Source organism: Pseudomonas sp. PvP001 (genome assembly GCF_040546375.1).
Lineage (GTDB): Bacteria > Pseudomonadota > Gammaproteobacteria > Pseudomonadales > Pseudomonadaceae > Aquipseudomonas > Aquipseudomonas coleopterorum.
In genome coordinates, this window is sequence record NZ_JBEPNQ010000001.1 from 2,793,802 (window position 1) to 2,908,897 (window position 115,096).

Genomic DNA, 115,096 nt, shown 5'->3' on the forward strand with positions numbered 1-115,096 from the left:
GCCGATCCCAGCGCCTCGGGGTGCGGCGTCTGTGCCAGGCGACCCTCGTGGTTGACGCGCAGGCACTCACGCTCGATGCCATGCAGGCACTGCGCGAGCAGAGAAAGGGTGGCAGGCTCGCCGAGCAAAGTCAGGCGGCGGTTGAGAAATTCGCTCAAGTTGGATTCCTTCACGCGTCAGTCGCCCCGATATGGGGGTGGAGCGGACGGTCTGCAAGGGTGAAGACAAAAAGGAACCGGCGTCGTCGCCTGGTTTCGATCGGGCAAGGTGCAGGCCGTACTGCGATCGACACCGCCTGCGCCGTGCCGAAATTACCGCAGAACGACCCCTTCGGGCTAGAGAACCACGAAAGTACCTTGTGCCTTTGCCATCAGTTTTTCGCCCTGAAGCACCTCGGCCTCCACCACCATCGTGCGTCGGCCGGCGTGCAATACCTGGGCCTTGCAGATCACCTCACCTTCTGACACCGCGCGAAGGTAATTGATCTTGCATTCGAGCGTGACGCTTTGATTATCGAAACCGTGGGAGGTCGAGCACGCCAGGCCCATGGCAATGTCGACCAGGCTGAAGATGGCCCCGCCGTGCATCACTTGGCCACGGTTGCGCAGGTGCTCGGCCATGGGCAGTGCCACTTCCGCCACGCCGGCATCCAGGCGTCGCACCTGGCAGCCGAGCTCACGAAAGTAGGCGCTCTGGGTCAGATCGTCGGCGATCTGCATCAGCGTTTCTTCAACTGTTTGGCATTGGCGAACAACGACGCCATGGCGCCGTTGGCGGGCGCGGCGGCTTCCTTGACGCGGGCCGGAGCGGCCTGCTGGCGGGCTGCGGCACCGGGACGGCTGCCCCGTGCACCGTCGATCTTCTCGCCGGGCGTGTCGCCCATGCGCATCGACAGCCCCACGCGTTTGCGCGGAATGTCCACTTCCATCACCTTGACCTTGACCACGTCGCCGGCCTTCACCGCTTCACGCGGGTCCTTGATGAATTTTTCCGACAGCGCCGAGATGTGCACCAGACCGTCCTGGTGCACGCCGATATCGACGAAGGCGCCGAAGTTGGTCACGTTGGTCACCACGCCTTCGAGCACCATGCCCAGTTGCAGGTCCTTGAGCTCTTCCACACCGTCCTGGAACTCGGCGGTCTTGAACTCCGGACGCGGGTCGCGGCCCGGCTTGTCCAGCTCCTGCAGGATGTCGGTCACGGTCGGCAAGCCGAAGGTTTCATCGGTGAATTTTTTCGGGTCCAGGCGCTTGAGGAAGCCGCTGTCGCCGATCAGCGAACGTATATCGCGATCGGTGCCTGCAGCGATGCGCTGTACCAGCACATAGGCTTCGGGGTGCACGGCCGAGGCGTCCAGCGGATTGTCGCCGTTCATGACGCGCAGGAAACCGGCCGCCTGTTCGAAGGTTTTTTCGCCCAGGCGCGAGACTTTCTTCAGTGCTGCGCGGGTCCGGAACGCACCGTGCTCATCGCGGTGGGCGACGATGTTCTGCGCCAGCGTGGCATTGAGCCCGGAGATGCGTGCCAACAGGGCCACGGAGGCGGTGTTGACGTCCACGCCCACGGCGTTCACGCAGTCTTCCACCACGGCATCCAGGCCGCGCGCCAGCTTGAGCTGCGAGACGTCGTGCTGGTACTGACCCACACCAATGGATTTCGGATCGATCTTGACCAGTTCGGCCAGTGGATCCTGCAGGCGCCGAGCGATGGACACCGCACCGCGGATCGATACGTCCAGATCGGGAAACTCGCGCGCCGCCAGCTCCGAGGCCGAATACACCGAGGCACCGGCTTCGGAGACCATGACCTTGGTCATTTTCAGGCCGGGGTATTTCTTGATCAGCTCGGCGGCCAGCTTGTCGGTCTCGCGGCTGGCAGTGCCGTTGCCGATGGCGATCAGGTCCACGGCATGCTTGGCGCACAGTGCCGCCAGCGTGGCCAGGGTCTGGTCCCATTTGTTGTGCGGCACATGCGGATACACCGTGGCGTGATCGAGCAGCTTGCCGGTCGCATCCACCACCGCCACCTTGCAGCCGGTACGCAGGCCAGGGTCCAGGCCCAGGGTGGCGCGCGGACCAGCCGGGGCGGCCAGCAGCAGGTCATGCAGGTTGTGTGCGAAGACGTTGATGGCTTCGCTTTCGGCGTTCTCGCGCAGCTCACTCAGCAGGTCGGTTTCCAGGTGCGTGTAGAGCTTGACCTTCCACGTCCAACGCACCACTTCGCCGAGCCACTTGTCGGCGGCGCGCTGCTGGTTTTTCACGCCGAAGTGCTCGCCGATCATCATCTCGCACGGGTGCAGGGTGCCCGGAAGTTCTTCGCCCACTTTCAGCGAAGAGCCGAGAATGCCTTCGTTGCGCCCGCGGAAAATGGCCAGGGCGCGGTGCGAGGGCATGCTCTTGAGCGGCTCGTCGTGCTCGAAGTAGTCGCGGAACTTGGCGCCTTCCTCTTCCTTGCCTGCCAGCACCCGGGCGCTGAGTACCGCTTCCTGCTTGAGAAAGCCGCGCAGCTTGGCCAGCAGCGTGGCGTCCTCGGCGAAGCGCTCCATCAGGATGTACTTGGCGCCTTCCAGCGCAGCCTTGACGTCGAGCACGCCCTTGTCGCCGTCGACGAAGCGGGCTGCTTCGGTTTCCGGGGTCAGCGTCGGGTCGGCGAACAGGCCGTCGGCCAGCTCGCCAAGGCCGGCTTCCAGGGCGATCTGGCCCTTGGTGCGGCGCTTCTGCTTGTACGGCAGGTAGAGGTCTTCCAGGCGTGTCTTGGTGTCGGCCTGCTGGATCTCGCGGGTCAGCTCGGGCGTGAGCTTGCCCTGTTCCTCGATGCTGGCCAGGATACTGGTGCGGCGCTCGTCGAGTTCGCGCAGGTAGCGCAGGCGTTCTTCGAGGTGACGCAGTTGGGTGTCGTCCAGGCTGCCGGTCACTTCCTTGCGGTAACGAGCGATGAAAGGCACGGTCGAACCTTCATCCAGCAGTGCGACGGCCGCTTCGACCTGTTGAGGGCGGACGCCGAGTTCCTCGGCGATGCGGCTGTTTATGCTGATCATGATAACCACCTGAAAAATGATAGGTACAAGGTGCAGTCCCCCGCGAGCCTGGTGTATGGGCGCGTTTCGGGCACCGTGGCAGCGAACGCTTTCATGCGTACGTTGCCGCTGACGAGCCGCGCAGTATACCCAGCGACATCGTCTCGGCGCGAACCCCAAGCCTGGACGATGAAGGAATGTGACTGGCGGCCGAGGAAAAATCTGCTAACAATGCACACGGCACGAGCGTCGGCAGCTACGCCATAATGCGCGCCGAGATCAGAGGAGCAACCCATGAGCAGTACCGCACAAGCAGCCGAAGGTGAAAAGATCCTCATCGTCGATGACGACCCGGGATTGAGCAGCCTGCTGGAGCGATTCTTCACCAGCAAAGGCTACCGTGCGCGCGCCGTGCCCAATGTCGAGCAAATGGACCGCCTGCTGGCTCGTGAAGTGTTCCATCTGGTGGTGCTGGACCTGATGCTGCCCGGCGAAGACGGTCTGTCCGCCTGCCGCCGCATGCGCGCCGGCAACAATCAGGTCCCGATCATCATGTTGACCGCCAAGGGTGACGAACTCAGCCGCATCAAGGGGCTGGAACTGGGCGCGGACGACTACCTGGCCAAGCCCTTCAACCCCGACGAGCTGATGGCCCGGGTCAAGGCCGTGCTGCGTCGTCAGTCGGCACCGGTGCCGGGCGCTCCGGGCAGCGAGGATGAATCGGTGTCCTTCGGCGACTACGAGCTCTCCCTGGCCACCCGCGAGCTCAAGCGCGGCGACGAAGTGCACATGCTCACCACCGGCGAGTTCGCCGTGCTCAAGGCCCTGGTGATGAACGCTCGTCAGCCACTGACCCGCGACAAGCTGATGAACCTGGCCCGTGGACGTGAATGGGACGCTCTGGAGCGCTCCATCGACGTGCAGATCTCGCGCCTGCGCCGCATGATCGAACCCGATCCGTCCAAGCCGCGCTACATTCAGACGGTCTGGGGCGTGGGTTACGTATTCGTACCCGATGGCAACGCCGCCCGGTAGACTTCAGGGGTTTTTGTAGGGTCGATATCCTGAATCACATGTTGATTCGGGATATTCGTCATTCAGAATGTCTGCGAGCCTGCTCGCTCCTGTAACGTATGTGACCGCCGCGCAATGAAGACCCCTGTCTGGTTTCCCCAAAGTTTCTTCGCCCGAACCCTCTGGCTGGTGCTGGTCGTCGTCCTGTTTTCCAAGGCCCTGACCCTGGTCTACCTGTTGATGAACGAAGACGTGCTGGTCGACCGCCAGTACAGTCACGGTGTGGCGCTGACTCTGCGCGCCTACTGGGCGGCGGACGAGAACAACCGCGACCAGATCGCCGACGCCGCAGGCTTGATCCGCGTGGTCGGCGGCGGTGTGCCGGAAGGTGAACAGCACTGGCCGTACAGCGAAATCTACCAACGCCAGATGCAGGCCGAGCTGGGCGAGGACACCGAAGTGCGCTTGCGCGTCCATGCGCCGCCCGCCTTGTGGGTGCGCGCGCCGAGCCTGGGCGCTGGCTGGTTGAAGGTGCCTTTGTACCCGCACCCGTTGCGCGGGCAGAAGATCTGGAGCGTGCTGGGCTGGTTTCTGGCGATCGGCCTGTTGTCGACCGCTTCGGCCTGGATCTTCGTGCGTCAGCTCAACCAGCCGCTCAAGCGCTTGGTGTTCGCCGCCCGTCAACTGGGACAGGGCCGCAGCGTGCGCCTGCCGGTGAGCGATACGCCCAGTGAGATGACCGAGGTGTACCGGGCGTTCAACCAGATGGCCGAAGACGTCGAACAGGCCGGTCGCGAGCGCGAGCTGATGCTTGCCGGCGTCTCCCACGACCTGCGCACGCCGCTGACCCGGCTGCGGCTGTCGCTGGAGCTGATGACCTCGGACAACGAATTCACCCCCGACATGGTCCGCGACATCGAGGACATGGACGCTATCCTCGATCAGTTCCTGGCCTTCATTCGCGACGGGCGCGACGAAAAAGTCGAGGTCGTCGACCTGGGGAATCTGGTGCAGGAAGTCGTTGCGCCCTACAACCAGGCGCAGGAGCAGGTGCTGCTTCGCCTGGAACCGATCCCGCCGTTCCCGCTGCGCCGGGTGTCGATGAAGCGGCTGCTGAACAACCTGATCGGCAATGCGCTCTACCATGCCGGCAGCGGTGTGGAGGTGGCGGTCAACGTTTCAGGCGACGACAACGCGCCCTATGTGGTGCTCAGCGTGCTGGACCGTGGCGCCGGTATCGATCCGGGGGAACTGGTTGGCATCTTCGACCCGTTCATCCGCGGCGATCGCGCGCGCAGTGGCAAGGGCACCGGGTTGGGTCTGGCGATCGTCAAGCGCATTGCCGCCATGCATGGCGGCAACGTGGAACTGCGCAATCGCTCGACGGGCGGGCTGGAGGCGCGGGTGCGGCTGCCACTGGGCCTGATGCTGCCCAGGGATGCCGTCTAGGAACTAGCCCTTGCCCTTGGTGCGGGTCATGTTCGGGCCTCTGTTCTTTTCGATGTGCTCGATGATCATCCCGGCCACGTCCTTGCCGGTAGTCACCTCGATGCCTTCCAGGCCAGGGGATGAGTTCACCTCCATCACCAGGGGGCCGTGGTTGGAGCGCAGGATGTCCACGCCGGCGACGCTGAGCCCCATCACCTTGGCTGCGCGGATCGCGGTCATGCGCTCTTCCGGGGTGATCTTGATCAAGCTGGCGCTGCCGCCACGATGCAGGTTGGAGCGAAACTCACCGGGTTTGGCCTGGCGTTTCATGGCTGCAATCACCTTGTCACCCACCACGAAGCAGCGAATGTCGGCGCCGCCGGCTTCCTTGATGTACTCCTGAACCATGATGTTCTGCTTGAGGCCCATGAACGCCTCGATCACCGACTCGGCGGCGGTGGCGGTTTCACACAGCACCACGCCGATGCCCTGGGTGCCTTCGAGCACCTTGATCACCAGCGGGGCGCCATTGACCATGCTGATCAGGTCGGGGATGTCGTCCGGCGAGTGGGCGAAGCCGGTGACAGGCAGGCCGATGCCGCGCCGCGACAGCAGTTGCAGCGAGCGCAGCTTGTCGCGCGAGCGGGCGATGGCCACCGATTCGTTCAGCGGAAACACGTCCATCATTTCGAACTGACGCAGCACCGCACAGCCATAGAAGGTGACCGATGCACCGATGCGCGGAATGACCGCATCGAAGCCTTGCAGCGGCTTGCCCCGGTAGTGGATCTGCGGCTTGTGACTGGCGATGTTCATGTACGCGCGCAGCGTGTCGATCACGACCATTTCATGGCCACGGGCAGTGCCGGCTTCGATCAGACGACGAGTGGAATACAGACGCGGATTGCGCGACAGCACAGCGATCTTCATGCAACACCTGTGGCAGAGGTAGTAGAGGCCGGGAACACCGGCTTGTCTTGAACGTAGGTGACGCCAGGGTTCACGACCAGTTGGCCATGGACCAGCGCCTTGGAACCCAGCAGCAGGCGGTAACGCATGGATTTACGGCAGGCCAGGGTGAATTCGACCGTCCAGACCCGGTCGCCCAGGGCCAGGGTGGTCTTGATCACGTAGCGCGTCTGCGCATGGCCATTGGAGCTCTTGATGGTCTTCATGGCCACCAGCGGCGCTTCACAGCGTCTGTGGCGCAGTTGCACCACGGTGCCCAGGTGGGCGGTGAAACGCACCCACTTCTCACCGGCACGGGTGAACGGTTCGATGTCCGTGGCGTGCAGGCTGGAGGTGCTGGCGCCGGTGTCGATCTTGGCGCGCAGGCCGGCGACACCCAGGTCGGGCAGCGCCACCCACTCGCGCAGACCGATGACGGTCAGGTGATCAAATGTTTTCAAATTCGGCAAACCGCAAGAGGTAGGGGTGGACCCGTATACGCAAGCTTCAGACCGGCGAGGCCCGGATCAATTCAACCCAGCCCGACGCCGCTTGGCAAGCGTGCGTGCACTGTAATCGCAAAGACCGTCGCTTGCATCCGACAGGCACGGTAGTACAGTTCGATGACGGCATTTCGCGAGGTGAGCCTGTGGCACAGAAGCAAAAGCAGGAAGAAGAGGACAAGGTCCGTCTGGACAAATGGCTGTGGGCTGCGCGCTTCTACAAGACCCGTGCCCTGGCCAAGGAAGCCATCGAGAGCGGCAAGGTGCATTACCGCGGCGAGCGCTGCAAGCCGGGCAAGGAGCCGCACGTGGGCGATGAACTGCAGATACGCACCGGTTTCGATGAGCGCAGTGTGATCATCGAGGCGCTGTCCATCGTGCGCCGTGGTGCGCCCGAAGCGCAGACGCTCTACCGCGAAACCGAGCAGAGCCAGGCCAGGCGCGAAGCCGCTGCGGCCATGCGCAAGGCCGGCGCGCTGGGCGTGACCACCGACGGCAAGCCTTCGAAGAAGCAGCGTCGGCAATTGTTCAGTTTTCGTTCAGGGGATTGATGGGGCGCAGTGCTGGCCTCTTCGCGGGCAGAGAGCTCGCCGCCCGCCCCGCTCCAACAATGTGCTGCAGGGACGGGGAGGGTAGCTGAGCCCTCTGCCCCCACACCTTCCTTGAACTGCACTGGCCTGTGGGAGCGGGCTCTGCCCGCGAAGAGGCCAGCACAGACACCGCATCACCCTGCGACGATACTCAACCGTCCCAGCACCGGCAGCTTCGCCAGCAGCCTGAACACTGGCTCGGTGACCCGCACCAGCCATTGCGAAGTATGGGCTGCGAAAGGCGTGAAGTACCCCCAGCCGAGTGCCCAGACAGCCATCAGCACGCCACCAATGTAGTCGTCCTGCCCCCAGTGGGCGCCGGCAACCAGGCGCGGCAGCATGAACACCAGGGCCAGGGCCCAGATACACAGCCACTGGCCGATTCGACGGGTACAGACGCTCATGAACAGCGCCCAGATCAGCAGCACCGACGCGTGATCGCCCGGAAAGCTCTGACTGGAGCGGTCCTTGAGTTCCCAGTGGCGTTCCAGGTCCGGGTACCAGTCGCTGAGCAGTACCGGATCGGTCAGGACCATGCTCGGACTGTCATGGTCCCAGCCCATTGCGTGTATCCACTTGGAAAACAGCGCGCGCACCACCACTAAGAGCAGCAGCACGGCCATGAAGCCGAAAAAGGCCTGGCGAGCCTGTCCGGCCTTGAACACCCAATTGCCGCGGATCAGCAGCGCCAGCATGATCACACCGACTACGATGTCGAAGGGTCGCAAGCTGCCCAGGGTCCACACGTAACGCCACGCGGCATTGCTGGCCAGGGGCGTGTTGATCAGGCGAAACAGCCATTCGTCGAATGCTGTACACAAATGATGGCCAATAGGCCATAACCAGAAGCACAAGAGCACGATCGGGATTGAATTGCACAGCAGCAAGCCGCTAACGTTCCACCTGGCTTGGAACAGTGGGGCTTTGTTCATAAGATACCTCTACATCCACAGGGCAGTGAGCGATCAAACGAACGCTCTGAAGCGGGCTTTATAAAAGCCGCTACACATTTTGTCACCATTCTCAGATACTGGACTTATGCACGATCTTCCTGAAGCCGATTTCACCCAACGCTTTATTTTCGACGACGCCGATGTACGCGGTGAGGCGGTAGCATTGGAACGCAGCTACGCCGAGGTCCTGGCCAAGCACGATTACCCGCTGCCGGTGCAGCTGCTGCTGGGCGAATTCATGGCTGCCGCAGCCCTGCTGGTAGGGACGCTCAAGTTCGATGGCTTGCTGATTCTGCAGGCTCGCTCCGAAGGCCCTGTGCCGTTGCTGATGATCGAATGCTCCAGCGAGCGTGACATCCGCGGCCTGGCGCGTTTCCACGCCGAGCAGATCAACGACACCGACGGCCTGCCAGAACTGATGCCCGCCGGTACCTTGGCGATGACCATCGACCCTACCGAAGGTCAGCGCTACCAAGGCATCGTGGATCTGGAAGGTGCCGACCTGTCGGCAAGTTTCTCCAATTATTTCGCCCTCTCCGAACAGCTCGGTACGCGCTTCTGGCTCAAGGCCGATGGCCAGCGTGCCCGTGGCCTGCTGCTGCAGCAATTGCCTGCCGCTGTGATCAAGGACGAGGACGACCGCGCCGAGAGCTGGAAGACCGCCATCACCCTGGCCGATACCCTCAAGGCCGAAGAACTGTTGGGCCTGGATAACGAAACCGTGCTGTACCGCCTGTACCACGAGCAGGCATTGCGGCTTTTCGATACCCAGCCGATTCGGTTTCGCTGCAGCTGTTCCAGGGAGCGTTCGGCACGAGCGCTCGTCAGTCTTGGGCACGACGATGCACGCGAATTGCTCAAGGAGCATGGCGGTACGGTGGAAATCGACTGCCAGTTCTGCAACCAGCGCTACTTGTTTGACGCCACCGACGTCGATCAGCTCTTCAGTGGCGCCGGTGTGGACGCTCCGTCAGATACCCGTCACTGAAGCGATTTAGTCTCGCTAAATTAACAAACGGACGCCGGAATAACGCCGTTACCGACAGGAGGACGCTATTCTTTTCGGGCGTTTCTGGCATAATCCGGCCCACTTTTTAGCTGTAGTGGTTGTTGTAAACTTACTACAAAACGTTTGGAGCACTCGGCCCAGAGCCGACGGGGAACCTCATGACGCAAGCCAAGAACGCCGTGTACGCCGATCTGACTGTAGACGATCTGGTTAAAGAAGCCCTGAACCGTGGTGAAGGCGAGCTTGCCGATACCGGGGCTCTGGTGGTGCGTACCGGTCATCGTACCGGTCGTTCGCCAGTCGACCGTTTCATCGTCGAAGAGCCTACTACCCAGGACGCCATTGCCTGGGGCCCGATCAACCGCAAATTCCCCGCAGACAAGTTCGATGCCCTGTGGGATCGCGTCGAAGCCTATCTGGGCGAGCGTGAGCGGTTCGTTTCCCATGTGCATGTAGGCTCCGATCCGGCGCACTACCTGCCGGTCAAGATGACCACCCAGACGGCCTGGCACAACCTGTTCGGGCGTTGCCTGTTCATCAACCCGGAGCAATACAACGCCGGTGGCAAGGATGAATGGCAGGTGCTCAACGCGCCTGAGTTCGAGTGCGTGCCCGAGCGCGATGGCACCAACTCCGACGGTACCGTGATCATCAACTTCGCGGCCCGCAAGGTGCTGATCGCAGGCATGCGCTATGCCGGCGAAATGAAGAAGGCGATGTTCTCGGTGCAGAACTTCCTGCTGCCGGCCGCCGACGTGCTGCCGATGCACTGCGCCGCCAACATGGGCGAAGACGGCGACGTCACCCTGTTCTTCGGCCTGTCGGGCACCGGCAAGACGACCCTGTCGGCCGACGAAAGCCGTTACCTGATCGGTGACGACGAGCACGGCTGGGGTGTGGGCGTGGTGTTCAACATCGAAGGCGGCTGCTACGCCAAGTGCATCGACCTGTCCGAGAAGAACGAGCCGGTCATCTGGAAAGCCATTCAGCACGGTGCCGTGCTGGAGAACGTCGTGCTCGATGCCGACAAGAAGGCCGACTACGCCGATGACAGCCTGACCCAGAACAGCCGTGCCGCGTACCCGCGTGAGCTGATCGAAAAGCGCGCGCCGAAGAACCTGGGTGGCGAGCCCAATGCCGTGATCTTCCTGACCTGCGACCTGACCGGCGTACTGCCGCCCGTGTCCATCCTCAGCGAAGAGCAGGCGGCCTATCACTTCCTGTCGGGCTACACCGCGCTGGTCGGTTCGACCGAGATGGGTTCGGGCAGCGGCATCAAGTCGACCTTCTCGACCTGCTTCGGCGCACCGTTCTTCCCGCGTCCGGCTGGCGAGTACGCCGAGCTGCTGATCAAGCGTATCCGTGGCTTCGGCTCCAAGGTCTACCTGGTCAACACCGGCTGGACCGGCGGTGGCTACGGCGTTGGCAAACGCTTCAACATCCCCACCACCCGTGGCGTGATCGCAGCGATCCAGAGCGGCGCCCTGATCGGCACCGAGACCGAGCACCTGGACATCGTCAACCTGGACGTGCCAAAGGTTGTCCCAGGCGTCGACACCAACCTGCTCAACCCGCGCAACACCTGGGCTGACCCAGCCGCCTACGACGAAGCTGCCAAAGGCCTGGCTTCGCTGTTCATCGAGAACTTCAAGAAGTTCGACGTGAGCGACTCGATCAAGGCTGCCGGTCCGCAGTTGTAAGCGTTCGCTGAAACAAAAAAACCGCCTTTTTCAAGGCGGTTTTTTTATGGCTTCAGATCAGTCTGGAGGGTTTTGCGGGAAAAAGGCTCGACACCTGCCCTAGTTGTGCAGATAAAAGAAAGACTCAGCGATCGCGCCAATGCTTGTTGTGGCCGACATGGCGGCCGCGGTCGCGGTGTTTCCATTTGCCGCGGTTGTCGTGGCCGCGATAGCGGCGATCGTCACGATCGTCGCGGTCGGACGAGGAGCCCATGTAGTTGCCCAGCGCGCCGCCGGCACCACCGCCGGTGGCGGCGCCGATCAGGCCGCCGGTGCTGCCGCCTACGTTGCGGCCCACCACGTTGCCGCCTGCAGCACCCACAGCTCCACCGATGGCGGCCTGGCCACGGCTGCGCTTGTCGGCGCCGACTGCGCTACCTGCTGCACCACCCAGGCCTGCGCCAATGGTCGAGCCGGTGCTGCCGCCCAGTTGTTGGCCGACCACCGCGCCCAGTACCCCACCCAATGCGCCCCCTACACCGGCTTCGGTGTTGCTGCCAGCAGAGGCAGCGCCTGTTACCAGGCCAAGGGTCAACAAAAGTATCGAGGGAAATTTCATCGATCAGATCTCAGAGGGATGACGGCGCGACTTTGCTATGCGATCGGTCGTCCGACAAGCGCGATGTGATGGAAAGCACGATGGGTGCGCAGTTCTGAGATTCTGAAGTTTCATGGGGAAACTTTGAGCAGGGAGGGTGGTCGCACGTACTTCCGGAGCTGCGTCGTTTGATGGCGTTGAAGGGGTAAGAGCAAGATCAAGAGCTACGCGGCTTGCGCCGCTGCTACAGGGGGGCGTGCTTGTCGCGGCACGGGCCGCGACAAGGGGTTGCGTGGGGTATCAGGCGATGCGGGCGCTTGGGGTGGGTTGCTCCAGGCGAATGGCGACGAACTTCGAAGTTGGCGTGCTGCTGCCGTCGCCGACGCTTTCCAGCGGCACCAGCGGGTTGACCTCGGGGTAGTACGCTGCTGCCTGACCGGCCGGAATGTCGAACGCCAGCAGCGTGAAGCCCTTCACGCGGCGCTCGCGGCCGTCTTCCCAGAGTGATACCAGATCGGCTTTCTGACCCGGGCGGAAGCCCAGGCGAATGATGTCGGCCTCATTGGCGAACAACACGTCACGCTGGCCACGTACGCCGCGGTAGCGGTCGTCCAGGCCGTAGATGGTGGTGTTGTACTGATCGTGAGAGCGCATCGACTGCATGATCAGATCCGGCACCTGGCCAGTGGCACGCACTCGCTCGTCGATCAGGTCCAGCGGCAGGCGGTTAGGCTTGAAGTTGGCGCGCCCGGTGGGCGTGTTCCAGCGACGTGCGCCAGCGCTGTTGCCCAGATAGAACCCACCTGGATGCTTGAGGCGTTCGTTGAAGTCCTTGAAGCCGGGCAGGGTGTCGGCGATCAGGTCGCGGATGCGGTCGTAATCGGCGATCAGCCAGTTCCAGTCAACCGGCTGCGCACCGAGCGTGGCGGCGGCAATGCCGGCAATGATCGCCGGTTCAGAGCGCATCTGCTTGGACAGCGGCTGCAGTTGGCCGTTGGACGCGTGCACCATGCTGAACGAATCTTCCACGGTGACCGCTTGCGGGCCCTCGCTCTGCTGGTCGATGTCGGTACGGCCCAGGCACGGCAGGATCAGCGCCTGTTTGCCGTGCATCAGGTGGCTGCGGTTGAGCTTGGTGCTGATCTGCACGGTGAGGTCGCAATTGCGCAGTGCCTGTGCCGTGCGGGTGCTGTCCGGCGTGGCTTGGGCGAAGTTGCCGCCCAGCGCGATGAACACCTTGGCTCGACCTTCGGCCATGGCGTGGATGGCTTCGACCACGTTGTGGCCGTTGGTGCGCGGCACATTGAAACCGAAGCGCTTCTCCAGGGCATCGAGCAGAAAGGCCGGCGGCCGCTCGTTGATGCCCATGGTGCGGTCGCCCTGCACGTTGCTGTGGCCGCGAACCGGGCACAGACCGGCGCCAGGGCGACCGATGTTGCCGCGCAACAGCATCAGGTTGGCGATTTCCTGGATGGTCGGCACCGAGTGGCGGTGCTGGGTGATACCCATGGCCCAGCACATGATGACGTTCTTGCCCTTGAGGTACATGCGCGCGGCCAGTTCGATATCTTCCAGCGGCAGGCCGGATTGCTCGACGATATGCTCCCAGGACGTGTCATCGATCGCCGCCAGGTATTCGAGCACGGTGGCGGTGTGCTCGTTGAGGAAGTCGTGGTCGAACACCGACGGCGCATTGTTGGCCTGGGCTTCGCGCTCCCATTGCAGCAGGAACTTGGCCATGCCACGCATCATCGCCATGTCGCCGCCCAGGGCCGGACGGAAGTAGGCGGTGTTGGTCGGACGGTCACCGTTGGTGAGCATCTCGATCGGGTGCTGTGGGTGCTGGAAGCGTTCCAGGCCACGCTCCTTGAGCGGGTTGATGCAGACCACCTGCGCACCGCGCTGGACCGCTTCACGCAGCGGTTCGAGCATGCGCGGGTGGTTGGTGCCGGGGTTCTGACCCCAGACGAAGATGGCATCGGCATGCTCGAAGTCGTCGAACGTCACCGTACCCTTGCCCACCCCGACGCTCTGCGACAAGGCCACGCCGCTGGCCTCGTGGCACATGTTCGAGCAGTCGGGGAAGTTGTTGGTGCCATAGGCGCGCACGAACAGCTGGTACAGATACGCCGCTTCGTTGCTGGCCCGGCCCGAGGTATAGAACTCGGCCTGGTCAGGGCTTTCCAGATTGAGCAGGTGTTTGGCGACCAGCGCGTAGGCGTCGTCCCAGGCAATCGGGACATAGCGATCGCTGGCGGCGTCGTAGACCATCGGCTCGGTCAGGCGGCCCTGGTATTCGAGCCAGTAGTCGCTCTGCTCCAGCAGCGAGGTAACGCTGTGCTTGGCGAAGAAGGCCGGGTCGACGCGACGCTTGGTCGCCTCCCAGTTCACGGCCTTGGCGCCGTTTTCGCAGAATTTCACCATGCCGCTTTCCGGCGAGTCGCCCCAGGCACAGCCCGGGCAGTCGAAACCGCCGTTCTGGTTGGTCTTGAGCATGGTGCGGATGTTCTTCAGGGCGTTGTCGCTGCTCAGCCAGAACTGCGTCACGCTGATCAGTGCGCCCCAGCCGCCGGCAGCGCCCTTGTAGGGCTTGTAGCGAGGAACAGGAGTCTTGTCGGCTTGATTGTGAATGCTCACGCTTGATTCTCCAACGCAGGGCTATAGACCCGCGGCGCGCTGTGCTGCGGCAGGTGGATGAGGTTCAGGTTGTGCCGGCGTGCCCATTGCAGGGCCAGGCCGGTCGGCGACGACAGGCTGACCAGGGTCTGGATGCCGGCGCGCAATACTTTTTGAATGAGTTCCAGGCTGCAGCGGCTGGTGACGATGGCCAGCCCGCCGGTACTGTCGATGTTCTGCCGCACCAGGGCGCCGATCACTTTGTCGAGCGCGTTGTGGCGGCCAATGTCTTCGCGTCCCAACAGCAGGGTGCCGGTGGCGTCCATGAACAGCGCCGCGTGGACCGCGCCGCTGCGCTGGCCCAGTGGCTGGAAGGCACCGATGCGCTGGCGCAGGCCTTCGAGCCATTGCGCTGGCGGCAGGGCCGCGCCGGGCAATACCGCCAGGTCAGGAAATGCCTGTTCGACAGCTTCTACGCCACACAGCCCGCAGCCGCTGCTGCCGGCCAATTGCCGACGCTGGGTCTTGAGGTTCCAGAAGGCGCGATTGGCGATCTGCACCTCGGCATGACGTGCCGAGCCTGCGCCGCTGAGCTTGATGTCGTAGATTTCATCGGCACCGGCCACGATACCGCTGCCGATGCTGAAGCCGGTGACGAAGTCTTCGAGGTCGGTAGGGGTGACCAGCATGACGGCCTGGCTGATGCCGTTGTAGGCGATCGCCAGTGCCACTTCTTCGGCCAATGGCGTGCTGCCGGGTTCGTCCAGGCTCAAGCTGCAGTAACTGTAGGTCTGGCTGGCGGTGGGACTGGCGAGAGGGGCAGCCGAGGTAGAAACGGGCACCGCGCTGGCCGGGTGCTTGGCGTTCATGGGAATTGACCGGCAATGAATTCAGCTTTAAGCCTAGGCGCAGGATTGCCTAGCGTCTAATTGCTATTACCGATGCGACGATAGACCGCATTGATCATGGCGCGTCATAGAGCTTGAAGCAGGCTTCGGCCAGTGCCGAACGGGGCGCTGCGCGGCGCATGATCAGGCCCAGAGGCGCCAGCGTGTGGGCCTCGGCGATGGGTTGCAGGCGCAGGTGCTCGGTCAAACCTTCGAGCCCGCCTGCCAGGGGCATGATCGCGCAGCACAGCCCACCGTGAACGGCCTGGATCAACTGATGGACGGCATCGGTCTGCAGCAGCGGTTGCGGTGCGAGCCCGCGCGAATGGAAATTGTGATCGATGGACTGGCGAAAATGCATGCCGGTGGTGAGCATGCCCAGGGGTAGTTCGGTCAGGGCTTCCCAGCTCAGGGCCTGCTCGCCGAAATCGTAGTGACGTTGATCGAACAGCAGGCCCATGCGCGTTTCGCCCAGTGCGCGCGATTCGAAGCGTTCCTGGTCCAGCCGCTCCAGAAACGAGACGCCCAGGTCGATGCGGTTGCTCGCCAGCTGTTCGAGGATCTGCTCGGAGCTCAGCGAGCTGAGTTCGAAGCGCAGGTTGGGGTGCTCGCCGTGCAGGGTGTGCAGCAGCGGCACCGGGTCGAAACTGGACAGTGGCACCACACCCAGACGCAGCGTCCCGACCAGGTGGCCGCGGCACGCCGCCGCTTCGGCCTGCAGGCCATCGTAGGCGGCCAGGACGGTACGCGCCCAGGCCAGCACGCGCTCGCCGGGCGCGGTGAAACCTTCGAAGCGCTGGCCGCGCTTCACCAACGGCAAGTCGAGTTCTTCTTCAAGGTTGCGCAGGCGCATCGAGAGGGTCGGCTGGGTGATGTGACAGCGCGCTGCGGCCTGGCCGAAGTGCCGCGTTTCATCCAACGCGATGAGGAATTTGAGTTGCTTGATGTCCATGCTCGCTCCTGGGTTGGCGATGCGCAGTATAGCGACACGCGCTGGCGGTAGGTCCCTGGCCAGCCGGGCGGGTCACAAACCCGCGATGAGCTCGCGGTAGTCACCCACCGCCGCGAACTCCTCGGTGTCCTTGGCGCCCTTGCGGCTGTCGGGCTCGCTGACCGCCAGCAGGTGCTTGATCCCGTAGGCCCGGGCGCTGCGCAGCACGGGCAGGGTGTCATCGATGAACAGGCTGCGCGCCGGGTCGAAGCCGATGTCGGCCTGCAGGGCGTCCCAGAACTGCGCGTTTTCCTTGGGGTAGCCGTAGTCGTGGGAGCTGATCATCCGCTCGAAATAGGGCGCCAGCTCGATGCGCTCCAGTTTCAGCGACAGCGAGTCGCGGTGGGCGTTGGTAATCATGATCACGCGCTTGCCGGCCTGCTTGATGGCGGCCAGGAACGTGTCGGCGTCGGGCCGCAGGGCAATCAGCTCGGCGGTTTCGCGTTTGAGCTCGCGCACCGGGATGTTCAGCTCGCGGGTCCAGAAATCCAGGCAGTACCAGTTCAGCTTGCCGGCGTTGTCGGTGAACAACGGTTGCAGCTCCAACTGCGCCATCGCCAGACTGACCCCATGCACCTGCGCATAGCGTTGCGGCAGATGCTCCAGCCAGAAGTGGTTGTCGTAATGCAGGTCGAGCAGGGTGCCGTCCATGTCCAGCAGGACGGTGTCGATGGTGCTCCAGGCGAGGCAAGGCATAGCGAAGATTCTCGGGCAGTGGTGGATCAAGGGTGGCCTGCCGCAGGCCAAGCCACGGTATAGTAACCCGTTCACGTCCAGGAGCTGCCCGATGCGCCAGAAACCCGAAGTCCTCGCCCGCGAAATCGTTGCCAGCAGTCGCCTGTTCCGTGTCGAGGAAGTGCAGTTGCGCTTCTCCAATGGCGTGGAGCGCACCTACGAGCGTCTGGTGGGCCGCGGCAATGGTTACGGTGCGGTGATGATCGTGGCGATGGCCGATGCCGAGCATGCCCTGCTGGTCGAGGAATATTGCGGCGGGACCGATGCTTATGAATTGTCGTTGCCCAAGGGTTTGATCGAGCCGGGCGAAGACGTGTTGGCGGCCGCCGACCGCGAGCTCAAGGAGGAGGCCGGATTCGGCGCACGTGAACTGGAGCACCTCACCGAACTGTCGCTGTCGCCGGGGTACATGAGCCAGAAGATCCAGGTGGTACTGGCGCAGGGGCTGTACGAGGAGCGGCTCGAGGGCGACGAGCCGGAGCCGATGCGCGTCGAACGGGTCAACCTGCGCGACCTGTCCGGCCTGGCCCAGCATCCGCAGTTCTCCGAAGGCCGCGCATTGGCGGCCCTGTACCTGGCGCGCGACCTGTTGATCCAGCGCGGAGTGTTCAGCCTGTGAGCGACGTCGAACGTCTGTTGCCCGAAATCGTGGCGCTGGCCCATCAGGCCGGCGCGGCAATCCTGCCGTTCTGGCGGGCCGATGTGCAGGTCATGGCCAAGGCCGACGAGTCGCCGGTGACTGCCGCCGATCTGGCGGCGCATCAGATCATCGTCGACGGGTTGACGGCGCTGGCGCCCGATATCCCGATCCTGTCCGAAGAGGATGCAGACATCGCCCTCGCGGTGCGTGAACAGTGGACCCGCTGGTGGCTGGTCGATCCGCTGGACGGCACCAAGGAGTTCATCAACGGCAGCGAAGAATTCACCGTCAACATCGCGTTGATCGAGAACGGTCAGGTGGTGTTCGGCGTGGTCACCGTGCCGACAACGGGCAGTGCCTACTATGGCGGTGCCGGGCTGGGTGCCTGGCATGCAGCGGACGGAGAACCGGCCCAGCCGATCGGCGTACGCAGTGTGCCTGCGTCCGGCAGCGCGTTTACCGTGGTCGCCAGTCGGCGACATTCCAGCCCCGAACAGGAGCACCTGCTGGCCGGCCTGAGCACCGTGGTGGGCCCGCTGGAGCTGGTCAGTGTCGGCAGTTCACTGAAGTTCTGCCTGTTGGCCGAAGGCGCCGCCGATTGCTATCCGCGCCTGGCGCCAACTTCGCAGTGGGACACCGCTGCGGCCCAGGGCGTGCTCGAAGGCGCGGGTGGCGAAGTGTTGCAGATCGACGGACAGCCGTTTGTCTATGCGGCCCGCGAGTCATTGCTCAATCCGTCGTTCCTGGCGCTGCCCAGCAATGTGCCCTGGCGTCAGTCGCTCGTTACGCTGGCGCAGGCGGGGTGTGGGCAACTACCACGTACTGACCGCTGAACGTTACCGCACAGCGCTCGCCATCCAGCACCTGGGTCTGCAGTTGCAGGCGCGCCCGGCCATGGCGTCGGTAGGTCTTGAGAAAGCGCTGCCACAGGGCCTCGTCGATGTTTTCGCACACGGCCAGGGCGTCGCCGGCCACCGGCAGGGGATAGTCGATCTGACCCTGCTGGATGACGATATGGCCACCGCTCAGGCCGGCCTCGCCCAGGCGCAGGTGCAGCCAACCCCAGCCCGCCAGCACGGCGGCACAGTACAGGCTGCCGCCGAACATCGTGCTCTTGTGGTTGACGTTCGGTGCCAGCGGCACATGCAGGCGCAGGCAATGGTTGTCCCAGGCCCGCACGCGCAGGCCCATGTCGCCGGTCAGCGGAATGTCGTGATGCAGCAGCCGCTCGAGGGCCTGGATTTCACTCATTTTCCTCGCCTCCACCAAAGCTCAGGCCGTGCTTACGCAGCTTGTCGTGCAAGGTCTTGCGGGGGATGCCGAGGGCTTCGGCCAGGCTGCGAACGGAGGTGTGCGAGCGGCTCATTTCGGCCGCGATCAAGGCGCGTTCGAAATGCTCGACCTGGTCGCTGAGCCCGCCCGTGACCGTGCGGGTCATCTCCACCGGGCCTGGCTCGCCGTTGTCCAGCGCCAGTTCCAGGCCCAGGGCGAAGCGCTCGGCAGCGTTCTGCAGTTCGCGCACGTTGCCCGGCCAGCTGTGCCGCAACAGCAACGCGCGTTGCGCTGCGGAGAGTTCGTTGGCCAGCACGCCGTGGCGTTCGGCCGCGGCATCGGCGTAGTACTGGAACAGCATCAGCACGTCTTCGCCCCGCTCGCGCAGTGGCGGGATGCGCAGCGAGGCGACATTGAGGCGGTAATACAGGTCGGCGCGGAAGCGACCCTGATCGGCGGCCTGGCGCAGGTCTTCCTTGGTCGCGGCGATCACCCGGATATCCAGGCGGATCTGCTGGTTGCCCCCCAGGCGCTCGACCATCCGTTCCTGCAGCAGGCGCAGCAGCTTGACCTGCACGTCCAGGCTCATGCTTTCGATTTCGTCGAGGAACAGGGTGCCGCCGTTGGCGAACTCGAACTTGCCGATGCGGCGTTTCTGCGCGCCGGTGAAGGCGCCGGGCTCATGGCCGAACAGCTCGCTTTCCACCACCGATTCGGCGAGGGCGCCGGCGTTGATCGCCACGAAAGGGCCGTTGCGGCGGCTGGACAGGTCGTGCAGGGCGCGCGCCACGACCTCCTTGCCGGCGCCGGTTTCGCCCAGGATCAGCACATCGGCACGGGTCCCGGCCAGCGCGCCGATCTGCTCGCGCAGGCGCGCCATGGAGGCCGACTGGCCGACCAGTCGCGTACTCAATTGCTGCCGATCGCTCAGAGCCATGCGCAGGCTGCGGTTGTCCAGCACCAGGCGGCGTACGGCCAGGCCGCGGCGTACGCTGTCGAGCAGCGCGTCGCTGGCGAACGGTTTTTCGAGGAAGTCGTAGGCCCCGGCGCGCATGGCCTGCACGGCCAGCGGCACGTCGCCGTGCCCGGTGATCAGCAGGACCGGCAGTTCGGTATCGCGGGCATGCAGTTGTTCGAGCAATTGCAGGCCGTCGATGCCCGGCATGCGGATATCGCTGACCACCACGCCAGGCCAGTCGCGCTCGATGCGCGCGGACAGGCCCTGGGCATCGGCCAGGGCCAGCACCTTGAGGCCGGCCAGGTCCAGGGTCTGGCTCAAGGCCTGACGCAGATGGGGGTCGTCGTCGATCAGCACGACCTGGATCTTGCTGTCGATGGCGCTGTCGCTGGTCATGCCGATGGGTCCTCGGGGGCTTGCAGGCTGACGCCCGGCTCTCCGGCGCGTAAACGCAGGATCAGCAGGGCGCCGCCTTGGGGATGGTTGGACAGCAGCAGTTCGCCGCCCAGTGCGCGCATCAGCGTATCGCAGATCGCCAGGCCCAGGCCAAGCCCTTGTGTGCGTGTCTTGGTGGTGAAGAATGGCTCGCGGGCCCGGGCCATGGCCTCGCTGGTGAAGCCGGGGCCGTTGTCGCGGATGCGCAGCTCCACGCCGTCGGCGGTCTGTTCGGCGCTGAGCCACAGGCAACGTGGCGTGGCTTTTTCGGTCAGGGCATCGAGGGCATTGGCCAGCAGGTTACCCAGCACCTGACGCAGCCGGGTTTCGCCGGCCTGGACCCAGAGCGGCGCATCGGGCAGGTCGCGGATCAGCTCGACGGCCATGGCCCGGCGGCGCTTGGCGAGCAGCGCCAGGGCATCGTCGAGGGCCGGCTGCAGGGCGACGCTTTCCAGGGCGTGGCGGTCGCGGCGGGCGAAGGCACGCAGGTGCGCGATGATCGAAGCCATGCGGCCGGTCAGTTCGCTGATCAACTTGAGGTTGCCCCGCGCATCCTCGATGCGCTCGTGGTCGAGCAGCACTTCGGTGTTCTCGGCGTAGCTGCGAATGGCTGCCAGGGGCTGATTGAGCTCGTGGCTGATGCTGGCCGACATGGTGCCCAGCGCCGACAGCTTGCCGGCCTGGACCAGTTCGTCCTGAGCACGCACCAGCTCCTGCTGGGCCTGCTCGCGTTCGAGCACTTCCTGGCGCAGCTTGCTGTTGAGCCCTTCCAGCGCGCTGGTGCGTTCCACCACACGCGTTTCCAGCTCATGCCGGGTGCGGCCTTCGAATTCGATGCGTTCGAGGTAGTGGCGGCGACGCTGCATCATCAGGCCAAGCAGCAGCATCAATGCCAGGAGCAGGGCTCCGCCCACCGCCACGACGGTGCGCACCGGGCGATCGAGCAAGGTCTTGGGGGCGAGGATGCTGACGTTCCAGCCAGTTTCAGCGATGGTTCGCGTCTGGGTGAGCCAGGCGTCGGCGTCCAGATTCAGCGGCTGCGGGTCGCGGGTGGGGTAGGGCAGGATCGAGACGATGGCCTGGCGCTCGTTGTCGCTGAGCGGGCGTGTGGCCCGGAAGCGCCATTCGGGACGCGAGGTGAGGATGACCACGCCGTTGTGGTCGGTGAGCAGGAGCTGTTCGGGCGTCTTGCCCCACAGGGTTTCGGTGTGGTCGAGGTCGACCTTCACCACCAGCACGCCGATGACCTTGTCCTGGTCATGTACGGCGGCGGCGAAGAAGTAGCCGCGTTTTGCCGACGTGGTGCCAAGCCCGAAGAAGCGTCCCAGGCGCCCGGCGACGGCATCGCTGTAATAGGGGCGAAAGGCGAAGTTGCGACCGACGAAACTGTCGCGCTGCTCCCAGTTGGAAGCGGCCAGGGTATTGCCATCGGCGTCCAGCAGGTACATGACTTCCGCCCCTGTCTGTTCGCGGATGTCCTTGAGCAGATGGTTGGCGTCTAGCGTTGCTTGAGGGTCGCGAGGTGCAGCCAGCAGCGCACGCAGCGCGGGCAGGTCACCGAGGATTTGCGGCAGGGTTTCGTAGCGGTGCAGGGTGCCCAGCAGGTTGGCGACGTAGAGGTCCAGCGTCTGCCGGTTCTGGCTGACCAACTCGCTTTTGTAATAGCGCTCGGCCAAATGTTCCAGTGGCCACAACAGGGGCGCCAGGCACAAGGCGAGGATCGCCAGGCTGCGCCAGCGGGGTCTGCGAGTGGAGGAAGATCTGGAGGTCATAGGACAACACGCCGGGATAGACCGGCGTATTATGCGTCAGGCAACCGCCGCGAAGCACGGGTGACATGCATCGCGACGTTGCCGCAGGCCGATCACGGAAACACGTCGGCCTCTTCCAGACGCTTGCCGGCCAGGTCCTTGGCCGACAGCGATGGCGCTGTATCCAGCTGCCAATCGATTGCCAATTGCTCGTCATCCCAGGCGATGCTGCGTTCCGAAGACGGATCGTAGTAGTCGGTGGTCTTGTAGAGGAATTCGGCGTACTCGCTCTGGACTACGAAGCCGTGGGCGAAGCCTGGCGGAATCCACAGCTGGCGGCTGTTCTGCGCGGACAGCTCGACGGCCACCCACTTGCCGAAGTTGGGCGAACTGCGGCGGATGTCCACCGCCACGTCCAGCACTTGCCCGGCAACCACGCGCACCAGCTTGCCCTGGGCATGCTGCACCTGATAGTGCAGCCCGCGCAGCACGCCACGGGCCGAACGCGAGTGGTTGTCCTGGACGAACGGCAGCTCGATGCCGGTGGCTTCCTTGAAAGCCCGGGCGTTGAAGCTTTCGTAGAAGAAGCCGCGCTCGTCACCGAAAACCTTCGGCTCGATGATCAAAACATCGGGCAGTTCGGTAGCGATCACGTTCATCGGGTTTCTCCGGCCAGCGAATACAGGTACTGGCCGTAGCCGGTTTTGCCGAAGTACTTGGCACGTACCAGCAACTGTTCGCGGTCGATCCAGCGGTTCTGGTAGGCGATTTCTTCCAGGCAGGCCACTTTCAGCCCCTGACGGTGTTCGATGGTCTGCACATATTGCGAGGCATCGAGCAGGCTGTCGTGGGTACCGGTGTCGAGCCAGGCGAAGCCACGGCCGAAGCGCTCGACGCGCAGGTCGCCGCGTTCCAGGTAGGCGTTGTTGACGTCGGTGATTTCCAGCTCGCCGCGCGGCGAAGGCTGGACGTCCTTGGCGATGCGCACCACGTCGTTATCGTAGAAGTACAGGCCGGTGACCGCGTAGCTGGACTTGGGCTCGGCCGGTTTCTCTTCGATGGACAGTGCGCGACCGTCCGCGTCGAACTCGACCACGCCGAAACGCTCGGGGTCCTTGACCCAGTAACCGAACACGGTAGCGCCGGTAGGGTGCGCCGAGGCCCGCTTGAGCTGATCGCTGAAGTGCTGACCGTGGAAGATGTTGTCACCCAGGATCAGGCACACCGGGTCGTCGCCGATGAACTCCTCGCCGATCAGGAACGCCTGGGCCAGGCCGTCCGGCGCCGGTTGTTCGGCGAACTGGATGTTGATCCCGAACTGGCTGCCATCGCCCAGCAACTGGCGGTATTGCGGCAGGTCCTGGGGCGTGGAGATCAGCAGGATCTCGCGGATGCCGGCCAGCATCAGTACCGAGATCGGGTAGTAGATCATCGGCTTGTCGTAGATGGGCAGCAACTGCTTGGAAACACCCAGGGTAATGGGGTGCAGGCGGGTGCCGGAGCCTCCGGCCAGAACGATACCTTTCATCATGCGATCAAGTCCTTAGGTTCGGTGAAGCCCAGGCGTTCACCTTGATAACTGCCGTCCTGTACGCGACGGCACCATTGAAGATTGTCCAGATACCATTGCACGGTCTTGCGCAGGCCGGTCTGGAAAGTTTCCTGCGGGACCCAGCCCAGCTCGCGCTCGATCTTGCTCGCGTCGATGGCGTAGCGCAGATCGTGGCCCGGGCGGTCCTTGACGAAGGTGATCAGGTCAGCATAGTGCGCCACACCGTCCGGACGCTGCGGTGCCAGTTCGTCGAGCAGACCGCAGATGCTGCGTACCACGTCGATGTTCTTCTGCTCGTTGTGGCCGCCGATGTTGTAGGTCTCGCCGACCACGCCTTCGGTGACGACCTTGAACAGGGCGCGGGCATGGTCTTCGACGTACAGCCAGTCACGCACCTGCATGCCATTGCCGTACACCGGCAGCGGCTTGCCGGCCAGGGCGTTGAGAATCACTAGCGGAATGAGTTTCTCCGGGAAGTGATACGGGCCGTAGTTGTTCGAGCAGTTGGTGATCAGCACCGGCAGGCCGTAGGTGCGCTGCCAGGCACGTACCAGATGGTCGGAGGCTGCCTTGCTGGCCGAGTAGGGCGAGCTTGGCGCGTACGGCGTGGTTTCGGTGAACAGGTCGTCCACGCCATGCAGGTCGCCGTAGACCTCGTCGGTGGAAATATGGTGGAAGCGGAAGGCTTCGCGTTCGGCTGCGGGCAGCTGCTGCCAGTAGCCACGGGTGGCTTCGAGCAGGGCATAGGTGCCGACCACGTTGGTCTGGATGAACTCGCCTGGCCCGTCGATGGAGCGGTCGACGTGGGATTCGGCGGCCAGGTGCATGATCGCGTGGGGCTGGAAACGCGCCAGTACGGCGGCGACCGCTGCTTGGTCCGCGATGTCGGCCTGGACGAATTCGTAACGGCTGTCGTTGGCGATTTCGGTCAGTGATTCGAGGTTGCCGGCGTAGGTCAGCTTGTCGAGGTTGAGAACTTCGTGCTCGGTGTTGGCGATCAGGTGACGAACCAGGGCCGAGCCGATGAAACCGGCGCCGCCGGTGATGAGAATGCGCATGTCGAAAGCCTTCTTCCTTAGCTGACAATGGTTCGTTGCAGCCTAGCTTGTGTGGATGGGCGCGGGCGGTGCAAGCCCGGTTGGTTAAACGAATGTGCAGCATGGTTGTGCAGCATGGTTCAGTAGCCGCCGGCCTGCGCGATCGCGTCGCGCCAGACAACCTTGCCGACGGTGGAAATGTCGCGCGGCGAACCGCTACAGTACGGGTAAATCAGGCCATCGAGGTTTTGCTCATGCCGCTCGACTCGCTCGTGCAACGTGCCAGTCTTCCCAACCCCGTGGTGAGTATCGAACAGGCGCAGGCACTGTTGTTCGAGCACTACGGCCTGCAGGGCCAGTTGTACAGCCTGGGTAGCCAGCAGGACCTGAACTTTCGGGTCGAAAACCCACAGGGCCGCTGGGTGTTGAAGTTCTGTCACGATGAGGGAGCCCATCAGGCACTGGCTGCCCAGCACGCCGCGATGCTGCATCTGGCCCGCCATGGCTTGCCGGTGCCTCACGCTCTGCTGGCGGCCAACGGTCGCGACACCATGGCCGTGACGCTTGGCCAGCAGCGACTGCAGATGCCGCCTCTTGAGCTATCTGGAAGGCCAGCCGCTGACCCGTCTCAAGCACCTGGGACCCGAACCGATCGCCCGCATCGGCAGGTTGTGCGGCGAGGTGGACCGCGCCTTGATCGACTTTCGGCACCCAGGCCTTGCGCGCACGCTGCAATGGGACCCGCGCCACGCGCATAAGTTGCTTGATCGCCTGCTGCCGACGCTCGATGATCCACGGCAACGTGGCCGTGTGGTCGAAATGGCGTTTCAGGCCCAGCGCCGGCTGGGACAGGTGAGCGTCGATCTGCCGATGCAGGCGGTGCATCTGGACATCACCGACGACAACACTGTCTGGCAGCGCGATGCGGATCTGCGCTGGCAGCTGACGGGTCTGATCGATTTTGGTGATCTGGTGCACACCTGGCGTGTGGCGGACCTGGCGGCAACCTGCGCCGCGCTGCTGCATCATGCCCATGGCGATCCGTTCGCGGTGTTGCCGGCAGTGATGGCCTATCAGCAGGTCAATCCGCTGAGCGAAGCCGAGTTGCGTGCGCTGTGGCCGTTGGTGGTGCTGCGGGCGGCGGTGCTGGTGACAAGCAGCGCCCGGCAGTTGAGCGTGGCGCCGGATAACGACTACATCCGGGCCAATGTCGAACATGAGTGGGAAATATTCGACATAGCTACCGCAGAACCATTCGAATTGATGGAAGCGGCAATTTTCAGCAGTGTGGGTCGGAGCATACCCGAATCTTCAGGCGATGGCATATTGCCTTTGCTTGTCGGCGTGACGCACTCGACAGTTTGCCCCGTGGATCTGAGCGTGCTCAGCGAGCATTTCGCGGACGGCAATTGGGAGCAAGCGAATATCGACGAACGGCTGCTGGTCGATGCCGCAGCGGTCGGTGGCTGGGCCTGCACCCGGTATGGCGAGTACCGCCTCTCGCGTACTCGCATCGACACCTGCTCGGCATCGGCGACCTGCGCATTGCATGTGCAGGTACAGGCGCCGCCGGGCACATCCCTGCAAGCGCCCTGGGCCGGTACGCTACGGCGACTGGCCGATGCCAGCGTGGTGCTCGAAGGCGCCTTCGCGAGCCTGCACCTGTGGGGGCTCGATTGTCCTTGCCCGGCCGGGGCGGTGCTGGCGGCGGGCGCCCCGCTGGGCCGGGTCGACGGTTCGCTGCTGGTGCAACTGTGCCGCATTCCCGAGCTGAGTCCGCCGCTGTTCTGTACGCCGGCACGGGCAGCAGCCTGGCAGCGTCTATGCCCTTCGCCAGCGCTTGTGCTGGGCATGGATTGCGATGCGCCGCCACCCCCGGACGCGGACCTTCTGCTGCAGCGGCGCGACGCCAGCTTCGCGCGTTCGCAGAAGCATTATTACCAGGCGCCGCCGCAGATCGAGCGCGGCTGGCGCAACCACCTGATCGACATGCACGGCCAGGCGTATCTGGACATGCTCAACAACGTCGCGGTGCTTGGCCATGGGCACCCGCGCATGGCCCAGGTGGCGGCGCGACAATGGTCGTTGCTCAATACCAACTCACGCTTCCACTATGCCGCGATCGCCGAGTTTTCCGAGCGCCTGCTGGCGTTGGCGCCCGACGGGTTCGATCGGGTGTTTCTGGTCAACAGCGGCACCGAGGCCAACGACCTGGCGATTCGCCTGGCCTGGGCGGCCAGCGGTGGTCGCGACATGCTCAGCATGCTCGAGGGCTACCATGGCTGGTCGGTGGCCACCGATGCCATCTCCACCTCCATCGCCGATAATCCACAGGCCCTGAGCACGCGTCCGGACTGGGTCCATCCGGTTCTTGCGGCCAACAGTTATCGGGGCACGTTCCGCGGCGCCGACAGCACTGCGGGCTACGTGCGCAGTGTCGACGATGCCTTGCATCGGTTGGATGCGCAGGGGCGTCAACTGGCCGGTTTCATCTGCGAGCCGGTGTACGGCAACGCCGGTGGCATTGCCCTGCCCGAGGGGTATCTGCAACAGGTCTACGAACGGGTCCGAGCCCGCGGAGGCGTGTGCATCGCCGACGAAGTGCAGGTCGGCTATGGCCGACTCGGCGAGTATTTCTGGGGGTTCGAACAGCAAGGCGTCGTGCCGGACATCATCACCATGGCCAAGGGCATGGGCAATGGTCATCCATTAGGCGCGGTGATCACCCGTCGCGAGATTGCCGAGGCGCTGGAAGCCGAGGGCTATTTCTTTTCTTCCGCCGGTGGCAGCCCGGTGAGCTGCCGCATCGGCCTGGCGGTGCTCGACGTCATGGCCGAAGAGGGCCTGTGGGAAAACGCGCGGGTGGTCGGCGGACACTTCAAGGCCCGCCTGCTGGCCTTGCTCGATGAGCATCCGCTGGTGGGTGCGGTGCACGGTTCCGGCTTCTATCTGGGTCTGGAGCTGGTGCGCGACCGCCACAGCCTGGAGCCGGCGACCCAGGAGACGGCGCTGTTGTGCGAGCGGCTGCGGGAACTGGGCATCTTCATGCAACCCACCGGTGACTATCTGAACATCCTCAAGATCAAGCCACCGATGGTGACTACCCGGCAGAGCGTGGACTTCTTCGTCGACAGCGTGGCGCAGGTGCTGGACGAAATGACCTGCTGAAACGGCCGCTGGCGTGACCTGCGGCGGGCGTGTTTCACGATCCGCCCGACAACCTGTAGAGTGCGCCCATACCTTTTCATGGACCACCGGAGCCCTGACCCATGACCACGCTCGACAGTACCCCTCGCGCCGACGGTTTCCACATGCCGGCCGAATGGGCACCCCATACCCAGACCTGGATGCTGTGGCCCGAGCGCCCGGACAACTGGCGCCTGGGTGGCAAGCCGGTGCAGGCGGCGCATGTCGCCCTGGCCAAGGCCATCGCGCGTTTCGAACCGGTCACGGTCGGTGTGTCTGCCGGGCAATACGACAACGCGCGCGCACGCCTGGACGTGCCCAACATCCGTGTGGTCGAGATGAGCAGCGACGATGCCTGGATGCGCGATACCGGGCCGACTTTCGTCGTCGACCACGGTGGCGAAGTCCGCGGCGTGGACTGGGCCTTCAATGCCTGGGGCGGCTTCCTGGGTGGCCTCTACGCGCCCTGGAACCGTGACGAGCAGGTCGCCAGCAAGGTCCTGGACATGGAACGTTGCCAGCGCTATCACACCCAGGGTTTCGTGCTCGAGGGTGGCTCCATCCACGTCGACGGCGAAGGCACGCTGATCACTACCGAAGAGTGCTTGCTCAACCGCAATCGCAACCCACACCTGGACCGCGGGCAGATCGAACGCATCCTGGCCGATCATCTGGCGGTGGAGAAGATCATCTGGCTGCCCGACGGCCTGTTCAACGACGAGACCGACGGCCACGTCGACAACTTCTGCTGCTACGTGCGCCCCGGTGAAGTGCTGCTGGCCTGGACCGACGACGCCAGCGACCCTAACTACCCGCGTTGCCAGGCCGCTTTGCAGGTGCTGGAAAACAGCGTCGATGCCAAGGGGCGGGCGCTGGTGGTGCACAAGATGCCGATCCCCGGGCCTCTGTACGCCACTCAGGAGGAATGCGACGGCGTCGATCTGGTTGCCGGCAGCCAGGAGCGTCACCCGTCCGTACGCCTGGCCGGTTCCTACGTGAACTTCCTGATCGTCAACGGCGGCATCATCGCCCCAAGCTTCGACGATCCGCTCGACTGCGAGGCGCAGGCCTTGCTGCAGAAGCTGTTTCCAGAGCATGAAGTGGTCATGGTGCCAGGTCGCGAGCTGCTGCTCGGTGGCGGCAACATCCACTGCCTGACCCAGCAGCAGCCGGCACCTGTGCGCGGTTGAGTCGGCCTGAGTCGCCCTGAAAAGCCCGGCCTGATGCCGGGCTTTTTCATGGGCGTTATTCCATCGCGAGACCTTCTTATAGCCACAAAGTTTCACGAAATTTTGACTTTCGTTGTCCCCCATCGCTAGGATCCGACCCCGCGCACGGATCCTCATAGACCCTGCCCCATCGTTCGAACGCCTGTCGCAGAGCGCTGCGCAGGTAGCACGGACGACGGGAAACGAGCGGGTGGTCGTGTAGCGTCCTCACTGGTGATTAGGGAAAACAAGATGTTGAACAAGAAATGGGCTGTCCTCGCCCTGGGCGTGATGGCGGCTACCCAAGCCATGGCCAACGAGCAGGCCGATGCCAAGGGTTTCGTCGAAGACAGCCACCTCGATGTACTGCTGCGCAATGCCTATATCAGCCGTGACTACAAGCATGGCGGGCAGGACAAGGCCGAGTGGGGCCAGGGTGTGATCGCCAAGTTCAACTCTGGTTTCACCCAGGGTACGGTCGGCGTCGGCGTCGATGCCTTCGGCCTGTATGCTCTGCGCCTGGATGGCGGCACCGGTCGCGCCGGTGCTGGCGGTATCGACTTCTTCAAGCGTGGCGGTACTGCGGACGATCCGAGCAGCGCGCCCCACGACCTGGCCCGCGCCGGGGCAGCGGTGAAGGTGCGTATCTCCAACACCGTGATCAAGTACGGCGATCAGATGCCAGCACTGCCGGTGCTCAACTTCGACGATTCACGCCTGTTGCCGGAAAGCTTCACCGGCACCCTGATCACCTCCAAGGAAATCGACGGCCTGGTGCTCAACGCCGGGCGCTTCACCCAGGAAGCGCGCAAGAGCGCCGAAGCCCGCGACAGCGGCGGCCTGAAGAAGATCGACGTGTACGGCGGCAGCTATCAGTTCACCGACAGCCTGACCGGCGCCTTGTATGCCTCCGATGTCGAAGACCGGTTGAAGAAGCAGTACATCAACCTCAACTACGTGCTGGCCCTGCCGAGCGAGCAATCGCTGACGTTCGACTTCAATGGCTACCGCTCGCACCTGGACAAGGATTACGCCAGCACCTTGGGCACCGGTCGCGACAACAAGATCTGGAGCCTGGCCGCTACCTGGGCCTTCGGTCCGCACTCGCTGACCCTGGCGCATCAGCGCAGCACCGGCGACACCGGCTACAACTACGGTTTCTACCAGAACGCCGGCGGTGTGGGTGACGGTGGCTCGACCATCTTCCTGGCCAACTCCTACTGGTCGGACTTCAACGCCGAAGACGAAGTCTCCTGGCAGTTGGGCTACGGCATCGACTTCCGCACATTCGGCGTGCCGGGCCTGACCTACAAGGTGGCCTATGTGCGTGGCGACAACATCCGCACCCCGACCGGCGACGGTCAGGAGCGCGAGATCTTCAACCAGCTCCAGTACGTGGTACAGAACGGCCCGGCCAAGGACCTGACCCTGCGCCTGCGCGGCTCATGGCTGCGCACTTCGGACAACGTCCGTGCCTCGGGCTACAATGACGACGGCAACGAAGTGCGCGCCTTCGTCGAGTACCCGATCAACATCTTCTGATGTCGATACGGCACTGAAAAAAAACCCCGCATTCGCGGGGTTTTTTGTTTTGTGAGTACGCATGCGCCAGAAACGAAAACCCCGGCTCGAGGCCGGGGCGGGTGTTTCGTGGTCTTTGCAGTGAGTCGTAAGCTGTTGCCAATTGGAGCTCACTGCCAACCTGTGTACCGATGCTACGGCCGGTTGACACACGTGTCAACCCATCGATATACAAGGGAAAAAACGCGTTGCCAGAAGGAAGCTGAGCATGCCGCATACCGTCCAATACCGACCTCTGCTGATCGATGAGCTGATCAGTGCACACCGAATTGCGAGCTACAGCAGGGTATTTTCCATAAGAAGCGACTCAGAGCTGGTAGGCGCCTATTTATGGAATTCGCACGTTTGTGCGGCGCTGTATCCGTTGCTCGGGGCAGCGGAGATTACCCTCAGGAATGCTATCGATGTGGCCTTGACGGCGGACCTGGGAAAGTTCTGGTGGAGAAAGGGTACGCTGAAATTCAAGAGTTACACGCCTGGAACTTCAAGGGAGCCGTATCCGGTAAGTCACTTGGCCGGGAATTTTGCGTCGGCTTACAGCGCCGCACAGCGTGAGCGTTCCAGGCGAATCGGCAAGACGTTCAAAGGCGCTCCGGATCACCATGAGATCGTTTCGCAGACCGATTTCTCGACGTGGGAATTTATCCTCGAAAGCGAGTACATGGGGAACCACCTGATTTGGCCCAAGCATCTGGGTGCGGTCTTCAGAGGAGAGTGGCCCACCACGGCCGCCGCGAGCATGCTCAAGCAATGCAGGGAGCGTGTCTCACTTGTCCGACACTTTCGAAATCGGATTTTCCATCACGAGCCGGCATGGAAACGCTCTGGAATCACCAATGAGCAGCAGGCAGTGACTCACCTTCATGAAAAAATCGCCAGGATAACGCAGCTGCTTTCCTGGATATCGCCCGAGAAAATCGACCTTCTGGAAAAGTGTGGCGCTATTAGAAATGCTTACCGCGCGTGTTCATTGGACGAGATCGAGAGGTGCAAATACAGGTCGAAAACCACAACCATCAACAGCATGCCCAAGCTTGTCAGAGTCGCGCAGGCTGCCAGTGATCACGATGGTGTCATGAAAATCGCAGTTTATGGCAAGCGCAAAGCGATCTACACCTTGCAACCTTGTTAAAGGCTGCTCGAGCTTCATCCAGCGCGCTCAACGTCGAAGGCATCTCATCTTGGTTGCAGCACGTACCGTCTACGCGGTCTTCATTGACAGGGTAGGACAGCCGGACCGGCAAGTTGCTACTCGCAAGTGTGGGCTGTCGCTATCCTTGTGTCATTGAATCAGTGCTCGCGCACTGCCTGCGTGTCGGGCTCGCGGGTGACGGCCTTGACCAGCTTGCCGATGCTCAGGCCTTGCAGCAGGATCGAGGACAGCACGACGATGTAGGTGATGCTCAGCAGCAGGTCGCGCTCCGGGCCGATGGGCAGGGCCAGGGCCAGGGCGACCGAGACGCCGCCGCGCAGGCCGCCCCAGGTGAGCACGCGAATGGTGCCGCGCGGAACGCTGCGAAAGCGCCGCAGCAGCAGAATCGCCGGGGCCACGGTGAGCAACCGCGACAGCAGGATCGCCACGGCGAGCAGGGAGGCCGCCAACAGGTGCAGCCCCCCAGGAGAAGGGCAGCAGCAACAGCTCCAGCCCGATCAAGGCGAACAGCAGGGCGTTGAGGATGTCGTCGAGCAGCTCCCAGAAACCGTCCATATAGCGCCGGGTCATGTCGTTCATCGCCAGGTTGCGTCCCAGGTTGCCGATGATCAGCCCGGCCACCACCATCGCGATCGGCGCCGAGACATGCAGCTCGGAAGCCATGGCCGAGCCGCCGATGACCAGCGCCAGGGTCAGCATGACTTCGACCTGGTACTGCTCGATGCTCTTGATCATGCGGTAGACGATGTAGCCGATCAGCCCACCGAACAGCACGCCGCCCACTGCTTCATGCAGAAACAGCATGGCCGTCGCGCCGACGGTGGGGGTTTCGCCCAACTGGGCGATGCCCAGCAGGACGGTGAACACCACCACCGCCGTGCCGTCATTGAACAGCGATTCGCCGACGATGGTGGTCTTCAGCGGCTTGGAGGCGTTGGCCGTTCGCAGCACGCCCAGCACCGCGATCGGGTCGGTCGGTGAAATCAGAGCGCCGAACAGCAGGCAATACAGGAAGCTGACGTGCCAGCCGAACAGGCCGAAGATCCAGAAGGCCAGGGTGCCGATCACGAAGGTGGCGATCAGTACGCCGAAGGTGGCCAGCAGACCGATGGGCCAGCGGTAGTTACGCAGGTCAGCCAGGTTCACGTGCAGCGCGCCGGCGAACAGCAGGAACGAGAGCATCCAGTTCATCAGCAGATCGCCGAAGTCGATCTGGTTCATCAACGCTTCGACGCGATCCTCGAGGCCTGGGTAGCCGATGAAACTCAGGCCTTGCAGGATCAGCGAGAACATCAGGGCGGTGACCATCACGCCGATGGTCGGCGGCAGGCCGATGAAGCGGAAGTTCACGTAGGTGAGCAGTGTGGTGAGGCAAATGAATGTCGCGACTATCTCGAGCATCCGGGCTCCCTGGGTCAGGTGTTGAAGATCTATCGATAGAGGGCGCCTATCAGGCGCCGCACTATGGTTGGATGTTGCCGCGTGACTGAGCGGCACACTTCATTCATCCAGCGGCGTTGACTGCCACCGGCCGTCGCTGCCAATAGATGAACACCAATGCCAGGGCAAGCGTGCCCAGACCGGTGATGGCGCCGGTCCAGGGCAGGTCCACCAGCGGCGCACCACTGGCCACGACCAGGCCGCCGACCCAGGCGCCCGCTGCGTTGCCGAGGTTGAAGGCGCTCTGGTTCAGCGTCGATCCCAGGTTCGGCGCCTCGTGCGCCTGGTCGATGATGAGCAATTGCAGGATCGGGCACAGCGCGAAGGCGAACACGCCCCAGGCCAGCAGGGTGATCGCCGCCGGAATCAGCGAGCCGCTGGTCTGGGTGAACAGGGCCAGGATCAACACCACCGCGATCGCCATGCCCAGCAACGAAGGCAGCAGGCGTGAGTCGGCCAGACGCCCTCCGAGCATGCTGCCGATGGTCAGGCCGACGCCGAACAGCAGAAGCATCACGGTGATGCCGTGGGCGCTGACGCCGGTAACATCCTGCAGGATCGGCGCGATGTAGGTGAACACGCTGAACAGGCTGCAGGAGGCCATCGCGCTCATCGCAAGCGGCAGCAACACGTTGGGCTTGCGCAACACCCGAAACTCGCGCGCCAGGTTGCCGCGCTCCATGGGAATGGCCTTGGGCAGCCAGACGATCTGCGCCAGCAGGGCGATGACGCCGATGACCGAGACCGCCCAGAAGGTGGAGCGCCAGCCCGCGAACTGGCCCAGAGCGGTCCCCAGCGGTACACCCAGCACGTTGGCCAAGGTCAGCCCGGTGAACATCAGGGCGATGGCCTGGGCTCGCTTGGTCGGCGCCACCAGCCCTGCGGCGACCACCGAGCCGATGCCGAAAAAGGCACCATGGCACAGGGCCGTGATGACCCGTGCACCCATCAGCGTGGCGTAGTTGGGCGCCATCGCGCACAGCACGTTGCCGAGGATAAACATCAGGGTCATGCCCAGCAGGGTAGCCTTGCGTGGCAGGTTGGCAGTGAGTACCGCCAGCACCGGAGCGCCGAACACCACGCCCAGGGCGTAGCCGGTGATCAGCAGGCCAGCGTCCGGGATGCTGACGGACAGGTCCTGGGCCACATCGGTCAACAGGCCCATGATGACGAATTCGGTGGTGCCGATGCCGAATGCGGCGACGGCCAATGCAAACAACGCAAGTGGCATACGGATTCTCTCGAGTAGGAGGTGAGTTGCCCGAAGAGGGCATGCGCCAGCCTCCGCATGAGCTGCAGAGAACACGATTTATTGGAATGGGTGCGCAAAAAGCTGTAACGATACAGCGGCGCTTATTATAGGGAGGCCACTAAAGTCGGCAAAATTGATAATTGCAATGGAACTCTGCGCCAGCGAACCTTTCATGGCGGCTGCCCTCATACTTCGTAGCGGCCGTGCATGGGCACCTCGCGGTGGATTACTTGGACAAGGAACTCTGTATGACTGTCGCCTTCTGGTGTGTCTTGATCGCTTTGATATTGCCCTACGGTTGCGCGTATATCGCCAAGTTCACCGGCGGCAAGTTCGGCCTCAAGCAGAACCATGATCCACGCACGTATCTGGATGCGTTGGAGGGCCTGCCCAAGCGGGCGCACGCGGCCCAGCTGAACAGTTTCGAGATTCTTCCCGGCTTCATCGCCGCTGTGGTGATTTCCGATATCGTCGGCAATGCCCAGCAGGTGACGCTGGATGTGCTGGCGGTGGTGTTCATCACTTCGCGTCTGCTGTACATCATTTGTTATCTGGCCGACTGGGCGACGTTGCGATCGCTGGTATGGTTCGCGGGATTTGCGATCATCGTCAGCTACTTCTTCGTTTCGATGTAGCCAACAGGGTGCGGCAGTGGCGACGGGTCATCGATATGACGCGCCGCCGGATGCTCGTTACTTGTCTAACTCATCCATGGCGTCTTGCAGCTCCTTGCGGGCTTCGGCAAGTTTGTCCTTGCGCTTATTGATCTTCTCCGAATCGCCTTTCTTCATGGCCTTGTCCAGATCGCTCTGGCGCTTGCTGACTTCGCGCTTGGCATCGAGCACCTTGCCCTCACGCTCCTTGCGCAGTCCGTTTTCGGTGCAGTTGTTCTGGATCTCCCGTAGCGCGGTGCTCAGCCCATCGACCTGGTTCTGATTGCCGTTGGCCTTGGCGATGTCGATCTGCGCCTGTACATGCTGCTGCTTGGCGGCGCAGCCGGTGGCTGCAGGGGCCGAGGCGGGAGCGGAGGGCGCTGCGATCGCCGGGCCGGCCAGTACACCGGCGACCAGTACGGCGCACAGCGAGGAAAACTTGTTCATGGTGACTCCGAGAAGATGATTCTGAATAGTTGACGATGAATTGAAGTAGCTGTCTGTAGGACGCGTCTTATTCACGGCTGGATAGATCGAGACGGTGCAGTCGCCGGCGACGTGATCCACCTATTGAAGGACCTTTTGCCAGTCAGGTCAAAGCGATCGCGTCCTGGCCAGTTCCGGAGCGTTGGCGCCGACACGAAAAAAAGCCCCGGCCAGTCACCCGGCCGGGGCTTTTTACGGAGTGCTGCGAGGCGCTTATTTCAGGCCGGCAGCATCGCGCAGGGCGGCGGCACGGTCGGTGCGCTCCCAGGTGAACGCGGTGAAGGTGTCGTCGCCGACGGTCATTTCCACCGGCGCACGGCCGAAGTGGCCGTAGGCAGCGGTGGCCTGGTACATCGGGTGCAGCAGGTCGAGCATGGTGGTGATGGCATACGGGCGCAGGTCGAAGTGCGCGCGCACCAGCTTGACGATCTGCTCGTCGCTGATCTTGCCGGTGCCGAAGGTGTTGATCGAGATCGACGTTGGCTGGGCCACGCCGATGGCGTAGGACACCTGGATCTCGCACCGCTCGGCCAGACCGGCGGCGACGATGTTCTTGGCCACATAGCGACCGGCGTAGGCGGCCGAGCGGTCGACCTTGGACGGGTCCTTGCCGGAGAAGGCGCCGCCGCCGTGGCGAGCCATGCCGCCGTAGCTGTCGACGATGATCTTGCGCCCGGTCAGGCCGCAGTCACCCACCGGGCCACCGATGATGAAGTTGCCGGTGGGGTTGATGTGGAACTGGGTGTCCTTGTGCAGCAGCTCGGCCGGCAGCACGTGCTTGACGATCAGCTCCATGACGCCTTCGCGCAGGTCGTTGTACGACACGTCCGGGTTGTGCTGGGTCGACAGCACCACGGCATCGATACCCACGACCTTGCCGCCTTCGTACTGGCATGTCACCTGGGACTTGGCATCGGGGCGCAGCCACGGCAGCAGGCCGGACTTGCGCGCTTCGGCCTGGCGCTCGACCAGGCGGTGCGAGAAGCAGATCGGGGCAGGCATCAGCACGTCGGTTTCGTTGCTGGCATAACCGAACATCAGGCCCTGGTCGCCAGCGCCCTGGTCTTCCGGCTTGCTGCGGTCCACGCCCTGGGCGATGTCCACCGACTGCTTGCCGATGATGTTCATGACCGCACAGGTGGCACCGTCGAAGCCGACATCGGAGCTGTTGTAGCCGATGTCGACGATGACCTTGCGCACGATGTCTTCCAGGTCGACCCAGGCCGACGTGCTGACTTCGCCGGCGATGATCGCCACGCCGGTCTTGACCAGGGTTTCGCAGGCCACGCGGGCGAACTTGTCCTGGGTGATGATGGCGTCCAGCACCGCGTCGGAAATCTGGTCGGCGATCTTGTCCGGGTGTCCTTCGGAGACGGACTCGGAGGTGAAAAGGGAGTATTCGCTCATCTCGACGGTTTCCTAAATTGACCGATGGTGAGTGTCGCCAGCCGGCCGCGAGAAATGGCGGACCTGAATCTGGAAACCATTACGTAAGCCCACGTAGAGGCTCTCTCCGGGAACAAGCCCCGCAGCGATGGCCCAACGGGCCAGATCTTCCTGTTCGAACCCCAACCAGAGATCACCGCAGGCCTCTTTGGCCCAACTCTGATTGTGGCTGCACAACTCTGTTACCAAAAGGCTGCCGCCTGGCTGCACCCGCTGCGCCAGATGGCCAAGCGCCTGAGCCGGGTCGCTGAAATGGTGCAGAACCATGTTCAGCACCACGCAGTCGGCGCGCAGGCTGGTGGGGGCCAAGGCATCGGCCAGTTCCAGGCGTACGTTGCTCAGGTGCTCGCGCAGGCAGACTTGGCGAGCCAGTTCGAGCATGGCCGGGCTGTTGTCCTGCGCCGTGACCTGGGCAAAGCGTCGGGCCAGTTCGGGCAGGAAGCCGCCATCGCCCGGACCCACTTCCAGAGCGCTGGCCTGGTGGGCGAAGCTCAGTTTGTCGAGCAGGGCCAGCAGGCTTTCGCGGTACTGCGGCAGGCCGGCGATGAGGTCCTGCTGGGCGCGGAACTTCTCTTCCATGCGCGAAAAGAAATCTTCGCTGGCCGCGGCGCGCTGGCGCTGCACCACGGCCATGCGCGCCTGCGCCTCGGCCGGCAGGCTCAATCCGTCGACTTCCTCGAGCAGGGCGCTGTGCAGGCGTCCGCCCAGCACGCGACCGTTGGGCAGGGCACGACGATAGAAAATCGCGTTGCCTTCGCGCCGCGTGGCCACCAGGTCGGCCTGGGCGAGCACCTTGAGGTGATGGCTCATGCCCGACTGGCCCACCGCGAAGATCTGCGCCAGTTCCAGCACGCCGAACGAATCGCTGGCCAGCGCGCGCAGCACGTTCAGACGCAGGGGGTCGCCACCGGCTTTGCACAGGGCAGCCAGATCGTCACTTGCCTGATGGTCGAACGCAGGGGCACGAAGGTTCATAGGCTTGGCAGTCTAGAGAGCGACGGGCGGCGTCGCAAGACCAATATCAAAAAGTTTTGATATTGCTTCGGCAGGTTCATTGGCCGGCAATTGCCGCTCAGGGTAAATGTCCGATTGCCCAACCCCCTGCCGGTGGGGGAAAATGCCCTCCTTTGTTGTATCCCTGCCTACACAGACCCCAGGAGATAAGCGATGCCCAGCCGTCGTGAGCGCGCCAATGCCATTCGTGCACTGAGCATGGATGCCGTGCAAAAAGCCAACAGCGGTCACCCAGGTGCCCCCATGGGTATGGCGGATATCGCCGAAGTACTGTGGCGTGACTTCCTCAAGCACAACCCGGCCAACCCGGCGTTCGCCAACCGCGACCGTTTCGTCATGTCCAACGGTCATGGCTCGATGCTGGTCTATTCGCTGCTGCACCTCACCGGCTATGACCTGGGCATCGAAGACCTGAAAAACTTCCGCCAGTTGCACAGCCGCACGCCGGGTCACCCCGAGTACGGCTACACCCCAGGCGTCGAGACCACCACCGGTCCATTGGGCCAAGGCCTGGCCAACGCGGTAGGTTTTGCGCTCGCGGAAAAAGTGCTGGCAGCGCAGTTCAACCGCGACGGCCACAAGATCGTCGACCACAACACCTACGTGTTCCTTGGCGACGGCTGCATGATGGAAGGCATCTCCCACGAGGTGAGTGCGCTGGCCGGCACCCTGGGCCTGGGCAAGCTGATCGCCTTCTACGATGACAACGGCATTTCCATCGACGGCGAAGTCGAAGGCTGGTTCACCGACGACACGCCGAAACGCTTCGAAGCCTACGGCTGGCAGGTGATTCGCAACGTCGACGGTCACGATGCGGACGAAATCAAGACCGCCATCGAAACCGCCCGCAAGAGCGAGCAGCCGACGCTGATCTGCTGCAAGACCACCATCGGTTTCGGCTCGCCGAACAAGCAGGGCAAGGAAGACTGCCACGGCGCGCCACTGGGTGCCGAGGAAATCGCCCTGACCCGCGCAGCATTGAAGTGGAACCACGGCCCGTTCGAAATCCCGGCCGACATCTACAAGGAATGGGACGCCAGGGAAGCCGGCGTAGCCCTGGAAGCCGAGTGGAACCAGCGCTTCGCCGCCTATTCCGCTGCCTACCCTGAACTGGCCAACGAATTCGTGCGCCGCATGAGTGGCGAGCTGCCTGCCGACTTCTCCGAAAAGGCCAGCGCCTACATCGCCGAAGTGGCCGCCAAGGGCGAGACCATCGCCAGCCGCAAGGCCAGCCAGAACGCATTGAATGCCTTCGGTCCGTTGCTGCCTGAGATCCTCGGCGGCTCGGCCGACCTGGCCGGTTCGAACCTGACCCTGTGGAAAGGCTGCAAGGGTGTCGAAGCGGATGACGCCGCCGGCAACTACATCTATTATGGCGTGCGCGAATTCGGCATGAGTGCGATCATGAACGGGATCGCCCTGCACGGCGGCTTCGTGCCATACGGCGCGACCTTCCTGATCTTCATGGAATACGCCCGCAACGCGGTACGCATGTCGGCGCTGATGAAGAAGCGCGTGATCTACGTGTTCACCCACGACTCCATCGGTCTGGGCGAAGATGGCCCGACCCACCAGCCGATCGAACAGCTGGCGAGCCTGCGCTGCACCCCGAACCTCGACACCTGGCGTCCTGCCGATGCGGTCGAGTCGGCGGTAGCATGGAAATTTGCCCTGGAGCGCAACGACGGTCCGTCGGCGCTGATCTTCTCGCGTCAGAACCTCGATCACCAGGCCCGCGATCAGGCCCAGTTGGCCGACATCACTCGTGGCGGTTACGTGCTCAAGGATTGCGCTGGCGAGCCTGAGCTGATTCTGATCGCCACCGGTTCCGAAGTGGGCCTGGCCGTCAAAGCCTTCGACAAGCTGACCGAACAGGGCCGCAACGTGCGCGTCGTGTCGATGCCGTGCACCAGCGTGTTCGACGCGCAGGATGCAGGCTACAAGCAATCGGTCCTGCCGCTGCAGGTCAGCGCGCGCATCGCCATCGAGGCTGCGCACGCCGACTACTGGTACAAGTACGTGGGACTGGAAGGTCGGGTGATCGGCATGACCAGCTTCGGCGAGTCGGCACCGGCACCGGCGCTGTTCGAAGAGTTCGGCTTCACCCTGGAGAACATCCTGGCCACCGCCGAAGAATTGCTCGAAGACTGATCCACACCCCTGTGGGAGCGGGTTCTACCCGCGAAGAACACAACACGCAGTCATGTGCTGCCGCAGTGTCCTCTTCGCGGGTAGAACCCGCTCCCACATGATCTGAATGACTTCAGGCGTAACTCTCCATGTCTCAGAAACGCCCCTACAGAGTCGCCCTCAACGGTTACGGCCGGATTGGCCGCTGCGTGCTGCGTGCGTTGTGCGAGCGCGGCGCGCAGGCTGACTTCGAGGTAGTGGCGATCAACGACCTGGCCGACATGGCCAGTCTCGAATACCTCACGCGCTTCGATTCGACCCACGGACGTTTTCCCGGTGAAGTCACGGTCGAAGCCGACCATCTGTTGATCAACGGGCGCCCCATACGGGTCATCCGCAGCGCCACGCCCGAGGCGATCGACTGGGCTGCGCTGGACATCGACCTGGTGCTCGAATGCTCCGGGGCCTACAACACCCGTGCCGACGGTCAGCGTTTCCTGGCAGCTGGGGCACCGGCCGTGCTGTTTTCCCAGCCCATGGCCAGCGAGGCCGATGTCGATGCCACCATCGTGTTCGGCATCAACCAGGACTGCCTCACCGGGCACGAAAAGCTGGTGTCCAACGCGTCCTGCACCACCAATTGCGGCGTGCCGCTGCTGCGCCTGCTGGATCAGGCCATTGGCCTGGAATACGTGTCCATCACCACCATTCACTCGGCCATGAACGACCAGCCGGTGATCGATGCCTATCACCACGAAGACCTGCGCCGCACGCGCTCGGCCTTCCAGTCGGTCATTCCGGTTTCTACCGGCCTGGCCCGCGGTATCGAACGCCTGTTGCCGGAACTTGCCGGCCGAATCCAGGCCAAAGCTGTGCGCGTGCCGACCGTCAACGTGTCATGCCTGGACATTACCCTGCAGATGGCGCGCGACACCTGTGCCGTCGAGGTCAACCGGGTTCTGCGAGAAGCCGCAGGCAGCGGCCCGCTGCAAGGTCTACTGGCCTACACTGAACTGCCGCACGCCAGTTGTGATTTCAACCACGACCCCCATTCGGCCATCGTCGATGCCAGCCAGACCCGTGTATCCGGGCCGCGCCTAGTGAACCTGCTGGCCTGGTTCGACAACGAGTGGGGCTTCGCCAATCGTATGCTCGACGTCGCGGGGCATTACCTGCGCGTCATGAACAATTCCAAACGAGCTTGAAAGGACTGAACGCAATGACCGTGTTGAAGATGACCGACCTCGACCTGCAAGGTAAGCGCGTATTGATTCGCGAAGACCTCAACGTGCCCGTCAAGGATGGCAAGGTAACCAGCGACGCGCGCATCGTCGCCTCGTTGCCCACCATCAAGCTGGCCCTTGAGAAGGGCGCAGCGGTAATGGTCTGCTCGCACCTGGGCCGGCCCACCGAGGGCGAGTTCTCGGCCGAGAACAGCCTCAAGCCGGTCGCCGAGTACCTGAGCAAGGCACTGGGCCGCGATGTGCCGCTGGTGGCCGACTACCTCGATGGCGTTCAGGTCGAGCCTGGCTCTGTCGTGCTGTTCGAGAACGTGCGCTTCAACAAGGGTGAAAAGAAGAACGCCGATGAGCTGGCGCAGAAGTACGCCGACCTGTGCGACGTGTTCGTGATGGACGCGTTCGGCACCGCGCACCGCGCCGAGGGCTCCACCCATGGCGTGGCCAAGTTCGCCAAGGTGGCCGCTGCCGGTCCGCTGCTGGCCGCCGAACTGGAGGCCTTGGGCAAGGCGCTGGGTGCCCCGGCCAAGCCGATGGCGGCCATCGTCGCCGGTTCCAAGGTGTCGACCAAGCTGGACGTGCTCAACAGCCTCAGCGCCATCTGCGATCAGTTGATCGTCGGCGGTGGCATCGCCAACACCTTCCTGGCCGCGGCCGGGCACAAGGTCGGCAAGTCGCTGTACGAGCCTGACCTGCTGGATACCGCGCGCGCCATCGCCGCCAAGGTCAGCGTGCCGTTGCCGGTCGACGTGGTGGTGGCCAAGGAGTTCGCCGAAAGCGCCGAAGCCACGGTCAAGCTCATCGCCGATGTGGCCGATGACGACATGATCCTCGATATCGGCCCACAGACCGCCGAACAGTTCGCCGAACTGCTCAAATCGTCCAAGACCATCCTGTGGAACGGCCCGGTAGGTGTGTTCGAGTTCGATCAGTTCGGCAACGGTACCCAGGTGCTGGCCAAGGCGATCGCGCAGAGCCCGGCCTTTTCCATCGCTGGTGGCGGTGACACCCTGGCGGCCATCGACAAGTACGGCGTCGCTGAAGACATTTCCTACATTTCGACCGGCGGCGGTGCGTTCCTCGAATTCGTCGAGGGCAAGGTCCTGCCGGCCGTGGAAATGCTGGAACAGCGTGCCAAGGCCTGATGCCCTGTGAGTTTCGAGGAGAAACGGATGCTCAAGGCTGCCACCCTGGCATTGCTGATCGGTCTGCTGGCCGGTTGTTCCGGTGCGCCGGCAACCTCGGTTGACGACGAGCCGGCAGCGACCCCTGGAGGCTGTTCGCAGTCGCAGTGGCAAGCCCGAAAGCATCCCGGTGGTGGGCAAACGCATGGGGCCCGAGGCGCTGGAGCGCTACGAGCCGGAACAGCAGGCGCAGGCACCCGGTTGTCCTTGAGGGCAACCAAAGGTGCTCGCCAGCGGTCTTCTGTGGTGAGTTTCACGATTATCACCGCCTTTGGCACAAGGAGTTCACCATGAAGATCGGTTCCGCGACATTCGGTTCGGCCACCCTGCTGGCAGCGGTGCTGTCCAGCGGCTGCATGAGTTCCGGCGCAGGCAGCGCCTGTGAAGTGTTCAGCCCGGCGGCAGTGGTCACGCCGACCACACAGGATGATCAGCGCGTGCAGACCAACTCCACGGGCGCGCCGGCCAGTACTCAGAACACGGCGCAGGATTGTGGGGCCTGAGCCAGTGCTGCATGGGGCAGCAGTGCCCCGCGCTTCGAGGTATATGAATGAAAGGCGGTATGGCGATAATGGTCTTGGCGCTCCTCTCCGGCTGCGCCTATATGGACAAACAGATGCCGGTGTCCCCTAATTGGACACGCTGGCAATGTGACAGCCAAGTCGATGTGCAATGGCGCTACAGCGCCGCCGACAAGAGCGCGATGCAAGTGCGCCTGGCGGGCAGCGACAAGGAGTATGCGTTGACCCCTCAGGCCGGTGCCGAAGGTGAATTGTTCAGCGATGGCGTGCTGGCGTTCCACAAGAAAGGTGACGAAGGCCTGGTGTACTGGGTCGCCACCGACGATTTGATTGGCCGGGGTTGCAAGGCTCCGTGACGGCTGGGCCCCAGGGCCTGCCCGATGATAGGCATTACTTCAATAGCGGCCGCCTGCGGTGAGCTGCAACGATCAACGACCCTGAACCGGGAGACACATAACAATGGCACTTATCAGCATGCGGCAGATGCTGGATCACGCCGCCGAATTCGGCTATGGCGTACCAGCTTTCAACGTCAACAACCTCGAGCAAATGCGCGCCATCATGGAAGCGGCCGACAAGACCGACTCCCCCGTCATCGTCCAGGCCTCGGCCGGCGCCCGCAAATACGCCGGTGCCCCATTCCTGCGCCACCTGATCCTGGCGGCGATCGAGGAATTCCCGCACATCCCGGTATGCATGCACCAGGACCACGGCACCAGCCCGGACATCTGCCAGCGTTCGATCCAGCTGGGCTTCAGCTCGGTGATGATGGACGGCTCGCTGGGCACCGACGGCAAGACCCCGACCGACTACGACTACAACGTGCGCGTGACCTCGCAGACCGTTTCCTTCGCCCACGCCTGCGGCGTGTCGGTAGAGGGCGAGCTGGGCTGCCTGGGTTCGCTGGAAACCGGCCAGGCCGGTGAAGAAGACGGCGTGGGTGCCGAGGGCATCCTGGACCACAGCCAGATGCTGACCGACCCGGAAGAAGCGGCTGACTTCGTCGCCAAGACTCAGGTCGACGCCTTGGCCATCGCCATCGGCACCAGCCACGGCGCCTACAAGTTCACCAAGCCGCCTACTGGCGACATCCTGGCCATCGACCGCATCAAGGCGATCCATGCGCGCATTCCCAACACTCACCTGGTGATGCACGGCTCCTCGTCGGTACCTCAGGAATGGCTGGCGATCATCAACGAGTACGGTGGCGCCATCAAGGAAACCTACGGCGTGCCGGTTGAGGAAATCGTCGAGGGCATCAAGTACGGCGTGCGCAAGGTCAACATCGATACCGACCTGCGTCTGGCCTCCACCGGTGCGATTCGCCGCTTCATGGCGCAGAACCCGGCCGAGTTCGACCCACGCAAGTATTTCGCCGAAACCGTGAAAGCCATGCGTGACGTGTGCATCGCGCGCTACGAAGCGTTCGGCACCGCGGGTAATGCCTCCAAGATCAAGCCGATCTCCCTGGAAGGCATGTTCCAGCGCTATGCCAGCGGCGAGTTGAACGCCAAGGTCAACTAAGCGTCATCGCGACCAGAGAACCCGCCTATTGGCGGGTTCTTTCGTTTTGGCCGGGTGTTTCGCGAGCTCCACGGTCCCTGCACCAGACGCGCCGTCCATCGGCCGATATCGGTCCATGCCGCAAACACCTGGAAATTGTCCTACAGCTTTGTGCGGCGCCCGTCTAAAGTGATGCATGAATTTTCCGGATACCTCCGGATCAAGCCCCGTCTGAACGAGTAGTAGCATGGAATGCGCCCTTTATCCGTCCACGGACGGCGGTTCTACGTTGTTGGTGGTCGACGATTACCCGGAAAACCTGCTGAGCATGAGAGCTCTGCTCGAGCGCCAGGACTGGCAGGTGATCACTGCCGCTTCCGGTGTGGAAGCGCTGGGCAAGCTCCTGGAGCATGAGGTCGATCTGGTTCTGCTGGACGTGCAGATGCCCGGCATGGACGGTTTCGAAGTGGCGCGCCTGATGCGCGGCAGCCAGCGTACGCGCCTGACCCCGATCATCTTCCTGACCGCCAACGAGCAGTCGCAGGCCGCCGTGCTCAAGGGCTACGCCACGGGCGCGGTGGACTATCTGTTCAAAGCCGTTCGATCCGCAGATTCTGCGGCCCAAGGTCCAGGCACTGCTCGAGCAGCAGCGCAACCGACGCGACTTGCAGCGCTTGAGTCGGGATCTTGAAACGGCTCGCGCCTTCAACGCCTCGGTCCTCGAAAACGCCGGGGAAGGCATTCTGGTGGTCAATGATCAAGGATTGATCACCTTCGCCAACCCGGCCATCTCGCGCCTGCTGGGTGCCAGTGTCGAGCAACTGCAGTGCACCGTGCTGGCCGATCACCTGCACAAGCCGCAGGTCCCCGAGTGGTTCGAGTCCGACTTCTACCGCGCCTACAACACGCGTACGACCTACCGCGTACACGACGGGCTGATGCGCACGGCCAATGGCCAGCAACTGCCGGTGGCCTTGTCGTGCGCGCCGTTGCCCGGCGAGCAGCGTGCGATGGTGGTGACGATTCTGGACATGTCGGTGGTGCGCAGCCTGCACCAGCAGCTCGAATACCAGGCGGTCACTGACCCGTTGACCGGGCTGCTCAACCGCCGTGGCTTCTATCAGGCGGTGGAGAGTGCGCTGGTGCGCAACGAGCGCGCGGAAAAGGCCCAGGCCTTGCTGTATCTGGACATGGACGGTTTCAAGCGGATCAACGATCGCCATGGCCATGACGCTGGCGATCGAGCCTTGCGCTGGGTGGCCGAACAGATCAAGGCCGTGCTGCGCCCCTTCGACGTGGTGGCCCGCCTGGGCGGTGACGAATTCACCGCGCTGCTGGATAACCTCGACTACCCCGAGCAGGCCGCCAAGGTGGCCGAAAAGCTCATGGAACGCATCGCCATGGAACAGACCGTGGACGGGGTGGACATCAATCTGGGCGTGAGCATCGGCATCGCCACCTATCCCGAATGCGGCACCAACCTGGACAGCCTGCTGCGCGCCGCCGACATTGCCATGTATGCCGCAAAGCAGGCGGGCCGTCAGCAATACCGTTACTACGACCAGGATTTGAACGGTCGGGCGCGATCGCGTCTGCTGCTGGAAACCAGTGTCGGCGAAGCCATCGAGAACCGCGATTTCAGCCTGGTCTACCAGCCGCAGGTGTCGCTGCTCGACGGTCGTCTGCGTGGTTTCGAAGCGCTGTTGCGCTGGTGCCATCCCAGTGTTGGCGACGTGCAGCCGGGGCTGTTCATTCCCCTGCTCGAACAGGCGCGGTTGATCAGCCGCCTGTCGAGCTGGATCTACACCGAGGGCGCCGCCCAGCGTCGGGCCTGGTCCCGCCGCTTTCCCGACGAGCTGGTGCTCAGCATCAGCCTGAGCAATGCCCAGTTCGCCATGCCCAATCTGGTCTCCGAGCTGCAGCGCGCCATCGCCTTGCACGGCTTGCGCCCGCAGCAGCTCGAAGTGGAAGTGGTGGAGTCCTCCCTGATGCACAACCTGGCCCAGGCCACCGCACAGCTGCACCAACTGCGCAACCTGGGCGTGCGCATCGCCCTGGACGACTTCGGCACCGGCCCGTGTTCGCTGAAGCTGCTGCGCGATCTGCCCATCGACACGCTCAAGCTGGACCGTCACCTGATTGCCAAGTTGCCCGACTCGCACCCTGACGGTGTCTTCGCGCGCAGCGTGATCCAGGCCTGCAATGCTTTCGACATCACGGTGATCGCCGAAGGCGTGGAGACCGCCGAGCAATGTCGGTGGCTGCGCGCTGCCGGCTGCGAGTGGATCCAGGGCTTTGTCATTGCCCGGCCGTTGACCGCACAGGCCGCCAGCGATTTTCCATTGGTCAGCGCGGGCGTGCAGCCGGCGGCGGTGTGACGCCGGCACCGGGCAGGCGTTACACTGGTCGCCTTTCTCAAGTCGAAACGGGCACCATGAGCGCGCTGAAGTACCTGCAAGCCTACCCACCCGCACTGCAGGAGCAGGTACGGCAACTGATCGAGCGCGGGCAGCTGGCGGACTATCTCGGCCAGCGTTACCCCGATCGTCACGCCGTGCAGAGCGACAAGGCGCTGTACAACTATGCCGTGGCCTTGAAGCAGGCGCACTTGCGCAACGCACCGGCCATCGACAAGGTGCTGTTCGACAACCGCCTGGACCTCACGCACCGCGCGCTGGGCCTGCACACGGCGGTGTCGCGGGTGCAGGGCGGCAAGCTCAAGGCCAAGAAGGAAATCCGCATCGCTTCATTGTTCAAGGACGCGGCGCCGCAGTTTCTCGAAATGATCGTGGTGCACGAGCTGGCGCACTTTCGCGAGAGTGACCACAACAAGGCGTTCTACCAACTGTGCGAGCACATGCTGCCCGGTTATCACCAGTTGGAATTCGACCTGCGCGTCTACCTGACCTACCGTGATCTGCCCCCCGCGACGTGAAGGATATTCCCATGCAAGTCAGCAAGACCCGCAGCAGTTTCTACCGCCGGCTCTATGTGGCCTGGCTGATTGACAGTGGCCAGGCGGCCACCGTGCCGGCCCTCATCGAGGCGACCGGCATGCCTCGGCGCACCGCTCAGGACACCATTGCGGCGCTCGCCGATCTGGACATTGCCTGTGAGTTCGAGCAACAGGACGGCGAGCGCAACCACATCGGTCGCTATGTGATCCGGCAATGGGGTGCGATCGACCGTGAATGGATCGGCCAGAACCTGGGCCAGATCCGCCAGGTGCTCGGTTACCCCTGAGCAGCCTCGACCTCGCGCCGCATGGCGATGTGCGGGATGTTGTCCTCCAGGTATTCCTGGCCTTGGGCGATGAAACCGTAGCGGCCGTAATAGCCCTGCAGGTGGGCCTGGGCCGATAGCTGGATCGGCACGCGTGGCCAGCGTTGGGCGGCCTGTTCCAGTGCGTGGGTCAGCAGCGCGTGGCCCAGTCCGGTGCCGCGAGCCGATGCGGCGGTGATCACCCGGCCGATCACCACGTCGCCGTCCTGGGTCGACGGGTCGAGCAGACGCAGGTAGGCCACCAGTTGCCCGTTGTCCCGGCCCAGCAGATGGCAGGTGTCGGCGTGCAGATCCTGCCCGTCGACGTCCTGATAGGGGCATTGCTGCTCGACCACGAAGACCTCGCTGCGCAGGCGCAGGATTTCGTACAGCTGGTGGATATCCAGCTCGCGGTGGTGCATGCACGTCCATTCGATGGCCATGTTTACCTCGTTCGGTGTTTCGATTCCGGCAAGCCGCAGCGCCATCAGGTGACGACTGCGGTCGGCCCTTTGATCAGGTGTGCGGCCAGGGTTCGCAACGGCCCCAGTTGACGACAGATCAGCGCCAGTTGGGTCTGCACCAGGCGCTGTCCTTCGTCGACCTCGTCGGGCATCTGCTCCAGCGTGTCGGCCAGCGCTTCCTCGCTGTCGCTTTGCACCTGCACCGGTTCACGCGTGGCCAGGCCTGTGGCGATTTCATCGATGCTGAGCGCCAGGCTTTCGCCGGCCTCGCCGATCAGTTGCTCACGCGCCTCGGCTGGCAACTCGGTGCCACGGTGCGCGCCCAGTCCGGACAGGTAGCTGAGCAGGGTGTGCGACAGCACCAGGAAGCGGAAGCCGACGTCGGCTTCCTTGCGGAAGTGCCCCGGCTCCATGAGCATGTTGGCCAGGGTGGTGGAGAGCGCGGCGTCGGCGTTGTGCGCGTTGCGCCGGGCCAGGCGGTAGGCGAGGTCGTCGCTCTTGCCGTTGGCGTACTGCTGCATGATCTGGCGCAGGTAGATGCTGTTGCAGGTCAGGGTATTGGCCAGCACCTTGTTCAGTTTGCGGCCCTGCCAGTCGGGCAGGAACAGGAACACTGCAAGGCCGGCGATCAGGCTGCCGAGCAGGGTGTCGAACAGGCGCGGCAGAAAGAGGCCGTAGCCGTCGCCGGTCTGGTTGAAGCAGAACAGCACCATCAGCGTGATGGCCGCCGTGGCCAGGGTGTAGCGCGTGGTGCGGTTGACGAAGAACACCAGGCCGGCGCCGATGGCGAACAGCGATTGCACGATGGGGCTGGGGAACAGATCGAACAACGCCCAGCCCACGGTCAGGCCGATGGCGGTGCCGATGATGCGCTGGCCCAGCTTGCGTCGGGTGGCGCCGTAGCTGGGCTGGCACACGAACAGGGTGGTCAGCATGATCCAGTAGCCCTGGCTGGGGTGGATCAGATGGACCATGGCATAGCAGATCACCAGCGCCAGGGGCAGGCGCAGGGCGTGGCGGAACAGCAGCGAAGTGGGCGTGAGGTTCTGCCGAATGCGGCCCCAGAAGTCCTTGAGGGTATGCGGGGAGCGGTCCAGCAGGCTGCTGTCGCGGGCGTCGGCGAGACGGTCGGGGTTGCCGGCGTCGCTGAGCAGTCGGTCGAGGGTGCCGAGGTTGGCGGCCAGCGCGCGCAGCGATCGCAGCAGACCGCGCCAGGCGGGATTGCTCTGGATGCGCAGGTGTTCGAGCGAGGCGTGCAGGTCGCTCAGTGCTTCGGCGAAGCTGTCGTCGTAGATGAACGGCTGACGCAACTGGATCGACTCGCCCAAGCGCTGACAGGCAACACCTTGCTGGCGCAGCAGGCGCTGGCAGCGGAACAGGACGTCGCTGTGGAAGAACGCCTCGGCCAGGGCGTTGTACGGATAGTGAGAGGAGCTGGCGCGTTCGTGAATGTCCTGGGCGAGGAAATACAGCTTCAGGTAGCGGCTGACCTTGGAGCCGGGGCGGCCGTTGCCGACCCGGTGCAGGATGATTTCCTTGGCGGCGTTGAGCGCGGCCACGACTCGACCGTTCTGCTTGGCCAGCTCCAGACGGCGGGCCTCCACATCCAGTTGGCGAATCGGTTCGAACAGGCTCGCCTTGAGCTTGAGGTACTGTCCCAGTTCGCTGAACAGCCGCGCCAGGGCCTGTTGCACCGGCTGGTTGGAAAACAGCACCTGCCATAGCACCGACAACAGGCCGTACCAAGCGGCACCGGCGACCAGCAGCAACGGCTCGCGCCACAGATTGCTGACCTCGCCACCGCGCTGGTCGACGCCGATCATGGTGTAGACCGAGAGGATCAGCGTGGCGTAGGCGATCGCTCCGTAGCGTTCGCCCAGCGCGCCGAGCATGGTCAGGGCGAAGCTGGCCACGGCCAGGGCCGTGACGAACACATAGGGGTAGGGGAACAGCAGCTCGACGGAGAAGGCAGCGACGGTGAAGCAGGTCAGCGTGGCCGCCAGGGCGCGGATGCGGCCTTGCCAGTTGTCGTCGGTCTCGGCCAGGGCACAGGCGATGATGCCCAGGAACAGCGGGACCAGCAGGCGCATTTCGTTTTCATACCAGCACAGCGCCATGCTGCCGGACAGGGCGATGAACACCCGTACGCTGTAGCTGAACTTGTCCAGTGCCCACAAGCGGCGCATGGATTGGCGGAACGACCTGGATGCCATGTAGAGGGGATCGACCTGTAGGCAAGGGAGCTGATGAACGGCGCCAATTTATCATTGTCGGCGGTGGACGGGTACTGCGCGGTGGCCCCGACGCGGCTCGCGCCGCTGCTACAGGGGCGGTGGTGGGTCGATGGGGTGCGGTGGTCGTGACGCGGCTTGCGCCGCTGCTACGGGGGCGGTGGCGGATCGATGGGGTGTGGGGGACTCTGTAGCAGCGGCGCGAGCCGCGTCCGGGGGCGCTGCGCACTGGCGTCGTGCTACACGTACTGCGCTGCTGCGTAACCCGAGGCCCAGGCCCACTGGAAATTGAACCCGCCCAGATGCCCGCTGACGTCGAGCACTTCGCCGATGAAATACAGACCCGGGCTCTTCAACGATTCCATCGTCTTGGACGATACCTCGCGGGTGTCGACCCCGCCCAGGGTCACCTCGGCGGTGCGATAGCCTTCGGTGCCGGCGGGCACCAGTTGCCAGGCGCCCAATGCGTTCGCCACCGCCTGCAACTCGACCGGGGTGTACTGCTTCATCGGCTTGGAGACGAACCAGTGCTCGGCCAGCAGATTGGCCATTTTCTTGGTGAAGACTTCACCCAGCAGGGTCTTGAGCTCGGAATTGGGTCGTTCGGCCTGCTGTTGCTGCAACCAGGCCAGTGCATCGTGATCGGGCAGCAGGTTGATCTCGACGCTGTCGCCAGGCTGCCAGAAGGAGGAAATCTGCAAGATCGCCGGGCCGCTCAGGCCCCGATGGGTGAACAGCAGGTTCTCGCGAAACGCCTGATCGTTGCAGCTCACCAGGCAATCCACCGACGTCCCGGACAGCTCGGCGCAGATCTCCTTGAGCTGGTCGGTGATGGTGAACGGCACCAGGCCGGCGCGGGTAGGCAGGATGCTGTGGCCGAACTGGCGAGCGATCTGGTAGCCGAAACCGGTGGCACCCAGGGTCGGAATCGACAGGCCACCGGTGGCCACCACCAAGGACTGGCACGCCAACGGCCCCATTGAAGTCTGCAAGCGATAGCCTTCGGCGGTTTTCTCGATGGCCTGCACCGAGGTGTCAATGCGCAGCTCGACCCCTGCGCTTTCACACTCGGCCAGGAGCAGGCCAAGGATGTCGCTGGACTTGTTGTCGCAGAACAGTTGGCCCAGTTTCTTCTCGTGATAGGGCACGCCGTGCTTGGCCACCAGGGCGATGAAATCCCATTGGGTGTAGCGGGCCAGGGCCGACTTGCAGAAATGCGGGTTCTGCGAGAGGAAGTTGGCAGGTTCGGTGTACATGTTGGTGAAGTTGCAGCGACCGCCGCCGGACATGAGGATCTTCTTGCCTGGTTTGTTGGCGTGGTCGATCAGCAGCACTTCACGGCCTCGCTGTGCGGCGCTCAGGGCGCACATGAGACCGGCGGCGCCGGCGCCGATGATGATGACGGGGGTAGAGCGCACTGCTGGGTCCTCTTGCTTCGTGGGGTGTCAGGGATGGCCTCTTCGCGGGCAGAGCCCGCTCCCACACGATAGGGGGGCTCTACCTTTGTGGGAGCGGGGCGGGCGGCGAGCCCTCTGCCCGCGAAAGGGCCTGACCTGCAGTCAGAGAATCCGCACGCGCAGCGAACGGCCCTTGATCTTGCCGCTGTTCAGACGCTGCAGCGCCTGCTTGGCAATCCCGCGTTCCACGGCCACGTAGGCCTGGAAATCGAAAATGGCGATCTTGCCGACCTGGGTGCCGGGAATGCCCGCATCGCCGGTCAGTGCGCCGAGGATATCGCCCGGACGCACCTTGTCCTTGCGCCCGGCGCCGATGCACAGGGTGCTCATCGGTGGCAGCAGCGGCTCGCCGCCCTTGGAGGTCAGGCTGTCGAGCTCGGCCCAGGCCAGTGGCGATTTCTGCAACTGCTCGATGGCCTGCGCCCGATGCGCCTCGGCCGGGGCGACGAAGCTGATCGCCAAACCTTTCTCCCCGGCGCGACCGGTACGGCCCACACGGTGGATGTGAATTTCCGAATCGCGCGCCAGTTCGACGTTGATCACCATGTCCAGGGCATCGATGTCCAGGCCACGGGCAGCCACGTCGGTCGCCACCAGCACCGACGTACTGCGGTTGGCGAACATCGCCAGGACCTGATCACGGTCGCGCTGCTCCAGGTCGCCATGCAGCGCCACGGCGCTGATGCCTTTGCTGGTCAGGTGATCGACCACTTCCTGGCACTGCTGCTTGGTGTAGCAGAACGCCACGCACGACTGCGGGCGGAAGTGACCCAGGGCACGCACCACGGCGGCCATGCGGTCATCCGGCGAAATCTCGTAGAAACGCTGCTCGATCTGGCTGTCGGCGTGCAGGGCCTCGGCTTTCACCTGCTGCGGATCGCGCATGAACTTGGACGACAGCTGCTTGATCCCGACCGGGTAGGTGGCCGAGAACAGCAAGGTCTGCCGGCGTTCCGGGGTCTGCTCGATGATGTCGGCGATGGCGTCGTAGAAGCCCATGTCGAGCATGCGATCGGCTTCGTCGAGCACCAGGGTGTTGAGCCCGTCGAGCACCAGCGAGCCCTTGCGCAAGTGTTGCTGGATGCGTCCCGGGGTGCCGACGATGATGTGCGCGCCGTGCTCCAGCGAAGCGATCTGCGGGCCGAACGAGACGCCGCCGCACAGGGTCAGCACCTTGATGTTGTCTTCGGCGCGCGCCAGGCGGCGGATCTCCTTGGCCACTTGGTCAGCCAGCTCGCGGGTGGGGCACATGATCAGCGCCTGGCAGCCGAAATAGCGCGGATTGATCGGGTTCAGCAGGCCGATGCCGAACGCGGCCGTCTTGCCGCTGCCGGTCTTGGCCTGAGCGATCAGGTCCATGCCCTTGAGAATCACCGGCAGACTCTGCGCCTGGATCGGCGTCATCTGGGCATACCCGAGGGATTCCAGGTTGGCCAGCATGGCGGCGGACAGGGGCAGCGTGTTGAAAGCAGTGGCAATGGTGGTCACGGGACGGGCCTGCAAAACAAAATGTCGCGCAGTGTATCAGCCCCGTGACCTTTCGCCCTAAGCCTCCTTAGTGCTCAACCGGAGGTTCCTGACGAGGTGCGCGCCGTCCATCGCTGTCGGACAGCTGCACGAAGATCCCGGCGGCCAGCATTGCCATCAGGCCGATGGTCAGGAAGGTCGCCTGGAAGGCGCCCAGCACCGTGTCCACGCCCTCGTTGCCCAACGACGCGGTGAAACCGCCCAGCAGAGCACCGGCGCAGGCCACGCCCAAGCCCAGGGAAAGCTGCGCCACCACCGACAGCAGACCGTTGCCGCTGCTGGCGCTTTCGTCGTCCAGGTCGATCAGGGTCACGGTGTTCATCGCCGCGAACTGCAGCGAGTTCACCGCGCCGAGCAGGCCCAGCTGGGTCAGCAGCAGCCAGTAGGGGGTGGTTTCCGAGACCAAGCCGAGGCTGGCCAGCAACAGGCCCAGCAGCAGGGTGTTGCCGGTGAGCACGATGCGATAGCCGAAGCGCTCGATGATTGGCCGGGAAAACGATTTGGCCACCATGGCCGCGGCCGCCAGCGGGATCATGCTCATGCCGGCTTCCGACGGCGAGTGCCCCAGCGCCACTTGCAGCAGCAAGGGCACCATGAAGGGCAGGGCGCCGCTGCCCAGGCGCGCGAACAGGTTGCCCAGAATGCCGATGGCGAAGGTGCGCGTGTGGAACAGTTTCGGCGAGAACAGCGGGTTGTCGATCTTGCCTGCACGCAGCCAGTAGGCGGCCAGACAAGCCATGCCGACGAACAGCAACAGCATCACCCGCAGGTGCGGCAGGTGCAGCTCGCCCAGGCCTTCCATGGCGATGGTGATGAGCACCATGGCGGCACCGAACAGCAGGAAGCCGATACCGTCGAAGCGCGTGCGTTCGGCGCCGCGCAGGTCGGGTACCAGGTTCCAGACCGCCCAGCAACCCAGTGCGCCCACCGGCAGGTTGATGAGGAAGATCCAGTGCCAGCTCAACCATTCCACCATCCAGCCGCCCAGGGTCGGCCCGAGCAGGGGGCCGAGCAGCGCTGGCACGGTGATGAAGCTGAGGATGCGCACCAGCTCCGAACGCGGGTAGGCGCGCAGCACCACCAGCCGCCCCACCGGCAGCATCAGGGCACCGCCCAGACCCTGAATCACCCGGGCCACCACCAGCATCGCCAGGCTTTGGGACAGCGCGCACAACAGCGAGCCGATGCTGAACAGCATGATGGCGCTGAAGAACACCTTGCGCGTGCCGAAGCGGTCGGAAATCCACCCGGAAGCCGGGATCAGCAGCGCGACCGTCAGCATGTAGGCGATGATCACCGACTGCATGCGCAACGGGTTTTCCGCCAGGTCGCTGGCCATGGCCGGCAGCGCGGTGTTGAGGATGGTGCCGTCCAGGGCCTGCATGAAGAAAGCAATGGCGATGACCCAGGGCAGCCAGCGAGCGGTAACGGGATCCAGTGTTGGGCGCGTGGACATGGGGCCTCTTGTTGTTTGAGGTTGATTATGAATGTTCATGGCCAGCCGGCAGGAGCGGTCATCGGCCGCGAAACATGCACTGCGGTGTAGCTGACACTGCGCGGTGCACTTTTCGCGGCCAGAGATCGTTCCTACAGCGTCAACAGCAACCGCTTCACCAACGCGCCGGGGAGCAAACTGGAATGGGTCTGGCGCTCGCCGTAGGTGCTGGTCGAGAGAATCAGCTCGCGCTCGGCCGTCAAGGCTTCCAGCTGGTCACCCAGGACACTGTAGACGCTGTCGTCGAAACGCATGGTATTGACCGGTGCAACGATATGACCGTCCTCCACCCAGAAAGTGGCAAAGCGGGTCAGCTCGGTCATGCGCGCCGCCGGCATGTCGGAGTAGTTCAGGTACCACAGGTTGCTGATGTACAGACCGGTTCCGAGGCGTTGCAGCACGTCGGCCAGGGGTAGGTCGCCTGCTGCCATCTGCAGCGCGCCCGGCATCTCCGAGTTGTCCGCGCCGTTGCCCTGCAAGCCGTATTCGGCCGCGCTGCGTGAATCCACCAGGCGCTCGGCAGCGAGCCCGTGGCTGACCAGCGAGAGGTCCTTGCGCGGATAGCCTTCCTGGGAAAACGCCGGGGTCAACGAACCGCTGATGCGCTCCTCGAAGCTCACCTGCGCGCTCAACCGGGCTTCGCCTGCATACAGTCGTTGCAACGGGCTGTTCTTGCTGGCGATGGCCTGCGCCGAGAAGCCGCCCCAGCCCAGCATGCCGATGATTTCATCCAGCGCAGCCGGTGCCAGGTAGGCGCGATAGGCGCCCGGTGGCAGCACCTTGAGCGGACGGCTCAGGTGGTCCAGTTGCTCGCGGGCCTGGGCCAGGCGGTCGGCGAAGGCCTGTGCCTGCCACTGCTGGCCGGCGTAGTTGGCCTTGACCGCTTCGCCATTGGCATGGAACAGGCTGAAATCGAAATTGAAGCTGTTGGCCTGATGCCAGCCAGTGGCCCCGTCGCTGTTGGCAAAACCCCGGCAGATCGTGCCCGCGGCATAGATGCCGACCAGGTCCAGACCACGGGCCGCCGTGCCGATCTGCTCGACGACTTCAGCCGCATCGGGCAAGGGCGTGTCGTCGACATGGCGCGTCTGCCACTGCGAGGTGTTGAGTTGCAGATAAGGGTCCGGTTGCAGCAGCGGCAGTGTCTGGCTCAGCTGGTGCACGGCCTGGGTCAGACGCTGCTGGTCCACCTCCAGATCCTCGGACAGGGTCAGCTGCAGCTCGGCCTGGCGGTCGTTTTCGATCAGCTTCAGCGACACTGTGGCCTGAAGCACCTGTCCCGCCTGGCGCACCTTGGCATGGTTGAAGCGGATGAAATCCGAGGCTTCGGCGTTGTAGCTCAGGGTGAAGCGCTGGCTCGGGGCGACGGTGTGTTGCAACCCTTGCACCAGTGCCTGGAAATGCTCGGCGTGATGGCTCATGCGTCACCTCCGAAAACGTCGATCTGGCTGAACACGCAGCTGGGCGATGCATGCCCTACACGGATCACCTGGTTGGGTTCACCCTTGCCGCAGTTGGGCGTACCCAGCACCTGCAGGGTGCTGGCGTCGCCTACCGCTCGCAGGTTTTTCCAGAAGCTGGCGGAGATACCCCGATAGTTGGGGTTCTTGACCACGCCCTTGAGTTCGCCGTTCTCGATCAGTTGGCCCCACTCGCAGCCGAACTGGAATTTGTTGCGTGCATCATCGATCGACCAGGAGCGGTTGGTGGACATCAGGATGCCGTGCTCGATGCCGGCGATCAGCTGCGTCTGGCTGTGCTCGCCCGGCTCGATGTTCAGATTGGCCATGCGATCGATCGGAGCCCGGTTCCAGCTGCTGGCACGGCTGTTGGCGACGCCGTCCATACCGCTGCGGTATTGCGACAGGGCGCCGCCCAATGGGCGCACCAGCACGCCATCGCGGATCAGCCACTGCTTGCTGGCTGGAGTGCCATCGTCGTCGTGTGCGTAGCTGGCCAGTTCGTGCGGGATATCGGGGTCGAAGGTCACGTTGAGCAACGGCGAGCCATAGCGCAGGTGGCCGAAGTCCTCGACCTTGACGAAGCTGGTGCCCGCATAGTTGCGCTCGTCGCCCAGAATCCGGTCCAGCTCCAGGGGGTGGCCGATGGATTCGTGGATCTGCAGCATCATCTGGTCGGGTGTCAGCAGCAGGTCACGCGGGCCTTGCGGGGCATTGGGCGCCAACAGCAACTGCAGGGCCTGGTCGGCGACCTGGCGGCCGGCGCCGACAATGCCACAGCGCTCGATCACGTCGACACCGCCTTGCTGGCCGAAGTTGTCGCGGCCCAGGCTGCGGGTCTGGCTGTCGCTGCCATCGAAGGCCGTCACGCTCAGGCCGGGGAAGACGAAGCGCTGCGCCTGGCGAATCTGCGCGCCGGCGCTGTTGAGGTAGATCTGTTCGACATCGGTGATGCCCAGGCCGGCATACCAGCTGACCAGCCGCGGATCGTCCGGAACGCGGGCGGACTCCTCGCCAAGCATCTGGTAGCACTGGGCCAGAGACGGGAAGGCGGCCTGCCTGTCGGGCGAGAGATAATCGCTGCGGGCGCTGCTGACCGGGTGTTGCTGCAGGTCGAGCAAGGCATGGGCGGCGATGGCGCCTGCCTGTTGCTCGGCCCGCTCCAGCGCCTGCTGCAGACCGCGTACGGACAGATCGCCGGTGGCAGCGTAGGCTTCCACGCCTTTCACTCGTACGGTGATCATCACGCCTTCGTCGAGGCTCAGGCTCGGCGGTTCGGCGATGTTCTTGCGTACGGCCAGGTGCTGGCTGGATTGGCGCACGTGGCGCAGGGAGAAGAATTCGGCGCGAGTGCGCAGGGCGGCGAAGCGTCGTTGCAACAGGGCGGTGGAATCGAACATTCAGGGGCCTCTGTGGTGGGGCAGTTTCGGCCCTTTCGCGGCTGCTACCCGCTCCTACAGAGGAAACGCGATCCCATGTAGGAGCGGCTAGCAGCCGCGAAGGGGCCGGCATGCAGAGCCGGGTTGAGCAGGCCCACAGCTTAGGCCCCACCGCCGCCATGGGGCAAATCCATATCAGCTGTGAGGCGCACCCACTTCGCGCATCGGCTTGCCACGCACCGGCGCATCGCCTGCCACGTAGTAGGCCGCGGTCGAGCGTGCTTCGGGCTTGCGGCCACGAATGCGGTCGGCGATCTTCTCGGCGATCATGATGGTCGGCGCGTTCAGGTTGCCGGTGGTGATGATCGGCATGATCGAGGCGTCGACCACGCGCAGGCCTTGCAGGCCATGCACGCGACCCTGACCATCGACCACGGCCATCTCATCGGTGCCCATCTTGCACGAGCACGATGGGTGATAGGCGGTTTCGGCATGCTCGCGGATGAACTGATCCAACTGCTCGTCCGTCTGCACCTCGATGCCGGGGCTGATCTCGCGGCCGCGGTACTGGTCCAGCGCGGGTTGCTGCATGATCTCGCGGGTCAGGCGGATACCGTCGCGGAATTCCTGCCAATCCTGCTCGCTGGCCATGTAGTTGAACAGGATGCTCGGGTAGTCGCGCGGGTTCTTCGACTTGACGTTGACCCGGCCACGGCTCGGCGAGCGCATGGAGCCGACGTGGGCCTGGAAACCGTGCTCCTGAACACCCTTGGTGCCGTTGTAATTGATCGCCACCGGCAGGAAGTGGTACTGGATGTTCGGCCACTCGAACTCAGGGCGCGAACGGATGAAACCACCGGCCTCGAACTGGTTGCTGGCGCCGATACCGGTGCCCAGGAACATCCATTCGGCGCCGATCTGCGGCTGGTTCCACCACTTCAGCGACGGGTACAGCGAGACCGGCTGGGTGCAGCTGTATTGCAGGTACATTTCGAGGTGGTCCTGCAGGTTCTGGCCGACGCCTGGCAGGTCGTGCACGACGTCGATGCCCAGCGGCTGCAGCACCTCGGCAGGGCCCACACCGGAGCGCTGGAGAATCTGTGGCGAGGCGATCGCGCCGCCGCACAGCAGGACTTCCTTGCGGGCACGGGCCTGGATGCGCTCGTCGCTGTCACCGACCAGGTAGCTGACGCCGACCGCACGCTTGCCTTCGAAGACGATCTTGTCGGTCAAGGCGTGGGTGACGATGGTCAGGGTGTCGCGCTGCTTGGCTTGGTCCAGGTAGCCGCGTGCGGTGCTGGCGCGGCGGCCCTTGGGCGTCACGGTGCGGTCCATGGGACCGAAGCCTTCCTGCTGGTAGCCGTTGAGGTCGTCGGTGCGCGGAAAGCCTGCCTGCACGCCGGCTTCGACCATGGCGGCGAACAACGGGTTGTTGCCGGGCTTGGGCGTGGTGACGCTGACCGGACCTTCGCCACCGTGGTAGTCGTTGGGACCGATGTCACGGGTTTCGGCCTTGCGGAAATACGGCAGGCAGTCCAGGTAGCTCCAGTCTTCCAGGCCCGGCAGCTTGGCCCAGCCGTCGTAGTCCATGGCGTTGCCGCGGATATAGCACATGCCGTTGATCAGCGAAGAGCCACCCAGGCCCTTGCCGCGGCCGCACTCCATGCGGCGGTTGTTCATGTGCGGCTCGGGCTCGGTCTCGTAGGCCCAGTTGTAGCGGCGGCCCTGCAGGGGAAAGGCGAGGGCGGCGGGCATCTGGGTACGGAAGTCCAGGCGATAGTCCGGGCCGCCGGCTTCGAGCAGCAGGACGGTGACGCCTGGATCTTCGGTCAGGCGCGTGGCCAGGGTGTTACCGGCCGAACCGGCGCCAATGATGATGTAGTCGAATTCCTGGGACATGGAGGTTCCCTCTTTGAAATATGGCAAGGTGGGCAGGGTGTCAGGTCTGGCCTATTCGCGGGCAGAGCCCGCTCCCACAAGGATCAGCTTTGTCGGGCTTTTTTGTGGGAGCGGGCTCTGCCCGCGAAGAAGGCTCCGCGGTGTTGCTCAAGGCCCCTTCGCGGGCACAGGGCTCGCCGCCCGGACCGCTCCCACAAGGGTCTCGGATCAGAACACCGAAACGTAATCGCCCAGTTCCACCTGTACCGATTTGATCCGGGTGTATTGCGCCAGCGAGCTGATGCCGTTTTCGCGGCCCACGCCGGACTGCTTGTAGCCACCCACCGGCATCTTCGCGTCGGATTCGCCCCAGGCGTTGATCCAGCAGATGCCTGCTTCGAGCTGATGGATCACGCGGTGCGCACGGTTCAGGTCGCGGGTGACCACACCGGCGGCCAGGCCCATCTCGGTGGCATTGGCGCGGCGGATCACTTCCTCTTCGCTGTCGTAGCCGAGGATGCTCATCACCGGGCCGAAGATTTCTTCGCGCACGATGGTCATCTCGTCGCTGCAATCGGTGAACACGGTGGGTGCGACGAACGCGCCCTGACCCAGCTCACCGTCGGTCAGCCGCTCGCCGCCGCACAGCAGGCGCGCGCCTTCGGCCTTGCCCTTGGCGATATGGCCCAGCACGTTTTCCATGTGGGCGAAGCTCACCAGCGGACCGAAATTGGTGTTTTCGTCTTCAGGATCGCCGATGCGGATGCGCTGTACGCGCTCCAGGATCTTGGCTTCGAGTTGCGCCTTGAGGGCATTGGGCACGAACACCCGAGTGCCGTTGGTGCAGACCTGACCGGAGCTGTAGAAGTTGGCCATCATGGCGATGTCGGCGGCCTTGTCGAGGTCGGCATCGTCGAAGATGATCAGCGGCGACTTGCCGCCCAGTTCCATGGTCACTTCCTTGAGCGAGGAGCTCGAGGCGCTGGCCATGACTTTCTTGCCGGTGCTGACGCCGCCGGTGAACGAGACTTTCTCGATACCAGGATGCTCGGTGAGCCAGGCGCCGACTTCGCTGCCACTCCCGGTCAGCACATTGAACACGCCAGCGGGCAGGCCGGCTTCGGTGTAGATTTCGGCCAGCTTGAGGGTGGTCAGCGAGGTGACTTCGCTGGGCTTGAAGATCATCGCGTTGCCGGCGGCCAGCGCCGGAGCGGACTTCCACAGAGCGATCTGGATCGGGTAGTTCCAGGCGCCGATACCGGCGGTCACGCCCAGGGGCTCGCGGCGGGTGTAGACGAAGGACGTGTCGCGCAGCGGGATCTGCTCGCCTTCGATGGCAGGCACCAGGCCGGCGTAGTATTCGAGCACGTCGGCACCGGTGACGATGTCCACGTAGCGGGTTTCCGAGTAGGCCTTGCCGGTGTCCAGGGTTTCCAGCAGGGCCAGTTCGTCGTTGCGCTCGCGCAGGATGTCGACGGCTTTGCGCAGCACGCGCGAGCGCTCCATGGCGGTCATCGCGGCCCAGATCTTCTGGCCTTTTTCGGCGCTGGCGACGGCTTTTTCGACGTCTTCGGCGGTGGCGCGCTGGACCTGCGCCAGCACTTCACCGGTGGCCGGGTTGACGGCATCGAAGGTGCCGCTGCCGCTGGCGTCCACGTAGCCGCCATCGATGTAGAGTTTTTGCGTTGGGAAACGGGCCATAAGATCCTCGCGGTGCAGTTAAGGTGGCAGCAGGCGAGGCGCGAAGCTTCAGCGCTGCTGTTTTGCCAGTTGCATGTCCATGTATTCGCAGGCGATGCGATGTGCCTGCGCGGTATCGAAAGCATCGCCCGACAGGGCGCCGCGCAACCACAGACCGTCGATCAGTGCAGCCAGGCCGCGTGCGGCGCTGCGTGCCTGTTCCACCGGCAATTCACGGCGGAACTGGCAACACAGGTTGGAATACAGGCGGTGGTCGTTGATCCGCTGCAACCTGTGCAAGGACGGCTGATGCATGCTGGTGGCCCAGAAGGCCAGCCAGGTCTTCATGGCCGGAGCGTTGACCTGGCTGGCGTCGAAGTTGCCTTCGATGATCACCTGCAGGTGCGCCCTGGCGCTGTCGTCGGTCAAGGCCTGTCGGCGCGTGGCGACGTTGTCGATCAGCACGTTCATCAGGTGGCGCATGGTCGCTGCGATCAGGCCGTTCTTGTCCTGAAAGTAGTGACTGATGATGCCGTTCGACACACCGGCCAGGCGGGCGATCAGAGCAATGCTGGCGTCACTCATGCCGACCTGGTCGACAGCCTGGAGCGTGGCTTCGATCAACTGTTGGCGGCGGATGGGTTGCATACCGACCTTGGGCATTGCGCGAATCTCCTTGGGCCTGCAGTACGGGCAGTGAGTGACAGCCGACTGAAGCCAGTCTAGTTTATTTTGATTGAACGATCAATCAATAAAAAAAGGATGGATGAATGTGTGCAGGGTTTTTAGAGGATCGGGGAGGGGAAGGCAATAAGGTTTGAGCGGGGGGTGTCAGGGGGATTGCGGTGAGGCGTTCGCGGGCAGAGACCCGCTCCCACAGGCGGCGCGCAACCCTGTGGGAGCGGGGCGGGCGGCGAGCCCTCTGCCCGCGAAGAAGACGCCGCGGTGTGTCAAACCGGCCGCGGCAGGGTTGCTTCCAGCGAGGATCAGCCCAGGTTCTTGCCGAGCAGGGCATGGTACAGCTCGGTATCCCCCAGAATGCCCACCACCTGTTTGTCGCTGTCCTGCAGGACCAGTTTGTGGCCCGTCTGATAGCGGATCTGCAAGGCGTCGCGCATGCCGATGTCGGCGTTGACCAGTGTCGGCCGGCGGCCCAGACCTTCCATCGCTTGCCCGGGCGCCCAGCCTTGCACGTCGAGCACGGTGTCGCCCTGGCGCGCGCTGGTCAGCGAATTGCCGGCGCCCAGGTTCAGCCATGAATCCACGCCCGGATCCAGGCACACCGAACCGTTGACGCGGGTGCACTTGTCCAGGGTGCGCATCAGGCTGCGCCCGCACAGCACGTTGAGTGGGTTGGTGTGGGCGACGAAGGTCCGCACGTAATCGTCGGCCGGGTTGAGGACGATTTCCTCGGGTACGCTGTACTGGACGATCCGCCCGTCTTTCATGATGGCGATGCGGCTGCCCAACTTCAGCGCTTCGTCCAGGTCATGGCTGACGAAGACGATGGTCTTGCTCAATTTGCGTTGCAGCTCCAGCAACTCGTCCTGCAGACCCTGGCGGATCAACGGGTCGAGCGCCGAAAAGGGTTCATCCATCAGCAGGATGTCGGCGTCCATCGCCAGCGCCCGGGCCAGGCCCACACGCTGCTGCATGCCGCCGGACAGCTCGTCGGGCTTCTTGTTGCGCCACTGGGTCAGGCCCACCAGTTCGAGCTTCTCGTCGACCAGCTTGCGCCGTTCCTTTTCCGGACGGCCCTGCATCTCAAGGCCAAAGCTGATGTTCTCTCGCACCGTCAGCCAGGGCATCAGGGCGAACTTCTGGAACACCATGGCGATGCGCTTGGTGCGCATCATCTTCAGCTCCGCCGGCGTGCACGAGGCGATGTCGATCTGGCGGTCTTCATGCTCGACGAACAGCTTGCCGCGGCTCACCGTGTTCAGCCCGTTGATGCAGCGCAGCAGGCTCGACTTGCCCGAACCGGACAACCCCATCAGCACGCAGATCTCACCCTTGTTGATGTCCAGGCTGGCCTTTTCCACGCCGACGATCTGCCCGGTCTTCTTCAGGATCTCGTTGCGGGTCAGCCCTTGGTCGAGCAGTTTCAGCGCTTCGCGTGGGTCCTTGGCGAAGATCACATCGACGTTGTCGAATCGAATAATGCTCATGCATCACCCCCTATCTTGACGTCGGGTTGTTTGCAGATACGGTCGAGCATGATCGCCAGCAACACGATGGCCAGACCGGCTTCGAAGCCAAGCGCGATATCGGCGGTGTTCAGTGCGTTGACCACCGGCTTGCCCAGGCCATCGGCACCGACCAGGGCGGCGATCACCACCATGGACAGCGACAGCATGATGCACTGGGTGATGCCGGCGGCGATGCTCGGCATGGCGTGGGGCAATTCGATGCGCGACAGCAGCTGGCGGCGCGAGCAGCCGAAGGCCTTGCCGGCGTCCATCAGTTCCTGCGGCACGTCGCGAATGCCCAGGTAGGTCAGGCGAATGGGCGCGGCGATGGCGAACACCACCGTGGAAATCAGGCCCGGTACCACGCCCAGCCCGAACAGGGTGAGCGTGGGGATCAGGTAGACGAAGGTCGGTACCGTCTGCATCAGGTCGAGGACCGGCCGCATCATGGTGTAGAACATCGGCTTGTGCGCGGCGACGATGCCCAACGGCACGCCGATGATCACGCAGACCAGGGTGGCGAACAGCACCTGCGCCAGGGTCTCCATGGTTTCCTGCCAGTACCCCAGATTGAGGATCAGCAGGAACGACAGCGCCACGAACAGCGTCAGGCCCCATTTGCGCTGGATGAAATGCGCCAGCGCAGCGATCAGGGCGGTCAGTACGTAGGGGTTGAACCAGGTCAGACCGGCGGTGAAACCATGAATGATCGCTTCGAGCGTGGACGCGATGGCATCGAACGTCGAAGCCCCGTGTTGGGTGAGCCAGTCGACGAAAGCCGCGATGTACTCGCCCAGGGGGATCTTGTGGTCTGTCAGCATGGTAGTGAGTGTCCGCATGCGAGGAAACGAAGGGCCGGCCGGTGAGGCCGGCAACCGCCGGCCCGCCTGCCAGCGTTATTGCGCGAGCTTGGCCTTGACGGCTTCAAGACCCGGCTTGCCATCGACGGTGGTGACGCCCGCGAGCCAGGTGTCGAGCACCTGTGGATTGTTTTTCAGCCAGGCCCGAGCAGCGACGTCGGGTTTCTGCTTGTCGTCCAGGACGTTGCCCATCAGCGTGCTTTCCATGGCCAGGCTGAACTGCAGGTTCTTCAGCAACTGACCCACGTTGCTGCACTCCTGGGTGTAGCCCTTGCGTGTGTTGGTATAGATGGTGGCCTGGCCGAAGTTGGGGCCGAAGAAGTCATCGCCACCGGTCAGGTACTGCAGCTTGAAGCGGGTGTTCATCGGGTGCGGTTCCCAGCCCAGGAACACCACGTCGGTGTTGCGCCGCTGGGCGCGGTCGACCTGGGACAGCATGCCGGCCTCGCTCGATTCGACCACTTTGAAACCGGCGTCCTTGAGGCCGAAGGCGTTCTTGTCGATCATGCTCTGGATCAGGCGATTGCCGTCGTTGCCCGGCTCGATGCCGTAGATCTTGCCGTCCAGCTCCTTCTTGAATTTGACGATGTCGGCGAAATCCTTCAGGCCCTTGTCGTACAGCGCCTGGGGGACGGCCAGGGTGTACTTGGCGTTTTCCAGGTTGGCCCGCACTGTTTCCACAGTGCCGGCGTCGCGGTAGGGCTTGATGTCGTTTTCCATGGTCGGCATCCAGTTGCCCAGGAAAACGTCCATGTTCTTGCCATCGGCCAGGGACTTGTAGGTCACCGGCACGGAAATCATCGTGGTCTTGGTCTTGTAGCCCAGTGACTGCAGCACCGCACTGGTGACGGCGGTGGTGACGGTGATGTCGGTCCAGCCGACATCGGAGAAATTCACAGTGGCGCATCGCGCCGGTTCCGCTGCTTGAGCCAGTACAGGCAGGCCCAGCAGGGTGGCCAGCAGAATCGATGTTGGACCTTTCATGGTGTGCTCCTGGTTTTCTCGGCGTGGGGCGCAAGGGCATGCCACGCTTGTTTGAATGCTCGATCGCCGCGTCCGCGACGGGTGCGCCGCCAAGGTGCCAGGCGATCGGGCCGTGAGTGATCATGTACCAGCGCAAATCAGCCGCCTACCGGGTGCGTCGTATCCAGTGCGGGCAGAGTCGCATCCAGTGTCGGTGACGTCGCTTACAGCTCATGGGCTTGCAGCAGCGACCTTACCCGCGACACCTGCGTACATCCACTTATATGAAGTTGCCACACGAACGTGCAGAGGCGAGCTGCACGCCTCTTTTTCGCGCGCAGCTCATCACCGGTGCCTTCGACCGCGCTCCGCAGTGGGCTGCGGCGAACAGCGTGCTTGTGGTGACACTTGGCGGTGCGCTACCCCAGCGGTTGCTACCGAATTGCTCAGACCCCACGGCGGGTATGCTTTTGAGGAGAATCAACGGTCGCCCGCGAAGGTCTTTCGCAGCGCTCTGCATAGCCCTGCGCGACGTCGTTTTCAGGCGCGGTGGAGTTCCCGACCAATTGTCGGCATGGGGTTTGCGTAGCAAAGCAAAGCCCCTGTTAAACAGAGGGCAATAACAAGAGCCTGCCTGAGGCCACCATCCGCTTCGCGTAAGGAGATACCGCAATGACATCCTTCACCACCGGCGCTCAGCCGCAGACCCGCAGTCCTCAGTCCATCGGCTTCCTGTTGCTCGACAACTTCACCCTCATCTCCCTGGCCTCGGCAGTCGAACCGCTGCGCATGGCCAACCAGTTGTCTGGACGCGAGCTGTATCGATGGACCACCCTGAGCGCGGACGGTGGCCAGGTATGGGCCAGCGATGGCCTGCAGATCACTCCGGATTCGGCCATGCACAAGGCCGCGCCAATGGACACGGTGATCGTCTGTGGCGGTGTCGGTATCCAGCGTGCGGTGGGTCGCGACCACGTCAGCTGGCTGCAGAGCCAGGCACGGCAGTCCAAGCGCCTGGGGGCGGTCTGTACCGGCAGCTGGGCGCTGGCTTGCGCCGGTCTGCTCGACGGTTTCGAGTGCAGCGTGCACTGGGAATGCCTGGCCTCGATGCAGGAGGCCTTTCCCCGCGTGGCCATGAGTACGCGCCTGTTTACCCTGGACCGCAATCGCTTCACCAGTTCGGGCGGCACGGCGCCGCTGGACATGATGCTGCACCTGATCAGCCGCGATCACGGCCGCGAGCTGTCGGCGGCGATTTCCGAGATGTTCGTCTACGAGCGCATCCGCAACGAACAGGATCACCAGCGGGTGCCGCTCAAGCACATGCTGGGCACCAACCAGCCCAAGCTGCAGGAGATCGTCGCGCTGATGGAGGCGAATCTGGAAGAGCCGATCGACCTGGACGAGTTGGCGGTGTATGTGGCGGTATCGCGACGCCAGCTGGAGCGGCTGTTCCAGAAGTACCTGCATTGTTCGCCGTCGCGCTACTACCTCAAGTTGCGCCTGATTCGCGCCCGGCAGTTGCTCAAGCAGACGCCGATGTCGATCATCGAGGTGGCGTCGGTGTGCGGCTTCGTGTCCACGCCGCATTTCTCCAAGTGCTATCGCGAGTATTTCGGCATTCCGCCGCGTGACGAACGCGTCGGCTCCAATACCACCCAGCAGGTGGCGATGCTGCCGATCCCGCAGGCCATCGTCCTGGCCGGACCGTTGTCGGCACTGAGCCAGGCGCGCAACGAATCGACCTTTGCCAGTGTGAGGATCTGATACCGCGGCGCGACCTTCGCGGGCAGAGGGCTCGCCGCCCGCCCCGCTCCCACAGGGTTTACATCACACAGAGCTTGCATCACACCTGTGGGAGCGGGCTCTGCCCGCGAAGGGTCCACCGCGATGGGTCAGACTACCCGCCACGCTCCCACAATGAGCTCAGCAGGGGTTGCGCTGGAATTCAGGCCCGCTTCGAATGCTGGGCCAATGCCGGCAGCAAGGTCCGGTCGATCGCCTGGCGGACCGCCGGCAGGATGGTCGCGCTGCCCGTCAGCATCTGTTCCACCATCTTGCGCAGGGCCTGGGCACGGCCGCTGTCCAGGCCGCGCACTGCACATTCACAGGCCTGCTCGGCCGTGGCGCCTGTGGGCATCTCGAAACCCAGTGCGCGCAGCTGGCCCAGCAGGTCCTCCTGATCAATCAAGTCCGCATGCATCATGATGCTGATCCTTTTTATGGGTGGCGTGACGTTGTCCGGATTCTGGTAGCCGCGCACGCGCTGGGCAAGAGGCGGTGGTCAGCATGGCCGGATTGCACACGAACAGGTCGTTTTTCGCTGTGTTCGCAGCGGCTGTGAGCCAGCCATGTAGCAACCGGGTATGGCACTTGGCGGGGCGGGCCTGAATACCCTTGCCGTTCACTTTCAATGGACGGCAACGGACATGCTCGACTTTCTCTCCTTTCAAGGCGTCGGCCCCTCTCCAGCCCTGGGCCCGATCGGGCTGGCGCCACGCCTCAACTTCATCACCGGCGACAACGGTCTGGGCAAGAGTTTCGTGCTCGATACGGCGTGGTGGGTGCTGACCCGCACCTGGGCCGCAGGCAAGCCGATCAAGGCGCGCGAGTCGTCGGCGCTGCCGGTCATCGATTATCGTTTCACCGGCGCGGACCGCAGCGCCGGGCAATGGGCCTGGCAGCGAGACCGCTGGACACCGGTAGGCGACGCCACGCCGAACCGTTCGCTGGTGGTGTATGCCCATGCCAATGGCACCTTCAGCGCCTGGGACCCGGTGCGCAACGCGGGTGAGCTGGCGGCCTATCACTTCGATGAAAACCAGCTGTGGCACGGTACGTCGATGGCGGGGCAGGGGCGCCTGTGCAATGGCTTGATCAACGACTGGGTACGCTGGCAGCGAACCCACGGCTGCAAGGCGTTCGCTGCCTTGAAGCAGGTCCTGCGCGCATTGTCGCCGTCGCGCGAGGAGTTGCTGCTGCCCGGCCGGCCGTGCCATATCGGCCTGCTCGATGAAACCGAATACCCGACCCTGCAGCGGCCCCAGGGACAAGTGCCCCTGCCCGAAACCTCCAGTGCGATCCGCCGCGTCGTGGCCCTGGCCTACATGCTGGTCTGGACCTGGGAAGGGCACCGCCGGGCCTGTCGCCTGGCCGGAGTACGGCCGAGCGATGAGCTGGTGTTTCTGGTGGATGAGGTCGAGTGCCATCTGCATGCGCAGTGGCAGCGTCGCATCGTCCCTGCGCTGATGGATGTGGTCGGCGCGCTGACTCGCCAGCGCCTGGCGGTGCAGATGATCGTGGCCACCCATTCGCCGCTGGTGCTGGCTTCCATGGAGACCCAGTTCGTCGATGCGCGCGATGCGCTCTTCACCCTGAGCGTACAGGACGGCCAGGTGCAGTTGCACCGGCAAGCCTGGGCGGCGCAGGGCGATGCGGTGAACTGGCTGGTGTCCCAGAGCTTCGGTCTGCGCCAGGCGCGCTCGGTGGAAGCGGAAGCGGCCATCGGCGCCGCCGAAGCCTGGATGCGCGGCGAGCGATCTGGCCTACCCGAGGGGCTGGACAGTGAGGCAGCGATCCAGTCGCAGCTGCTGCGAGCCTTGCCTGCGGGGGATCATTTCTGGCCGGTCTGGGTCGTTGCCAAAGGAGGCGTGCAGGCATGATCGAGCTCGTTCATCCACTGCCCGAGCCCCACGGCTTCGACGAGCGCTGCCGCCAGCGCGGCAACGCCTGGTTGCAGGACAATCCTGACGTTGGCAGGCCGCGGGACTACTGGTCGCCGTTCCGTCCGCAACTGGGCGAGGGCTTCGCCAACCGCTGTGCCTTCGGTGCCATGTACATTCCCAGCGGCACCGTGGAGCATTTCATCAGCTGTGATGAGGACCGCGGCATGGCCTACGAGTGGAGCAACTATCGCTATGTCGATGCCTGGATGAACAGTGCCAAGGGCAGCAAGAAAGCCGAGGACTTTCTCGATCCGTTCGAAGTGCGCGAGGGCTGGTTCGAGGTGTTGCTGCCGTCGCTGCAACTGGTGCTGACCGACAAAGTGCCGGAAGCGGTGCGGGCGCGGGCCGAGTACACCCTCAAGCACCTGCCATTGCGCGACGACGAGCGCGTGATGCGCGTGCGGCGACAGTGGTTGCGCTTGTTCGAGGAGGGCAAGATCGGGCTCGAAGGGCTGCGCGAGATGGCGCCGCTGATTGCCGCGGCGGTGGATCGGCAGGAAGTGCGTGGTGCAGCTTTCGCGGCCGATGACCGCTCCTACGGCGCAACCCAAACCCCGTAGGAGCGGTCCGTGGCCGCGAAGGGCGCAACACGGTATTCAGCCAGGCAACGCGATCCGTCGGCCGGCATACTCGGCTGCAGGCTGATGCCGCTGCGCCTCGAAAGCCTCGCCCAGCACTGTCAGCGAAGCCTCCCCGAATACCGCCGATTTGGGCCCCTGCAAATCCACATGCAACAGCATCTGCTCGCTGGCCGCCAGTACCTTGTCCACGCCTTGCAAGTGCAGCGTGTGGTACACCTGCACTCGCTTGCGGTCATGGGCCAGCACCCGCGTGCGCACCTGCACCTCGGCCCCCTGCTTCACCTCGTGCAGATAGTTGAGGTGACATTCCAGGGTGAACAGCGAGTGCTGGTCACGCTGCGGATCGACCCCGATGCGGGCCATGAATGCGTCGGTGGCGTAGCTGAAGATCAACAGGTAGAACGCATCGCGCAGATGGCCGTTGTAGTCCACCCACTCCGCGAGCACGGGCGTTTGATAGGTGATCATTCTTCGAAGCTCATGCCGTGGCGGGCCTTGGTCACCCGTACCGCGTCCAGCACCGCCAGCAGGCAATCGTCGCGGTAACGCTCCAGGGCGCCAATACTGCGTTCCCCCAGTTGCGCCGAGGTCCCGGCCACGACATCGTCGATCAGCGTGTCGGTCAGCTCCGGCGCGGGCAGGTAGGTCCAGGGCAGCTTCAGGGCCGGGCCGAACTGGTTCATGAAATGCCGCATGCCGGCGTCGCCGCCCGCCAGGGTGTAGGTCAGGAAGGTGCCCATGAACGACCAGCGCAAGCCGGCGCCGAAACGAATGGCGTCGTCGATTTCGCCCGTGGTGGCCACGCCGTCGTTGACCAGGTGCAAGGCTTCGCGCCACAGCGCTTCGAGCAGGCGGTCGGCGATGAAACCGGGCACTTCCTTGCGCACGTGCAGCGGGCGCATACCCAGGCTTTCGTAAACGCTGATGGCCGCCTGGACTGCCTCGGGTGCGGTGTGTCGGCCGCCGACCACCTCCACCAACGGCAGCAGGTAGACCGGGTTGAACGGGTGCCCGACGACGCAGCGTTCCGGATGTGTGGCGCTTTCATAGAACTCGCTGGGCAGCAGGCCAGAGGTGCTGGAACCGATCAAGGCGTCGGGCTTGGCGGCGGCGCTGATGCGGGCGTGCAGTTCCAGCTTGAGTTCCAGCCGCTCTGGAGCGCTTTCCTGGATGAAGTCAGCGTCGCGCACGCAGTCCTCGACAGTGGCCACGAAGCGCAGCCGCGACTGCGCTGCACCCGCCGCCAGACCTTGCTTGACCAGGGCGGGCCAGGCATTGGCGATGCGCTGGCGCAAGGCAGCTTCGGCACCGGGCGCCGGGTCCCAGGCGACGACGTCCAGGCCATGGGCGAGGGCGCGGGCAACCCAGCCGCTGCCGATGACTCCGCTGCCCAGGGCGGCGAAGGTGTTGATGTGGGTGATGTAGGTCATGGGTTGTTCCTGGAGAAGTGTGTGGGGTGAGGGCCTCTTCGCGCTCCCACAAGATGAGCACGAACCGTGTGGGAGCGGGTCTCTGCCCGCGAAGAGGCCCTCTGGAGGCACCAAAGAAATCACCGTCGAACGAGGTTCATCTTTTGCCGCCCCTCGGCCGGCGTCAGCACCCGTGCCCCGAGCCGGGTCAGAATCTCGCTGGCCCGTTCCACCAGTTGACCGTTGGTGGCCAGCACGCCTTTCTCCAGCCAGATGTTGTCTTCCAGCCCGACCCGCACGTTGCCGCCGAGCAGCACGGCCTGCGCGGCCATGGGCATCTGCATGCGGCCGATACCGAAGCCGGCCCACACCGCCTCCGCCGGCAGGTTGTCGACCATGGCCTTCATGGTGGTGGTATCGGCCGGCGCGCCCCAGGGGATGCCCAGGCACAGCTGGAACAGCGGATCGTGCAGCAGTCCTTCTTTGATCATCTGCTTGGCGAACCACAGGTGGCCGGTGTCGAAGATTTCCAGCTCCGCCTTCACCCCCAGCTCGGTGATGCGCCGGGCGCCTGCACGTAGTTGCTCGGGAGTGGATACGTAGATGCTGTTGCCGTCGCCGAAATTCAGAGTGCCGCAGTCCAGGGTGCAGATCTCCGGCAGCAGCGCTTCGACATGGGCCAGGCGCGCCAGGGGACCGATCAGGTCGGTGCCAGCACCGAAGGCCATCGGCGTTTCTCCGGGGCCGATTTCCAGGTCGCCGCCCATGCCGGCGGTGAGGTTGACGATGATGTCGATGTCCGCCTCGCGGATGCGCTCCATCACTTCCTGGTACAGCGCCACGTCGCGGCTGAAGCGGCCGGTCTGTGGGTCGCGTACGTGGCAGTGCACCACGGTGGCCCCGGCCTTGGCGGCTTCCACGGCCGCAGCAGCGATCTGCTTCGGTGTAACGGGAACGTGGGGGCTTTTGGCGGTGGTATCGCCAGCACCGGTCAAGGCGCAGGTGATGATGACGTCGTGGTTCATTGCAGTGGTCCTTATGGGTCTGTGCTGTGTGGCTGGTGCAGCGCGGTCTTGTCCATCTACGGTGGTGAACCCTTCGCGGGTAGAACCCGCTCCCACAGGTACGGCGCGGTCCTCCGTCTACGGTGGTGAGCCGTTCGCGGGTAGAACCCGCTCCCACAGGCGCCGCCGGCCGTTGTAGCAGCGGCGCGAGCCGCGTCGGCGGTATTCGCGGTGTTGCTGATGCAGCGCGGTCTTGTCCATCTTCGGTGGTGAACCGTTCGCGGGTAGAACCCGCTCCCACAGGTGCTGCTACAGGGTGCTCAGGAGGCGGGTTTGCCGTCGAAGGTGGTCACGCCCTGCAGCCAGCGCTGGCGGTCTTGCGGGTGGTCCTTGAGCCATTGTCGGGCCGAGTCGAAGGCGTCCTTGTGCTCCAGCAGCGGTTGCATCATTCGGCTCTCGTCTGCGGCCGTGAAGGTCAGGTTGCTCAGCAGCTTGTCCGCGTTCGGGCAGCGGCTGGCGTAGTCCGGCGCGGTCACCGTCCACACCGTGGCCATGCCTTCGTTCGGGCCCAGGGCGTCTTCGCTGCCGGTCAGGTAGGTCATGTCCTGGTTGACGTTCATCGGGTGCGGCGCCCAGCCGAAGAACACGATGGCCTCGTTGCGCTTCACCGCGCGAGTCACCGCCGACAGCATCCCGGCCTCGCTGGACTCCACCAGTTGAAAGTCACCCAGGCCGAAGCGGTTCCTGGCGATCATGTCCTTGATCTGGGTATTGGCGCCGGACCCCGGCTCGATGCCGTAGATCTTGCCGCCCAGCTCCTTCTTGAATCTGGCGATGTCGGCGAAGCTTTTCAGGCCCTTGTCGGCCAGGTAGGTCGGTACGGCCAGGGTGGCGCGGGCGTCCTTGAGGCTCGGTTGGTCGAGCACGCGCACCTGCTTCTGCTCCACGAAGGGCGTGATGGTCTGGGTCATCAGCGGATTCCAGTAGCCCAGGAACATGTCCAGGCGCTGGTCGCGAATGCCGGCGAAGATGATCTGCTGGGAAGCGCTGGTCTGTTTGACGTTGTAGCCCAGGTCTTCAAGCAGCACTTGGGTCATGGCGCTGGTGGCGATCACATCGGTCCAGTTGACCACGCCCAGGCGTACGTTCTTGCAACTGGCCGGTTCCGCGGCGCTGGCGGTGCCGGTCAACAGTGCGGTACCAGTAAGCATCAGCAGGCAGCAGCTGATCAGTCTGTTCATGATGGCTCCCTCACGCGGCAGTTCGAATTGTTATGGAGGCGGTGTCTACGCACCGTTTGCATAAGGTACGCAGCCTGCTGCGGGAAAAATCGCACTGCGGCGACCGGCGCTTGCACAGTGGCGACGTGCTGGGTATTAGTGGTGTTTCACAGAGGCCCTCTTCGCGGGCAGAGGGCTCGCCGTCCGCCCCGCGCCCACGGGATCGCGCCGCAGAAATCACAGAGCACGCCATGGCCCAAGACTTCCACTTTCTGCTGCTGCCCGGTTTCTCCGCACTGGGCTTCATCTCGGCGATCGAGCCGCTGCGGGTGGCGAACCGCTTTCGTGGCGAGCTGTATCGCTGGCAGGTGGTGAGCCTGGATGGCGGCGCGGTGCTGGCCAGCAATGGCATGTCGGTGAATGCCGACGGCGCGCTCGGGCCGCTGGCCAAAGGCGCGACATTGCTGGTGGTGGCGGGTTTCGAGCCATTGGCAACCTTCGATGGGGCGCTGCGCGACTGGCTGCGCCGGCTGGATCGCGAAGGGGTGACCCTGGGCGGCATCGACACCGGCAGCTTTGTCCTGGCCGAAGCGGGCCTGCTCGAGCGCCACCGGGTGGCGCTGCACTGGGAGGCTCTGGATGCCTTCCGCGAGTCCTATCCGGCACTGAGCGCCAGCCAGGAACTGTTCGAAACCGACAGCGCGCGCATCACCTGCGCCGGTGGTACCGCCTGCATCGATCTGATGCTCGATCTGATCGGCCAGGCCCACGGCAGCGAGCTGGCGATCCAGGTGTCGGAGCAATTCGTGGTCGGCCGCATCCGGCCGCGCAAGGACCATCAGCGAATGCAGATCGCCTCGCGCTACGGCATCGACAACAAGAAGCTGGTGCAAGTGATCGGCGAAATGGAACAGCACACCGAACCGCCGCTGAGCACGCTGCAACTGGCCGAGCTGGCCAAGGTCACGCGACGCCAGTTGGAGCGCCTGTTTCGGCTGCACCTGGATGACACGCCAAGCAATTTCTACCTGCGCCTGCGTCTGGAGAAAGCCCGGCAATTGCTGCGCCAGACGCCGATGAGCGTGCTGGAGGTGAGCATCGCCTGCGGTTTCGATTCACCGTCGTATTTCACCCGCAGCTATCGGGCGCGGTTCGCCCGCTGCCCGCGGGAAGATCGGCGCCGGTAAAGCCAATGCATATGTACCGTCCCTGCACGCCACGTGGCCGCTAACCTGCGCGCTCATTCATCGATAAAGGAATCATCGAAATGGGCAAGCAAATCATTGCATCGAGCCTGGTTACCGCAGCATTGCTGACCCTGGCCGGGCCTGCATCGGCCGCCTGGTACGACTGTCGCGTCATCGACAATCAGGCAACCGACGCCTGGAACAACACCCTGGTGGATCTGCCTGTAGAGGCCGACAGCCTGGCAGATGCCGAACGCAGGACACGCGCCTTCGTGGCGCAGGACGCCGACAACCCAACGGACATCAGCCTGGATTGCCGGGTGAACGAGGAGGAGTGACGGGCGCTTGAGCCCCCATGGTCACCGGGCCTTGAGCAATACCGCGCAGGCAGCCTTGTAGGCCTCGTGCTGGTACTTGTTCAAGCTGCCCGGCAGCTCGGCCAGCTTCTTGGCCTGGGCGCTGATGGTCTGCGGCGATACCAGCACCGCCTCGCAGCCTTCGAGCAGTTGCAGCACGCCTTCGATCTTGAAGGTGGTCGGCCCGCCGGCGAACTCGCCTTTCTTGCCGCGCTTCTTGATGGCGAGCATCTTCAACCCGTTATCGCTGATGAACGCTGCGACTTGCGTGCGGAACTGCCGCACGTTCGCGGCGATATCATCGTCTTCCAGGGCAATCTTCTTGACGGTGGCGGGCACATGCGCCAAATCGGCGTCAACGTATTCCACCACGGCGAAGATCGCTTCGCTGCCCTTGATCTCGATCCCGGCTATTTTCACGCTCACTCCAGGCCCACCGATTGCAGGAACTCGGAACGCTCGTCGCTCTTCTGCGCGCGGCAATCGTTCTGGGCGATTTCATAGGCCTTGGTGCCTTTGCCGGCATTGACCGTGTACACGTCGCAATCGGCATCGCGCGACCTGGTCCACAGGTCCTGGGCCGCCTTGAGCTTGTCGGTGAACGCCTTGAGCTCTGGCGAGCCCTTGGGGAACTGGGAGTTGATGCGGTCGAGCAGGTCGGTGTACGACTCGCTCATTTCGGTTTCCGATGTCTTGCGGTTGTAGGCCGAGCAATCGTAGCTCTGCTGATCGGTTTCCACGTTGTCGCACGGGGTGGGGCCATCGGACTCTTCGGCCTGGGCGGCGAAGGACAGCAGGGCAAGCATCAGCAGCGTGAATCTCATGAGGATCTACCTAACCCGTTGAACAGTGATGATTACCGGTGATTCTGTCTCAGGGGCGGGGTAAAGCATAGGGGCAGAGCGATGGCAGGCAGCATTTTTCATGGAGTGGCCGGGCACGGTTCCGTTTTGCGTCGGGCGTTGACGCTTTCGGCAATTCCCCTGTCGTTTTTGCATCCGGTCGCCGTGTCGCGCAGGCATATGCTGGCCCCATGAAGCGCCGGCATACGATTCGGCGCCTGACTTGCCTGATGGGGACCGCCTGATGAGCCCAGCCGAATTGCACGCCGACAGCATCGTTATCGACGGGCTGATCATTGCCAAATGGAACCGCGAGCTGTTCGAGGACATGCGCAAGGGCGGTCTGACCATGGCCAACTGCACGGTGTCGGTGTGGGAAGGCTTCCAGGCCACCGTCGACAGCATCTGCAAGAGCCAGAAGCTGATGCGCGAGAACAGCGACCTGGTGATGCCCGTGCGCACTACCGCCGACATTCGCAAGGCCAAGGAAATCGGCAAGACCGGCATCCTTTTCGGCTTCCAGAACGCCCATGCCTACGAGGACCAGATCGGCTACGTGGAAGTGTTCAAGCAGCTGGGCGTGGGCATCGTGCAGATGTGCTACAACACCCAGAACCTGGTCGGGACCGGCTGCTACGAGCGCGACGGTGGGCTGTCCGGGTTCGGCCGCGAAATCGTCGCCGAGATGAACCGCGTGGGCGTGATGTGCGACCTGTCCCACGTCGGCTCGAAAACCAGTGAAGAAGTCATTCTCGAATCCAAGAAGCCGGTGTGCTACTCCCACTGCCTGCCTTCGGGCCTCAAGGAGCACCCGCGCAACAAGTCCGACGAAGAGCTGAAGTTCATCGCCGACCATGGCGGTTTCGTTGGCGTGACCATGTTCGCGCCGTTCCTGGCCAAGGGCATCGATTCGACCATCGACGACTACGCCGAAGCCATCGAATACACCATGAACATCGTCGGCGAAGACGCCATCGGCATCGGTACCGACTTCACCCAGGGCCATGGCCAGGACTTCTTCGAATACCTGACCCACGACAAGGGCTACGCCCGCCGCCTGACCAGCTTCGGCAAGATCATCAACCCGCTGGGCATCCGCACCGTGGGTGAATTCCCCAACCTCACCGAAACCCTGCTCAAACGCGGCCACAGCGAACGCGTGGTGCGCAAGATCATGGGCGAGAACTGGGTCAACGTCCTCAAGGACGTTTGGGGCGAATAACGCCCGACCTGACACGCCGCATTTCTTATTCCAGCCGCTCACCCCTGTGGGAGCGGGCTCTGCCCGCGAACGCCGCAACCCGGTGTTTGCGCGTGGCAGCCAACTACTGATTCCGGAGTTCAAGCACATGGCCAAGATCGCCCCGCAACTGCCCATCGAAGTCGACAGCGAAACCGGCGTCTGGACTTCCGACGCCCTGCCGATGCTCTACGTGCCACGCCACTTCTTCGTCAACAACCACATGGGCATCGAGGAAGTGCTGGGCGCCGACGCCTATGCCGAGATCCTCTACAAGGCCGGCTACAAATCCGCCTGGCACTGGTGCGAGAAAGAAGCCGAATGCCATGGCCTGAAAGGCGTCGCGGTGTTCGAGCACTACATGAAGCGTCTGTCGCAGCGCGGCTGGGGGCTGTTCAAGATCCAGGACATCGATCTGGATAAAGGCACCTGCAGCGTCAAGCTGGAACACTCCTGCTTCGTCTACGTGTACGGCAAGGTCGGGCGCAAGGTCGACTACATGTTCACCGGCTGGTTCGCCGGGGCCATGGACCAGATTCTCGCCGCACGCGGCAGCAGCATTCGTACCGTCGCCGAGCAAGTCTACGGCGGCTCCGAAGAAGGTCACGAAGATGGCCTCTTCACCGTGAAACCGTTGTAAGTCGAGGAAGACGCCGCCATGGCTTTCGAAGCGATGTTCCAGCCGATCCAGATCGGCAAGCTGACGATCCGCAACCGCGTGCTCAGCACCGCGCACGCCGAGGTCTACGCCACCGACGGCGGCATGACCACCGATCGTTACGTCAAATACTACGAAGAGAAAGCAAAAGGCGGGATAGGCCTGGCCATTTGCGGCGGCTCCTCCAGCGTAGCCATCGACAGCCCTCAGGGCTGGTGGAAATCGGTGAACCTGGCCACCGACAAGATCATTCCGCACTTCCAGAACCTTGCCGATGCCATGCACAAGCATGGCGCAAAGATCATGATCCAGATCACCCACATGGGCCGTCGTTCGCGCTGGGACGGCGAGCACTGGCCGACGCTGATGTCGCCCTCGGGCATTCGCGAGCCGGTGCACCGCGCCACCTGCAAGACCATCGAGCCCGAAGAGATCTGGCGGGTGATCGGCAACTACGCCAGCGCTGCGGCGCGGGCCAAGGCCGGTGGCCTGGACGGCGTGGAACTGTCGGCGGTGCACCAGCACATGATCGACCAGTTCTGGAGCCCGCGGGTCAACAAGCGTACCGACGAGTGGGGCGGCAGCTTTGAAAACCGCATGCGCTTCGGCATCGAGGTGATCAAGGCCGTGCGCAAGGAAGTCGGCGACGACTTCTGCGTGGGCCTGCGCATCTGCGGCGACGAGTTCCATCCCGACGGCCTCAGCCATGAGGACATGAAGGAAATCGCCAAGTACTACAGCGATACCGGCATGCTCGATTTCCTCGGTGTGGTGGGCTCGGGTTGCGACACCCACAACACCCTGGCCAACGTCATCCCCAACATGAGCTATCCACCGGAGCCGTTCCTGCACCTGGCGGCCGGTATCAAGGAAGTGGTGAACATCCCGGTGCTGCACGCGCAGAACATCAAGGACCCGAACCAGGCCACGCGCATTCTGGAAGGCGGCTACGTGGACATGGTCGGCATGACCCGCGCGCACATCGCCGACCCGCACCTGATCGCCAAGATCAAGATGGGCCAGGTCGATCAGATCAAGCAGTGCGTGGGCGCCAACTACTGCATCGACCGGCAGTATCAAGGCCTGGACGTGCTGTGCATCCAGAACGCCGCCACGTCGCGGGAATACATGGGCGTGCCGCACATCATCGAAAAATCCACCGGCGTCAAGCGCAAGGTGGTGGTGGTCGGCGCCGGCCCGGCCGGCATGGAAGCGGCACGTGTGTCGGCCGAACGCGGCCACGACGTGACCCTGTTCGAGAAGAAGGAATTCATCGGCGGCCAGATCACCACGGCGTCCAAGGCGCCGCAGCGTGATCAGATCGCTGGCATCACCCGCTGGTTCCAGTTGGAGCTGGCACGCTTGAAAGTCGATCTGCGCCTGGGCACTGCCGCCGATGCCGACACCATCATGGACCTGCGCCCGGACATCGTCGTGCTGGCCGTGGGCGGTCATCCGTTTCTCGAGCAGGGCGAGCACTGGGGCGCCGCCGAGGGTCTGGTGGTCAGCAGCTGGGACGTGCTCGACGGCAAGGTCGCGCCGGGCAAGAACGTCCTGGTGTACGACACCATCTGCGAGTTCACCGGCATGTCGGTGGCCGACTTCCTGGCCGACAAGGGCTGCCAGGTCGAGATCGTCACCGACGACATCAAGCCGGGCGTGGCGATCGGCGGTACGTCGTTCCCCACCTACTACCGCAGCATGTACCCCAAGGAGGTGATCATGACCGGCGACCTCATGCTGGAAAAGGTCTACCGCGAAGGCGACAAGCTGGTGGCGGTGCTGGAGAACGAATACACCGGCGCCAAGGAAGAACGGGTGGTCGATCAGGTGGTGGTGGAGAACGGCGTGCGGCCCGACGAGAAGCTCTATTACGAACTCAAGCAGGGTTCGCGCAACAAGGGCCAGATGGACATCGACGCCCTGTTCGCGATCCAGCCGCAGCCGTCGTTGAGTACCTCGGGCGACGACTATCTGCTGTTTCGCATCGGCGACTGCGTGGCCCAGCGCAACACCCACGCCGCGATCTACGACGCGCTGCGCCTGTGCAAGGATTTTTGACGCCGTCCCAAGCTTGACGCCGATCTTGTGGGAGCGGGTCGGCCGGCGTTCCGGTCTGCCCGCGAATGGGGCACCGCGGAGTCCGCTTCGCGGGCAGACCGGAACGCCGGCCGACCCGCTCCCACACAGTCCGCTTCGGCTTCCCGTTATTGGGACCTCTTGGTCCGCAGGGGCTTCACCATGCTGAATACACTGCTTCCCATCCTGCTGTTCGCCGCCCTGGCCCTGGCCGTTCTGGGCGCCGTGCGGCGAATCAATATGTGGCGCCGCGGCCGGCCTTCACAGGTCGATCTGGTGGGCGGCCTGCTGGCCATGCCCAAGCGCTACATGGTCGACCTGCACCATGTGGTCGCCCGCGACAAGTACATCGCCAACACCCACGTGGCCACGGCCGGTGGCGCAGTGCTGGCGGCGGTGCTGGCGGTGCTGGTGCACGGCTTCGGCCTGCACAACCGCATTCTTGGCTACGCGCTGCTGTTGGCCACGGCGCTGATGTTCGTCGGGGCCTGCTTCGTCTACGCCCGCCGTCTCAACCCGCCCGCGCGCCTGTCCAAGGGCCCGTGGATGCGCCTGCCGAAAAGCCTGCTGATGTTCTCGGCGACCTTCTTCATCGCCACCTTGCCGGTGGCCGGTATCCTGCCGATGAACTTCGGCGGCTGGGTGCTGGCCGTGGTGCTGGGCATCGGCGTGGCCTGGGGCGTATCCGAGTTGTTTCTCGGGCTGACCTGGGGCGGGCCGATGAAGCACGCCTTCGCCGGCGCCTTGCACCTGGCCTGGCACCGCCGCGCCGAGCGCTTCGGCGGCGGTCGCTCGACCGGCCTGAAGCCGCTGGACCTGAACGACCCTACGGCACCGCTGGGTGTGGAAAAGCCCAAGGACTTCACCTGGAACCAGTTGCTGGGCTTCGATGCCTGCGTGCAGTGCGGTAAGTGCGAGGCCGCCTGCCCGGCGTTCGCCGCTGGCCAGCCGCTGAACCCCAAGAAGCTCATTCAGGACATGGTCGTGGGCCTGGCCGGTGGCACCGATGCCAGGTTCGCGGGCAGCCCGTACCCTGGCAAGGCCATCGGCGAGCACGGCGGCAATCCCCATCAGCCGATCGTCAACGGCCTGGTCGATGCCGACACGCTGTGGTCGTGCACCACCTGCCGCGCCTGTGTGGAAGAGTGCCCGATGATGATCGAGCACGTCGACGCCATCGTCGACATGCGCCGCCACCTGACGCTGGAAAAAGGCGCCACCCCCAACAAGGGCGCCGAAGTGCTGGACAACCTGATCGCCACCGACAACCCCGGCGGTTTCAACCCCGGCGGCCGCATGAACTGGGCCGCGGACCTGAATCTGCAGCTGCTCGGCGACAAGGAAAACGCCGACGTGCTGTTCTGGGTCGGTGACGGTGCCTTCGACATGCGCAACCAGCGCACCCTGCGCGCCTTCGTCAAAGTGCTGAAAGCCGCCAAGGTCGATTTCGCCGTACTGGGTCTCGAAGAACGCGACAGCGGCGACGTGGCACGGCGACTGGGCGACGAGGCGACCTTTCAACTGCTGGCCAAGCGCAATATCGGCACCTTGGGCAAGTACAGCTTCAAGCGCATCGTCACCTGCGACCCGCACAGCTTTCATGTCTTGAAGAACGAATACGGCGCCCTGGGCGGTCACTACGAAGTGCTGCACCACAGCACCTTCATGGCTGAGCTGGTCACTGCGGGCAAGCTCAAGCTCGGCCAGCACAAGGGGGGCAGCGTCACCTACCACGACCCGTGCTACCTGGGCCGCTATAACGGCGAGTACCAGGCGCCGCGCGACGTGCTCAAGGCCTTGGGCATCGAGGTCAGGGAAATGCAGCGCTCGGGCTTCCGTTCCCGTTGCTGCGGCGGCGGCGGCGGCGCGCCGATCACCGACATTCCCGGCAAGCAGCGGATCCCCGATATGCGCATGGAAGACATTCGCGAGACTCAGGCCGAACTGGTCGCCGTCGGCTGCCCGCAATGCACGGCCATGCTCGAAGGCGTGGTCGAACCCCGACCCTTGATCAAGGACATCGCCGAGCTGGTGGCCGAGGCATTGCAGGAAGAGCCTGTCGCGCCAGTAAAGCCGGTTCCGGCCAAGCGTGAAGTCGCTGAGGAGATGAGCTGATGAGCGACATTATTCGCCGCGACCCGCGGGCCGAGTGGATCGCCCGCAACCGTCTGCACCCGTTGCACAGTGCGATGCAGCCACAGGCCAGCGCCTGGATGGGACCCAATGGGGTGATGCGCAAGAACCCCCATGGCATCGGTTTCCTCGGTCCCAACGGCGTCAAGCGAATCGATCGCAGCGGTGCTCAACAGGGCGGTGGCAGCAAGCGCTCGGCGACGACGACCGTGCAACTGCCGCTGCATCAAGTAGCGGCGCCCGCGTTCTATGTTGCAGTGGTACCGGACATGGTCGGCGGTCGCCTGAGCAGTCACGATCGCGATCTGCTGGGCCTGGCCCATCGACTCGCCGCAGAGGGCGGTGCGGTACTGGCCATCGTTTTCGGCGAGCACAAGGAAACTTCCTTCGACACAGCCGGCGTGGATCGCTTGCTGGTACTCGATGGCAACGAATTCGAAGGCTATGCACCCGAGCAGCGCATTCAGGGCCTGCAGGCGGTGGATAATCAGTTTTCCCCCCGTCACTGGCTGCTGCCGGACAGCCGCACTGGCGGTGGCGAACTGGGACGGCGTTTTGCCGCTCGTCTGGGTGAGCGCCCCGCGACGCGGGTATGGCAGGTCAAGGACGGCCAGTGCGTCAGCCGTGCCGGTGCCGGCCAGCAGGACATTGCCCGGCCGCTGCCGCGCTTGATGCTGGCTGCCGCCGAATGCGCCGAGCCTGTGGATGAAACCCGTCACGAAGTGCTGCCGGTGACGTTGTCCACCGCCGTGGCGCGCAGCCTGCCGCGCATCGAGGACTTGGGTGCCGTGGCGGTCGACCCTGCGGCAATCCCCATGGCTGAATCGGAATTCATCTTTTCAGGCGGCAACGGGGTGAAGGATTGGGAACTGTTTCATCGCACCGCCCAGGCGCTGGGGGCGACCGAAGGGGCTTCGCGGGTAGCGGTGGACGACGGCTTCATGCTTCGCGATCGGCAGGTGGGCGCCAGTGGTACCTGGGTCACCGCGCGGGTCTATGTGGCCGTGGGTATTTCCGGTGCGATCCAGCATTTGCAGGGCATCGGCGGCTGCGACAAGGTCATCGCCATCAACCTGGACCCCGGCTGCGACATGATCAAGCGCGCGGACCTGTCGGTGATCGGCGACAGCCAGGCGATCATGCTGGCCTTGATCGACGCCATCCAGGCCTATCGCAACCCGGCCAAACGCGACGCTGCCTGAGGCACGACTCGATGAGAGAGGCTCAATCATGAACACCAAGGTCATCAGTCTGGTTTCCATCGGCGCCCACCCGACTTCCGGCCGGCCTCGGCGCGCCGACCAGGACTCCCGCGCCGTGGAGCTGGGCCTGCAATTGGCGGGCGACGACTTGCAGGTGCTGCATGCCGGTGACGTCGCCGAGCCGGCCCTGCGCGCCTATCTGGGCATGGGCCTGCAACAGTTGCACGTGCTCGAGCAGCCGCAGGGCGCCGATGCGCTTCCGGTACTGTGCGACTACCTGCAAGGCGCTGGCGCCCAACTGGTCTTGACCGGGACCCAGGCCGAAACCGGTGAAGGTTCGGGCATGTTGCCGTTTCTGTTGGCCGAAAAGCTCGGCTGGCCGATGATCGTGGGTTTGGCGGAGGTGGAGTCCATCGACAACGGGGTGGCGCAGGTGCTGCAGGCTTTGCCCCGTGGTCAGCGACGTCGGTTGAGCGTGCGCCTGCCCTTGCTGGCCACGGTCGACAACGCTGCGCCCAAACCCCGGCAAAGCGCCTATGGGCCTGCTCAACGGGGTAGGCTGGCGGTCGATGAGGTAGAGGTGATCAACGACGAGTTGTTCGACAGCGCCGAACTGCAACCGGCCAAGCCCCGGCCCAAACGGCTCAAGGTGATCAAGGCCAAGAGCGGCGCCGACCGCATGAAAGCCGCCACGGCCAAGGCCAGCGGCGGCGGGGGGCAGGTGCTCAAGGGCCTGAGCGCCGAGGAGGGCGCGCAGGCGGTGCTCAAGGCGTTGATCGAGGAAGGTGTGGTGCGTTGAAATCATCGCGCGTTGCTGCAGTGCCGACGCGCCGACCCCGGACGCGGCTCTCCAGGTACACCGCATGCACCGCCTACGCGGCTCGCGCCGCTGCTACAGAAACACCGCGATCCCTGTAGCAGCGGCGCAAGCCGCGTCCGGCCCTAACGCGGGCTTCCAAGTACACCGCATGCACCGCCGACGCGGTTTTCCAGATACACCGCATGCACCGTCGACGCGGCTCGCGCCGCTGCTACGGAAACACGCCAAGGCCGTACTGTCGCCGCGTCTACATCGGTTGGTAAAGGCGTATCAAGAGCTGGGTAAATGAAGGTTCCAGCACGCGATTGCCATGGCCGCTCAGATGGTCGGCATCGGCGAACAGCGGCTGTGCGTCCATGTCATACGCCAAGCACGTTGCGCCCGGGCAAAGGATCGGCAACGGGTCCCAGATTTTCAACGCCGGGTATTCACGGGCCAATACCGTCAGCAGATGCATCTGCGGCGCACGCAGCTGCACTACCCGATCACGCTCCACCGTCAATCCAGGTGCGCACACAGGGTTCATGCGGTTGAACACATCGGAGCAACGGTTCGCCGGTGCCTTGAACACCGGTGCCGGCGCGTCGATCAGCACCGTCAGCCCAGCCGCCTGGAGAGGCGCGAGCACGGCGTCGGCGGCAGCGCGAGCCTCCTGTGCCTGTTGCGCGGTGCGCTCGCCGAGCGCTTGGGCGAAGACCGCCTCCTCATCGCCCTGCCAATCGCGTCCCGTCAGTTCCGGCATGCGCAAGGACGCCAGAAACACCACATCCCCAGGCTTGGCACGGGCTCGAATATCGGCCAGCGCGGCATTTCGCCAGGCGCCGCAGGCTGGCGGATCGGCCGCCAGCAGACTCACCACCGCGCAGCCGCCGCGTTCGTATTCCACCACCTCGATGCCCAAGCGCAGCGAGACGATATTCAACATCGTGCGGTAGGCAGCGGTGTGCGAGTCGCCCAGCGCGAACAGCTGACGCCCTTGCAGGGCAGGGTCCTCGACCGTTTGGATGGGTTCGCGGGGGTAGTGCTTGTAGGCGTGCCAGGTGTAGCTGTCGGCAACCGTGCTCAACGACAGGCGTTCGGTATTGTCCACCGCCCACATGGCGGCCCAAGCGGACAGACCTACGGCCAGCAGGGCCGCGCCAAGGGTCAGGCTGGCACGACGTTGAAACACACTGCGGCCACGGCGTATGGGTTGTTCGATCCAGTGGTAGGAAGCGGCAGCCAGACCCAGCACGACCAGCGGGTACAGCATCTGCACGAACAGTGTCTCCAGACCCACGGTCCAGCGCAGGAACACCGCCACAGGCCAGTGCCACAGGTACAGCGAATAGGACAGGCGCCCGACATAGGTCATCGGCCATGCGCTCAAGGCTCGGTGCAACAAGCCAGGCCGCCCGCCGCCAGCGAGCACGATGCCCGCGATGGCCAGCGCAGTTCCTGCCACAGTGACCAGCGCCCAGGGGAAGGGAAAGCCGCGCACAGGTGTCCACACAAACCCTGCCATCAGCAGCCCCAGCCCGGCGCCCAGCAGACCCAATGGCCATGTTGCCTCGCGTCGACCACCGGTCGTGTTGCTCAACATCTGAAACAACAGCGCTCCGGCCGCCAGCTCCCAGAACCGGCTGGGCAACAGGTAGAACGCCGACAGTGGTGCAGCCTGGGTCTGCAGCGCGCACCACAGCAGCGACGCCAGGGTCAGCAGTGGCAACGCGATCCGTGCCAGCAGGTGCGTGGCGTGGTAGCGCAGCCAGCAGAAAAACAGCACCGGGAAGATCACGTAGAACTGCTCTTCCACGCCCAGCGACCAAGTGTGCAGGTAGGGATTGAATTCGGCGCTGGGAGAGAAATACGTGTTGCTCTGCCAGGCCAGGGTGAAGTTGCTGACGCCCAGGAACGCGGTCAGGCCGGTGTCAGCGTTGTGGGTACTGAGCCACACCGGCGGTACCAACAGGGCGGACAGCATCACGCTGACCAGCAGCACCACCAACAGCGCCGGGAGGATACGCAAGGCCCGTCTGCGGTAGAAGTCCAGCAGGTAGGCATGCAAAGCCCGGTCACCTCGTTCGGCCAGGGACTGGCTGATGACGTAACCGGAAATGACGAAGAACATGTCCACACCGGTAAAGCCCCCCGGAAGGAAGCCGAGGAACTCGATGTGGAAGATGATGACCGCCAGAACGGCGATGGCGCGCAGGCCATCGATGCCAGCGGTGTAATGTGTACGAGCGGTGTATGACATGAGCCAGCTTTTTATAATTGTTGGCAGGCGACCCTAAAGCAGACACCGACTACAACACCAGTTGGCGCCTTTTCAAGATATGTCCTTACTGCACTCGCTCCAGCAAAATGCCAAAGCCGGACGGATGTCTACATATGTACAACAGTGGCGCGACGATGCATGTAACCTTCGCGCATTTCGAAACCAGGAGCCAGGATGGAGGCCATCCCTTCGAGGTTGTCGACGGTGGAATTGAGCTTGTTGGCCATGCTTTGCAGGGAAGGTCCGTGGCTCAGGCCCTTATTGGTGAGATGTCCGGGATAGGCATTCCCTCGCCAGTTGGCCTCGCTGACTTCGTCCAACTGATACATCAGTTCTTCGATGGTCGTCATCACGCCATAGATCATTTCATCGATCTTGGCGCTGTCCTTGCTACCTTGCGCTGCTCGAATCGCCTGTTGTCCGATACGAGCGAAGTCGGGAATCTGCTTGAGTACCTTGCCGCCTGGTACGAAAGCACCCACCACGCCTTTCCCAACCTCTTCGCCGAGTTTCTGCAGCTTGTGATTGTCTACCTTGCCTTTGTCGAAATCGTAAGGGATGACAGCTTTTGCCGTGCTCTTGAGCTTGGCAACAATCTGGCCGTCAATGCTGCCTTCCCGCGCCTCGGCTTTGTCTAACAGGCTGCTGGCCTTGAAGGCGCCCGAACGAATGTTGATTGTTTTGGGTACGCCAACCTTGGTCCCGACGTAGTCAACAGCCGCGCTTGTCGCTTTGCTGGCTACAGTGCCAGCAGCAAATGCTGCCACTGGAGCCCCAGGGCCCAGCACAGGCAGCGTCACGGCAAGGGTACCCGCCCCTGCGGCAAAACTGCTTACGCTCGACGCTACTGCCGAAACAGTCTGCATAGCTACTTTGGCAGTGGCCGCCTGTGCCAGAGCGCTGGCATCGGAGCTGTTGCGAAAGGCCGCATGCTGGGCGTTGATGTTTTCGTTGACGATGTTGATGGATTGATTGAACCGGGCGATGCGTTGATTGACCGTGCGATCCAGCTTTTGCTTGCGTGTTTTATAATCTTCGCGGCTCTCACCTTCGAGCTGATATTTTCCTTTTTGCAGGCCCATGATGTCAACGAAGGTCACAGGGTTATTGCCCACCATGCAATAGAGGTTCAGCCCATCGCTGTCTCCCGCTGGGTCCGGATTGATCCAACGCATGAGCCATGGAGCGTAGTAGCGCATTCCATAGTAATAGAGCCCACTCGCGTCGCGCTCTTTGCCGCAATAGCGAATGGTCTTGTAGCTGGCCTCCAGCTCGCTGCGTCCCGCGCGACAGGCGGTGCCACCGAAGGGGTAGTATTCTTCCCGGCTGATCAACTGGGCCAGTCCATCGACCTCCAGCGTGGCGCAGCCCAGATGATTACCGAGGCTGTAACGCAGTTGGTCATTGTCCAGCTGGGCTGGCTTGCCGGCATGCCAATGCAGCAGGCGAACGCCACTAAGCCCTGCCTGAGCGACAACAACGTGCAACCGTTCGCCAGTACGGCTATCGGTGCGGATCTCAAGTCCGGGCAGGTAGCGCACCTCGCTACTGTGCGCTCCCTGGCGGGTTCGTACGCTTGAGATTTTGCGCAGGCGGTTGCCAGAGGCATCGTAGAAATAGCATTCATGATCGTTGTCTGCTGCGTCGCGCCTTACGGTGGTTACCCGGTGCAGTTGATCGCGCAAGTCCCAGGTAGCGTCTTGGCCTCGCACCCATTGAAGCAGGTTGCCATTACCGTCGAACGCCTCTGCCAACTGTGCCTCATCGGGCAGCTCGCTGTTGTATTCAGGTAGTGAGCGATTGCTGTGCTGGGCCACCGCGAAGCGTCGGGTATGGCTCTGCTGGCCATTGACGTGGCGCAACTCGCGTAGATTGCTGGCCTCATCGTACTTGTAGCTTTGGGTGTAGTTGAGCCACTGACTGCTGTCGGCCATCAATGGCTGAAGTTCAGGCAGCCCTGGGCCTTGCCCGCCGGCTGCAGCCGTCTCGCGCCCGGTCGCTTCGATCAGTTGATACAAGGAATCGTACGCGTAGCGGTTGATTGGCGCTGTGCGCTGATTGGCAAAGTAGCCAACGGACTGAGAGGAGTCGGTGATGACAAGCACGTTGCCGACGGGATCATATTCGTAGCTCAGGTCTTGAAGTACCGTCCCGTCTTGCCGAGTGGTTATCTGGCGCGTCAGGTTTTGGCTTGTACTCGAATACGTGCTCCGGGTGATCATGCCATTGCCCAGTGCCTGAGTAACGGAGCGGCCTGCGGCGTCGTAGTCGACAGAGAGCAATAGAGTTTTGCGCACACCTGTGGCACTCAACAGATGGGCGCTGGACTGCAAACCGTTGAGGTTACAGGTGAAGGTTTGTTGATTGCCCATCGCGTCCACGTTCGCGGTCACACTACCGCAAGCGTCGTAGGCACTGGTGCTGAGGTACCCGGAACCCGGCTCCAGAAGAGCGTCGCGAGCGTGGCTGCCAGCAGGCCAGTCAGGCAGCGCTTGCGCTGCAAGATACCGGCGAGTACTGCGCATTGTTTGACCTGTGATGCTCAGCCCCTGAGCGAAGAGGCTGCCGACGTCGTCGTCCTGGCGAGTCAGGCCTCCACATAGATTGAGTGCAGCGCTCTCGGCGTTCGCCCCCGCATACGTCAGACGCTGACGGGTGCGCGTCTGGCCGTCGCTGTCCTGTTCCTCCACCGCCACCAGCCGAGCGAACTCGTCATAGTGACTGGTCACCCGAATTGCTCGACTGTCCCAGCTTTGTCGAGGCTGTCCCAAGCTGTCTTGTAGCGACACTCTCCAGCCGGAATCTACGCATTTCTGTCTCAGGAGTACGCCAGACAAACTGAAGCAGTTGCGCTGGTTCGGGGTTTCACTGAGCCCAGCTTCGAAATGGCTGAACTGGCGCGGGTCCCATTGTGCAATCGACCGACCGGCAACGTCGTGCCACTGGACGTTGATACGTGCCTGAGCCGCAGTACCCGTTTCGGTGCGGCAATAGGCGATGTCGCGAACAGGCAGTCCCCGGGAGTCTGATACCACGAGTACAGGAGTCTTGCCATGGATGGCGAACGGGCTAGAGAAACGTTGGAGGAGCGGCATATTGTCCTGCTTGTGATCGGATGAATTTCCTTGTTTATGTCCGATCAGGCGAAGGCGGGTCCACGTGGGGAAGTCGTAGCGCCGGTGTAGACAATTGCGGGGTAGATCGCCCTCGTTGGTCGCTCGTCGCAGCGGCCCGGTGGAGTCCGCTGCGTTGGAGGTAGGGTGTGTCAGCTCATCATTCGTGCACAGCTACACCCTTGAGATAGGCCGCAGGCTCCGCCCCCAGGTTGCTCAGCAGGCGCTCGCTGTACCAGTCGATGAAGTTCACCACGCCGAACTCGTAGGTTTTCGAATACGGGCCTGGCTGGTAGGCGGTGGAGTTGATGCCACGCTGGTTTTCCTCGGCCAGGCGACGGTCCTGGTCGTTGGTGGCGTCCCACACCTGGCGCATGCGCGCAACGTCGTAGTCCACGCCTTCCACGGCATCCTTGTGCACCAGCCACTTGGTGGTGACCAAGGTTTCCTGGGCGCTGATCGGCCACACCGTGAAGACGATGATGTGGTCACCCATGCAGTGGTTCCAGGAGTGCGGCAGGTGCAGGATGCGCATCGAGCCCAGGTCCGGGTTCTTGATGCGGCCCATCAGTTTCTTGCAGCCGACCTGGCCGTCCATCGTCATCGACAGCGTGCCCTTGAGCAGCGGCATGCGCACGATGCGGTTGCGCAGGCCGTGACTGGCGTGGGCGTAGGGGATCTTCTCGGCATCCCAGGCAGCGGCCGAAGCAGCCACGTGGTCCTTGAAGGCCTGGTCGGCGCGTGGATCGGTGACGTCGTCCCATTCCAGCAGGGTTTTGAGCAATTCAGGGTGGGAGCCGCCGCAGTGGTAGCACTCGCGGTTGTTCTCCAGCACCAGTTTCCAGTTGGCCTTTTCCAGCAGATCGGTCTGCACCGCGACCTTGGTGTTTTCCATGTCGTACGGTTCCATGTAATGGTTCAGCGTACTGAGGAAGTTGTCGATCGCAGGCGGGTTCTCGGCCAGGCTGATGAAGATGTAGCCGCCGGACGTCTTCACATGCACGGGCTTGAGGCCGTACTGCTTCATGTCGAAATCGGCGCCCATCTCGGTGCCGGCGAACAGCAGGCGGCCATCCAGTTCGTAGGTCCATTGATGGTAGTGGCAGACCAGTTTGGCCACCTTGCCCTTTTCCTTGGTGCACAGGCGTGAACCGCGGTGGCGGCAGACGTTGTGAAAGGCGTGCACGACGCCTTCGGCGCCACGCACCAGGATGATCGGATTGCTGCCGATCTGCAGCGTGAGGTAGTTGCCCTTGGCCGGGATTTCGCACGTCATGCCTGCGATCAGCCACTCCTTGTTGAAGATCTCCTGCATGTCGATCTGGAACAGGCGCTCGTCGTTGTAGAACGGCTGTGGCAGCGAGAAGGTGCGCTCGCGCTCCTGCAGCATCTGGGCGGTGGCCTTGCGTGCGGGTTCCAGTGGATCGCCCAGGCTCAGGGTAGTGGTGGCATCCATCGTGTTGATCCTCATGGCCATGCAGTGTGGCCGCGAAAAAAGTGGCGGTTACGGTTGTCGACGCAAGGCGGCTGAAACTGCGTTCAGATGCGGTGGAGTGTGCGACTCGGCGCGTCGGTAACCTTATCCATGGGCGACATGGCCAAATCCATTCCCGACGCTGCAGGCTAGGCTGCATGGGCCTGGTCGCCATAAGCATGTGGATGTCGCGGATGGGAATGTGGCAGGGGCAGCGCGCACGCAGAATCGCTGCACGCACCGTCGGTAATCGACCTTGGAGAACAGCATGTCCAACCCCTTCCTGATGCCCGTCAATACCCAGACCTGGGCCAACGGGCGCCACATCGTTCGTTGCGTCAAGGTGATCCAGGAAACCTGGGACGTGCGCACCTTCTGCTTCATGGCCGACCAACCCATTCTGTTCTTCTTCAAACCGGGCCAGTTCGTGACCCTGGAGCTGGAAATCGAAGGCGAGCCGGTGATGCGCTCGTACACCATTTCCAGCGCGCCGTCGGTGCCCTACAGCTTTTCCATCACCATCAAGCGGGTGCCGGGCGGGCGGGTGTCGAACTGGTTGCACGACACTCTGCACGAAGGCCAGGAGCTGGCGGTGCACGGGCCGGTGGGGTTGTTCAACGCGATCGATTTTCCAGCGCCGAAGATTCTCTACCTCAGCGGCGGGGTGGGTATCACGCCGGTGATGTCGATGGCGCGCTGGTTCTACGACACCAATGCCAACGTCGACATGGTCTTCGTGCACAGCGCGCGCTCGCCCAAGGACATCATCTACCACCGCGAGCTGGAGCACATGGCCTCGCGGGTCGACAATTTCAGCCTGCACATCATCTGCGAGAAGCACGGGCTGGGCGAACCTTGGTCGGGCTATCGTGGCTACCTGAACCACAAGCTGCTGGAACTGATCGCGCCCGACTTCATGGAGCGCGAGGTGTATTGCTGGCGGGCCGACGCCTTACATGAACGCGGTCAAGCGCCTGCTGGAAGCCGCTGGCTTCGACATGACCCGCTACCACGAGGAATCGTTCGGCGCCACGCCCCCGGAGGCGCGCGCCGACGCCGTGGAACAGGCCGAGCAGGCAGCCGATGCGCCGGAGGTAGACGTTTCCGAACTGCACCTGGTGGAGTTCACTGCCAGCGGCAAGAGCATCCGTGTGGCACCGGGCGAAACCGTGCACGCGGCGGCCTCCAAGCTCGGCATGATGATCCCCAAGGCGTGTGGCATGGGGATCTGTGGGACATGCAAGGTGTTGAAGCTGGGCGGGGAAGTGGAGATGGAGCACAACGGCGGCATCACCGAGGACGACGAAGCCGAGGGCTACATCCTGTCCTGCTGCAGCGTGCCGAAGGGGGATGTGCGGATCGAGTTCTGATCCGAGCTCCGCGGTGTACCCGAACCACTGCGCCGAGGCCGGACGCGGCTTGCGCGATGCACCTGGAGGACCGCGTCGAGGCCGGACGCGGCTTGCGCCGCTGCTACAGGGGGCGCGGTGTTCCTGTCGCAGCGGCGCGAGCCGCGTCGGCGGTACACGCGATGCACCTGGAGGACCGCGCCGCGTCGGCGGTACACGCGATGCACCTGGAGGACCGCGTCGAGGCCGGACGCGGCTTGCGCCGCCGCTACAGGGGGTCGCGGTGTTCCTGTAGCAGCGGCGCGAGCCGCGTCGGCGGTACCCGCGATGCACCTGAAAGACCGCGTTGAAGCCGGACGCGGCTTGCGCCGCTGCTACAGGGGATCGCGGCGCTTCTGTAGCAGCGGCGCGAGCCGCGTCGGCGGTGCATGCGATGCACCTGGAAGACCGCGTTGAGGCCGGACGCGGCTTGCGCCGCTGCTACAGGGGATCGCGGTGTTTCTGTAGCAGCGGCGCGAGCCGCGTCGGCGGTACACGCGATGCACCTGAAAGACCACGTTGAGGCCGGACGCGGCTTGCGCCGCTGCTACAGGGGATCGCGGCGCTTCTGTAGCAGCGGCGCGAGCCGCGTCGGCGGTACCCGCGATGCACCTGAAAGACCACGTTGAGGCCGGACGCGGCTTGCGCCGCTGCTACAGGGGATCGCGGCGCTTCTGTAGCAGCGGCGCGAGCCGCGTCGGCGGTACCCGCGATGCACCTGGAAGACCGCGTTGAGGCCGGACGCGGCTTGCGCCGCCACTACAGGGGGTCGCGGTGTTCCTGTAGCAGCGGCGCGAGCCGCGTCGGCGGTATCCGCGATGCACCTGAAAGACCGCGTTGAGGCCGGACGCGGCTTGCGCCGCTGCTACAGGGGGCGCGGTGTTCCTGTAGCAGCGGCGCGAGCCGCGTCGGCGGTGCATGCGGTGTACTTGAAAGACCGCGTCGAGCCGCGTCGGCGGTGCATGCGATGCAGCTGGAGGACCGCGTCGAGCCGCGTCCAAGTGCCCGGGGGTTACACCTTGAAGCGTGCCACCATCGCGTTCAGGTCCACCGCCAGGCGCGCCAGCTCGCCGCTGGCGGCCGTGGTCTGCGCCGACCCTGCGGCGGTCTGCACCGACAGGTCGCGAATGTTCACCAGGTTGCGATCCACCTCGCGTGCCACCTGCGCCTGTTCTTCGGCGGCGCTGGCGATCACCAGGTTGCGCTCGTTGATCTGCACGATGGCGCCATTGATCGTCTCCAGCGCCATGCCGGCGCCCTTGGCGATGTTGAGGGTCGACTCGGCGCGCTCGGTGCTGTTGCGCATCGAATCAACCGCCTGCTCGGTGCCGCCCTGGATGCTACCGATCATGCGCTCGATCTCGCTGGTTGACTGCTGGGTGCGATGCGCCAGTGCACGCACCTCATCGGCCACCACGGCAAACCCGCGGCCGGCCTCACCAGCGCGTGCCGCCTCGATGGCGGCGTTGAGCGCCAGCAGGTTGGTCTGGTCAGCCAGCCCACGAATCACGTCCAGCACCTTGCCGATATCCCGCGACTCGGCAGCCAGGTTGCCGATCAGCTCGGCCGTGCTCTGCACGTCGCCACTCATGCGCTCGATGGCGCTGACCGTTTCCATGACCAGATCGCGGCCATCGCTGGCCGACGTCGTAGCGTCCCGGGAAGCCTCGGAAGTGCTCACGGCATTGCGAGCCACCTCTTCCACCGCACTGGTCATCTCGTTGACCGCCGTGGCAGCCTGTTCGATCTCGTTGTTCTGCTGAGTCAAACCGCGCGCGCCTTCGTCGGTCACGCTGTTGAGCTCCTCGGCGGCAGAGGCCAGTTGCGTCGCCGAACCGGAAATGCGCTGCAGGGTGTCACGCAGCTTGCCCTGCATCTTCTGCATGGCCAGCAGCAGGCGCGCGGCCTCATCGCGTCCCTCTGCGTGGATCGGCTGGGTCAGATTGCCCTCGGCGATGGCCTCGGCCGCGATCAGCGCCTGGTCGATCGGTTTGACGATGCTGCGGGTCAGCAGCCAGGCGGACAGGAACGTCAGCAGCGTGGCCACGATCAGCATGCCCACCACCCAGTTGAACGCCGAACGGTATTCGTCATCGGCTTGCTGGTTGATCTCGCGAGTCTGCGCGTTGTTGATCTTGACCAGCTTATCCAGCGCGGTATTGACCTGTTCCGAGTTGCTCAACATGTCGCTGTTGAGCAGCGCGCGCAGTTCATCCACCTGGCCACTGGCGGAAAAGCCCTTCATGCGCGTCTCGAGCTGACGGTACTGCCCAAGCAGGCGGGTGTAGTCGTCGTACGCAGCCTGTTCCTCTGCACTGGAGATCATTTTCTCGTAGCGCGCCTGGGCCTGGTTGATCTGTTGGTTGCGCTGCTCGAACAACTGCACGGTCTTCTGCTGGGTATCGGCTTCGCGATTCAACAGCAGGCGGTACGACAGCACGCGCAGGCGCAGGGTCAGCTGGGTCAGGTCGTTGAGGCTGCTGATGCTGGGTACGGTATTGTTCTCGATGTTCTGGCCGGCGGCACGGATATGGCTCATCTGGTTCAGGGAAAAACACCCCGAGCACGATCATCAGCAGGCCGATGAGCGAGAAGCCGAGCAGAGCACGCGGGGCGATGTTCATGTTGCGTAAAGACATGTGGGGGTTACCGAAGGGTAGGGCGCGATCCATGCGACACAAGAGAAGGCATCGCTGCTTATCGGTCGATGGCCAGAAGTCTTGAGGGGCAATTTGCCGCAGGCGGCGCGCGCCACGGAAAGTGACGAGCGAGTGAAGACCGATGAACGGGACGAACCGAATGACGATCGGTAGGTCCATCGAGGTCCTATCAAAGCTGGCCCGAGCGAGATTTTTTCTTTATCGTTCGCGCCCCCGGAAAAAGTGTTGGAAATAGCTAATGTTGGAAGCGTCCCTGAATCAACTGGAAAGCCTGGTAAACGAGCTGGTCAAGCACAACCGCGAACTGGCCGAACGCAATGCCCAACTGGCCGGCGAGCTGGCCCAGGCCAAGGATGACAACGACACGTTGCAGCTCAACCTGCTGGAACATGAAGAGAAGCAGGGCGCGACCACTGCGCGCATTCAGGCCCTGGTCGAGCGCGCTGCCGCGGCAGCGGTATGAACCTTGACGACGGGATCGAGGTCTTCTCGATTCTGGGCAACGAATATTCAGTGAAAGCGCCGCCTGGCGAACAGCACGCGCTGCGCCGGGCATTCGACATGCTGGAACGCACCCTGGCACAGACCAAACGAAGTCATCCGACGCTGGTGGGCGACCGCTTGCTGGTGCTGGCCGCGCTGAACCTGTGCCAGCGTCAGGTCGAACTGAGCCAGGGCCATGCCCAGGCCATGGACCAGTGCAAAAGCCGGATCGATGCCTTGGTCAGCCGTTGCAGCGACACTGGAAACTGATCCAACCGGGCAGCAGGGCGGTCCCCCCCAGAGGTCCGCCGCCCACCCCTGGCGGGTAGCGTGTTGCCCTGCGCTCTGCGAAAATCCCCCCACTTTTCTGCCGGATGTTGACATGACTGCCCTCAAGAACGACCGCTTCCTGCGTGCCCTGCTCAAGCAACCCGTCGACGTCACCCCGGTGTGGATGATGCGGCAGGCCGGTCGCTACCTGCCCGAGTACCGCGCCAGCCGTGCCAAGGCCGGCGACTTCATGAGCCTGTGCAAGAACCCGTCGTTCGCCTGCGAAGTCACGATGCAGCCGCTGGAGCGTTACCCGCTCGATGCCGCCATCCTGTTCTCCGACATTCTCACCATCCCCGACGCGATGGGCCAGGGCCTGTACTTCGAAACCGGCGAAGGCCCGCGCTTCAAGAAGGTCGTCAGCACCCTGGCCGATATCGAAGCGCTGCCGATCCCCGATGCGCAGCAGGATCTGGGCTACGTCATGGACGCGGTCAGCACCATCCGCCACGAACTCAACGGCCGGGTGCCGCTGATCGGCTTCTCCGGCAGCCCCTGGACCCTGGCCACCTACATGGTCGAAGGCGGCTCGTCCAAGGACTTCCGCAAGACCAAGGCCATGCTCTACGACCAGCCCCAGGCCATGCACCTGCTGCTGGACAAGCTGGCGCAGTCGGTCACCAGCTACCTCAACGGCCAGATCCTGGCCGGTGCCCAGGCGGTGCAGATCTTCGATACCTGGGGCGGCAACCTGTCCGCTGCGGCGTACCAGGAATTCTCCCTGGCCTACATGCGCAAGATCGTCAGCGGCCTGATCCGCGAGCACGAAGGGCGCAAGGTGCCGGTCATTCTGTTCACCAAGAACGGCGGCCTGTGGCTGGAAAGCATTGCCGACGCCGGCGCCGACGCGTTGGGTCTGGACTGGACCTGCGACATCGGCGAAGCCCGTCGCCGCGTGGGTCACAAGGTCGCGCTGCAGGGCAACATGGACCCCACCGTGCTGTACGCCAAGCCCGAAGCGATCCGCGCCGAAGTGGCGCGAATCCTCGCCAGTTATGGCCAGGGCACCGGCCATGTGTTCAACCTCGGCCACGGCATCACGCCGGAAGTGGATCCGGAGCACGCCGGTGCCTTCATCAGGGCCGTGCATGAGTTTTCGGCGCAATACCACGGCTGACATCCTGCCGTGTCGACTCCTGACGCGGCTTGCGCCGCTGCTACAGCAACACCCGCCCCTGTAGCAGCGGCGCAAGCCGCGTCAGCGCTGCATGCGGCGCCTTGCTCTAGCGCGTTGACATCCCCACCGGCTGCAACTTCGCCAACTTCGCTGCCACCACCAACGCCACCGTCAACAACCCCGCGATAAACCCGCCCACCCCCGTCCAGCCGCCGTAATGCCAGGCCATGCCCCCCGCCGTCCCGGCGACGCTCGATCCTGCGTAATAACTGAACAGATACAACGAAGAAGCCTGCCCCTTGGCCGTCAACGCTCGGCGACCGATCCAGCTGCTGGCCACCGAATGCGCGCCAAAGAAGCCGAAGGTGAACATCAGCATCCCCAGCAGAATCACCGGCACCGGGTTGAACAGGGTCACCAGCAGACCTGCGAACATCAGCACGATGCTCATCCAGAACACCTTGCGCCGCCCATGCTTGTCAGCCAGGGAACCAACCTGTGCCGAGCTGTAGATGCCAGCCAGGTACACCACCGACAGCAATCCCACCAAGGCCTGGCTCAGGCTGTATGGCTCGGCCAGCAGGCGATAGCCGATGTAGTTGAACAGGGTGACGAAGCTGCCCATCAACAGGAACGCTTCGAGGAACAGCCACGGCAGGCCGGCGTCCTTGAAGTGCATGGTGAAGCCTTCGATCAAGCCGCGCGGGTTCATTCTGCGTGGGCGGAAGTTGCGCGATTCGGGCAGGATTTTAACGAACACCGCTGCCGCGACCAGGGCCAGGCCGCCGACCACCAGCAGGGCGGTGTGCCAGCTGACGAAGTCGATCAGCACCCCGGTGATCAGGCGTCCGCTCATGCCACCGATGGCGTTGCCGCCAATGTACAAGCCCATGGCCAGGCCGATGTGCTGGGGGTGAATTTCTTCGCTCAGGTAGGTCATGGCCACCGCCGCCAGTCCGCTGAGGCTGAGCCCGGTGAGGGCGCGCAGCAGCAGGACACCGTCCCAGCTCGGCATCAACGCGCTGCCGATGGTGCACGCCGCAGCGCAGAACAGCGCCGCGACCATGACCGGCTTGCGCCCGATGCTGTCGGAGATCGGCCCGGTGATCAACAAGCCGATGGCCAGCATCCCGGTCGCCACCGACAGCACCAGGCTGCTCTGGGCGGCATTGATGCCGAACTCATGGGACAGGATCGGCATCATGGGTTGCACGCAGTAGAGCAGGGCAAAGGTGGCGAAGCCGCCGCTGAACAAGGCCAGGACCGTTCGCAGGAACTGCGGGGTGCCTTTTTCGATGTAGAGTTCGATGATGGCTTCGTCCAGCGGTGCAGCGGCTTGAGCCTGTGGCTCGACAGCAGTCTTCAAGGAGACCTCGATGGGTAGTCGGTACGGCGGAGTCAGAAAAAACTATATAGCTGGCTAATGATTTCTTTCAATACATTATTGCCGCCGTCTGACGGGCTGTGTCGCGCCAGTGCAGGGCATTGCGCCCTGCATCCCGGATGGGCGGGTGTCAGTTCACTTTCGCCAGATCACCCTTGATCGCTACGCCGGCGATCACCGCACCTGCATGGCACTCATAGGTCTTGGCATCCTTGTGCTCGTTCTTCTTGTAGTAACTGGCGATGTTCACCACGGCGTTGGCGTTGACCTTGCGGGCAGCGTCCTGCAAGGTCAGCAGGGCCGATTGCAAGGCCCATTCGCACGCACCTTCGTCGGTCTTGTTGAAGGCATTGGTCTTCTTGTTGGTGACGGCGTTCGCGCTGACGACGCTGACCTTGCCTTTGGGCGCTACACCAGCCAGATAGAACTTGACGCTACCGTCAAGCTTGCCGGCCTGGGTCATTTCATCCACCACTTTCTGGAAAGGCAGGAACAACGCAGTGTCGCGGGCCTGGCTGACGGCAGGTACGGCGGCAACGGCCAGGGCTGCGAAGAGGGCTTTCAATTTCATCGGGTCTCTACCTTGAGTGGGGGTCCATAGGGTTTGATCGGTGCCGCTGCGGGCACCGCTCGTCTGGCTGCGACGCCATCCTTGCGCAGGCGTCGCACGCCCGACTTCAATGCCAACGGCGGAAAATCAACGACGTGTTGACCCCGCCAAAAGCGAAATTGTTGTTCATCACGTACTCATGGCTCATGACGCGAAACTCGCCGCGCAAGTAGTCCAACTCGCCGCAACGCGGATCCACCGCGTCCAGATTCAGCGTATGCACGTACTGTTCGCGGTTCATCATTTCGATGCTGAACCAGGACTCCAGTGCTCCACATGCCCCGAGGGTGTGACCCAGGAAGCTCTTCTGCGAGCTGATCGGCATGTGCGTACCGAACAGGCTGCTGGTGGCCAGGGTTTCGGCGATATCGCCTTGCTCGGTGGCGGTGCCATGACCATTCACGTAACCGATGGCTTCCGGCGCCAGGTCGGCATCTTCCAGGGCGAGCTCCATGGCACGACGCATGGTGGTCTGCTCGGGCCGCGTGGTGTGCTGGCCGTCGGCGTTGCTGCCGAAGCCGACCAGCTCGGCGTGAATCTTCGCGCCGCGGGCCAGGGCATGCTCCAGTTCTTCAAGCACCAGCATGCCGCCCCCCTCGCCGATCACCAGGCCATCACGGCCGCCGTCATACGGGCGCGGACTGGTGTGCGGCGCGTCGTTCTGCAGGCTGGTTGCGTACAAGGCATCGAACACCATGGCTTCGGTGGGGCAGAGCTCTTCGGCGCCGCCAGCGAGCATCAGGGGCAGGCGCCCGAACTTGATCGCCTCGTAGGCATAGCCGATACCCTGGCTGCCGCTGGTGCAGGCGCTGGAGGTCGGAATCAGCCGTCCGGTGAGTCCGAAAAAGATGCTGATATTGGCCGCGGTGGTGTGGGGCATCATCCGCACGTAGGAATTGGCGTTGAGGCCCTCCGCCACGGAGTTGAGCAACATGTTGCCGAAGGCCTTGATCTCGTCGGTACTGCCGGTGGACGAACCGCAGGCCACGCCCATGCGACCGTCCTTGATCGATTCATCGCCCAGCAGCCCGGCGTCGGCCAACGCCTGCTCCGCCGCTGCCACGGCCAGGCGCGACACGCGGCCCATGCTGCGCAGCTGCTTGCGCGTCCAGTGAGCCGGCACCTTGAAGTCATCGATGGGGCCGGCCAGGCGCGTGTTCAGCTCCTCGAATCGGTCCCACTCGTCCATGCGCCGAATGCCGCTGCGGTTGGCCGCGAAATGGCTGGCGATGCTGGCCCAATCACTGCCCAGCGAGGTAATGCCGGCCATGCCGGTCACCACGACCCTTTTCATCAGCACAGTCCTCCGTTGACTGCCAGTACCTGGCGGGTGATGTATGACGCTTCCGCCGACATCAGGAAATTGACCGCACCGGCCACCTCTTCGGGTGTGCCCATGCGCTGAGCCGGGATCATTTTGAGCAACTCGTCGACCGGCACGTTTTCATCCAGCATGGCCGTATCGATCAGCCCGGGTGCCACGCAGTTGACGGTGATCTTGCGCTTGGCCAGTTCGATGGCCAAGGCCTTGGCGGCACCGATGACACCCGCTTTGGATGCGCTGTAGTTGACTTGACCGCGGTTGCCGATCAGCCCTGACACCGACGTGATGCAGACGATACGGCCGGCCGCGCGGCGGCGAATCATGGGCATCGTCAGCGGGTGCAGGACATTGTAGAAACCGTCCAGATTGGTTCGCATCACCAGATCCCAGTCTTCTTCAGTCAAGGCTGGAAACGCGCCGTCTCGGGTCAGCCCGGCGTTGCATACCACGCCATAGTAGGCGCCATGGGTTTCCACATCGTCGAGCAGAATCCGCGCACAGGCTGCGCGGTCCGCGACGTCGAACTGCAACACCCGCGCTTGGCGGCCCAGTGCATGGACGTGGGCCTGAACGGCCTCGGCTTCGGTACGGCCGCTGCGGCAATGCAGGACCAGATCGTAGCCGGCCTCGGCCAGGCGCAGGGCGATGGCGCGGCCGATGCCACGGCTGGAGCCGGTGACCAGAACGGTGTCAGTCATGGGTACTGTCCTCTGTGCGCGCCCAGGTCAGGTACTGCTCGACCTGGGGTGGGCGATAAACGTTGAGACGGGCGTGCACGGCGATGCCGGGGCCCAGCAGTTCACACTCGAATACACCCATGCCGCCGTCGTCTTCCAGAGAGCGGCGGGCATGGATGTCCAGCCGGGTGCCCAGTGCAAAGCGATCAACGTTGCACTGGTATTTGCGAGTGCCCAGCAGGAAGCCTATCTCCACCGGTCTGCCTTGCTGGCGGGCACGGCAACCGGCGTAGGCAGCCACGCTCTGAGCCATCAGTTCGACGCCGACCCAGGCGGGCAGGCTGCCGTCGAGGTCATTGAACATGCCGGCCGCTTGCACGGTGACCTGGGTGTGGATGCTCTCCTCGTCGAAGGCCACCACGTGGTCGATCAGGATCATGTCGCCGGCGTGGGGCAACAGTTCGGCAACAGGCCAGTCGATCATCTCGAAGCTCCCAGAATCAGGCTGACGTTGTTGCCGCCGAAGGCGAATGAGTTGCTCATCAGGTTACGCGGCCCTTTCAGGATCTGTCCCGGCAGGACGAAGTCCAGCGCAGGTAATTGTGGGTCGATGACTGCGTCCCAGACATGGGGGGGCAAGGTTGCGCCGGGTTGCAGGCTCAGCCAGCAGAACGCTGCTTCCAGCGCCCCGGCGGCGCCCAGGGTATGGCCAGTCAGTGGTTTGGTCGAAGAGCACGGCACCCCTGCAGCGAACAGCTCGGCGACTGCCCGGCTTTCCATGGCGTCGTTGTGCTGGGTGGCGGTGCCGTGCAGGTTCAGATAGCCGATCTGCTCAGGCGTCAGATCGGCTTGCGCCAAAGCCTTGCGCATCGCCTGCAGGGCACCACGGCCGCCAGGCTCGGGAGCGGAAATGTGGTGGGCATCGGAACTGGCACCGGCGCCCAGCAGGGCGACGCTGGCCGGCTCGCGGGTCATCAGGAACACTGCGGCGGCCTCGCCGATATTGATGCCATTGCGATTGAGTGAAAACGGGTTGCAGCGCTCTGCGGACACCGCTTCCAGCGCCGTGAATCCGTTGAGGGTCAGCCGACACAGGCTGTCTACACCACCACACAGCACGGCATCGCACAGGTCCATGGCCAGCAGCCGGCGCGCGGTCATGAGTGCTCGCGCGCTGGAGGTGCAGGCAGTGGAAATCACATGAGCCGGACCGCTGAGGTGGTAGAGATCGGCAAGAAACGCCGCTGGCGCTCCCAGTTCCTGTTGCCGGTAGTCGTAGTCGTCGGGGAACTCGCGGTCTTGCAGGTAGCCGGCAATGCCTCGACTCGCTTCGTCGATGCCGGACGTGCTGGTACCCAGTACAACGGCAATGCGCGAGGGACCAAAACGAGCGATGGCCTGATGGATCTGGACATCGATCTGCAGCGCTGCCTGCAGCAGCAACCGGTTGTTCCGGGTGCCCTGAGCACGCAGGGCAGCAGGCACCTGCGGCAACTCACCGGGTACCGCTGCTACCGGTAGCACACGCTGGGGTACCCAGCCGGGCTGAGCACGCAGACCACAGGTGTCTGCAGCGGACAGGGCGCGGCTCACACTGGCAATGTCCATACCCAGGGCGCAGTTGAGGCCCAGGGCATTGAGGTAGGCGGTCATGGTGCGGGCTCTTGTGGCAGTGGGCTGATGCGGTAGGTCAAGCCGTGCTGGAGTTGCAGGGTGAATCGAGCGTTGGCGCTGTGTATCGGCGCTCCATCGTCGCGGCTGGCCGTTCCTGCCGCGTTTGGCCCGACACACACACTCGCAGGACCGGCCAGTGAATGCGAAGAGGCCGGTGGATACACGACAATCCAGCGATCGCCCAGCCGGCGACCACCATTCGTGGCTGCGGCATCCGGGTAGCCTGCAGCCAGTTCTTCGGTCGGCGTCAGCGCGAAAAGCACTGCGGCAAACAGCTCCCGAGCCTCGGGATTGGGCGGTAGCAGGCCGTCGGCTTGCCAGCGCTGCTCAAGCAGGCGTTGGCGTGCCTGGGGGATGCCCAGAAAGTCCAGCAGCGACCAGCGCAGGGCGCCATCCTCGCGCTGTATGACCAGCAGCCAATCCTGGCTTTGCCCCGCCTGCACGCGTTGCACATGCACTTGCAGCGGCAAGTCCAGCGTGGGCGTGGCTGCAGGAAGCGGCGCCTGACTCGCGCAGCCGGCCAACACCATCAGGCAACTGACTATCAAAGCCCGCATCATGGCGCCACGGCTCCAAGCGGCTTGCGCGCCACCACGTTGACCAAGGTTTCTTCGCGCTCGCCAAACGGCTTGGGCCGGCGCAGCCTGAAGCGCTCCAGCAAACCGAAATCCTTGGCCCGACTCCACCATAGATAGGGATACGAGACATTTCGAGCATCGAATTCGAAGCCCTGCTCGCGCAGCATCTGCAGATAGCCACTCGCGCTTTTTTGCACATGCATGGGGTGGCGGAACAGCCAGCGAATCACCCAGGTATCGATATAGGCTTCGGTGGATTCGGCGAACAGCAGATACCCACCCGGTTTGAGTACGCGATGAAACTCGGCCAGGGCCTTTTCCTGTTCCACCAGATGGTGGAAGGTCTGGTGACAGAACAGCAGGTCGATACTCGCATCGGCATAGGGCAGGTGTGCACAGTCACCACCCTGCACACGAATGTCGCCACCCAGACGTCGGGCCTCGTCGGCACTCAATTCGACGCTCAGTGGGTCGGCATCATTGGCCAACAGCTGCGCGGGCGCAAATACCTGACGCAGGTACCGGAAGGATTTTCCCTGGCCGCACCCCGTGTCCAACAGCACCGCATTGGCGGGCGGCGGTTCGCTGAACAGGCTGCGCAGGTCATCGATCGCCACTCTGAGCACGTGATGTTGCCAGGTATGGCTGCGCAGGAACCAGAAACCGAAGCGGGTTTCCTCGACATAGGTATCGCTCTGAAACGGGCTCACGACGCGCTACTCGCACACAGCTCGGTCAACATGCGCAAGCGTCGTTTGGGCTCGGCGACAAAGGGGTTGCGAGTGTCCCAGGCATACCCGGCCAGGATCGCGCAGATCATCCGGCGAATCTCCGGCGAGCTGTCGGTATGGTAGATGACGTCCTGGAAGCTGCCGTCGTACCAACCTTCGACGTATGCGCGAAAGGTGTCTACCCCTGCTTTCAACGGCTCGGCGAACTGGGCCTGCCAATCCACCGATTCACCCTTGAGCTGCCGGTCGAGCAGGGCGGCGGCCATGCTGGCCGAGCGCATGGCGATGGTCACGCCGGACGAGAACACAGGGTCGAGAAACTCGGCAGCATTGCCCAGCAGGGCGAAGCCGGGACCGTGCAAGGTCCTGACGCTGGCGGCATAGCCGCCGATGCTGCGTGCCGGGGTATCCCAGACTGCATTTTCCAGCACGCTTTGCAGGCTTGGGGTCTGCGCCACCAGCGTCTTGAGACAGACATCCAGATCGTTCTCGAAACCCTGGAAATGTGCCTTGCCGGCGACCACGCCCAGGGAGCAGCGACCATCGCTGAACGGGATGGTCCAGAACCAGACATCCCGATGCAACGGGTGAGTGGTGATGAGTATCTTCTGCCGGTCGAACTCGGCGCTGTCGATACGATCTTCAACGTGGGTGAACACGGCCTGACGCAATGGGAAATTCGACGGTTGTTCCAGATCCAGCAGGCGCGACAGCACGCGACCATACCCGCTGGCGTCGAGCACGAAGGCCGCCTGCAGGTCATATGTGCTGTCGTCCTGGCGACGGACCTGCAACCGCGCACGGTCGGTATCGAAGCCAATGATCTCCTGCTCGTAGCGAATCTCGACCCCCTGCAGCTCGGCCTGGTCGGCCAGCAGCTTGTCGAACGTTGCGCGTTGTACCTGAAAGGTCGTGGGCTTGCCGCCCGTGAAGGTCTCGCCGAAGTCGAACGCGTTGCGCCGCTCACCCCACGCGAACGCCGCGCCATTCTTGAGCTGGAACCCTGCGGCCTGCACGGCTTCGAGCATGCCCGCCTCTTCCACGAAATCCAGGCAGTGGGACAGCAGGCTTTCGCCGATGGAAAAGCGTGGAAAATGCTGGCGCTCGATCACGATGACGTCGTGACCACGACGTTTGAGCAGTGTGGCGGCGATCGCTCCCGCAGGACCGGCGCCGATCACCACGACCGGGCTGGCTGGCAGTTCAACGTTTGGCATAGGGCCTCCTGGCCATGATTACAACGAAAAAAGGGGCGCAGTGGCCAGAAAGACACGCAGATCATGCTCGCGGCGCTTCTTCCCGGCCGCTCGCAGCCCACGGCGCCAGCAGGAAGCTGAAAGCCAGCCCCAGGCTGACCGAGAGTCCGAAATTGCTCACCGCCGGTGTGCTCGACACTGCCAGCAGGCCAAATGACAGCCAGGTCGTGGCGGCTGCCAGCAAGGTGCCTAGCAGGCTGACGGCGGCGCCGCCGATGCGCTCGCGCATGAGAATGGCGTAGTCGACGCTGATGGCAGTGACCAGCAGCAGCCCGAACAGGCTGAACAGGGTCAGCGGCTGCCCCAGCCAGCCCAGACTGGCAAGGCTGCAGAACGCCGCCAATAGGGGCAGGGCGACCATGCGCACGGCGCCGCCCAGGCCGAATGGCTTGAGCAGCAGCAGCACGATCAGGATGCACGATGCCAGTTTCAACTCGGCAGCGCTGACTTGAGTCTGGGCGAAGACCCGGTTCAGGTCGCCCAGACGATCCACCAGCTTGACCCCTTGCAGATCCTGCTCCAGTGCCCGAAGCTGACCGGCATCGCTCAAGCCCTGCAGACTGACCATCGACGCGACGCCTTGCCTGGTAGGCCCCAGCCAAAGTCCTCGCCAGGGCTCACCGAGCGGGCCAAACAGGGCGCTCTCGATGGTTTGCGGCGGTAGTTGCCCAAGCTGTGTCAATTCCGCCCGCAGCGCGTCTTCGGGGATACCCAGCGCCAGCAGGGGTTGCCAGTGTCCGGGCAGTTGGCTCAGGGCATCGCGCACCTCGACCTGTGCCTTGGGAGGGCTGACCAGTTGGCTGAGTGCCATGTAGCCGTGCAGCTTGCCCCCAGCCACCAGTGCGTTGAGCTGCTTGCCAAGGGCCTCTTCGCGTTCCAGCAACTGTTGCTCGTCAGCGCCCTGAACCAGGAAAAACTGACTGGTGGGTTGATAACCGGTAATCCGTGCAATCGCCTGGGCTTGCTCGAGCAAGCCCGGCGGAGTGCCCACCCATTGGCGAATGTCGTTCTTGATCTGCAGGTGCCATAGGCCGCCGCCGCAGAACACCGCCAGAATCAGCAGCAGTGCGGGGCTGGGCACATGGCGCAACAGGCGCTCACGCAGGTTCAGCAAATGCTGCGCAAGCTCGAGGGGCCAGCCTGCCGGACGCAGGTCGACATCCTTGAGCAGCGCCGGCAGCAGGCAGACCGCGCACAGGTAGGCGCCGATCAGGCCAGCGGCCGAGAACGCGGCGATCTGCGTCAGCGCCGGGAAAGGTGTGAATGCCAAAGCCAGGTAGCCGATGCAACTGGTAGCCAGGCTCAGACTCAGCCCCGGCAGTGTCAGGCGCAGCGCCGGCCAGCTGTGCCAGGGTTTCAGGCTCCAGCTCTTGGAGAGGTAGTGCAGCGGGTAGTCCACCGCAACGCCGATCAGACTCGAACCCAGCACCAGAGTCATGACATGCATCTTGCCGAACAACGCGACGCAGGCTACGGCACCGAACAGCATGCCGACCAGCACCGGGACGAATGCCAGCAGCACTCGCCAGCGACGGAAGGCGAGCAACAACAACAGCAGAATCCCAGCGGTGGCGCCGCCGCCGACCCAGCTGATTTCCCGTGTGGCTTCGCGCTGGCCGTTGGCAGCGTAGAGTAGGCCGCTGGCAGCCAGCAGCTGCACCTGTGCCTGCCCTGCCTGTTGGCGAGCATCGGCGAGCAGATCCGCGACCTTGAGTGGCAACTGCATATCGAAGGCGTCGCCGTGGGTACGTGCGCGCAGCAGTACCCAGTTGCGGCCGTCGGCATTGGCCACCAGAGCGCCGCTGGTCAGGTCCATGTCCACCGCGCCGTGCCGGGGCTGGCTGCCTTGGATGCGACCGGTCAGGCCCAGCCAGTCGTCCCGGCTGGGCACGAGGCTGAAACCGGCAAAAGGATCGAACAGACTCTGCACCCGTTGCTCGATGAAGTCGTGGGGATTGTCGATCAGCAGCTTGCGGTCGGGCAGTGCAAGCATGGCCAGCCGGCCTTGCAGCAGCTGGTGGCGCAGCGCTGGCAAGTCCGCTTGCAGGTTCCACTGGACCTTTTCGAATAGGCCGCTGGCTTGCCATTGCTCGCCCAGGGTTCTGGCCATGGTCACAGCGGTCTGACGGTCCTCGCTGCCCACCAGTACCAGCAGCTCCCGGTTCAAGGGCTCCTGCATGCGCTGTTCGGCGCGCTGCTCCAGAGGGTCTTGCGCGGACCCCGGCACCAGCTCCATGAGGTTGGCGGACACCGGGGCACCGTCGTGCCATTGCCAACCGGCCAAGGCGATGACCGCCACCAGCAAGACCAGGAAAAGCCGTGGCAAGAGTCGCTCACTGCGCAAGGTCGGCGCGCTCCGAGTCGTTCAGGCTGGCAGAACTGGTACTGTCCGGCATGCGCAGCACGGTACTGTCGCCTTGGCTTTCTGCCAGTTGGATACGCTGCACATAGGCGCCACCGCTGATGTCAATGCGGGTGAATACCTGTTTGAGCAGCAGCGAACGGGGTATCAGTTGCAGGGTCCAGGCGTGGCCGTCGCCTTGCAGGTTCAGCTCGAAATCGCGCTCGAGTTCGACGCTGTCACCTTGCAGCACGGCGAAGAACAGATGATTCTGTTGGGCGCCGGCACTCTTGCCGGGCAGCATCTGCCAACCCGTGGCGTCGCGTCGCGCGATACCTTGTGAATTGATGCGGTAATCCTGCTGCAAGGGCGTCTTGAGCAGCCACAGCAGGCCGTACTCTTTGGCCAGTACGAACGTCCCCTGGCTGACCAGGGGTTGCGGCAGGGCGCGCAGGTGTTTTTCCTGGATGAACGGGCCGCGGATGACAGCGGGTTTACTCAGTTGACGGCTCAAGTCCTTGAGGTCGAACGCGTGAGCGGTCGAGGCGAACAGCAGGCTGATGGCCAACCAGAATGAGGCGTGGCATGCGCGCCAGCCAGGCTGGCGCCATTGCATCGCAAATCCTTTCACCCGATCACCCCGCGCACTGCGTCCACGAACACTTTTGGCGAGGCCAGCTGCATCTCGCGGCTGGCGATCTCTACGGCGACTTGCACGGAGCTGGCGCGGGTCATCCGCTCGCCCGTGGCCAGATCGCTGATCAGGTAGTTGATCTTCAAACGGTTCTCCCACTCCACCAGGCTGGCGCGCACATTCAGCTTCTGACCGAACACGGCCCCGCGGACGTAGCGCAGTTGCAGGTCGATCACCGGCCATGCATAACCGGACTCACGCATGTGCGTGTAGTTGTGGCCCAGATGGTCGAGCAGCGCACAGCGCGCCACCTCCAGGTACTTCACGTAATGGCCGTGCCAGACCACATTCATGCTGTCGACGTCGAAAAACGGCACCGACACCTCGGTGTCGACATGCAATACCCCAGCGCTACGCATCGAACAGATTCCAGTGCTGATTGCCGATACGCTCCAGGCACAGACGCAACTCACTTTCCAGGGCACGGTCTTCGAGCACGGGTTTGAAGTCCATCAGCAGTTGCTCATGCATGACTGCCAGCGAGGGCGGCAAAGGCCGCGCGTCCCTGGCTTGAGCCCGCAGCCAGAGGCCCTGGTTGGCCGCGAGCAAGGTCGCCGCCGCCACCTGCTCGGTCAGCTCCAGGCTGCGCAGGGCATCGCGGGCAGCGATGGTACCCATGCTGACCTTGTCCTGGTTGTGGCACTCGGTCGATCGCGAAAACACGCTGGCGGGCAGGGTGTTCTTCAGGGCCTCGGCAGTCCAGGCGCTGGCGCCGATCTGCACTGCCTTGAAACCGTGATTGAGCATGGCGCGTTCCGCGGGTGCCCCCGACAGGTTGCTCGGCAGGCCGTGGTTGTAGCGTACGTCCACCAGCAGCGCCAACTGCCGATCGAGCAGGTCAGCGACGTTGGCTACCAGATTCTTCAGGCTGTCCATGGCAAACGCGATATGACCGCCATAGAAGTGTCCGCCGTGCAGCACACGCTCGGCTTCGGCGTCGATGATCGGATTGTCGTTGGCGCTGTTCAGCTCGGTTTCGATGAAGCCGCGCAACCAGCCCAGGCTGTCGGCAAGAACGCCCAGCACATGCGGGGCACAACGCAGCGAATAGCGATCCTGCAGGCGGTGCAAGGGGGCGGTCGGCGCATCGATGGCCAGGTCCTGGCGTAGCCAGGCGGCGACTTGCATCTGGCCCGGATGGGGCTTGGCCGCGAACAGGCGCTCATCGAAGTGCTCGGGGTTGCCCTGCAGTGCCACCACGTTCATGGCGGTGATGCGGCTCGCGAGTTTGAGCAGGTAGTCGGCCCGGGTGAAAGCCAGGCAGGCCAGTCCGGTCATCACCGCCGTGCCGTTCATCAATGCCAGGGCCTCCTTGGGTCGCAGCACCAATGGTGTCCAACCCAGTGCCTGGTGCACATCGGCGGCCTGACGGCGTTCGCCACGAAACATGACTTCACGTTCGCCACAGAGGGTCGCGGCGACATAGGAAAGCGGTGTCAGGTCGCCACTGGCCCCTACCGAGCCTTCTTCCGGGATCAGTGGCAGCACGTCGTGTTCGAGAAACTGGTGCAGGCGTTCCAGCAGCTCGATCCGGACGCCCGATACGCCATGGCAAAGTGACTGCAACCGTGCCGCCAGCACCGCTCGCGTCGACGGTGCATCGAGCAGCTTGCCCAGGCCACAGCCGTGGAACGTGTAGAGGTGCCGAGGCAGGGCCTCGACATGCTCCAGCGGTACCGCCACCACGCAGGAGTCGCCATAGCCGGTGGTCACGCCATAGATCACGCCTTCCTTGTCCAGCAACGAGTCGAGAAAGCGCGCACCCCTGGCGATGCGTTCGCGGTAGTCGTGGTCGTCTTGCAACTGGCTGGGCGCTCGACGTCTGGCCACCGCCATAATAGCTTCGATGGACAGAGGCGCCTGGCCGAACAGGATCGTGGTCATGGTGTGTTCCAGAAAGGGTAGAAGTTGAACCATTGCCGCGGCGCTTGCAGGCAATGGCAGGCAAGTCGTTCGGCATAGCGGCGAACCCACTCGGCGATCACCGCGTCGCGTTCGCCGCGCTTCCACGACACCTGATCGGCGAAAGGTTCGAGGGTCACCTGGTAGCGGCCATCGCGCTTGAGGCAGAAGATCAGGTTGAGCGGGCATTTGAGCAAGCCGGCCAGCAGCCATGGGCCCTGAGGAAACGCCGCAGGCCTGCCGAGAAAATCCACGTTGACCTGACGCCCGCCATGCAGCGGGACGCGATCACCGGCAATGGCCAGCCACTCGCCCCGGTCCAGGCGCTCGCTGAGTTGCAGCATCACGCCCGGGTCCAGCTCGCTGACCTGGATCAGACGCAGATTGGTCGCACCCGCTTCGCCCAGCAGACGGTTGAACCGTTCGGCGTGCCGCGTGTGCACCAGCACGTTCATGGTCACCTTCTCGCCCAGCTCGGCGAGGGCGCGACAGACTTCGAGATTGCCCAAGTGCGCGCCCACCAGCATCTGCCCCCGTTCGCCACGCAACTGGCTGCGCAGGCCGCCGGGGTCGACGATTTCGATCTGCTCCAGGCACAGCTTGCCGTTCCACACATCGAGTTTGTCCAGCAACGCGTCGGCGAACGCCATGAACTGTGCGAACACCGAGCGTTGGGTGGGGATCAGATCCGGACGGGCGCTGAAGTCGGCGAGGCGCTGTTGGTATTCCCGGGCGGCGTGCCGTGCGCGGCGGCCGAACAAAAAGAAATACAGCACGATGCCGTGCAGAACAGGGCTCAAAAAGCGCCGTCCCAGCACCTTGACACCCCAGGCAGTGAGTTTCATCAGCCAGAAACTGCCGCGCTCCCGATGACCGGCCCAGTGCCGCGTTTCGCGTTCCAGACCACTCATGCCCGTGCCCTGCGCCATAGAATGACCGGCAGGCGCACAAGCATGCCGAAGAACAGCTTGGTGTGCATTTTGGAAATCAGCGCATTGTCGTGAAACAAGCGGAAATGCGACAGGCCGTCAGTGGGGTAGTGCACCTTGGTCGGCAGCCAGTGCATGGACTGCTCGCGCCATGCCAGGCGGACCAGTATCTCAGGGTCGAAATCCATGCGTGTGCCCAGCTTGACGCTGTCGATCAGGTCAAGCGTCGGCGCCAGGGGGTAGACGCGAAAGCCGCACATGGAGTCGAGGATGCGCAGCGACAGGCTGTTGATCCATACCCAGACATGGGTGAGGTAGCGCGCATAGAGACGGCCCTTGGGCACACTGGCGTCGTATTGCGGATAGCCGCAGATCAGCGACTGCGGGCGCAATGCGGAAGCTTCCAGAAACAGCCGTACATCCTTCAGGTCATGTTGACCGTCGGCATCGACCTGCAACGCGTGGCTGAAGCCCAGCCGACCTGCTTCGCGCAGCCCGGCCATCACCGCGCCGCCTTTGCCCTGGTTCTGCGGCAGACGCACCAGCCAGGTATCGGGCTGGCAGGCCAGTGCGTCGAGTATGGCCGCGCACGCCGGACTGCTGGCGTCATCCACCAGCACACAGGACAGTCCGATCCGCAGCAGTTCCGCCACTACCGCAGGTACCGCGTGTTCATGGTTGTAGACCGGGATGACCGCGCAAGGCTTATGCATCGGCGGCCTCCAGTAGAATACGGCCGCTGGAGCACGGAGCACCGGCGTTATTGAAGGCGAAGTACAGTTTGCCGCGTTCGGCATCGAACCTGAGTGTCAGCTGCAGCGTATCGCCGGGGCGTATCAGTTGCTGGAATTTCAGCACTTCCATGCCCGCGAATCGGGTGGGAAACGGCAGGATCTGGCGAGCCATGTGCAGGGCCCATTGGACCTGAACCACACCTGGGAGCACCGGAGCCTTGCGGAAATGGCCGCTGAAATGTGCCAGGTCGCAAGGTACGTGCAGGCGCAGCAGGTGATCGTCGCCGTTGCGATGCTGGTCCAACAGTTCAGGCAATCGGGTTCTGTCGCTCGACAACAACCGATCGACGTCGGCCTGGGGCAGCTTGCCCTGGGCGTTCAGCGGCAACTGGGCAAGCAAGCGCCAGCGCCGCGGCAACGCCAATGCTTCACAGTGGCCGGCAAGGTGCTCGCGCAGGGCCTGGGTCAATGCCCGACGGCCTTGGTTGCGCAGCGCTTCCACGCCGTCGCCACTGAGCACCACGAGCGCACCTAGGCTGGCACGGTTTCCCTGGACAACCCCCAGGCGTGCCTCACTCACCCAGGCGTGATCGATCAACGCTCGTTCGAGCATCGGCAGCGAGATGCGTTTTTCCTCGAGCTTGACGATGCGATCGACGCGTCCGAGCAAGCGAAAGCGACCATCGTCGGCGAACTCCACTGCATCCGAGCCCTGCTCGACATGCCCGGCTGGCAGATAGGGCGAAGCGATGCGCAGGGCACCGTGATCATCCTGACTCAACTGCACACCGGCGAAGGGTTGCCATAGCGGATCGTTCTGGCGCCACGCGATACCGCCGGTTTCCGAGCTGCCAAGGATTTCCGCAGGGCGTTGGCCGAGGCGTCGCTGGAGATGCTCGGCGGCATCGCAGGGTAGTGGGCCACCTGACGAGAAGACTTTCTTCACGGCGCTCAAGGCGGTCCAGTCCAGGTTGTCGCCCATGCGCTTGAGCAGCGCGGGGCTTGTCACCCAGGCGAATTCGCGGTGTTCGCGACTGGCGCGCTGGATGTCTTCGGGGAACGGCAGCTGCGTGCGCAGAAAACTACGCCCGGCGCACAGCGGCCACAGCACGCGGAACAGCAGGCCATAGATGTGCTGCGTGGCAACGCTGCCGATCAGACAGGCGTTGCCCAAATCGTCGGACCAGAGCTGCTCCAGTGCGTAGACCTCGTTGGCCAGTTGTCGCAGGTGTTTGTCGATACGCTTGGGTTCGCCACTGGACCCGGAGGTGCACAGGCTCAGCTGGCACTGGTCGAGGTCCAGCGCGGCTGCGGGCATGGGCTCCGCGTACAAGGCATCGATGTCCCCGGTCAGCCAGAGATCGACTTCTTCGGCCCAGCGCTGTCGAGTCTGCGCCTGCAGATCGGCGGGCAACAATACGCTGACGCCGGCACGCCAGGCGCCGAGCAGAGCCACGGCCAGGTCACCGGCATCCTCGAGGTGCACGGCCAGGCGTCGCGCACCGCGCTCGCGCAGTCCGCCCGCCAGGCGCAACGCCTGTTCGCGCAGTTGCTCGTGATCCATGGTCGGAGAAAATGTGACGCCACGTCCCGGCCTTGCCTCCACCAGCAACTGGTCCAGGTTCATCCATGTCATAGGCGGCCTCTTACACGTTGTCGGACCAGCCATTCGCCAGCGAACAGCAGGCCCATCAGTCCATAGGCGATCAAGCCGTTGTAAAGCGTCCACCAGGCCAGCGGCGCCCAGAGCGTCAGTGCTGCGGCGAGCAGGCCGTTGCCCAGGAAAAACGCGCTCCAGATCCAGGTCACCTTGCGTGTGTAAGCCACCGCTGCGGCAGGGAAATCCGCTTCGCTCAGGCGTGCCAGACGTTCCACCAGCGGCATGCCGTAAAACAGGCTGGAGCCGAACAAAGTCAGCATGAGCAGGCTGATCAATACGGGGTACCAACGCAGCAGGTGGGGGTTGTCGAGCAGCGCCAACAATGCACAGAAGCCCAGCACGGCGAGTGTCAGCCACGTGCGGCCAGGCTTGCGTTCGCCGGTGAGCGCGCGGGCAAGCCACAGGCTGCCCAGCAGCAGCGCGAACTGCCATGGGGCGAAATGCTCCAGCCCGAAATACACCGCGAAGGGGTACAACAGGCCTGCAACCACCAGAACCAGGCCGATCAGCTGGCTCATGCGGCCTGGTTCACCAGACGATGCACAGCCTCGACCACGTCGCCCACTGTGCGCACCGTTTTGAACTCTTCGGCTGCGATCTTCTTGCCGGTCTGGCGCTTGATGTGGTCGATCAGATCAATGGCATCGATGCTGTCGATTTCCAGGTCTTGGTACAGGTTGGCATCGAGGCTGATTCGCTCCGGCTCCAGTTCGAAGAGCTCGACCAGGGCCGCGCGCAGGGTGTTGAAAATATCGTCACGGGTCTGCATGGTACTGTCTCAAGCTGCCTGTCTGGAGGTGACGAACGCCGCGAGGCTGGCCACATTGTTGAAGTGATTGCGCGTGTCCTTGGCGTCGGCGTCGATCTTGATGCCGTAGCGCTTCTGGATCGCCAGTCCCAGTTCGAGGGCGTCCACCGAGTCCAGGCCCAGGCCCTCGCCGAACAGCGTTTGCTCGTCGCCGATTTCCTGCGCGCTGATGTCCTCCAGACCCAGCGCGTCGATGATCAGCAGCTTGATCTGCAGGTGGATGTCAGTGTTTGGGTTGCTCATCCTGGGCGAGCTCCTTGTTGAAGTAGTGGTGCAGGTCATCATTGAGTTTGCGTGAGGCCTGCGGTGCAGAGCCCTGTGCAGCGTAAGTCTGTGGGTCTATATCGGCCCCGACGCGAAAACTGAAGTGCGGACGGCGCAGCGCGATGCGATACCACGGCTCTGCCTTGGTCAGTGTGCTGGGCGTCACCGAGATGATCACCGGGGTCAGTACCTGGGCGCCGCGCAGGGCAATGGATGCGCCCCCACGATGAAAGATGGGTGCCTGGCCCGGCGTGGTGCGGGTACCCTCGGGAAACAGGATCAGGGTCTGGCCGTTGCGCAATGAATCGGCGGCGTTGTCGAGCATGTCGGTACGGCCATCGTTGCTGATGTACTGGGTCGCACGCACCGCACCATGGGTGAAGGGGTTCTCCCACAGGCTGTGCTTGACCACGCAGTTGGCACCTCGGACCAGGCCGATCAGGAACACGACGTCAATCAGCGAGGGATGATTGGCAATGATCATCTGCCCCGGCCGGCCGAGCCTTTCTGCGCCCTGTACCTCATAGGTGAGGACGCCGGCGCGGGCCATGAGCCGGATGAAGCGCCAGAACAGCACGCTGACCACCACCCGTGCACGCCGTCCGTGGACATTCGCATCGCCGGGCAGGCACGCCAGCACGGGAAAGATCACCAATCGCAGGCACAGCCCGCCGAGCCCGAACAGGAAAAAACTGCAGGCAGTGGCCAGCAGACGCCAGTAATAGGCGTCGCGGCGCTTGGGTTTGGTCAATGGCTGCGTTGCCAGGTCCATGCGCGATTTTTCCAGAAGTGTTGGCA

The 115,096-nt window shown here is 63.7% G+C and carries 100 protein-coding genes and 4 pseudogenes (2 of these 104 running past the window's edge); 36 read left to right on the top strand and 68 right to left on the bottom strand.

Annotation, left to right across the window (positions count from 1 at the left end):
* The 3 genes from gshA to ABMD26_RS12735 form a co-directional block, all read right to left on the bottom strand.
* Positions 1–158, bottom strand: partial view of a glutamate--cysteine ligase gene (gene gshA / locus ABMD26_RS12725; protein ID WP_354309875.1) — the start only. 1,426 nt of this gene lie to the left of the window's left edge; only the first 158 of its 1,584 coding nucleotides appear in the window; it begins with the start codon at positions 156–158; the stop codon falls past the left edge of the window.
* Positions 159–335: 177 nt separating this feature from the next.
* A complete protein-coding gene (locus tag ABMD26_RS12730; protein ID WP_134721998.1) occupies positions 336–719 on the bottom strand; it encodes a PaaI family thioesterase in 384 nt (127 codons plus the stop codon).
* Complete coding sequence (locus ABMD26_RS12735) at positions 719–3,037, bottom strand: Tex family protein (RefSeq protein WP_122742931.1); 2,319 nt, start codon at positions 3,035–3,037, stop codon at positions 719–721. Before ABMD26_RS12735 ends, ABMD26_RS12730 begins: the two co-directional genes overlap by 1 nt.
* A gap of 273 nt (positions 3,038–3,310) precedes the next feature.
* Between ABMD26_RS12735 and ompR the strand changes: the two genes are divergently transcribed.
* Positions 3,311–4,051 carry an osmolarity response regulator transcription factor OmpR gene (gene ompR / locus ABMD26_RS12740; RefSeq protein ID WP_043192310.1) on the top strand — a complete coding sequence of 247 codons (741 nt, stop codon included), beginning with the start codon at positions 3,311–3,313 and terminating at the stop codon, positions 4,049–4,051.
* 114 nt (positions 4,052–4,165) lie between these two features.
* Positions 4,166–5,479, top strand: a complete 1,314-nt coding sequence (locus tag ABMD26_RS12745; RefSeq protein WP_049860241.1) for an ATP-binding protein — start codon at positions 4,166–4,168, stop codon at positions 5,477–5,479.
* 3 nt (positions 5,480–5,482) lie between these two features.
* Here the strand turns inward: ABMD26_RS12745 and rimK are convergent, their stop codons facing one another.
* Both rimK and rimB read right to left on the bottom strand, forming a co-directional pair.
* Entirely contained in the window at positions 5,483–6,388 is a 906-nt protein-coding gene (gene rimK, locus ABMD26_RS12750; protein WP_049860240.1) for a 30S ribosomal protein S6--L-glutamate ligase, read from the bottom strand.
* Positions 6,385–6,867 (bottom strand): retropepsin-like aspartic endopeptidase RimB, encoded by a 483-nt coding sequence (rimB, locus tag ABMD26_RS12755; protein WP_043192313.1) that lies wholly within the window; start codon positions 6,865–6,867, stop codon positions 6,385–6,387. The genes rimK and rimB overlap by 4 nt, the downstream gene beginning before the upstream one ends.
* Before the next feature lie 188 nt (positions 6,868–7,055).
* Between rimB and ABMD26_RS12760 the strand changes: the two genes are divergently transcribed.
* On the top strand, positions 7,056–7,460 hold the full coding sequence (locus ABMD26_RS12760) for an RNA-binding S4 domain-containing protein (protein WP_049860239.1): 405 nt from the start codon (positions 7,056–7,058) through the stop codon (positions 7,458–7,460).
* A 173-nt stretch (positions 7,461–7,633) separates the two neighbouring features.
* Here the strand turns inward: ABMD26_RS12760 and ABMD26_RS12765 are convergent, their stop codons facing one another.
* The gene (locus ABMD26_RS12765; protein WP_354309880.1) at positions 7,634–8,431 is read right to left on the bottom strand and encodes a phosphatase PAP2 family protein; all 798 of its coding nucleotides are present in this window, start codon (positions 8,429–8,431) and stop codon (positions 7,634–7,636) included.
* A gap of 106 nt (positions 8,432–8,537) precedes the next feature.
* On the opposite strand from ABMD26_RS12765, the gene hslO reads away from it, so the two are divergent.
* Positions 8,538–9,440 (top strand): Hsp33 family molecular chaperone HslO, encoded by a 903-nt coding sequence (hslO, locus tag ABMD26_RS12770; RefSeq protein ID WP_049860237.1) that lies wholly within the window; start codon positions 8,538–8,540, stop codon positions 9,438–9,440.
* Positions 9,441–9,619: 179 nt separating this feature from the next.
* Complete coding sequence (locus ABMD26_RS12775) at positions 9,620–11,161, top strand: phosphoenolpyruvate carboxykinase (protein WP_049860236.1); 1,542 nt, start codon at positions 9,620–9,622, stop codon at positions 11,159–11,161.
* 124 nt (positions 11,162–11,285) lie between these two features.
* Here ABMD26_RS12775 and ABMD26_RS12780 read toward each other — a convergent pair whose 3' ends face one another.
* The 5 genes from ABMD26_RS12780 to yrfG all read right to left on the bottom strand — a co-directional run bounded on the left by ABMD26_RS12780 (position 11,286) and on the right by yrfG (position 16,928).
* Positions 11,286–11,759: a glycine zipper 2TM domain-containing protein gene (locus ABMD26_RS12780; protein ID WP_354309882.1), complete on the bottom strand. Its 474-nt coding sequence runs from the start codon at positions 11,757–11,759 to the stop codon at positions 11,286–11,288.
* Between the two features lie 279 nt (positions 11,760–12,038).
* The gene (locus ABMD26_RS12785) at positions 12,039–14,375 is read right to left on the bottom strand and encodes an FdhF/YdeP family oxidoreductase (protein ID WP_354309884.1); all 2,337 of its coding nucleotides are present in this window, start codon (positions 14,373–14,375) and stop codon (positions 12,039–12,041) included.
* Positions 14,372–15,223: a formate dehydrogenase accessory sulfurtransferase FdhD gene (gene fdhD / locus ABMD26_RS12790; protein ID WP_354309886.1), complete on the bottom strand. Its 852-nt coding sequence runs from the start codon at positions 15,221–15,223 to the stop codon at positions 14,372–14,374. Before fdhD ends, ABMD26_RS12785 begins: the two co-directional genes overlap by 4 nt.
* A gap of 94 nt (positions 15,224–15,317) precedes the next feature.
* Positions 15,318–16,193 carry a LysR family transcriptional regulator gene (locus ABMD26_RS12795; RefSeq protein ID WP_049860231.1) on the bottom strand — a complete coding sequence of 292 codons (876 nt, stop codon included), beginning with the start codon at positions 16,191–16,193 and terminating at the stop codon, positions 15,318–15,320.
* 72 nt (positions 16,194–16,265) lie between these two features.
* A complete protein-coding gene (gene yrfG / locus ABMD26_RS12800; RefSeq protein WP_354309888.1) occupies positions 16,266–16,928 on the bottom strand; it encodes a GMP/IMP nucleotidase in 663 nt (220 codons plus the stop codon).
* A 91-nt stretch (positions 16,929–17,019) separates the two neighbouring features.
* Here yrfG and nudE point away from each other — a divergent pair, with 91 nt between their 5' ends.
* Positions 17,020–17,586: an ADP compounds hydrolase NudE gene (gene nudE / locus ABMD26_RS12805; protein ID WP_134721990.1), complete on the top strand. Its 567-nt coding sequence runs from the start codon at positions 17,020–17,022 to the stop codon at positions 17,584–17,586.
* A complete protein-coding gene (gene cysQ, locus ABMD26_RS12810) occupies positions 17,583–18,440 on the top strand; it encodes a 3'(2'),5'-bisphosphate nucleotidase CysQ (protein WP_354309890.1) in 858 nt (285 codons plus the stop codon). Before nudE ends, cysQ begins: the two co-directional genes overlap by 4 nt.
* On the opposite strand, the gene ABMD26_RS12815 is transcribed toward cysQ, so the two are convergent.
* The 7 genes from ABMD26_RS12815 to ABMD26_RS12845 all read right to left on the bottom strand — a co-directional run bounded on the left by ABMD26_RS12815 (position 18,391) and on the right by ABMD26_RS12845 (position 25,103).
* A complete protein-coding gene (locus tag ABMD26_RS12815; protein ID WP_049861438.1) occupies positions 18,391–18,858 on the bottom strand; it encodes a thioesterase domain-containing protein in 468 nt (155 codons plus the stop codon). The two genes, cysQ and ABMD26_RS12815, sit on opposite strands and share 50 nt — an antisense overlap.
* Positions 18,851–20,233 (bottom strand): sigma-54-dependent transcriptional regulator, encoded by a 1,383-nt coding sequence (locus ABMD26_RS12820; RefSeq protein ID WP_354309892.1) that lies wholly within the window; start codon positions 20,231–20,233, stop codon positions 18,851–18,853. Before ABMD26_RS12820 ends, ABMD26_RS12815 begins: the two co-directional genes overlap by 8 nt.
* Positions 20,230–22,044, bottom strand: coding sequence for a sensor histidine kinase (locus ABMD26_RS12825; RefSeq protein WP_354309894.1), 1,815 nt, complete (start codon positions 22,042–22,044; stop codon positions 20,230–20,232). The genes ABMD26_RS12820 and ABMD26_RS12825 overlap by 4 nt, the downstream gene beginning before the upstream one ends.
* Before the next feature lie 92 nt (positions 22,045–22,136).
* Entirely contained in the window at positions 22,137–22,682 is a 546-nt protein-coding gene (gene rfbC / locus ABMD26_RS12830) for a dTDP-4-dehydrorhamnose 3,5-epimerase (RefSeq protein ID WP_134721987.1), read from the bottom strand.
* Positions 22,679–23,554: a glucose-1-phosphate thymidylyltransferase RfbA gene (gene rfbA, locus ABMD26_RS12835; protein ID WP_134721986.1), complete on the bottom strand. Its 876-nt coding sequence runs from the start codon at positions 23,552–23,554 to the stop codon at positions 22,679–22,681. Before rfbA ends, rfbC begins: the two co-directional genes overlap by 4 nt.
* Entirely contained in the window at positions 23,551–24,633 is a 1,083-nt protein-coding gene (gene rfbB, locus ABMD26_RS12840) for a dTDP-glucose 4,6-dehydratase (RefSeq protein ID WP_049861433.1), read from the bottom strand. The genes rfbA and rfbB overlap by 4 nt, the downstream gene beginning before the upstream one ends.
* 119 nt (positions 24,634–24,752) lie before the next feature.
* The gene (locus tag ABMD26_RS12845) at positions 24,753–25,103 is read right to left on the bottom strand and encodes a hypothetical protein (RefSeq protein ID WP_354311865.1); all 351 of its coding nucleotides are present in this window, start codon (positions 25,101–25,103) and stop codon (positions 24,753–24,755) included.
* Here ABMD26_RS12845 and ABMD26_RS12850 point away from each other — a divergent pair.
* The 4 genes and pseudogenes from ABMD26_RS12850 (at position 24,999) to ABMD26_RS12865 (ending at position 31,719) form a co-directional block, all read left to right on the top strand.
* Positions 24,999–27,780: pseudogene (locus tag ABMD26_RS12850) on the top strand (aminotransferase). The gene ABMD26_RS12845 and the pseudogene ABMD26_RS12850 overlap by 105 nt on opposite strands.
* Positions 27,781–27,881: 101 nt before the next feature.
* A complete protein-coding gene (aguA, locus tag ABMD26_RS12855) occupies positions 27,882–28,988 on the top strand; it encodes an agmatine deiminase (protein ID WP_354309898.1) in 1,107 nt (368 codons plus the stop codon).
* Positions 28,989–29,258: 270 nt separating this feature from the next.
* Positions 29,259–30,548 carry an OprD family porin gene (locus ABMD26_RS12860; RefSeq protein WP_354309900.1) on the top strand — a complete coding sequence of 430 codons (1,290 nt, stop codon included), beginning with the start codon at positions 29,259–29,261 and terminating at the stop codon, positions 30,546–30,548.
* A 247-nt stretch (positions 30,549–30,795) separates the two neighbouring features.
* Positions 30,796–31,719: a CAAX protease gene (locus ABMD26_RS12865; protein WP_354309902.1), complete on the top strand. Its 924-nt coding sequence runs from the start codon at positions 30,796–30,798 to the stop codon at positions 31,717–31,719.
* A gap of 158 nt (positions 31,720–31,877) precedes the next feature.
* On the opposite strand, the pseudogene ABMD26_RS12870 reads toward ABMD26_RS12865, so the two are convergent.
* Both ABMD26_RS12870 and ABMD26_RS12875 read right to left on the bottom strand, forming a co-directional pair.
* Positions 31,878–33,141, bottom strand: a pseudogene (locus ABMD26_RS12870) (cation:proton antiporter).
* Between the two features lie 103 nt (positions 33,142–33,244).
* Positions 33,245–34,411: an MFS transporter gene (locus ABMD26_RS12875; protein ID WP_122742918.1), complete on the bottom strand. Its 1,167-nt coding sequence runs from the start codon at positions 34,409–34,411 to the stop codon at positions 33,245–33,247.
* A gap of 269 nt (positions 34,412–34,680) precedes the next feature.
* Here ABMD26_RS12875 and ABMD26_RS12880 point away from each other — a divergent pair, with 269 nt between their 5' ends.
* Positions 34,681–35,067 (top strand): MAPEG family protein, encoded by a 387-nt coding sequence (locus ABMD26_RS12880; RefSeq protein ID WP_090361053.1) that lies wholly within the window; start codon positions 34,681–34,683, stop codon positions 35,065–35,067.
* A gap of 57 nt (positions 35,068–35,124) precedes the next feature.
* Here the strand turns inward: ABMD26_RS12880 and ABMD26_RS12885 are convergent, their stop codons facing one another.
* From ABMD26_RS12885 to ABMD26_RS12895, 3 genes are all read right to left on the bottom strand, one after another.
* Positions 35,125–35,532, bottom strand: coding sequence for a DUF1090 domain-containing protein (locus ABMD26_RS12885; protein ID WP_354309905.1), 408 nt, complete (start codon positions 35,530–35,532; stop codon positions 35,125–35,127).
* A 252-nt stretch (positions 35,533–35,784) separates the two neighbouring features.
* On the bottom strand, positions 35,785–36,978 hold the full coding sequence (gene metK, locus ABMD26_RS12890; RefSeq protein WP_043192339.1) for a methionine adenosyltransferase: 1,194 nt from the start codon (positions 36,976–36,978) through the stop codon (positions 35,785–35,787).
* 12 nt (positions 36,979–36,990) lie between these two features.
* On the bottom strand, positions 36,991–37,992 hold the full coding sequence (locus ABMD26_RS12895; RefSeq protein ID WP_354309907.1) for an ArsR/SmtB family transcription factor: 1,002 nt from the start codon (positions 37,990–37,992) through the stop codon (positions 36,991–36,993).
* Between the two features lie 192 nt (positions 37,993–38,184).
* On the opposite strand from ABMD26_RS12895, the gene tkt reads away from it, so the two are divergent.
* From tkt to ABMD26_RS12945, 9 genes and pseudogenes are all read left to right on the top strand, one after another.
* Entirely contained in the window at positions 38,185–40,182 is a 1,998-nt protein-coding gene (gene tkt, locus ABMD26_RS12900; protein WP_354309909.1) for a transketolase, read from the top strand.
* 128 nt (positions 40,183–40,310) lie between these two features.
* Positions 40,311–41,366 carry an erythrose-4-phosphate dehydrogenase gene (epd, locus tag ABMD26_RS12905; protein WP_049861422.1) on the top strand — a complete coding sequence of 352 codons (1,056 nt, stop codon included), beginning with the start codon at positions 40,311–40,313 and terminating at the stop codon, positions 41,364–41,366.
* A 14-nt stretch (positions 41,367–41,380) separates the two neighbouring features.
* On the top strand, positions 41,381–42,544 hold the full coding sequence (locus ABMD26_RS12910) for a phosphoglycerate kinase (RefSeq protein WP_134721978.1): 1,164 nt from the start codon (positions 41,381–41,383) through the stop codon (positions 42,542–42,544).
* Positions 42,545–42,873: 329 nt separating this feature from the next.
* Entirely contained in the window at positions 42,874–43,086 is a 213-nt protein-coding gene (locus ABMD26_RS12920) for a hypothetical protein (protein WP_122742911.1), read from the top strand.
* Between the two features lie 47 nt (positions 43,087–43,133).
* Entirely contained in the window at positions 43,134–43,460 is a 327-nt protein-coding gene (locus ABMD26_RS12925) for an MliC family protein (protein ID WP_090361028.1), read from the top strand.
* Between the two features lie 103 nt (positions 43,461–43,563).
* Entirely contained in the window at positions 43,564–44,628 is a 1,065-nt protein-coding gene (gene fba / locus ABMD26_RS12930) for a class II fructose-bisphosphate aldolase (RefSeq protein ID WP_049861417.1), read from the top strand.
* A 226-nt stretch (positions 44,629–44,854) separates the two neighbouring features.
* A pseudogene (locus tag ABMD26_RS12935) lies at positions 44,855–46,985 on the top strand (putative bifunctional diguanylate cyclase/phosphodiesterase).
* A 56-nt stretch (positions 46,986–47,041) separates the two neighbouring features.
* On the top strand, positions 47,042–47,542 hold the full coding sequence (locus tag ABMD26_RS12940) for a M48 family metallopeptidase (RefSeq protein WP_122742908.1): 501 nt from the start codon (positions 47,042–47,044) through the stop codon (positions 47,540–47,542).
* Positions 47,543–47,553: 11 nt separating this feature from the next.
* A complete protein-coding gene (locus ABMD26_RS12945; RefSeq protein ID WP_049861413.1) occupies positions 47,554–47,850 on the top strand; it encodes a winged helix-turn-helix domain-containing protein in 297 nt (98 codons plus the stop codon).
* Here the strand turns inward: ABMD26_RS12945 and ABMD26_RS12950 are convergent.
* The 13 genes from ABMD26_RS12950 to ABMD26_RS13010 all read right to left on the bottom strand — a co-directional run bounded on the left by ABMD26_RS12950 (position 47,841) and on the right by ABMD26_RS13010 (position 65,472).
* On the bottom strand, positions 47,841–48,311 hold the full coding sequence (locus tag ABMD26_RS12950; RefSeq protein WP_320523213.1) for a GNAT family N-acetyltransferase: 471 nt from the start codon (positions 48,309–48,311) through the stop codon (positions 47,841–47,843). The two genes, ABMD26_RS12945 and ABMD26_RS12950, sit on opposite strands and share 10 nt — an antisense overlap.
* Positions 48,312–48,355: 44 nt before the next feature.
* Positions 48,356–50,545: a YccS family putative transporter gene (gene yccS, locus ABMD26_RS12955; RefSeq protein WP_354309914.1), complete on the bottom strand. Its 2,190-nt coding sequence runs from the start codon at positions 50,543–50,545 to the stop codon at positions 48,356–48,358.
* Between the two features lie 257 nt (positions 50,546–50,802).
* Complete coding sequence (locus tag ABMD26_RS12960; protein WP_354309917.1) at positions 50,803–51,981, bottom strand: BaiN/RdsA family NAD(P)/FAD-dependent oxidoreductase; 1,179 nt, start codon at positions 51,979–51,981, stop codon at positions 50,803–50,805.
* Positions 51,982–52,122: 141 nt separating this feature from the next.
* Positions 52,123–53,460: an ATP-dependent RNA helicase DbpA gene (dbpA, locus tag ABMD26_RS12965; RefSeq protein WP_236690533.1), complete on the bottom strand. Its 1,338-nt coding sequence runs from the start codon at positions 53,458–53,460 to the stop codon at positions 52,123–52,125.
* 115 nt (positions 53,461–53,575) lie between these two features.
* Positions 53,576–55,042, bottom strand: coding sequence for a multidrug transporter subunit MdtD (gene mdtD, locus ABMD26_RS12970; protein ID WP_354309919.1), 1,467 nt, complete (start codon positions 55,040–55,042; stop codon positions 53,576–53,578).
* Positions 55,043–55,134: 92 nt separating this feature from the next.
* Positions 55,135–56,463: a TldD/PmbA family protein gene (locus tag ABMD26_RS12975; RefSeq protein WP_354309922.1), complete on the bottom strand. Its 1,329-nt coding sequence runs from the start codon at positions 56,461–56,463 to the stop codon at positions 55,135–55,137.
* Positions 56,460–57,902 carry a TldD/PmbA family protein gene (locus ABMD26_RS12980; protein WP_354309924.1) on the bottom strand — a complete coding sequence of 481 codons (1,443 nt, stop codon included), beginning with the start codon at positions 57,900–57,902 and terminating at the stop codon, positions 56,460–56,462. The genes ABMD26_RS12975 and ABMD26_RS12980 overlap by 4 nt, the downstream gene beginning before the upstream one ends.
* Positions 57,903–58,076: 174 nt before the next feature.
* Positions 58,077–59,780 (bottom strand): choline dehydrogenase, encoded by a 1,704-nt coding sequence (gene betA / locus ABMD26_RS12985; protein WP_049861405.1) that lies wholly within the window; start codon positions 59,778–59,780, stop codon positions 58,077–58,079.
* Between the two features lie 207 nt (positions 59,781–59,987).
* The gene (gene betB / locus ABMD26_RS12990; protein WP_049861404.1) at positions 59,988–61,460 is read right to left on the bottom strand and encodes a betaine-aldehyde dehydrogenase; all 1,473 of its coding nucleotides are present in this window, start codon (positions 61,458–61,460) and stop codon (positions 59,988–59,990) included.
* 48 nt (positions 61,461–61,508) lie between these two features.
* Positions 61,509–62,102 carry a transcriptional regulator BetI gene (betI, locus tag ABMD26_RS12995; RefSeq protein WP_134721971.1) on the bottom strand — a complete coding sequence of 198 codons (594 nt, stop codon included), beginning with the start codon at positions 62,100–62,102 and terminating at the stop codon, positions 61,509–61,511.
* A gap of 323 nt (positions 62,103–62,425) precedes the next feature.
* Positions 62,426–63,607 carry a choline ABC transporter ATP-binding protein gene (gene choV / locus ABMD26_RS13000; RefSeq protein WP_049861402.1) on the bottom strand — a complete coding sequence of 394 codons (1,182 nt, stop codon included), beginning with the start codon at positions 63,605–63,607 and terminating at the stop codon, positions 62,426–62,428.
* Positions 63,604–64,449, bottom strand: a complete 846-nt coding sequence (gene choW / locus ABMD26_RS13005; RefSeq protein WP_043192362.1) for a choline ABC transporter permease subunit — start codon at positions 64,447–64,449, stop codon at positions 63,604–63,606. The genes choV and choW overlap by 4 nt, the downstream gene beginning before the upstream one ends.
* Before the next feature lie 75 nt (positions 64,450–64,524).
* Positions 64,525–65,472, bottom strand: coding sequence for a choline ABC transporter substrate-binding protein (locus ABMD26_RS13010; protein WP_049861401.1), 948 nt, complete (start codon positions 65,470–65,472; stop codon positions 64,525–64,527).
* Between the two features lie 651 nt (positions 65,473–66,123).
* On the opposite strand from ABMD26_RS13010, the gene gbdR reads away from it, so the two are divergent.
* Positions 66,124–67,218: a choline metabolism transcriptional regulator GbdR gene (gene gbdR, locus ABMD26_RS13015; RefSeq protein ID WP_354309929.1), complete on the top strand. Its 1,095-nt coding sequence runs from the start codon at positions 66,124–66,126 to the stop codon at positions 67,216–67,218.
* Between the two features lie 181 nt (positions 67,219–67,399).
* Here the strand turns inward: gbdR and ABMD26_RS13020 are convergent, their stop codons facing one another.
* Positions 67,400–67,657 (bottom strand): hypothetical protein, encoded by a 258-nt coding sequence (locus ABMD26_RS13020; RefSeq protein WP_049861399.1) that lies wholly within the window; start codon positions 67,655–67,657, stop codon positions 67,400–67,402.
* A gap of 223 nt (positions 67,658–67,880) precedes the next feature.
* Here ABMD26_RS13020 and ABMD26_RS13025 point away from each other — a divergent pair, with 223 nt between their 5' ends.
* Positions 67,881–69,113, top strand: a complete 1,233-nt coding sequence (locus tag ABMD26_RS13025; RefSeq protein WP_354309932.1) for an AAA family ATPase — start codon at positions 67,881–67,883, stop codon at positions 69,111–69,113.
* Positions 69,110–69,736 carry a hypothetical protein gene (locus ABMD26_RS13030; protein ID WP_354309934.1) on the top strand — a complete coding sequence of 209 codons (627 nt, stop codon included), beginning with the start codon at positions 69,110–69,112 and terminating at the stop codon, positions 69,734–69,736. The genes ABMD26_RS13025 and ABMD26_RS13030 overlap by 4 nt, the downstream gene beginning before the upstream one ends.
* A 36-nt stretch (positions 69,737–69,772) precedes the next feature.
* On the opposite strand, the gene ABMD26_RS13035 is transcribed toward ABMD26_RS13030, so the two are convergent.
* From ABMD26_RS13035 to choX, 4 genes are all read right to left on the bottom strand, one after another.
* Positions 69,773–70,225: a thioesterase family protein gene (locus ABMD26_RS13035; protein WP_354309936.1), complete on the bottom strand. Its 453-nt coding sequence runs from the start codon at positions 70,223–70,225 to the stop codon at positions 69,773–69,775.
* A complete protein-coding gene (locus ABMD26_RS13040; RefSeq protein WP_354309938.1) occupies positions 70,222–71,187 on the bottom strand; it encodes an L-carnitine dehydrogenase in 966 nt (321 codons plus the stop codon). Before ABMD26_RS13040 ends, ABMD26_RS13035 begins: the two co-directional genes overlap by 4 nt.
* Before the next feature lie 119 nt (positions 71,188–71,306).
* The gene (cdhC, locus tag ABMD26_RS13045; protein ID WP_134721966.1) at positions 71,307–72,191 is read right to left on the bottom strand and encodes a 3-dehydrocarnitine:acetyl-CoA trimethylamine transferase CdhC; all 885 of its coding nucleotides are present in this window, start codon (positions 72,189–72,191) and stop codon (positions 71,307–71,309) included.
* A gap of 299 nt (positions 72,192–72,490) precedes the next feature.
* Entirely contained in the window at positions 72,491–73,411 is a 921-nt protein-coding gene (gene choX, locus ABMD26_RS13050; protein WP_049861393.1) for a choline ABC transporter substrate-binding protein, read from the bottom strand.
* 230 nt (positions 73,412–73,641) lie between these two features.
* Between choX and ABMD26_RS13055 the strand changes: the two genes are divergently transcribed.
* Positions 73,642–74,577, top strand: a complete 936-nt coding sequence (locus ABMD26_RS13055; protein ID WP_502948317.1) for a GlxA family transcriptional regulator — start codon at positions 73,642–73,644, stop codon at positions 74,575–74,577.
* Between the two features lie 80 nt (positions 74,578–74,657).
* Positions 74,658–74,915: a hypothetical protein gene (locus tag ABMD26_RS13060; RefSeq protein WP_122742894.1), complete on the top strand. Its 258-nt coding sequence runs from the start codon at positions 74,658–74,660 to the stop codon at positions 74,913–74,915.
* A 21-nt stretch (positions 74,916–74,936) separates the two neighbouring features.
* On the opposite strand, the gene ABMD26_RS13065 is transcribed toward ABMD26_RS13060, so the two are convergent.
* Together ABMD26_RS13065 and ABMD26_RS13070 are read right to left on the bottom strand one after the other, a co-directional pair.
* Positions 74,937–75,353, bottom strand: a complete 417-nt coding sequence (locus ABMD26_RS13065) for a DUF3010 family protein (RefSeq protein WP_354309941.1) — start codon at positions 75,351–75,353, stop codon at positions 74,937–74,939.
* 2 nt (positions 75,354–75,355) lie between these two features.
* Positions 75,356–75,757, bottom strand: coding sequence for a lysozyme inhibitor LprI family protein (locus ABMD26_RS13070; RefSeq protein ID WP_049861389.1), 402 nt, complete (start codon positions 75,755–75,757; stop codon positions 75,356–75,358).
* A 262-nt stretch (positions 75,758–76,019) separates the two neighbouring features.
* Here ABMD26_RS13070 and ABMD26_RS13075 point away from each other — a divergent pair, with 262 nt between their 5' ends.
* From ABMD26_RS13075 to etfB, 6 genes are all read left to right on the top strand, one after another.
* Entirely contained in the window at positions 76,020–76,997 is a 978-nt protein-coding gene (locus tag ABMD26_RS13075) for a dipeptidase (RefSeq protein WP_049861388.1), read from the top strand.
* Positions 76,998–77,124: 127 nt separating this feature from the next.
* Entirely contained in the window at positions 77,125–77,655 is a 531-nt protein-coding gene (locus ABMD26_RS13080; protein WP_134721962.1) for a DUF5943 domain-containing protein, read from the top strand.
* Between the two features lie 18 nt (positions 77,656–77,673).
* Positions 77,674–79,734: a dimethylglycine demethylation protein DgcA gene (gene dgcA / locus ABMD26_RS13085; RefSeq protein ID WP_134721961.1), complete on the top strand. Its 2,061-nt coding sequence runs from the start codon at positions 77,674–77,676 to the stop codon at positions 79,732–79,734.
* A gap of 180 nt (positions 79,735–79,914) precedes the next feature.
* Complete coding sequence (dgcB, locus tag ABMD26_RS13090) at positions 79,915–81,867, top strand: dimethylglycine demethylation protein DgcB (protein ID WP_354309944.1); 1,953 nt, start codon at positions 79,915–79,917, stop codon at positions 81,865–81,867.
* Positions 81,867–83,087 carry an electron transfer flavoprotein subunit alpha gene (gene etfA / locus ABMD26_RS13095; RefSeq protein WP_354309946.1) on the top strand — a complete coding sequence of 407 codons (1,221 nt, stop codon included), beginning with the start codon at positions 81,867–81,869 and terminating at the stop codon, positions 83,085–83,087. Before dgcB ends, etfA begins: the two co-directional genes overlap by 1 nt.
* A gap of 28 nt (positions 83,088–83,115) precedes the next feature.
* On the top strand, positions 83,116–83,886 hold the full coding sequence (gene etfB, locus ABMD26_RS13100) for an electron transfer flavoprotein subunit beta (protein ID WP_049861383.1): 771 nt from the start codon (positions 83,116–83,118) through the stop codon (positions 83,884–83,886).
* A 268-nt stretch (positions 83,887–84,154) separates the two neighbouring features.
* Here the strand turns inward: etfB and ABMD26_RS13105 are convergent, their stop codons facing one another.
* From ABMD26_RS13105 to gbca, 3 genes are all read right to left on the bottom strand, one after another.
* Positions 84,155–86,146, bottom strand: coding sequence for an acyltransferase family protein (locus tag ABMD26_RS13105; RefSeq protein WP_354309949.1), 1,992 nt, complete (start codon positions 86,144–86,146; stop codon positions 84,155–84,157).
* A 128-nt stretch (positions 86,147–86,274) separates the two neighbouring features.
* On the bottom strand, positions 86,275–89,262 hold the full coding sequence (locus ABMD26_RS13110; RefSeq protein ID WP_354309951.1) for an RHS repeat domain-containing protein: 2,988 nt from the start codon (positions 89,260–89,262) through the stop codon (positions 86,275–86,277).
* Positions 89,263–89,440: 178 nt separating this feature from the next.
* Positions 89,441–90,736, bottom strand: coding sequence for a glycine betaine monooxygenase oxygenase subunit (gene gbca, locus ABMD26_RS13115; protein WP_049861378.1), 1,296 nt, complete (start codon positions 90,734–90,736; stop codon positions 89,441–89,443).
* Positions 90,737–91,022: 286 nt separating this feature from the next.
* Here gbca and gbcB point away from each other — a divergent pair.
* Positions 91,023–92,124, top strand: a pseudogene (gene gbcB, locus ABMD26_RS13120) (glycine betaine monooxygenase reductase subunit).
* A gap of 1,030 nt (positions 92,125–93,154) precedes the next feature.
* Here the strand turns inward: gbcB and ABMD26_RS13125 are convergent.
* Complete coding sequence (locus ABMD26_RS13125; RefSeq protein ID WP_502948318.1) at positions 93,155–94,681, bottom strand: methyl-accepting chemotaxis protein; 1,527 nt, start codon at positions 94,679–94,681, stop codon at positions 93,155–93,157.
* A gap of 359 nt (positions 94,682–95,040) precedes the next feature.
* Here ABMD26_RS13125 and ABMD26_RS13130 point away from each other — a divergent pair, with 359 nt between their 5' ends.
* From ABMD26_RS13130 to hemE, 3 genes are all read left to right on the top strand, one after another.
* The gene (locus ABMD26_RS13130) at positions 95,041–95,265 is read left to right on the top strand and encodes a hypothetical protein (protein WP_090360952.1); all 225 of its coding nucleotides are present in this window, start codon (positions 95,041–95,043) and stop codon (positions 95,263–95,265) included.
* Complete coding sequence (locus ABMD26_RS13135) at positions 95,262–95,555, top strand: cell division protein ZapA (RefSeq protein ID WP_134722512.1); 294 nt, start codon at positions 95,262–95,264, stop codon at positions 95,553–95,555. The genes ABMD26_RS13130 and ABMD26_RS13135 overlap by 4 nt, the downstream gene beginning before the upstream one ends.
* A gap of 112 nt (positions 95,556–95,667) precedes the next feature.
* On the top strand, positions 95,668–96,732 hold the full coding sequence (gene hemE / locus ABMD26_RS13140) for a uroporphyrinogen decarboxylase (RefSeq protein WP_354309954.1): 1,065 nt from the start codon (positions 95,668–95,670) through the stop codon (positions 96,730–96,732).
* Positions 96,733–96,838: 106 nt separating this feature from the next.
* Here hemE and ABMD26_RS13145 read toward each other — a convergent pair whose 3' ends face one another.
* From ABMD26_RS13145 to ABMD26_RS13245, 21 genes are all read right to left on the bottom strand, one after another.
* A complete protein-coding gene (locus ABMD26_RS13145; protein ID WP_134722510.1) occupies positions 96,839–98,098 on the bottom strand; it encodes an MFS transporter in 1,260 nt (419 codons plus the stop codon).
* 148 nt (positions 98,099–98,246) lie between these two features.
* The gene (locus ABMD26_RS13150) at positions 98,247–98,687 is read right to left on the bottom strand and encodes an excinuclease (protein ID WP_122742884.1); all 441 of its coding nucleotides are present in this window, start codon (positions 98,685–98,687) and stop codon (positions 98,247–98,249) included.
* A gap of 106 nt (positions 98,688–98,793) precedes the next feature.
* A complete protein-coding gene (locus tag ABMD26_RS13155) occupies positions 98,794–100,020 on the bottom strand; it encodes a beta-ketoacyl-ACP synthase (RefSeq protein ID WP_354309957.1) in 1,227 nt (408 codons plus the stop codon).
* Positions 100,020–100,748 (bottom strand): 3-oxoacyl-ACP reductase FabG, encoded by a 729-nt coding sequence (gene fabG, locus ABMD26_RS13160; RefSeq protein WP_134722509.1) that lies wholly within the window; start codon positions 100,746–100,748, stop codon positions 100,020–100,022. The genes ABMD26_RS13155 and fabG overlap by 1 nt, the downstream gene beginning before the upstream one ends.
* Positions 100,741–101,211 (bottom strand): hotdog family protein, encoded by a 471-nt coding sequence (locus ABMD26_RS13165; protein WP_122742881.1) that lies wholly within the window; start codon positions 101,209–101,211, stop codon positions 100,741–100,743. Before ABMD26_RS13165 ends, fabG begins: the two co-directional genes overlap by 8 nt.
* On the bottom strand, positions 101,208–102,380 hold the full coding sequence (locus ABMD26_RS13170) for a beta-ketoacyl-[acyl-carrier-protein] synthase family protein (RefSeq protein WP_354309960.1): 1,173 nt from the start codon (positions 102,378–102,380) through the stop codon (positions 101,208–101,210). Before ABMD26_RS13170 ends, ABMD26_RS13165 begins: the two co-directional genes overlap by 4 nt.
* Positions 102,377–102,961 (bottom strand): hypothetical protein, encoded by a 585-nt coding sequence (locus ABMD26_RS13175; protein ID WP_354309962.1) that lies wholly within the window; start codon positions 102,959–102,961, stop codon positions 102,377–102,379. The genes ABMD26_RS13170 and ABMD26_RS13175 overlap by 4 nt, the downstream gene beginning before the upstream one ends.
* The gene (locus tag ABMD26_RS13180; RefSeq protein WP_122742879.1) at positions 102,958–103,689 is read right to left on the bottom strand and encodes a methyltransferase domain-containing protein; all 732 of its coding nucleotides are present in this window, start codon (positions 103,687–103,689) and stop codon (positions 102,958–102,960) included. The genes ABMD26_RS13175 and ABMD26_RS13180 overlap by 4 nt, the downstream gene beginning before the upstream one ends.
* A complete protein-coding gene (locus ABMD26_RS13185; RefSeq protein ID WP_354309965.1) occupies positions 103,686–104,927 on the bottom strand; it encodes an NAD(P)/FAD-dependent oxidoreductase in 1,242 nt (413 codons plus the stop codon). Before ABMD26_RS13185 ends, ABMD26_RS13180 begins: the two co-directional genes overlap by 4 nt.
* 61 nt (positions 104,928–104,988) lie before the next feature.
* A complete protein-coding gene (locus ABMD26_RS13190) occupies positions 104,989–107,310 on the bottom strand; it encodes an MMPL family transporter (RefSeq protein WP_354309967.1) in 2,322 nt (773 codons plus the stop codon).
* Positions 107,300–107,923, bottom strand: coding sequence for an outer membrane lipoprotein carrier protein LolA (locus tag ABMD26_RS13195; protein WP_354309969.1), 624 nt, complete (start codon positions 107,921–107,923; stop codon positions 107,300–107,302). Before ABMD26_RS13195 ends, ABMD26_RS13190 begins: the two co-directional genes overlap by 11 nt.
* Positions 107,924–107,934: 11 nt before the next feature.
* Positions 107,935–108,360 carry an acyl-CoA thioesterase gene (locus ABMD26_RS13200; protein ID WP_122742875.1) on the bottom strand — a complete coding sequence of 142 codons (426 nt, stop codon included), beginning with the start codon at positions 108,358–108,360 and terminating at the stop codon, positions 107,935–107,937.
* On the bottom strand, positions 108,353–109,885 hold the full coding sequence (locus ABMD26_RS13205; RefSeq protein WP_320522431.1) for an HAL/PAL/TAL family ammonia-lyase: 1,533 nt from the start codon (positions 109,883–109,885) through the stop codon (positions 108,353–108,355). The genes ABMD26_RS13200 and ABMD26_RS13205 overlap by 8 nt, the downstream gene beginning before the upstream one ends.
* Positions 109,882–110,814, bottom strand: a complete 933-nt coding sequence (locus tag ABMD26_RS13210) for a lysophospholipid acyltransferase family protein (protein ID WP_354309972.1) — start codon at positions 110,812–110,814, stop codon at positions 109,882–109,884. Before ABMD26_RS13210 ends, ABMD26_RS13205 begins: the two co-directional genes overlap by 4 nt.
* Entirely contained in the window at positions 110,811–111,545 is a 735-nt protein-coding gene (locus tag ABMD26_RS13215) for a glycosyltransferase family 2 protein (RefSeq protein WP_354309974.1), read from the bottom strand. The genes ABMD26_RS13210 and ABMD26_RS13215 overlap by 4 nt, the downstream gene beginning before the upstream one ends.
* Complete coding sequence (locus ABMD26_RS13220) at positions 111,538–113,202, bottom strand: ApeI family dehydratase (protein ID WP_354309976.1); 1,665 nt, start codon at positions 113,200–113,202, stop codon at positions 111,538–111,540. The genes ABMD26_RS13215 and ABMD26_RS13220 overlap by 8 nt, the downstream gene beginning before the upstream one ends.
* The gene (locus ABMD26_RS13225) at positions 113,199–113,744 is read right to left on the bottom strand and encodes a COG4648 family protein (protein WP_134722501.1); all 546 of its coding nucleotides are present in this window, start codon (positions 113,742–113,744) and stop codon (positions 113,199–113,201) included. The genes ABMD26_RS13220 and ABMD26_RS13225 overlap by 4 nt, the downstream gene beginning before the upstream one ends.
* Positions 113,741–113,995: an acyl carrier protein gene (locus ABMD26_RS13230; protein WP_122742870.1), complete on the bottom strand. Its 255-nt coding sequence runs from the start codon at positions 113,993–113,995 to the stop codon at positions 113,741–113,743. Before ABMD26_RS13230 ends, ABMD26_RS13225 begins: the two co-directional genes overlap by 4 nt.
* Before the next feature lie 9 nt (positions 113,996–114,004).
* Positions 114,005–114,277 carry a phosphopantetheine-binding protein gene (locus tag ABMD26_RS13235; protein WP_122742869.1) on the bottom strand — a complete coding sequence of 91 codons (273 nt, stop codon included), beginning with the start codon at positions 114,275–114,277 and terminating at the stop codon, positions 114,005–114,007.
* On the bottom strand, positions 114,258–115,070 hold the full coding sequence (locus tag ABMD26_RS13240; RefSeq protein WP_354309979.1) for a lysophospholipid acyltransferase family protein: 813 nt from the start codon (positions 115,068–115,070) through the stop codon (positions 114,258–114,260). The genes ABMD26_RS13235 and ABMD26_RS13240 overlap by 20 nt, the downstream gene beginning before the upstream one ends.
* Positions 115,046–115,096, bottom strand: partial view of a beta-ketoacyl synthase chain length factor gene (locus tag ABMD26_RS13245; protein WP_354309982.1) — the 3' end only. It continues 717 nt past the right edge of the window; only the last 51 of its 768 coding nucleotides appear in the window; its start codon lies off the right edge, out of view; the stop codon is at positions 115,046–115,048. Before ABMD26_RS13245 ends, ABMD26_RS13240 begins: the two co-directional genes overlap by 25 nt.

Coding starts and splice junctions, on each gene's coding strand:
- betA (WP_049861405.1), bottom strand. CDS start 59,780: ATGTCCCAGGAATTCGACTACATCATCATTGGCGCCGGTTCGGCCGGT.
- ABMD26_RS12885 (WP_354309905.1), bottom strand. CDS start 35,532: ATGAACAAGTTTTCCTCGCTGTGCGCCGTACTGGTCGCCGGTGTACTG.
- ABMD26_RS12820 (WP_354309892.1), bottom strand. CDS start 20,233: ATGACCAGCGACAGCGCCATCGACAGCAAGATCCAGGTCGTGCTGATC.
- betI (WP_134721971.1), bottom strand. CDS start 62,102: ATGCCCAAGGTCGGTATGCAACCCATCCGCCGCCAACAGTTGATCGAA.
- choX (WP_049861393.1), bottom strand. CDS start 73,411: ATGAACAGACTGATCAGCTGCTGCCTGCTGATGCTTACTGGTACCGCA.
- ABMD26_RS12815 (WP_049861438.1), bottom strand. CDS start 18,858: ATGAGTGAAATCCAGGCCCTCGAGCGGCTGCTGCATCACGACATTCCG.
- ABMD26_RS13060 (WP_122742894.1), top strand. CDS start 74,658: ATGGGCAAGCAAATCATTGCATCGAGCCTGGTTACCGCAGCATTGCTG.
- ABMD26_RS12845 (WP_354311865.1), bottom strand. CDS start 25,103: ATGCAGCATCGCGGCGTGCTGGGCAGCCAGTGCCTGATGGGCTCCCTC.
- ompR (WP_043192310.1), top strand. CDS start 3,311: ATGAGCAGTACCGCACAAGCAGCCGAAGGTGAAAAGATCCTCATCGTC.
- ABMD26_RS12795 (WP_049860231.1), bottom strand. CDS start 16,193: ATGGACATCAAGCAACTCAAATTCCTCATCGCGTTGGATGAAACGCGG.
- ABMD26_RS13135 (WP_134722512.1), top strand. CDS start 95,262: ATGAACCTTGACGACGGGATCGAGGTCTTCTCGATTCTGGGCAACGAA.
- ABMD26_RS13220 (WP_354309976.1), bottom strand. CDS start 113,202: ATGACATGGATGAACCTGGACCAGTTGCTGGTGGAGGCAAGGCCGGGA.
- ABMD26_RS13155 (WP_354309957.1), bottom strand. CDS start 100,020: ATGAAAAGGGTCGTGGTGACCGGCATGGCCGGCATTACCTCGCTGGGC.
- ABMD26_RS13125 (WP_502948318.1), bottom strand. CDS start 94,681: ATGAGCCATATCCGTGCCGCCGGCCAGAACATCGAGAACAATACCGTA.
- choV (WP_049861402.1), bottom strand. CDS start 63,607: ATGAGCATTATTCGATTCGACAACGTCGATGTGATCTTCGCCAAGGAC.
- ABMD26_RS13055 (WP_502948317.1), top strand. CDS start 73,642: ATGGCCCAAGACTTCCACTTTCTGCTGCTGCCCGGTTTCTCCGCACTG.
- dbpA (WP_236690533.1), bottom strand. CDS start 53,460: ATGCTGGCCAACCTGGAATCCCTCGGGTATGCCCAGATGACGCCGATC.
- rfbB (WP_049861433.1), bottom strand. CDS start 24,633: ATGCGCATTCTCATCACCGGCGGCGCCGGTTTCATCGGCTCGGCCCTG.
- gbdR (WP_354309929.1), top strand. CDS start 66,124: ATGACATCCTTCACCACCGGCGCTCAGCCGCAGACCCGCAGTCCTCAG.
- ABMD26_RS12975 (WP_354309922.1), bottom strand. CDS start 56,463: ATGAGCCATCACGCCGAGCATTTCCAGGCACTGGTGCAAGGGTTGCAA.
- rfbA (WP_134721986.1), bottom strand. CDS start 23,554: ATGATGAAAGGTATCGTTCTGGCCGGAGGCTCCGGCACCCGCCTGCAC.
- ABMD26_RS12745 (WP_049860241.1), top strand. CDS start 4,166: ATGAAGACCCCTGTCTGGTTTCCCCAAAGTTTCTTCGCCCGAACCCTC.
- ABMD26_RS13205 (WP_320522431.1), bottom strand. CDS start 109,885: ATGACCACGATCCTGTTCGGCCAGGCGCCTCTGTCCATCGAAGCTATT.
- ABMD26_RS13185 (WP_354309965.1), bottom strand. CDS start 104,927: ATGCCAAACGTTGAACTGCCAGCCAGCCCGGTCGTGGTGATCGGCGCC.
- hslO (WP_049860237.1), top strand. CDS start 8,538: ATGCACGATCTTCCTGAAGCCGATTTCACCCAACGCTTTATTTTCGAC.
- rfbC (WP_134721987.1), bottom strand. CDS start 22,682: ATGAACGTGATCGCTACCGAACTGCCCGATGTTTTGATCATCGAGCCG.
- ABMD26_RS13230 (WP_122742870.1), bottom strand. CDS start 113,995: ATGCAGACCCGTGACGATATTTTCAACACCCTGCGCGCGGCCCTGGTC.
- ABMD26_RS12945 (WP_049861413.1), top strand. CDS start 47,554: ATGCAAGTCAGCAAGACCCGCAGCAGTTTCTACCGCCGGCTCTATGTG.
- ABMD26_RS13175 (WP_354309962.1), bottom strand. CDS start 102,961: ATGATGCGGGCTTTGATAGTCAGTTGCCTGATGGTGTTGGCCGGCTGC.
- epd (WP_049861422.1), top strand. CDS start 40,311: ATGTCTCAGAAACGCCCCTACAGAGTCGCCCTCAACGGTTACGGCCGG.
- ABMD26_RS12950 (WP_320523213.1), bottom strand. CDS start 48,311: ATGGCCATCGAATGGACGTGCATGCACCACCGCGAGCTGGATATCCAC.
- ABMD26_RS12860 (WP_354309900.1), top strand. CDS start 29,259: ATGTTGAACAAGAAATGGGCTGTCCTCGCCCTGGGCGTGATGGCGGCT.
- ABMD26_RS13210 (WP_354309972.1), bottom strand. CDS start 110,814: ATGAGTGGTCTGGAACGCGAAACGCGGCACTGGGCCGGTCATCGGGAG.
- ABMD26_RS12730 (WP_134721998.1), bottom strand. CDS start 719: ATGCAGATCGCCGACGATCTGACCCAGAGCGCCTACTTTCGTGAGCTC.
- rimK (WP_049860240.1), bottom strand. CDS start 6,388: ATGAAGATCGCTGTGCTGTCGCGCAATCCGCGTCTGTATTCCACTCGT.
- ABMD26_RS13010 (WP_049861401.1), bottom strand. CDS start 65,472: ATGAAAGGTCCAACATCGATTCTGCTGGCCACCCTGCTGGGCCTGCCT.
- hemE (WP_354309954.1), top strand. CDS start 95,668: ATGACTGCCCTCAAGAACGACCGCTTCCTGCGTGCCCTGCTCAAGCAA.
- ABMD26_RS12910 (WP_134721978.1), top strand. CDS start 41,381: ATGACCGTGTTGAAGATGACCGACCTCGACCTGCAAGGTAAGCGCGTA.
- ABMD26_RS12925 (WP_090361028.1), top strand. CDS start 43,134: ATGAAAGGCGGTATGGCGATAATGGTCTTGGCGCTCCTCTCCGGCTGC.
- ABMD26_RS13035 (WP_354309936.1), bottom strand. CDS start 70,225: ATGATCACCTATCAAACGCCCGTGCTCGCGGAGTGGGTGGACTACAAC.
- ABMD26_RS12980 (WP_354309924.1), bottom strand. CDS start 57,902: ATGTTCGATTCCACCGCCCTGTTGCAACGACGCTTCGCCGCCCTGCGC.
- ABMD26_RS13240 (WP_354309979.1), bottom strand. CDS start 115,070: ATGGACCTGGCAACGCAGCCATTGACCAAACCCAAGCGCCGCGACGCC.
- ABMD26_RS13130 (WP_090360952.1), top strand. CDS start 95,041: ATGTTGGAAGCGTCCCTGAATCAACTGGAAAGCCTGGTAAACGAGCTG.
- ABMD26_RS13170 (WP_354309960.1), bottom strand. CDS start 102,380: ATGACCGCCTACCTCAATGCCCTGGGCCTCAACTGCGCCCTGGGTATG.
- ABMD26_RS12865 (WP_354309902.1), top strand. CDS start 30,796: ATGCCGCATACCGTCCAATACCGACCTCTGCTGATCGATGAGCTGATC.
- ABMD26_RS13080 (WP_134721962.1), top strand. CDS start 77,125: ATGGCCAAGATCGCCCCGCAACTGCCCATCGAAGTCGACAGCGAAACC.
- ABMD26_RS13025 (WP_354309932.1), top strand. CDS start 67,881: ATGCTCGACTTTCTCTCCTTTCAAGGCGTCGGCCCCTCTCCAGCCCTG.
- ABMD26_RS13195 (WP_354309969.1), bottom strand. CDS start 107,923: ATGCAATGGCGCCAGCCTGGCTGGCGCGCATGCCACGCCTCATTCTGG.
- ABMD26_RS12735 (WP_122742931.1), bottom strand. CDS start 3,037: ATGATCAGCATAAACAGCCGCATCGCCGAGGAACTCGGCGTCCGCCCT.
- fabG (WP_134722509.1), bottom strand. CDS start 100,748: ATGACTGACACCGTTCTGGTCACCGGCTCCAGCCGTGGCATCGGCCGC.
- ABMD26_RS13105 (WP_354309949.1), bottom strand. CDS start 86,146: ATGTCATACACCGCTCGTACACATTACACCGCTGGCATCGATGGCCTG.
- fba (WP_049861417.1), top strand. CDS start 43,564: ATGGCACTTATCAGCATGCGGCAGATGCTGGATCACGCCGCCGAATTC.
- ABMD26_RS12825 (WP_354309894.1), bottom strand. CDS start 22,044: ATGACCTCCAGATCTTCCTCCACTCGCAGACCCCGCTGGCGCAGCCTG.
- cdhC (WP_134721966.1), bottom strand. CDS start 72,191: ATGAACCACGACGTCATCATCACCTGCGCCTTGACCGGTGCTGGCGAT.
- tkt (WP_354309909.1), top strand. CDS start 38,185: ATGCCCAGCCGTCGTGAGCGCGCCAATGCCATTCGTGCACTGAGCATG.
- mdtD (WP_354309919.1), bottom strand. CDS start 55,042: ATGAACATTCATAATCAACCTCAAACAACAAGAGGCCCCATGTCCACG.
- ABMD26_RS13215 (WP_354309974.1), bottom strand. CDS start 111,545: ATGCATAAGCCTTGCGCGGTCATCCCGGTCTACAACCATGAACACGCG.
- ABMD26_RS13020 (WP_049861399.1), bottom strand. CDS start 67,657: ATGATGCATGCGGACTTGATTGATCAGGAGGACCTGCTGGGCCAGCTG.
- ABMD26_RS13235 (WP_122742869.1), bottom strand. CDS start 114,277: ATGAGCAACCCAAACACTGACATCCACCTGCAGATCAAGCTGCTGATC.
- ABMD26_RS13200 (WP_122742875.1), bottom strand. CDS start 108,360: ATGCGTAGCGCTGGGGTATTGCATGTCGACACCGAGGTGTCGGTGCCG.
- ABMD26_RS12880 (WP_090361053.1), top strand. CDS start 34,681: ATGACTGTCGCCTTCTGGTGTGTCTTGATCGCTTTGATATTGCCCTAC.
- dgcA (WP_134721961.1), top strand. CDS start 77,674: ATGGCTTTCGAAGCGATGTTCCAGCCGATCCAGATCGGCAAGCTGACG.
- yccS (WP_354309914.1), bottom strand. CDS start 50,545: ATGGCATCCAGGTCGTTCCGCCAATCCATGCGCCGCTTGTGGGCACTG.
- dgcB (WP_354309944.1), top strand. CDS start 79,915: ATGCTGAATACACTGCTTCCCATCCTGCTGTTCGCCGCCCTGGCCCTG.
- ABMD26_RS12765 (WP_354309880.1), bottom strand. CDS start 8,431: ATGAACAAAGCCCCACTGTTCCAAGCCAGGTGGAACGTTAGCGGCTTG.
- ABMD26_RS12780 (WP_354309882.1), bottom strand. CDS start 11,759: ATGAAATTTCCCTCGATACTTTTGTTGACCCTTGGCCTGGTAACAGGC.
- ABMD26_RS13070 (WP_049861389.1), bottom strand. CDS start 75,757: ATGAGATTCACGCTGCTGATGCTTGCCCTGCTGTCCTTCGCCGCCCAG.
- ABMD26_RS13075 (WP_049861388.1), top strand. CDS start 76,020: ATGAGCCCAGCCGAATTGCACGCCGACAGCATCGTTATCGACGGGCTG.
- ABMD26_RS12875 (WP_122742918.1), bottom strand. CDS start 34,411: ATGCCACTTGCGTTGTTTGCATTGGCCGTCGCCGCATTCGGCATCGGC.
- aguA (WP_354309898.1), top strand. CDS start 27,882: ATGACCACGCTCGACAGTACCCCTCGCGCCGACGGTTTCCACATGCCG.
- ABMD26_RS12920 (WP_122742911.1), top strand. CDS start 42,874: ATGAAGATCGGTTCCGCGACATTCGGTTCGGCCACCCTGCTGGCAGCG.
- fdhD (WP_354309886.1), bottom strand. CDS start 15,223: ATGAACGCCAAGCACCCGGCCAGCGCGGTGCCCGTTTCTACCTCGGCT.
- betB (WP_049861404.1), bottom strand. CDS start 61,460: ATGGCCCGTTTCCCAACGCAAAAACTCTACATCGATGGCGGCTACGTG.
- metK (WP_043192339.1), bottom strand. CDS start 36,978: ATGAGCGAATACTCCCTTTTCACCTCCGAGTCCGTCTCCGAAGGACAC.
- ABMD26_RS13225 (WP_134722501.1), bottom strand. CDS start 113,744: ATGAGCCAGCTGATCGGCCTGGTTCTGGTGGTTGCAGGCCTGTTGTAC.
- ABMD26_RS12895 (WP_354309907.1), bottom strand. CDS start 37,992: ATGAACCTTCGTGCCCCTGCGTTCGACCATCAGGCAAGTGACGATCTG.
- yrfG (WP_354309888.1), bottom strand. CDS start 16,928: ATGCCTTGCCTCGCCTGGAGCACCATCGACACCGTCCTGCTGGACATG.
- choW (WP_043192362.1), bottom strand. CDS start 64,449: ATGCTGACAGACCACAAGATCCCCCTGGGCGAGTACATCGCGGCTTTC.
- ABMD26_RS13030 (WP_354309934.1), top strand. CDS start 69,110: ATGATCGAGCTCGTTCATCCACTGCCCGAGCCCCACGGCTTCGACGAG.
- etfA (WP_354309946.1), top strand. CDS start 81,867: ATGAGCGACATTATTCGCCGCGACCCGCGGGCCGAGTGGATCGCCCGC.
- ABMD26_RS13040 (WP_354309938.1), bottom strand. CDS start 71,187: ATGACCTACATCACCCACATCAACACCTTCGCCGCCCTGGGCAGCGGA.
- ABMD26_RS12775 (WP_049860236.1), top strand. CDS start 9,620: ATGACGCAAGCCAAGAACGCCGTGTACGCCGATCTGACTGTAGACGAT.
- ABMD26_RS12940 (WP_122742908.1), top strand. CDS start 47,042: ATGAGCGCGCTGAAGTACCTGCAAGCCTACCCACCCGCACTGCAGGAG.
- ABMD26_RS13165 (WP_122742881.1), bottom strand. CDS start 101,211: ATGATCGACTGGCCTGTTGCCGAACTGTTGCCCCACGCCGGCGACATG.
- etfB (WP_049861383.1), top strand. CDS start 83,116: ATGAACACCAAGGTCATCAGTCTGGTTTCCATCGGCGCCCACCCGACT.
- gbca (WP_049861378.1), bottom strand. CDS start 90,736: ATGGATGCCACCACTACCCTGAGCCTGGGCGATCCACTGGAACCCGCA.
- ABMD26_RS13110 (WP_354309951.1), bottom strand. CDS start 89,262: ATGCCGCTCCTCCAACGTTTCTCTAGCCCGTTCGCCATCCATGGCAAG.
- nudE (WP_134721990.1), top strand. CDS start 17,020: ATGCGCCAGAAACCCGAAGTCCTCGCCCGCGAAATCGTTGCCAGCAGT.
- ABMD26_RS13150 (WP_122742884.1), bottom strand. CDS start 98,687: ATGAAATTGAAAGCCCTCTTCGCAGCCCTGGCCGTTGCCGCCGTACCT.